Origin of the sequence: Pedobacter changchengzhani (assembly GCF_004354365.1) — a bacterium.
GTDB classification, from domain to species: Bacteria; Bacteroidota; Bacteroidia; order Sphingobacteriales; family Sphingobacteriaceae; genus Pedobacter; species Pedobacter changchengzhani.
Window position 1 is genome coordinate 403701 of the sequence record NZ_SJCY01000001.1, and the last position, 115343, is coordinate 519043.

The 115343-nt window shown below is 35.6% G+C and carries 110 protein-coding genes and 1 pseudogene (2 of these 111 cut by a window edge); 73 read left to right on the top strand and 38 right to left on the bottom strand.

What is annotated here, in order from left to right; translation table 11 throughout:
- Nucleotides 1-428 carry the 5' portion of an excinuclease ABC subunit UvrC gene (gene uvrC / locus EZJ43_RS01760; RefSeq protein ID WP_133260938.1) on the bottom strand. Its footprint begins 1414 nt before the window's first position, so the window shows 428 of its 1842 coding nt (coding positions 1-428); its start codon is at nucleotides 426-428; its stop codon lies off the left edge, out of view.
- Between the two features lie 136 nt (nucleotides 429-564).
- On the opposite strand from uvrC, the gene EZJ43_RS01765 reads away from it, so the two are divergent.
- From EZJ43_RS01765 to EZJ43_RS01775, 3 genes are all read left to right on the top strand, one after another.
- A complete protein-coding gene (locus EZJ43_RS01765; protein WP_262708843.1) occupies nucleotides 565-888 on the top strand; it encodes a type II toxin-antitoxin system RelE/ParE family toxin in 324 nt (107 codons plus the stop codon).
- Between the two features lie 3 nt (nucleotides 889-891).
- The gene (locus tag EZJ43_RS01770) at nucleotides 892-1176 is read left to right on the top strand and encodes an addiction module antidote protein (protein WP_133260939.1); all 285 of its coding nucleotides are present in this window, start codon (nucleotides 892-894) and stop codon (nucleotides 1174-1176) included.
- Nucleotides 1177-1340: 164 nt separating this feature from the next.
- The gene (locus tag EZJ43_RS01775) at nucleotides 1341-2075 is read left to right on the top strand and encodes a sulfite exporter TauE/SafE family protein (RefSeq protein WP_133260940.1); all 735 of its coding nucleotides are present in this window, start codon (nucleotides 1341-1343) and stop codon (nucleotides 2073-2075) included.
- Nucleotides 2076-2277: 202 nt separating this feature from the next.
- Here the strand turns inward: EZJ43_RS01775 and EZJ43_RS01780 are convergent, their stop codons facing one another.
- The 3 genes from EZJ43_RS01780 to porW all read right to left on the bottom strand — a co-directional run bounded on the left by EZJ43_RS01780 (nucleotide 2278) and on the right by porW (nucleotide 7785).
- Entirely contained in the window at nucleotides 2278-2610 is a 333-nt protein-coding gene (locus EZJ43_RS01780; protein WP_317126389.1) for a hypothetical protein, read from the bottom strand.
- A 116-nt stretch (nucleotides 2611-2726) separates the two neighbouring features.
- The gene (locus EZJ43_RS01785) at nucleotides 2727-4943 is read right to left on the bottom strand and encodes a transglycosylase domain-containing protein (RefSeq protein ID WP_133260941.1); all 2217 of its coding nucleotides are present in this window, start codon (nucleotides 4941-4943) and stop codon (nucleotides 2727-2729) included.
- A gap of 79 nt (nucleotides 4944-5022) precedes the next feature.
- Complete coding sequence (porW, locus tag EZJ43_RS01790; protein ID WP_133260942.1) at nucleotides 5023-7785, bottom strand: type IX secretion system periplasmic lipoprotein PorW/SprE; 2763 nt, start codon at nucleotides 7783-7785, stop codon at nucleotides 5023-5025.
- 109 nt (nucleotides 7786-7894) lie between these two features.
- Here porW and EZJ43_RS01795 point away from each other — a divergent pair, with 109 nt between their 5' ends.
- The 8 genes from EZJ43_RS01795 (at nucleotide 7895) to atpG (ending at nucleotide 14107) form a co-directional block, all read left to right on the top strand.
- Nucleotides 7895-8116: an AtpZ/AtpI family protein gene (locus EZJ43_RS01795; protein WP_133260943.1), complete on the top strand. Its 222-nt coding sequence runs from the start codon at nucleotides 7895-7897 to the stop codon at nucleotides 8114-8116.
- Nucleotides 8117-8235: 119 nt separating this feature from the next.
- Nucleotides 8236-8625: a hypothetical protein gene (locus EZJ43_RS01800; protein ID WP_243718020.1), complete on the top strand. Its 390-nt coding sequence runs from the start codon at nucleotides 8236-8238 to the stop codon at nucleotides 8623-8625.
- A gap of 14 nt (nucleotides 8626-8639) precedes the next feature.
- Nucleotides 8640-9764, top strand: a complete 1125-nt coding sequence (gene atpB, locus EZJ43_RS01805; RefSeq protein ID WP_133260944.1) for a F0F1 ATP synthase subunit A — start codon at nucleotides 8640-8642, stop codon at nucleotides 9762-9764.
- Between the two features lie 41 nt (nucleotides 9765-9805).
- Nucleotides 9806-10018 (top strand): ATP synthase F0 subunit C, encoded by a 213-nt coding sequence (gene atpE / locus EZJ43_RS01810; RefSeq protein ID WP_133260945.1) that lies wholly within the window; start codon nucleotides 9806-9808, stop codon nucleotides 10016-10018.
- Between the two features lie 87 nt (nucleotides 10019-10105).
- The gene (atpF, locus tag EZJ43_RS01815) at nucleotides 10106-10600 is read left to right on the top strand and encodes a F0F1 ATP synthase subunit B (protein ID WP_133260946.1); all 495 of its coding nucleotides are present in this window, start codon (nucleotides 10106-10108) and stop codon (nucleotides 10598-10600) included.
- Nucleotides 10601-10693: 93 nt separating this feature from the next.
- Entirely contained in the window at nucleotides 10694-11230 is a 537-nt protein-coding gene (gene atpH, locus EZJ43_RS01820; protein ID WP_133260947.1) for an ATP synthase F1 subunit delta, read from the top strand.
- A 270-nt stretch (nucleotides 11231-11500) separates the two neighbouring features.
- Entirely contained in the window at nucleotides 11501-13075 is a 1575-nt protein-coding gene (gene atpA, locus EZJ43_RS01825; protein ID WP_133260948.1) for a F0F1 ATP synthase subunit alpha, read from the top strand.
- Between the two features lie 147 nt (nucleotides 13076-13222).
- Nucleotides 13223-14107 carry an ATP synthase F1 subunit gamma gene (atpG, locus tag EZJ43_RS01830; RefSeq protein ID WP_133260949.1) on the top strand — a complete coding sequence of 295 codons (885 nt, stop codon included), beginning with the start codon at nucleotides 13223-13225 and terminating at the stop codon, nucleotides 14105-14107.
- A 234-nt stretch (nucleotides 14108-14341) separates the two neighbouring features.
- Here the strand turns inward: atpG and EZJ43_RS01835 are convergent, their stop codons facing one another.
- Entirely contained in the window at nucleotides 14342-15043 is a 702-nt protein-coding gene (locus EZJ43_RS01835) for a hypothetical protein (RefSeq protein WP_133260950.1), read from the bottom strand.
- A 257-nt stretch (nucleotides 15044-15300) separates the two neighbouring features.
- Between EZJ43_RS01835 and EZJ43_RS01840 the strand changes: the two genes are divergently transcribed.
- From EZJ43_RS01840 to EZJ43_RS01850, 3 genes are all read left to right on the top strand, one after another.
- Nucleotides 15301-16068, top strand: coding sequence for a 5'-nucleotidase, lipoprotein e(P4) family (locus tag EZJ43_RS01840; RefSeq protein WP_133260951.1), 768 nt, complete (start codon nucleotides 15301-15303; stop codon nucleotides 16066-16068).
- A 60-nt stretch (nucleotides 16069-16128) separates the two neighbouring features.
- Entirely contained in the window at nucleotides 16129-16344 is a 216-nt protein-coding gene (locus EZJ43_RS01845) for a hypothetical protein (RefSeq protein WP_133260952.1), read from the top strand.
- Between the two features lie 275 nt (nucleotides 16345-16619).
- Nucleotides 16620-17504 carry a DUF4349 domain-containing protein gene (locus EZJ43_RS01850; RefSeq protein ID WP_133260953.1) on the top strand — a complete coding sequence of 295 codons (885 nt, stop codon included), beginning with the start codon at nucleotides 16620-16622 and terminating at the stop codon, nucleotides 17502-17504.
- A 52-nt stretch (nucleotides 17505-17556) separates the two neighbouring features.
- On the opposite strand, the gene ruvC is transcribed toward EZJ43_RS01850, so the two are convergent.
- Nucleotides 17557-18144 carry a crossover junction endodeoxyribonuclease RuvC gene (gene ruvC, locus EZJ43_RS01855; protein ID WP_133260954.1) on the bottom strand — a complete coding sequence of 196 codons (588 nt, stop codon included), beginning with the start codon at nucleotides 18142-18144 and terminating at the stop codon, nucleotides 17557-17559.
- A 41-nt stretch (nucleotides 18145-18185) separates the two neighbouring features.
- Between ruvC and EZJ43_RS01860 the strand changes: the two genes are divergently transcribed.
- The 4 genes from EZJ43_RS01860 (at nucleotide 18186) to EZJ43_RS01875 (ending at nucleotide 22273) form a co-directional block, all read left to right on the top strand.
- Nucleotides 18186-19163 carry a lysylphosphatidylglycerol synthase domain-containing protein gene (locus EZJ43_RS01860; protein WP_133261146.1) on the top strand — a complete coding sequence of 326 codons (978 nt, stop codon included), beginning with the start codon at nucleotides 18186-18188 and terminating at the stop codon, nucleotides 19161-19163.
- A complete protein-coding gene (locus EZJ43_RS01865; protein ID WP_133260955.1) occupies nucleotides 19141-20277 on the top strand; it encodes a glycosyltransferase family 2 protein in 1137 nt (378 codons plus the stop codon). Before EZJ43_RS01860 ends, EZJ43_RS01865 begins: the two co-directional genes overlap by 23 nt.
- Before the next feature lie 164 nt (nucleotides 20278-20441).
- Nucleotides 20442-21050 (top strand): ribonuclease HII, encoded by a 609-nt coding sequence (locus EZJ43_RS01870; protein ID WP_133260956.1) that lies wholly within the window; start codon nucleotides 20442-20444, stop codon nucleotides 21048-21050.
- A 20-nt stretch (nucleotides 21051-21070) separates the two neighbouring features.
- Complete coding sequence (locus EZJ43_RS01875) at nucleotides 21071-22273, top strand: glycosyltransferase family 4 protein (RefSeq protein ID WP_133260957.1); 1203 nt, start codon at nucleotides 21071-21073, stop codon at nucleotides 22271-22273.
- Nucleotides 22274-22383: 110 nt separating this feature from the next.
- Here EZJ43_RS01875 and EZJ43_RS01880 read toward each other — a convergent pair whose 3' ends face one another.
- Nucleotides 22384-23124, bottom strand: coding sequence for a hypothetical protein (locus EZJ43_RS01880; RefSeq protein ID WP_133260958.1), 741 nt, complete (start codon nucleotides 23122-23124; stop codon nucleotides 22384-22386).
- 553 nt (nucleotides 23125-23677) lie between these two features.
- Between EZJ43_RS01880 and gcvT the strand changes: the two genes are divergently transcribed.
- Both gcvT and EZJ43_RS01890 read left to right on the top strand, forming a co-directional pair.
- The gene (gene gcvT / locus EZJ43_RS01885; RefSeq protein WP_133260959.1) at nucleotides 23678-24757 is read left to right on the top strand and encodes a glycine cleavage system aminomethyltransferase GcvT; all 1080 of its coding nucleotides are present in this window, start codon (nucleotides 23678-23680) and stop codon (nucleotides 24755-24757) included.
- A gap of 87 nt (nucleotides 24758-24844) precedes the next feature.
- Nucleotides 24845-25576 (top strand): 2-phosphosulfolactate phosphatase, encoded by a 732-nt coding sequence (locus EZJ43_RS01890; RefSeq protein ID WP_133260960.1) that lies wholly within the window; start codon nucleotides 24845-24847, stop codon nucleotides 25574-25576.
- 34 nt (nucleotides 25577-25610) lie between these two features.
- Here the strand turns inward: EZJ43_RS01890 and EZJ43_RS01895 are convergent, their stop codons facing one another.
- A complete protein-coding gene (locus EZJ43_RS01895) occupies nucleotides 25611-26387 on the bottom strand; it encodes a patatin-like phospholipase family protein (protein ID WP_133260961.1) in 777 nt (258 codons plus the stop codon).
- Nucleotides 26388-26542: 155 nt separating this feature from the next.
- Complete coding sequence (gldB, locus tag EZJ43_RS01900; protein WP_133260962.1) at nucleotides 26543-27577, bottom strand: gliding motility lipoprotein GldB; 1035 nt, start codon at nucleotides 27575-27577, stop codon at nucleotides 26543-26545.
- Nucleotides 27578-27717: 140 nt separating this feature from the next.
- Between gldB and EZJ43_RS01905 the strand changes: the two genes are divergently transcribed.
- On the top strand, nucleotides 27718-29358 hold the full coding sequence (locus tag EZJ43_RS01905; protein WP_133260963.1) for an NAD+ synthase: 1641 nt from the start codon (nucleotides 27718-27720) through the stop codon (nucleotides 29356-29358).
- A gap of 1 nt (nucleotide 29359) precedes the next feature.
- On the opposite strand, the gene lspA is transcribed toward EZJ43_RS01905, so the two are convergent.
- The 6 genes and pseudogenes from lspA to rsmI form a co-directional block, all read right to left on the bottom strand.
- Nucleotides 29360-29881: a signal peptidase II gene (lspA, locus tag EZJ43_RS01910; protein ID WP_133261147.1), complete on the bottom strand. Its 522-nt coding sequence runs from the start codon at nucleotides 29879-29881 to the stop codon at nucleotides 29360-29362.
- Complete coding sequence (lnt, locus tag EZJ43_RS01915; protein WP_133260964.1) at nucleotides 29881-31506, bottom strand: apolipoprotein N-acyltransferase; 1626 nt, start codon at nucleotides 31504-31506, stop codon at nucleotides 29881-29883. The genes lspA and lnt overlap by 1 nt, the downstream gene beginning before the upstream one ends.
- Nucleotides 31507-31578: 72 nt before the next feature.
- Nucleotides 31579-31872, bottom strand: a complete 294-nt coding sequence (locus EZJ43_RS01920; protein ID WP_133260965.1) for a GIY-YIG nuclease family protein — start codon at nucleotides 31870-31872, stop codon at nucleotides 31579-31581.
- 230 nt (nucleotides 31873-32102) lie between these two features.
- Nucleotides 32103-32747 (bottom strand): PH domain-containing protein, encoded by a 645-nt coding sequence (locus tag EZJ43_RS01925; protein WP_133260966.1) that lies wholly within the window; start codon nucleotides 32745-32747, stop codon nucleotides 32103-32105.
- Nucleotides 32748-32756: 9 nt separating this feature from the next.
- Nucleotides 32757-33023: pseudogene (locus EZJ43_RS17590) on the bottom strand (HepT-like ribonuclease domain-containing protein).
- 7 nt (nucleotides 33024-33030) lie between these two features.
- Nucleotides 33031-33756 carry a 16S rRNA (cytidine(1402)-2'-O)-methyltransferase gene (rsmI, locus tag EZJ43_RS01935; protein ID WP_133260967.1) on the bottom strand — a complete coding sequence of 242 codons (726 nt, stop codon included), beginning with the start codon at nucleotides 33754-33756 and terminating at the stop codon, nucleotides 33031-33033.
- A gap of 111 nt (nucleotides 33757-33867) precedes the next feature.
- On the opposite strand from rsmI, the gene serS reads away from it, so the two are divergent.
- The gene (gene serS / locus EZJ43_RS01940) at nucleotides 33868-35139 is read left to right on the top strand and encodes a serine--tRNA ligase (protein WP_133260968.1); all 1272 of its coding nucleotides are present in this window, start codon (nucleotides 33868-33870) and stop codon (nucleotides 35137-35139) included.
- A gap of 68 nt (nucleotides 35140-35207) precedes the next feature.
- On the opposite strand, the gene EZJ43_RS01945 is transcribed toward serS, so the two are convergent.
- The 4 genes from EZJ43_RS01945 to EZJ43_RS01960 all read right to left on the bottom strand — a co-directional run bounded on the left by EZJ43_RS01945 (nucleotide 35208) and on the right by EZJ43_RS01960 (nucleotide 37694).
- Nucleotides 35208-35522, bottom strand: a complete 315-nt coding sequence (locus EZJ43_RS01945) for a hypothetical protein (RefSeq protein ID WP_133260969.1) — start codon at nucleotides 35520-35522, stop codon at nucleotides 35208-35210.
- A gap of 88 nt (nucleotides 35523-35610) precedes the next feature.
- Nucleotides 35611-36306: an SIMPL domain-containing protein gene (locus EZJ43_RS01950; RefSeq protein WP_133260970.1), complete on the bottom strand. Its 696-nt coding sequence runs from the start codon at nucleotides 36304-36306 to the stop codon at nucleotides 35611-35613.
- A gap of 296 nt (nucleotides 36307-36602) precedes the next feature.
- A complete protein-coding gene (locus EZJ43_RS01955; protein ID WP_133260971.1) occupies nucleotides 36603-37055 on the bottom strand; it encodes a cold-shock protein in 453 nt (150 codons plus the stop codon).
- Between the two features lie 105 nt (nucleotides 37056-37160).
- On the bottom strand, nucleotides 37161-37694 hold the full coding sequence (locus EZJ43_RS01960; protein ID WP_133260972.1) for a GNAT family N-acetyltransferase: 534 nt from the start codon (nucleotides 37692-37694) through the stop codon (nucleotides 37161-37163).
- 336 nt (nucleotides 37695-38030) lie between these two features.
- Between EZJ43_RS01960 and EZJ43_RS01965 the strand changes: the two genes are divergently transcribed.
- Entirely contained in the window at nucleotides 38031-39266 is a 1236-nt protein-coding gene (locus EZJ43_RS01965) for a cation:proton antiporter (protein WP_133260973.1), read from the top strand.
- 96 nt (nucleotides 39267-39362) lie between these two features.
- The gene (locus EZJ43_RS01970) at nucleotides 39363-40268 is read left to right on the top strand and encodes a mechanosensitive ion channel family protein (protein ID WP_133260974.1); all 906 of its coding nucleotides are present in this window, start codon (nucleotides 39363-39365) and stop codon (nucleotides 40266-40268) included.
- 70 nt (nucleotides 40269-40338) lie between these two features.
- Here EZJ43_RS01970 and EZJ43_RS01975 read toward each other — a convergent pair whose 3' ends face one another.
- Entirely contained in the window at nucleotides 40339-40767 is a 429-nt protein-coding gene (locus EZJ43_RS01975; protein WP_133260975.1) for a CBS domain-containing protein, read from the bottom strand.
- Nucleotides 40768-41067: 300 nt separating this feature from the next.
- Here EZJ43_RS01975 and EZJ43_RS01980 point away from each other — a divergent pair, with 300 nt between their 5' ends.
- The 4 genes from EZJ43_RS01980 to EZJ43_RS01995 all read left to right on the top strand — a co-directional run bounded on the left by EZJ43_RS01980 (nucleotide 41068) and on the right by EZJ43_RS01995 (nucleotide 46627).
- Nucleotides 41068-41652: a hypothetical protein gene (locus tag EZJ43_RS01980; RefSeq protein ID WP_133260976.1), complete on the top strand. Its 585-nt coding sequence runs from the start codon at nucleotides 41068-41070 to the stop codon at nucleotides 41650-41652.
- Between the two features lie 261 nt (nucleotides 41653-41913).
- Nucleotides 41914-44265, top strand: a complete 2352-nt coding sequence (locus EZJ43_RS01985; protein ID WP_133260977.1) for a beta-galactosidase — start codon at nucleotides 41914-41916, stop codon at nucleotides 44263-44265.
- 285 nt (nucleotides 44266-44550) lie between these two features.
- On the top strand, nucleotides 44551-45867 hold the full coding sequence (gene ahcY, locus EZJ43_RS01990) for an adenosylhomocysteinase (protein ID WP_133260978.1): 1317 nt from the start codon (nucleotides 44551-44553) through the stop codon (nucleotides 45865-45867).
- 394 nt (nucleotides 45868-46261) lie between these two features.
- Complete coding sequence (locus tag EZJ43_RS01995; protein ID WP_133260979.1) at nucleotides 46262-46627, top strand: DUF6370 family protein; 366 nt, start codon at nucleotides 46262-46264, stop codon at nucleotides 46625-46627.
- A 1691-nt stretch (nucleotides 46628-48318) separates the two neighbouring features.
- Here EZJ43_RS01995 and porV read toward each other — a convergent pair.
- Complete coding sequence (gene porV / locus EZJ43_RS02000; protein ID WP_133260980.1) at nucleotides 48319-49509, bottom strand: type IX secretion system outer membrane channel protein PorV; 1191 nt, start codon at nucleotides 49507-49509, stop codon at nucleotides 48319-48321.
- A 2140-nt stretch (nucleotides 49510-51649) separates the two neighbouring features.
- Here porV and EZJ43_RS02005 point away from each other — a divergent pair.
- Nucleotides 51650-55483: a T9SS type A sorting domain-containing protein gene (locus EZJ43_RS02005; RefSeq protein WP_133260981.1), complete on the top strand. Its 3834-nt coding sequence runs from the start codon at nucleotides 51650-51652 to the stop codon at nucleotides 55481-55483.
- Between the two features lie 7 nt (nucleotides 55484-55490).
- A complete protein-coding gene (locus EZJ43_RS02010; protein WP_133260982.1) occupies nucleotides 55491-55727 on the top strand; it encodes a hypothetical protein in 237 nt (78 codons plus the stop codon).
- A gap of 1258 nt (nucleotides 55728-56985) precedes the next feature.
- On the opposite strand, the gene EZJ43_RS02015 is transcribed toward EZJ43_RS02010, so the two are convergent.
- The 4 genes from EZJ43_RS02015 to EZJ43_RS02030 are packed head-to-tail and all read right to left on the bottom strand — an operon-like array spanning nucleotide 56986 to nucleotide 60203.
- Nucleotides 56986-57945 carry a polysaccharide deacetylase family protein gene (locus tag EZJ43_RS02015; protein WP_133260983.1) on the bottom strand — a complete coding sequence of 320 codons (960 nt, stop codon included), beginning with the start codon at nucleotides 57943-57945 and terminating at the stop codon, nucleotides 56986-56988.
- Nucleotides 57935-58165, bottom strand: a complete 231-nt coding sequence (locus EZJ43_RS02020; RefSeq protein WP_133260984.1) for a hypothetical protein — start codon at nucleotides 58163-58165, stop codon at nucleotides 57935-57937. The genes EZJ43_RS02015 and EZJ43_RS02020 overlap by 11 nt, the downstream gene beginning before the upstream one ends.
- Nucleotides 58166-58174: 9 nt before the next feature.
- Nucleotides 58175-58555 (bottom strand): GtrA family protein, encoded by a 381-nt coding sequence (locus EZJ43_RS02025; protein WP_133260985.1) that lies wholly within the window; start codon nucleotides 58553-58555, stop codon nucleotides 58175-58177.
- A gap of 1 nt (nucleotide 58556) precedes the next feature.
- Nucleotides 58557-60203, bottom strand: a complete 1647-nt coding sequence (locus EZJ43_RS02030; protein ID WP_133260986.1) for an ArnT family glycosyltransferase — start codon at nucleotides 60201-60203, stop codon at nucleotides 58557-58559.
- A 946-nt stretch (nucleotides 60204-61149) separates the two neighbouring features.
- Between EZJ43_RS02030 and EZJ43_RS02040 the strand changes: the two genes are divergently transcribed.
- The 6 genes from EZJ43_RS02040 to EZJ43_RS02065 all read left to right on the top strand — a co-directional run bounded on the left by EZJ43_RS02040 (nucleotide 61150) and on the right by EZJ43_RS02065 (nucleotide 72301).
- Nucleotides 61150-61869, top strand: a complete 720-nt coding sequence (locus EZJ43_RS02040) for a pyridoxine 5'-phosphate synthase (RefSeq protein ID WP_133260987.1) — start codon at nucleotides 61150-61152, stop codon at nucleotides 61867-61869.
- Nucleotides 61870-62122: 253 nt separating this feature from the next.
- Complete coding sequence (locus EZJ43_RS02045) at nucleotides 62123-63016, top strand: EamA family transporter (RefSeq protein WP_133260988.1); 894 nt, start codon at nucleotides 62123-62125, stop codon at nucleotides 63014-63016.
- A gap of 274 nt (nucleotides 63017-63290) precedes the next feature.
- Complete coding sequence (locus tag EZJ43_RS02050; protein WP_133260989.1) at nucleotides 63291-63854, top strand: hypothetical protein; 564 nt, start codon at nucleotides 63291-63293, stop codon at nucleotides 63852-63854.
- 443 nt (nucleotides 63855-64297) lie between these two features.
- Entirely contained in the window at nucleotides 64298-67168 is a 2871-nt protein-coding gene (gene gcvP / locus EZJ43_RS02055) for an aminomethyl-transferring glycine dehydrogenase (RefSeq protein WP_133260990.1), read from the top strand.
- Nucleotides 67169-67369: 201 nt separating this feature from the next.
- A complete protein-coding gene (locus tag EZJ43_RS02060; protein ID WP_133260991.1) occupies nucleotides 67370-71203 on the top strand; it encodes a TIM-barrel domain-containing protein in 3834 nt (1277 codons plus the stop codon).
- A gap of 513 nt (nucleotides 71204-71716) precedes the next feature.
- Nucleotides 71717-72301, top strand: a complete 585-nt coding sequence (locus EZJ43_RS02065; RefSeq protein WP_133260992.1) for a YceI family protein — start codon at nucleotides 71717-71719, stop codon at nucleotides 72299-72301.
- A gap of 202 nt (nucleotides 72302-72503) precedes the next feature.
- On the opposite strand, the gene EZJ43_RS02070 is transcribed toward EZJ43_RS02065, so the two are convergent.
- The gene (locus EZJ43_RS02070) at nucleotides 72504-73271 is read right to left on the bottom strand and encodes an MBL fold metallo-hydrolase (RefSeq protein WP_133260993.1); all 768 of its coding nucleotides are present in this window, start codon (nucleotides 73269-73271) and stop codon (nucleotides 72504-72506) included.
- Nucleotides 73271-74656, bottom strand: coding sequence for a Fic family protein (locus tag EZJ43_RS02075; RefSeq protein ID WP_133260994.1), 1386 nt, complete (start codon nucleotides 74654-74656; stop codon nucleotides 73271-73273). Before EZJ43_RS02075 ends, EZJ43_RS02070 begins: the two co-directional genes overlap by 1 nt.
- A gap of 61 nt (nucleotides 74657-74717) precedes the next feature.
- On the opposite strand from EZJ43_RS02075, the gene recJ reads away from it, so the two are divergent.
- From recJ to EZJ43_RS02130, 11 genes are all read left to right on the top strand, one after another.
- Nucleotides 74718-76421, top strand: coding sequence for a single-stranded-DNA-specific exonuclease RecJ (recJ, locus tag EZJ43_RS02080; RefSeq protein ID WP_133260995.1), 1704 nt, complete (start codon nucleotides 74718-74720; stop codon nucleotides 76419-76421).
- 139 nt (nucleotides 76422-76560) lie between these two features.
- On the top strand, nucleotides 76561-77301 hold the full coding sequence (gene lptB, locus EZJ43_RS02085; protein WP_133260996.1) for an LPS export ABC transporter ATP-binding protein: 741 nt from the start codon (nucleotides 76561-76563) through the stop codon (nucleotides 77299-77301).
- Between the two features lie 118 nt (nucleotides 77302-77419).
- Nucleotides 77420-78937, top strand: coding sequence for a GH3 auxin-responsive promoter family protein (locus EZJ43_RS02090; protein ID WP_133260997.1), 1518 nt, complete (start codon nucleotides 77420-77422; stop codon nucleotides 78935-78937).
- Between the two features lie 105 nt (nucleotides 78938-79042).
- The gene (locus tag EZJ43_RS02095; protein ID WP_165953069.1) at nucleotides 79043-79675 is read left to right on the top strand and encodes a DUF2306 domain-containing protein; all 633 of its coding nucleotides are present in this window, start codon (nucleotides 79043-79045) and stop codon (nucleotides 79673-79675) included.
- Complete coding sequence (locus EZJ43_RS02100; RefSeq protein WP_133260998.1) at nucleotides 79672-80544, top strand: YARHG domain-containing protein; 873 nt, start codon at nucleotides 79672-79674, stop codon at nucleotides 80542-80544. The genes EZJ43_RS02095 and EZJ43_RS02100 overlap by 4 nt, the downstream gene beginning before the upstream one ends.
- A 51-nt stretch (nucleotides 80545-80595) precedes the next feature.
- Complete coding sequence (locus EZJ43_RS02105) at nucleotides 80596-80811, top strand: hypothetical protein (RefSeq protein WP_133260999.1); 216 nt, start codon at nucleotides 80596-80598, stop codon at nucleotides 80809-80811.
- Nucleotides 80812-80887: 76 nt separating this feature from the next.
- A complete protein-coding gene (locus tag EZJ43_RS02110; RefSeq protein WP_133261000.1) occupies nucleotides 80888-81289 on the top strand; it encodes a hypothetical protein in 402 nt (133 codons plus the stop codon).
- Between the two features lie 29 nt (nucleotides 81290-81318).
- Nucleotides 81319-81750 (top strand): YkvA family protein, encoded by a 432-nt coding sequence (locus EZJ43_RS02115; protein ID WP_133261001.1) that lies wholly within the window; start codon nucleotides 81319-81321, stop codon nucleotides 81748-81750.
- Nucleotides 81734-82054, top strand: coding sequence for a DUF2752 domain-containing protein (locus EZJ43_RS17595; RefSeq protein ID WP_207924547.1), 321 nt, complete (start codon nucleotides 81734-81736; stop codon nucleotides 82052-82054). Before EZJ43_RS02115 ends, EZJ43_RS17595 begins: the two co-directional genes overlap by 17 nt.
- 2 nt (nucleotides 82055-82056) lie before the next feature.
- The gene (locus EZJ43_RS02125) at nucleotides 82057-82515 is read left to right on the top strand and encodes a CCC motif membrane protein (protein ID WP_133261002.1); all 459 of its coding nucleotides are present in this window, start codon (nucleotides 82057-82059) and stop codon (nucleotides 82513-82515) included.
- Nucleotides 82516-82615: 100 nt separating this feature from the next.
- Nucleotides 82616-83026: a BrxA/BrxB family bacilliredoxin gene (locus EZJ43_RS02130; protein ID WP_133261003.1), complete on the top strand. Its 411-nt coding sequence runs from the start codon at nucleotides 82616-82618 to the stop codon at nucleotides 83024-83026.
- Between the two features lie 294 nt (nucleotides 83027-83320).
- On the opposite strand, the gene cdaA is transcribed toward EZJ43_RS02130, so the two are convergent.
- A complete protein-coding gene (gene cdaA / locus EZJ43_RS02135; protein ID WP_133261004.1) occupies nucleotides 83321-84112 on the bottom strand; it encodes a diadenylate cyclase CdaA in 792 nt (263 codons plus the stop codon).
- 180 nt (nucleotides 84113-84292) lie between these two features.
- Entirely contained in the window at nucleotides 84293-85147 is an 855-nt protein-coding gene (folP, locus tag EZJ43_RS02140) for a dihydropteroate synthase (protein WP_133261005.1), read from the bottom strand.
- Nucleotides 85148-85240: 93 nt separating this feature from the next.
- Between folP and EZJ43_RS02145 the strand changes: the two genes are divergently transcribed.
- From EZJ43_RS02145 to EZJ43_RS02155, 3 genes are all read left to right on the top strand, one after another.
- Nucleotides 85241-85792 (top strand): DUF1599 domain-containing protein, encoded by a 552-nt coding sequence (locus EZJ43_RS02145; RefSeq protein ID WP_133261006.1) that lies wholly within the window; start codon nucleotides 85241-85243, stop codon nucleotides 85790-85792.
- A gap of 45 nt (nucleotides 85793-85837) precedes the next feature.
- Nucleotides 85838-86989, top strand: a complete 1152-nt coding sequence (locus tag EZJ43_RS02150) for a BT_3928 family protein (RefSeq protein ID WP_133261007.1) — start codon at nucleotides 85838-85840, stop codon at nucleotides 86987-86989.
- A 66-nt stretch (nucleotides 86990-87055) separates the two neighbouring features.
- Nucleotides 87056-87553 carry a shikimate kinase gene (locus tag EZJ43_RS02155; protein ID WP_133261008.1) on the top strand — a complete coding sequence of 166 codons (498 nt, stop codon included), beginning with the start codon at nucleotides 87056-87058 and terminating at the stop codon, nucleotides 87551-87553.
- A gap of 90 nt (nucleotides 87554-87643) precedes the next feature.
- Here EZJ43_RS02155 and EZJ43_RS02160 read toward each other — a convergent pair whose 3' ends face one another.
- Both EZJ43_RS02160 and crtD read right to left on the bottom strand, forming a co-directional pair.
- Nucleotides 87644-88042, bottom strand: a complete 399-nt coding sequence (locus EZJ43_RS02160; RefSeq protein ID WP_133261009.1) for an acyl-CoA thioesterase — start codon at nucleotides 88040-88042, stop codon at nucleotides 87644-87646.
- Between the two features lie 27 nt (nucleotides 88043-88069).
- A complete protein-coding gene (gene crtD, locus EZJ43_RS02165; protein ID WP_133261010.1) occupies nucleotides 88070-89554 on the bottom strand; it encodes a 1-hydroxycarotenoid 3,4-desaturase CrtD in 1485 nt (494 codons plus the stop codon).
- 95 nt (nucleotides 89555-89649) lie between these two features.
- Here crtD and EZJ43_RS02170 point away from each other — a divergent pair, with 95 nt between their 5' ends.
- From EZJ43_RS02170 to EZJ43_RS02180, 3 genes are all read left to right on the top strand, one after another.
- Complete coding sequence (locus EZJ43_RS02170) at nucleotides 89650-89856, top strand: hypothetical protein (protein WP_133261011.1); 207 nt, start codon at nucleotides 89650-89652, stop codon at nucleotides 89854-89856.
- Between the two features lie 158 nt (nucleotides 89857-90014).
- Nucleotides 90015-90410, top strand: coding sequence for a hypothetical protein (locus EZJ43_RS02175; protein ID WP_133261012.1), 396 nt, complete (start codon nucleotides 90015-90017; stop codon nucleotides 90408-90410).
- Nucleotides 90411-90536: 126 nt separating this feature from the next.
- Nucleotides 90537-91232, top strand: a complete 696-nt coding sequence (locus EZJ43_RS02180; protein WP_133261013.1) for a hypothetical protein — start codon at nucleotides 90537-90539, stop codon at nucleotides 91230-91232.
- A 25-nt stretch (nucleotides 91233-91257) separates the two neighbouring features.
- On the opposite strand, the gene EZJ43_RS02185 is transcribed toward EZJ43_RS02180, so the two are convergent.
- Nucleotides 91258-91620 (bottom strand): hypothetical protein, encoded by a 363-nt coding sequence (locus tag EZJ43_RS02185; RefSeq protein ID WP_133261014.1) that lies wholly within the window; start codon nucleotides 91618-91620, stop codon nucleotides 91258-91260.
- 89 nt (nucleotides 91621-91709) lie between these two features.
- Here EZJ43_RS02185 and EZJ43_RS02190 point away from each other — a divergent pair, with 89 nt between their 5' ends.
- The 12 genes from EZJ43_RS02190 (at nucleotide 91710) to hemH (ending at nucleotide 102396) form a co-directional block, all read left to right on the top strand.
- Entirely contained in the window at nucleotides 91710-92612 is a 903-nt protein-coding gene (locus tag EZJ43_RS02190; RefSeq protein WP_133261015.1) for a helix-turn-helix transcriptional regulator, read from the top strand.
- A gap of 38 nt (nucleotides 92613-92650) precedes the next feature.
- Nucleotides 92651-93634 (top strand): virulence protein RhuM/Fic/DOC family protein, encoded by a 984-nt coding sequence (gene rhuM, locus EZJ43_RS02195; protein WP_133261016.1) that lies wholly within the window; start codon nucleotides 92651-92653, stop codon nucleotides 93632-93634.
- Between the two features lie 172 nt (nucleotides 93635-93806).
- On the top strand, nucleotides 93807-93917 hold the full coding sequence (locus EZJ43_RS02200; RefSeq protein ID WP_133261017.1) for a phenylalanyl-tRNA synthetase subunit alpha: 111 nt from the start codon (nucleotides 93807-93809) through the stop codon (nucleotides 93915-93917).
- Nucleotides 93918-94245: 328 nt separating this feature from the next.
- Complete coding sequence (rlmD, locus tag EZJ43_RS02205) at nucleotides 94246-95658, top strand: 23S rRNA (uracil(1939)-C(5))-methyltransferase RlmD (protein WP_133261018.1); 1413 nt, start codon at nucleotides 94246-94248, stop codon at nucleotides 95656-95658.
- Nucleotides 95659-95861: 203 nt separating this feature from the next.
- Complete coding sequence (locus EZJ43_RS02210) at nucleotides 95862-96269, top strand: hypothetical protein (RefSeq protein ID WP_133261019.1); 408 nt, start codon at nucleotides 95862-95864, stop codon at nucleotides 96267-96269.
- 88 nt (nucleotides 96270-96357) lie between these two features.
- Nucleotides 96358-96867, top strand: coding sequence for a phosphoribosyltransferase family protein (locus tag EZJ43_RS02215; RefSeq protein ID WP_133261150.1), 510 nt, complete (start codon nucleotides 96358-96360; stop codon nucleotides 96865-96867).
- Between the two features lie 234 nt (nucleotides 96868-97101).
- Nucleotides 97102-97725, top strand: a complete 624-nt coding sequence (locus EZJ43_RS02220) for a 1-acyl-sn-glycerol-3-phosphate acyltransferase (protein WP_133261020.1) — start codon at nucleotides 97102-97104, stop codon at nucleotides 97723-97725.
- On the top strand, nucleotides 97722-98819 hold the full coding sequence (locus EZJ43_RS02225) for a glycosyltransferase (RefSeq protein ID WP_133261021.1): 1098 nt from the start codon (nucleotides 97722-97724) through the stop codon (nucleotides 98817-98819). Before EZJ43_RS02220 ends, EZJ43_RS02225 begins: the two co-directional genes overlap by 4 nt.
- Nucleotides 98789-99445, top strand: a complete 657-nt coding sequence (locus EZJ43_RS02230; RefSeq protein ID WP_133261022.1) for a carotenoid biosynthesis protein — start codon at nucleotides 98789-98791, stop codon at nucleotides 99443-99445. Before EZJ43_RS02225 ends, EZJ43_RS02230 begins: the two co-directional genes overlap by 31 nt.
- Before the next feature lie 28 nt (nucleotides 99446-99473).
- Complete coding sequence (locus tag EZJ43_RS02235; protein ID WP_133261023.1) at nucleotides 99474-100322, top strand: 4-hydroxy-3-methylbut-2-enyl diphosphate reductase; 849 nt, start codon at nucleotides 99474-99476, stop codon at nucleotides 100320-100322.
- 169 nt (nucleotides 100323-100491) lie between these two features.
- A complete protein-coding gene (locus EZJ43_RS02240) occupies nucleotides 100492-101052 on the top strand; it encodes a fatty acid desaturase (RefSeq protein ID WP_262708847.1) in 561 nt (186 codons plus the stop codon).
- Between the two features lie 330 nt (nucleotides 101053-101382).
- Complete coding sequence (hemH, locus tag EZJ43_RS02245; RefSeq protein WP_133261025.1) at nucleotides 101383-102396, top strand: ferrochelatase; 1014 nt, start codon at nucleotides 101383-101385, stop codon at nucleotides 102394-102396.
- Nucleotides 102397-102498: 102 nt separating this feature from the next.
- On the opposite strand, the gene EZJ43_RS02250 is transcribed toward hemH, so the two are convergent.
- The gene (locus tag EZJ43_RS02250) at nucleotides 102499-103758 is read right to left on the bottom strand and encodes a 3-deoxy-D-manno-octulosonic acid transferase (protein ID WP_133261026.1); all 1260 of its coding nucleotides are present in this window, start codon (nucleotides 103756-103758) and stop codon (nucleotides 102499-102501) included.
- A 64-nt stretch (nucleotides 103759-103822) separates the two neighbouring features.
- Here EZJ43_RS02250 and EZJ43_RS02255 point away from each other — a divergent pair, with 64 nt between their 5' ends.
- The 5 genes from EZJ43_RS02255 (at nucleotide 103823) to EZJ43_RS02275 (ending at nucleotide 108478) form a co-directional block, all read left to right on the top strand.
- The gene (locus EZJ43_RS02255; protein WP_133261027.1) at nucleotides 103823-105163 is read left to right on the top strand and encodes a UDP-glucose dehydrogenase family protein; all 1341 of its coding nucleotides are present in this window, start codon (nucleotides 103823-103825) and stop codon (nucleotides 105161-105163) included.
- Nucleotides 105164-105267: 104 nt separating this feature from the next.
- Nucleotides 105268-106302, top strand: a complete 1035-nt coding sequence (locus EZJ43_RS02260) for a UDP-glucuronic acid decarboxylase family protein (RefSeq protein ID WP_133261028.1) — start codon at nucleotides 105268-105270, stop codon at nucleotides 106300-106302.
- Between the two features lies 1 nt (nucleotide 106303).
- Complete coding sequence (gene galE / locus EZJ43_RS02265; RefSeq protein WP_133261029.1) at nucleotides 106304-107326, top strand: UDP-glucose 4-epimerase GalE; 1023 nt, start codon at nucleotides 106304-106306, stop codon at nucleotides 107324-107326.
- A gap of 12 nt (nucleotides 107327-107338) precedes the next feature.
- Nucleotides 107339-107917, top strand: a complete 579-nt coding sequence (locus tag EZJ43_RS02270) for a hypothetical protein (protein ID WP_133261030.1) — start codon at nucleotides 107339-107341, stop codon at nucleotides 107915-107917.
- A gap of 3 nt (nucleotides 107918-107920) precedes the next feature.
- Nucleotides 107921-108478 carry a hypothetical protein gene (locus EZJ43_RS02275; protein ID WP_133261031.1) on the top strand — a complete coding sequence of 186 codons (558 nt, stop codon included), beginning with the start codon at nucleotides 107921-107923 and terminating at the stop codon, nucleotides 108476-108478.
- Between the two features lie 24 nt (nucleotides 108479-108502).
- On the opposite strand, the gene EZJ43_RS02280 is transcribed toward EZJ43_RS02275, so the two are convergent.
- Nucleotides 108503-109735 (bottom strand): ABC transporter permease, encoded by a 1233-nt coding sequence (locus EZJ43_RS02280; RefSeq protein ID WP_133261032.1) that lies wholly within the window; start codon nucleotides 109733-109735, stop codon nucleotides 108503-108505.
- 140 nt (nucleotides 109736-109875) lie between these two features.
- A complete protein-coding gene (locus EZJ43_RS02285; RefSeq protein ID WP_133261033.1) occupies nucleotides 109876-110229 on the bottom strand; it encodes a HesB/IscA family protein in 354 nt (117 codons plus the stop codon).
- A gap of 110 nt (nucleotides 110230-110339) precedes the next feature.
- On the opposite strand from EZJ43_RS02285, the gene EZJ43_RS02290 reads away from it, so the two are divergent.
- The 3 genes from EZJ43_RS02290 (at nucleotide 110340) to dnaA (ending at nucleotide 114090) form a co-directional block, all read left to right on the top strand.
- Complete coding sequence (locus EZJ43_RS02290) at nucleotides 110340-110849, top strand: DUF7935 family protein (RefSeq protein WP_449406366.1); 510 nt, start codon at nucleotides 110340-110342, stop codon at nucleotides 110847-110849.
- A gap of 69 nt (nucleotides 110850-110918) precedes the next feature.
- A complete protein-coding gene (locus EZJ43_RS02295; RefSeq protein WP_133261035.1) occupies nucleotides 110919-112466 on the top strand; it encodes an acyl-CoA mutase large subunit family protein in 1548 nt (515 codons plus the stop codon).
- Between the two features lie 193 nt (nucleotides 112467-112659).
- Entirely contained in the window at nucleotides 112660-114090 is a 1431-nt protein-coding gene (gene dnaA / locus EZJ43_RS02300; RefSeq protein WP_133261036.1) for a chromosomal replication initiator protein DnaA, read from the top strand.
- Between the two features lie 123 nt (nucleotides 114091-114213).
- Here dnaA and EZJ43_RS02305 read toward each other — a convergent pair whose 3' ends face one another.
- The 3 genes from EZJ43_RS02305 to EZJ43_RS02315 all read right to left on the bottom strand — a co-directional run.
- A complete protein-coding gene (locus EZJ43_RS02305) occupies nucleotides 114214-114753 on the bottom strand; it encodes an NUDIX hydrolase (RefSeq protein WP_133261037.1) in 540 nt (179 codons plus the stop codon).
- 73 nt (nucleotides 114754-114826) lie between these two features.
- Complete coding sequence (locus EZJ43_RS02310) at nucleotides 114827-115219, bottom strand: hypothetical protein (RefSeq protein WP_133261038.1); 393 nt, start codon at nucleotides 115217-115219, stop codon at nucleotides 114827-114829.
- Between the two features lie 91 nt (nucleotides 115220-115310).
- Nucleotides 115311-115343, bottom strand: the end of a protein-coding gene (locus EZJ43_RS02315; protein WP_133261039.1) for a TPM domain-containing protein. 738 nt of this gene lie beyond the right edge of the window; the window shows 33 of its 771 coding nt (coding positions 739-771); its start codon lies beyond the right edge, outside the window; its stop codon occupies nucleotides 115311-115313.

A 115343-nucleotide genomic window follows, 5' to 3' on the forward strand; every position in this document is an offset into this window, starting at 1 on the left:
AGAATGGTGTGCATCATCCCAATCGATCCATACGGACCAAAATAAGTAGAGCCATCTTTTATCACTTTTCTTGTCCAATAAATTCGTGGGAAATGTTCATTCTTAACAATAATCCAAGGATAAGTTTTATCGTCTTTTAAATTGATGTTAAATTTGGGTTGATGCTTTTTGATTAAGCTATTCTCCAGCAACCATGCATCAATCTCTGTATCTACAATGGTAAAAGTTATCTTGCGAATTTTCGAAACTAAAACCCTGGTTTTACCATTAAACTGGCTTTTATCGCCGTTAAAGTAAGAGCCAACACGATTACGCAAATCTTTTGCTTTGCCAATGTACATCAACTTTCCATCGGCATCCCAATATTGGTACACGCCGGGTTTGTGGGGAATTGCGGTTAATGCTGTTTTATGGTCGAAATTACTCATGATTTACAAAAGTAGGAGATAATTGGAGAATATGCGCATAGTGTCCTAATGAAACCTAGCAAGTTTTGTAGGTGGTCAAATTATCGCTTAGTGATAAGAATAATTTTGGACGATTTTACCGATAAATAACGTATTTTTGTATCCAAGTGGATACAGTTTTATTTTCTTTATTGAGAAAACAATTGAATTTGACAAATGGTTGAGAAAGTTAAATGACCTGAAAGCCAAAGCAAAAATTCTATTTAGCATACAGAAGTTAGAAAATGATGAGCATTTTGGCGATTGTAAACCCGTTGGAGATGGAATTCGAGAAATGCGAATAGATTTTTCGAAAGGATATCGGGTTTACTTTAAAGAAAAAGATGGAAAAATTATAATCCTTCTACTTGGTGGAGACAAGTCGAATCAAGAAACGGACATTAAGAAATCTAAAGAAATTTGGAAAAAATTAAATAATTAGAACATGGAAACATCGAAATTTGAAATAGCAGATTATTTAGATAATCAAGAAATGATTGCCGAATATTTAAACACCGTGTTGGAAGAAGGAGACGATAAAGATGTGATTAATGCCATTGGACATATCGCAAAAGCCATCGGCATGACAAAGATTGCCGAGGAAACCGGATTGAGCAGGCCGAGTCTTTACAAGGCGCTATCTTACGGTGCAAAACCTCAATTTGCAACAATAATGAAAGTGCTAAAATCCATTGGCGGGCAAATACAAGTTAACCCTACTACAGCATAGAATAAGTTTGTTTAGTAGCTGTTGGTGAAATCTGTATCAATGGAGTACATGCCAATCATGTATATAGAAAATTCTGCTTTGCAGTACATCTTTGGCAGCTCATAAAACATCAACGAAGGCCAAATTATGAGAATAACTATTTTCAACTTTAGCGATAAACAAAATTGACATCTACAATTGCATTTATTCTCATTATTAGTTTTATTGCATCATTGATACGGTCAACACTCGGTTTTGGCGAGTCATTGGTAGCAGTGCCGTTATTTCTGCTTTTTTTGCCAATAGAGATTGCTGTGCCATTATCAGTTATGATGTCTATTATCATTGCTTTGGTTATCGTTATACAAGACCATAAGGAAATTCATTTTGAGAGTGCTAAATGGCTGATCATCTATGCAATTCCTGGCATACCAATAGGAATTTTAATTTTAACTTATGGAAATGAAATTATAATTAAGATGGGCCTTGGAGCACTTATTATTCTTTACTCTCTTTATTCGCTTCTTAGTAAAAATAGCAAAATACTTAAAGAAGATAATAAGTGGTGGCTTTTTGCATGTGGTTTTTTGTCTGGAGTATTTGGTGGCGCTTATGGATTGAACGGTCCGCCATTAGTGGTTTACGGAAATTTAAAACAATGGAGTGCAAAGCATTTTAGAGCGACTTTACAAGCTTATTTTTTGCCTGTAAGCTTTATAAGTGTAATCGGCTATTACGCCAAAGGACTCATTACTACCGAAGTAAATATCTATTTTATTATTTCCTTGACAACAGTTATTCCAGCAGTTTTTTTAGGAAGGTATTTAAATCATCAATTAAAGAACAATTCGTTTTTTAAATATGTATATGTGGGGCTTATACTTATAGGTATAATTTTAATCGTAACTTCTTTAATATAAAAAAGCGGGATATAAAGCCGGTATAAGAAATAGTGGTTTTATTGCTAATTAAAAGTGAGCGTTTTTTTGAAAAATGCGTTTGGCTAATCTTATAATCAACTATTTCACTTATGGTTGGTGTTGTCACCAACCATTCATTCATCGCCCAAAAATATATGACGAATTTTATTAAGATGGTCAGTTCATAACCGCAATTTTAAGCCTAAAACCCCAACTTCTCATCAAGCTCTGTAGTGCCTTCTTCTTGTTTTTGGTATTGGTTACAATCAAAAACAATAGATGTTCCATTTTTTGGCGCGTCGAAATCTTTTTTCTCTATTTTTAAACTTGGATTGGCATAAACACGTTTTATAAATCCGGCAAAAATTGGTAACGCCGTATTTGCACCTTCACCTTGCCCAGTACTTATAAAGTGGAAAGCACGATCCTCGCAACCCGTCCAAATACCGGTAACCAACTGCGGTGTAATCGCCATAAACCAACCGTCGGAGTTGTTCTGTGTTGTACCCGTTTCACTTATGGTTGGTGTTGTCACCAAATCAACTATTCACTTCACTTATGGTTGGTGTTATCACCAACCATTTATACATCGTCCAAAAAAATATACAACGAATTTATTAAGATGGTCAGTTCATAACCGCAATTTTAAGCCTAAAACCCCAACTTCTCATCAAGCTCTGTAGTGCCTTCTTCTTGTTTCTGATATTGGTTACAATCAAAAACAATAGATGTTCCATTTTTTGGCGCGTCGAAATCTTTTTTCTCTATTTTTAAACTTGGGTTAGCGTAAACACGTTTTATAAACCCGGCAAAAATCGGGAGCGCAGTATTTGCACCTTCACCTTGCCCAGTACTTATAAAGTGGAAAGCACGATCCTCGCAACCGGTCCAAATACCAGTAACCAACTGTGGTGTAATCGCCATAAACCATCCATCAGAATTATTTTGTGTTGTACCCGTTTTTCCGCCAATTGGTGCGTTTACTTTGTATTTGTAGTTTAAACGAGAGCCTGTTCCATTTGTAATTACACCTCGCAACATCCTCGTCATAATGTAGGCTACTTCTTCGCTCATTACAGGTTTCGGTATCGCTTTTTGCTGAAATAATACCACGCCATTTCTATCCTCAATCCTTAACAAATAAATGGGCTGCGTGTAGTAACCTTTATTGGCAAAAGCACCATAAGCGCCTACCATATTAAAAATAGATGAATCAAAAGAACCTAAACAAATAGAAGGGTATGCGGGCACATTTGGGATGCCCATTTTTGTGGCTAAATTTGCAACTTTAACTGGGCCAACCTGTTTCATTAAAAAAGCCGCAATGTAATTTTGCGAATAAGCTAAGGCCTTTTGTAAAGTTAAGCTTCCTGGTATAGTACCCGATGATCTCGGCGTGTAAGGATCGCCATAACCTTCTATCGTTACCGGTACGTTAGGCACAGTATAACAAGGCGAATAACCATTTTCTATAGCAACTGCATACGTAAACGGTTTGGCAGTAGAACCTACTTGGCGCGTACCCATTTTAACTTGATCGTACTTAAAATGTTCAAAATTTATACCACCAACCCACGCTTTTACATATCCGTTTTGCGGATCCATGGTCATCATCGCATTGCGAAGAAGCATTTTATAATACCTAACCGAGTCGATGGGTTTCATCAAGGTATCTAAGTTACCTTTCCAAGTAAAAATGGTTAATTCGGTAGGTGTATTAAAATCTTTCTTAATTTCTGCGTCTGATTTTCCGGCAGACTGAAGCTCTTTATAACGGTCGGATCGTTTTATGCCCTGTTCAATCTGCAATTCTTTGTCTTTAAACGGATTTTTACCTCTCCAACTTTTTATAAATTCAGCCTGTAGCACTTTCATGTACTCTTTTTGTGCTTCTTCGGCATAAACCTGCATGTCGTAATTAATCGTTGTATAAATTTTCAAACCGTCTCTATCCAAATCATACGATGTGCCATCTGGCTTTAAAATAGCCTGTTCTTGAAAAATACTTTTAATATCGTTTTTAAGTACCGATCGAAAATAAGGTGCAACACCATCATTTACAGTAGCTGCATTAAAGCGTAAATCTAACGGCTTTTCTTTTTCTACGTTAAATTCGGGTTCGGTAATCATTTGCGATTTTACCATCATCGCCATTACCGTATTTCTACGGGTTTTAGATCGTTCGGGGTGCCGGGTTGGCGAGTACATTGTTATTCCTTTCTGCATACCAACTAAAGTAGATGCTTCGGTAAGGGTCAATTTATCGGGCGTGGTGTTAAAATAAACGCGTGCGGCGGCTTTTATGCCATACGCCTGATTTCCAAAATCAACCGTGTTGAGGTACATGGTTATAATTTCTTCTTTGGTATAATTACGCTCTAGTTTAACGGCAACAATCCATTCTTTAAACTTTGTTAGCACTAGCGTGAAGAAGTTTAGATTAGATTCTCTTGGAAATAAATTCTTTGCCAACTGTTGCGTAATGGTACTTGCACCTTGCTTTTTGCCAATTAAATTGTAAAATATAATGGTAAAAGTTCTTTTAAAATCGATGCCCGAGTGTTCTTTAAAGCGAACGTCTTCGGTGGCGATTAAACCATTAATTACATTGGGTGAAATTTCTTTATACGTAACATTGGATCGATTCTGAACGAAATAGGTTCCTAATGGACGACCATCTTCGGCAATAATTTCTGATGCTTGATTGCTTTTAGGGTGCTCAATATCTCTAAAAGATGGCAGCGGACCGAATATACCTAAACCTAATAAAGAGATGAAAATTGCGAAAAGTGCAATTCCACCAACTACAATTTTCCAAATTAGAAAGTTGTATCTCTTTATATCGTTGGGCAAAAGTTGTGTTTTCATGATATTATTTTAATAGCCAAATCTATTTTATTGTAAAATAATTAGCTTAATTTTAATAGGCTTGAGAAAAATTAGCGCACTAATAACCGATTTTAAAAAACTCTAAATATTGATTAATACGCTTTCTATCGGTTAATTTTTCGAAATTATTTTTACTGATAATAAAAGTGCGATAATTGCTAGCTGGCACTTTCATTATTTTTGATAACTGATCTTTAATGCTCGATTCGTAAAGTTTCGCATCATCCAAATCAACAAAGCTTGTTACGTAAATAAGCTGGTCATTATCAAACTCAATTAATTTATGCACCAAATCGTTATCTGGATAATTGCCTCTGTTAAATTGTCCTAAACCAAATCTCGATGATGTTAACGTAAGCGAAGCGTCATTAACATCAATTACATAATAATACGTGTCTGATGTTGCGTTATTAAACACGCCATCTGTTTTTACACCGGCGTTTTCTGTAATTAAATCCTTTACATCAACTTTTACAGCAATTTTAGTCGAATCGGCTGGTTTAGCTACTTCTAAAGGTTTTTTAGCCTGCGGCTTAGGCTGGTTTACAAACCTCGGTTCAGCGCTATCGAAATCTATCAAAGCTAATTTTCTTTGCTTAAACTCAGCAAGGTTGGCTGCTATATATTTTAAGTGATCTTCAACAAGTGGTGTAATTATTTTATCCTCAGGATAGGTTTTTACAATCGCATTAAATTCAGTAAGCAACGCATCAACTTTCGCTGTTCGGCCAACCGCAATTGCCTTTAAATAGGCGTACTGAGGTGCAAGGTCATTGGATGGAAAATCCGTTAAACTGCTAACAGTTTGCTTAATTACTTCTTGATAATCCTTTTTAGCGTAATTGTTAAAAACCTGATTGTAGTTCTCGTTTACCGCATCTTCAAGGTTATTTTTTTTGATGGAATAACTTGGATCTAAAATAGTTTTAGCGAAATCAGAATTTGGGAATTTTGTTAATACCAATTGCTTGTATTCGTTCGATTTGTATTGATCGACACCATTATTATTCAGATATAAACTGTAATAAATAGCCGCAAGCTGATTATTTTCTGGGTAACGATTTAACAGTTCTAAATAAACTTTATTGGCTTCATTTTTATCATTAAGTTCTTGTTGATAAAAGGTAGCAATTTCGAAATAGGCATCAATTATACTTTGATTGGATTTTGCTAACATTGCACTGTCAATCGGCAATTTTGCAAGATAATCCTTTTCGAGTGCAGTTTGATTTTGTTTACCCGCAGAATCAATCGTTTTAATTGGTTTAATCACACTTGCAACATCGCCACCACTTAAAATTTCGCTACTTTCTTGCATAGATGAGCGTTGGCTTTGGCGCCAATTGTCTTCTAAAGGGCGATTGCCCCAACGTTTTTTAAAATCAGCCAATCCGTTGCTTACGGCAGCTGTATTGTTAAAATAAAATTTACTTCCATTTCCAACTGTAAGGTTAATTAGTGTATTGTCGTCATTTTGAAATATACTTGTTGGTAGCGATTGATTTTCCTTAATTGTAGTAGTTGGTACACCAATCAATGGCTTTTTAAGCAGTAACTTAATTCTAGCTTCTCGTTGCCAAGCTGGTAGTTTAGCAATCATTTGTAAAGTATCCTCGCGACTAATTACCTCATATCTATCGGTTAAATATTGGAGATTATTTGCTTTTTTAGCAATGGCAGCGTAATCGGGATGAGTTTTCGGTAAAACCGTCATCGTGCTATCGTAATATGCTTTAGCTTTAATGTAATTGCTAAATTGTTTAAAATTCAAATCGGCAATTTTTAAAAAAGATAGCGCTTTTTGATTTTGATTTTTTGTACTCGCCTTCGCCGACTTTAAATAATTTTCTTCGGCTTTCTTGTAGTTTCCTTCGGTCGAAAACAATTCGCCAATCTGATAGTAGATTTGATCGATATAATCTAAATTTTTATCATCTTTAATTAGCGATAATAACTCTTTATCTTCATTTACTTTATAGCCACTAATCAAAGCTTTTAATTTTATGCGCCTTAAATTTGCATGGAAATACATTTCGAATGGCGCATTGCTATTTTCTACTTTAGTGTAGGTAATAAATGCATTTTGTGGGTCGTTTTCTTTTTCTTGCAGTTGCGCTAATACATACTGCCACCTAATACGCAGCTGTTTATTATCGGCCGTTCTAATGGCTGGTGTTAGTAAATTAATGGCATCAATATTCCGGCTTTGATAAATTCGCATCTGCGCGGTTGTGGCCAATGGCTCGGGTAAATTCTTTTTGTAAACACTCAAAGCACGCAGCATTGTGTCTAAAACCTTATCTGCATAAGCTAAATGGTTTAATTCCATTTGGCTCTTCGCTTTCCAGTTCATGGCCATTATAAATGTTTTAGCATCGCTTTTATATGTTTTAGCCACGTAATCAAAATACTCAGAGGCGGTAAAGTAATTACCTTTTAAATAGTTTGCTTTCCCGATGAGCATATAAGCATCATCAATATAATTGCTAAAACTCTTATCGTTAATAACGGTTTGGCCTTTGGTAATTATTTCGTCTAACTGTTTATTTGCAGTACCAGCAGTTAACACTAAATCAATTTGAGGTGCGGGATCGAAATATACAGGTAAAATCTTTTCATAATCATCCTGAATGGTTTGTGCAAGATCTTCATTATACTCCGACAACAAAACCTTTGAGTTGTAGATATAATTATATCTTGCAGTTAAATTTTGCATCTTACGACTCACAGCAGTATCTTTAGGCGTAATACAGCCATATAAAAGCAGTATGCTAATGCAAAAAAGAAGGGGATTTAAGTTTGGCTGAATATAGTTTTTCAAGTATAAGAATCGCTTTAGTAAAATATACAATAACAAAATGTATGCAAAGTTATTTTAATCGCCAACAAAATGTTAATTTATTCAAAGTTAATTAAATATTGTATTTAAAATGGAAAATCAAAAACCAAACGAGGAGCCGAAAAAAATTAATAACGCAATAAAATACTCGGCTATGGGTTTTCAAATGTTTGCTACAATAGGTTTATTAACTTTTATAGGTTATAAAATAGATGAACATAGACAAAGTAAAACAAATATAATAACGGCATTATTCGCACTTGCAGGCGTTGCAATTGCATTATACCAAGCTATTAAACAGGTTACTAAGTAAATTTTAATTGTTTTTATTGTTACATATTGGGAAAGAATTACACCTCAATTCTATTTTTTTAGTTGATGCTAAAAACCCTATCTTTGCCAAAATTTTTAATTTTGTAATAAATTAGTCCATTGCCACTAAATAAATTTACCAGCATCTACTTAATTTTTGTAGGCATATTAATAGGCCTTGTTTCGTTATTAACCGTTATTTTTCCTGATAAGCAATTGTTTATTCCAAATTTCTGGTTGATGTTTGGGTTTTTAGCGGGCATCACTTATATCGCATATATTTTAGTTGATATTGGTGTGAAAAAAGATCCAGAAATTGGTGTAATGGCAATTATGGCGTCGATTGCCATAAAAATGATTTTTTGTATGGCTTTTGTGCTGATTTACAGTATAAAAGTAAAGGGAATAGGCTTAATATTTATTTTGAATTTTTTTTCTACATATTTATTGTTTTCTGCCTTTGAAATTTACTGTTTGTTACGTAACTTGCGCCACCAAAATTTAAAGTAAAAATCTGCCAATAAATGGATTGTAACCGAGTTTTAGTATCTAAAGTTAAGAAAGTAATTGTTGCATTTACGCTTTTAATAGCGTTTTTGTCTGTCAAAGTTGATGCTTTTGCTCAATCTGATAGTGCTACTGTCCCTGTAGATAGTGTTGTAGCTAAATCAGCACAAGCAGTTTCTGGCGAGCATGGCGTTGCAGAACATGGAAAAGAAAAATTTGAGCCTACAAAAGTGATTATGGAGCATATTGCCGATTCTCACATGTGGCATTTTTGGGGTCATACTTCAATGCCTCTCCCTGTAATTTTATATACTGCTGGCGGAATAGAGTTTTTCTCTTCGGCTCATTTTCATCATGGAGAAGAAGATTATGTAGGTGCACATAATACTTACCGTTTAGTGCACGATAAAGTTAAAGTTGTTGGTGCTAACGGACAAGTTGACGAAACTGCATCTGTTTTAGATTTTTCGATCACTAAAAACGTAGCCGCAATGTTTATTGCAATCTTCGTTATTCTATTGGTATTTATTTCTATCGCAAATTCATATAAAAAGCGTGTTGGTAAATCTCCTAAAGGATTGCAATCGTTTTTTGAACCTGTTATTCTTTTTATTAGAGATGATGTTGCTAAGCCAAACATCGGACATAAATATGCAAAGTTTATGCCTTATTTATTAACGGTTTTCTTCTTCATTTTATTTAATAATCTTTTAGGTTTAGTGCCAATTTTTCCAGGTGGTGCAAACGTAACCGGTAACATTGCATTAACATTTGTTATGGCTTTTGGTACGCTAATAATTGTTAACTTAAATGGAAATAAATATTATTGGAAACACATTTTCTTGCCTAATGTACCATTTTGGTTATGGCCTTTAATGGTTGTGGTAGAAATTGTAGGTGTAATATCTAAGCCGTTTGCTTTAATGGTTCGTTTATTTGCGAACATGACCGCAGGACACATTATCGTATTAAGTTTAATATCGCTTATCTTTATCTTCGAAACTTTGGCAATTGCACCAGTTTCAGTTGCGTTCGTAATTTTTATGGATGTGCTAGAATTATTGGTTGCATTTTTACAGGCTTTCATTTTTACATTACTTACTGCCTTATTTATAGGTATGGCAGTAGAAGAACATCATTAACATTAAACTATTTTTTACAATTAATATAAATTAAATTAGTTATGGTAGGTTCAATCGCGGCAATAGGTGCCGGTTTAGCAGTAATCGGTGCAGGTATCGGTATCGGTCAAGTTGGTGGTAAAGCAATGGAAGGTATTGCTCGTCAGCCAGAAGCTGCATCAAAAATTCAGACTGCAATGATTATCGCAGCTGCCCTTATTGAGGGTGTTGCTTTATTCGGTGTAGTAGTTGCATTATTAGGCTTAAACGGCTAGTAATTACTGAAAAATTTAGGCAGGGTATTTAACGATTGGTTATTTACCCAGCCTTAATAACAAAGATTATTTTAAAAATTAGATAAAATGGAATTAGTAACCCCAAGTATTGGATTAGTTTTTTGGACTGGAATATCGTTCATCTGCTTATTAATATTACTTAGAAAGTTTGCATGGAAACCTATTTTAGGTGCAATACACGAACGTGAGCAAAGCATTGATGAAGCACTTAATAAAGCTGAGTTGGCTAAAATCCGTATGACTGAGTTAACGGCTCAAAACCAAGATTTGATGCAACAAGCCCGTGCTGAGCGTGATGAAATTTTGAAGGAAGCTAAAACCTTAAAAGATGGTATTTTAAACGAAGCTAAAAAACAAGCTCAGGTGGAAGGTGCTAAATTGATTGAGAAAGCTAAAATCGAAATCGAAAACCAAAAGAAAGTTGCTTTGGCAGAAGTTAAAGACCAAGTTTCTTCTTTATCGCTAGAAATTGCTGAACGTGTTTTACGTACTCAATTAGACGATAAAACTAAACAACAAGCATTGGTTGCTAATTTGTTAAAAGACGTTGAATTAAACTAAGTTTTGAGAAAATAGATTTGAGACATTAGATTTTAGATATGAGACTGGCTCTCCTATCTCACATCTCACATCTCATATCTCACACCTAAAAATATGTCAGAAATTAAAGTTGCGAGCAGATACGCAAAATCATTAATTGATTTATCCGTTGAGAATAATGCCTTATCATCATCTTACAATGATATGGTATTGTTTAACAAGGTTGTTGATGATACGCCAGAATTGGAAGCGATATTGAAAAATCCAATCGTGCCTTTAGATAAAAAAATTGGCATTTTAAATGGAATTTTTAGCGATAAAGTAAGTAAGTTAACATTAGCTTTTTTTAAAATTGTGGTTAGCAAAGGTAGATCATCAATCCTTTTTGCAACTTCAAAGCAGTTTATACAGCAATATAATGTAATAAAGGGCATTGTTACTGCTGATGTAATTTCTGCAACGGCATTAACCGATGCAGCGAAGGCTGAAATTGTTGGAATTGTAAAGAAAGAATTGGGAGCCAACGAAGTTATCGTAAACGAAAAAGTTGATGAGAAACTTATAGGTGGTTTTATTTTAAAGGTTGGCGATAAACAATTTGATGCGAGTATTGCCAGCGGATTGAGTAAACTTAAAAAAGAATTTGCATAGGTAGTAGCGAGATTTGAGTATTGAGATTTGAGTGTCAAGTATCAAGTATCGAGTATCAAGTATCAAGTCTGGGTTTTTTAGACTTGTACGGTACTGAATGAACTAAATGACTACTAGCTTAATAATATAAACCCGATAGTAGTGTAAATCCTTTTTAAACCAAATTCCCTTTAGGGGATTTAGGGGTTAAAAAGATTGAAACGAATAGCGGGACTGCAAGAACAAAAGAATTACAAGATTTACATTTACAAAAAGATATAAATTAAAATTATGGTAGAGGTAAGACCAGACGAAGTATCGGCAATTATCAGACAGCAATTGGCGGGCTTCAAATCAGAAACCGAACTGGAAGAAGTTGGTACCGTATTGCAAGTGGGCGACGGTATTGCCCGTGTTTACGGTTTAACTAAAGTTCAATCGGGAGAATTGGTTGAATTTGCGAACGGCCTACAAGGCATTGTATTAAACCTTGAAGAAGATAACGTTGGTGTGGTACTTTTAGGTGCATCAGACGAGATTAAAGAAGGAGATACGATTAAACGTACCAAAAAAATTGCCTCTATTAAAGTTGGTGAAGGTATGCTTGGTCGCGTAGTTAATACTTTAGGCGTGCCTTTAGACGGTAAAGGACCAATTTTGGGCGAAACTTACGAAATGCCTTTGGAGCGTAAAGCGCCAGGTGTAATTTATCGTCAGCCTGTAAATGAGCCGTTGCAAACGGGTATTAAAGCAATTGATGCAATGATTCCAATTGGTCGTGGTCAACGTGAGTTGGTTATTGGCGATCGTCAGATTGGTAAAACTGCAGTTTGTATTGATACCATTATTAACCAAAAAGAATTTTATGAAGCAGGCCAGCCTGTGTTCTGTATTTATGTTGCAATTGGTCAGAAAAATTCTACCGTTGCCAACATTGTACGTACGCTAGAAGAAAATGGCGCTTTACCATATACAGTTGTTGTTGCTGCTTCGGCTGCTGATCCTGCTCCAATGCAGTTTTACGCTCCGTTTGCAGGTGCTGCAATTGGCGAATTTTTCCGCGATACAGGTAGGCCAGCTTTAATTGTTTATGATGATTTATCTAAACAAGCAGTTGCTTACCGTGAGGTATCATTGTTACTTCGTCGTCCACCAGGTCGTGAGGCTTATCCAGGTGATGTTTTCTACTTACACAGTCGTTTGTTAGAAAGAGCTGCGAAAATTAACTCGAACGATGAAATTGCGCAGGCAATGAACGATTTGCCGGAATCTATTCGTCATATTGTTAAAGGTGGTGGTTCATTAACAGCTTTACCTATCATTGAAACTCAAGCTGGTGACGTTTCTGCTTATATTCCAACTAACGTAATTTCGATTACTGATGGTCAGATTTTCTTAGAATCGAATTTATTTAACGCAGGTATTCGTCCGGCTATTAACGTAGGTATTTCGGTATCGCGTGTGGGTGGTAATGCACAAATTAAATCGATGAAGAAAGTAGCTGGTACTTTAAAGTTAGATCAGGCACAATACCGTGAGTTAGAGGCTTTCTCTAAATTCGGATCTGATTTAGATGCTGCAACAAAATCGGTTTTAGATAAAGGTGCACGTAACGTACAAATGCTAAAGCAAGCACAATTTACGCCTTTTACAGTAGAGAAACAAGTTGCTATTGTTTATGCAGGTACCAAAAACTTAATGCGTAGCGTACCAGTTGATAAGGTAAAAGAATTTGAAACTGAATATTTAACACAGTTGGAAATGCGTCATCCAGAAACATTAGCTGCCTTAAAAGCTGGTAAGTTTGACGATACCATTACTGGTGTTTTAGATACAGTTGCAAAAGAGATTTCAAGTAAATACTAATTGAGATATGAGATATTAGATTTGAGATATGAGAAGGTTTTCAAACGCCTCATAGTTTAAATTTAACATTGAGAAAATAGATTTGAGATTTGAGATAAGGCATTTTGTCTAATATCTCACATCTCACATCTCACATCTAAAAAAAGAATGGCTAATTTAAAAGAAGTAAGAAACCGAATTGCATCGGTACAATCAACACAGCAAATTACCAAAGCTATGAAAATGGTTTCGGCGGCGAAGTTGAAACGTGCCACAAATGCAATTATCGCTTTACGTCCTTATGCAACTAAACTTAAAGAGATTTTAGGTAATCTATCGGCAAGTTTAGAAGGCTCTTCATCGCCTTTTATTCAAGAGCGTGTACCCAATAAGGTTTTAATTGTTACGGTATCATCTAACCGTGGGTTGGCTGGTGCTTTTAACATGAACGTAATTAAAGCAGCCAATAACTTAATCTCCGATAAATATTCGGAGCAGTTTAAAAATGGCAATGTTAGTATTGTATCCATTGGTAAAAAAACTCAGGATTTTTACGAAAAACGAAATTACAACGTTATTGGTAATAATAATGAAGTTTATACCGCTTTAACTTTCGAAAATGTAACTAAAATTACCGACGAGATAATGGCCGGTTTTATTAAAGGTAAATTTGATAAAGTAGAGTTGGTTTACAATCGCTTTAAGAATGCAGCTGTTCAAATTATAACAACCGAACAACTGTTGCCTTTGCCAAAAACAGAAGAAGAACAGGTTGATGCAAAAGCAACGAATGTAGATTACATTTTGGAGCCTTCGCAAGAGGAAATTGTAGAACAGTTAATTCCTAAGTCTGTTAAAATTCAGTTATACAAAGCAGTATTAGATTCTCATGCATCTGAGCACGGCGCACGTATGACATCGATGGATAAAGCAACAGAAAACGCTGGAGAGCTGTTAAAAGCATTGAAATTATCTTATAATCAAGCTCGCCAAGCAGCAATTACAACCGAGTTAACGGAGATTGTAAGCGGTGCAGCGGCACTGAACGGATAAATCTCTAAATCCCCTGAAAGAGACTTATAAAAATTTGACCCCTCAACTTAAATGATGAGGGGTTTTTTGTTGACTTGAATGTGCAAAAAATGGGGTTTCGCTGACCTTATAATATAACTTCTATTATAAATTATTAAGAGCACCCAGAACGAAATATTTTGTCGATTGGCGCAAAGTTTAACTTGAATTAAGTTTTATCAAGGCAATATCTGTAGATATTAACTTGATGCACTTTTAATATTTTTGATTCTTTAAATTTAAACGCAGACGCAAGAATCCGTTTTGTATATCTTTACTGTTTTTATTTTCGTCAAAAACTTTTGCATTAAATTTGGCTTCTAAAATATAATCATCGTTACCCAATTTTTTAAAGGTTATAATTTCAAAATTTGAAAGTACTTGTGAATTTTGCTCGAGTAACGGAGGTTTTTGAAACGACTCAGATCCGAAAGTTTTATAGATAATGCCATTATTAATCGAAATAGCGACGCCGTTTTCTGAATTATCGCGTCCAAAATCAAGTGCGTAGTGTCGCTTACCAAGTTTGTAAAAGCCATTAAAGTCTTTAGGCAACCAATTGGTCACTTTAACCATTTCGTTAAAATTAAATTTTTTCAAAAATGTAATATCGATACGCGGGCCTTCTACATCAAAACCGTAAGTATGCGTGTACATTACAGAATCTTTGGCGCTTGAGTAGTAGTAAATAGTTTTGACGATCGAGTCTACTTTTATATTAGCCAACAGATTACTGCCTTTGTAGCCACTAAAAAATCTTGCGTCACTATAAGTTTTTCCATCAAACATGAAACTAACAGAATCTTTTACGAATTCTAAAGGGTCAGTTTTTTCAATGGGCTTAAGTTCAAGCTTGTTTTTACAGGAACTAAAGCATAGTAAGACCAAGCTTATTGCAAGCAGATTTGTAATTTTCATATCGATTTCATTTGTGTGTCCAAAGGTATAAAAAAAGTAGATCGTGAAAGTGATGTATTTTGCTTTCGGTTGTTGTTAATGAAAAATATTGGCGAATTTTTGCTTGCTTAATTGATATTCACGAAGTTTAAACTAAGCATGACACAATCGCTTTCAATGCTATAAATAATCAATCCCAAAAAATTATGATTTTTATTTGGGATTGTAATCCACCATTATTATGTTTTAGGTTTATATTTGCCTTCTAATTTTAGATCATGAAAAAATATTTTCTCCTTGTTTTAACATTTGCGCTCCCGCTTTTAGCTTCTGCTCAAAAGCCTGAAAGAGATTGGACTAATGCTGTGCTTTGGCAACAAACCAGTGGCGAGTACAGGGCTTTGTGCTTTCAAGCCTATAATTTTGCGCGCTTATCTTTAAAAGAATCTTTATGGGCAGATACAAGTGCTAAACCAAATTGCATTGTTGTAGATATTGATGAAACGGTGCTAGATAACTCTGCGTTTCAAGGTCACGAAATAAAAAAAGGTGTAAGTTATATTCCGGCAGATTGGACAGAATGGACAAATCTAGCCAAGGCCGATACCGTACCAGGCGCATTGGCATTTTTAAAATTTGCAGCATCAAAAAATATTGAGGTTTTTTATTTGAGCAATCGCGATGAAAAAGATTATGCTGCAACTTTAAAAAATTTACAGGCTTTTGGCTTTCCTTACGCCAACGATGCGCATTTGTTGGTTTCTGAAGGTACATCGAATAAAGAACCAAGAAGACGGAAAATTGCAGAAACACATGATATTTTGTTATTATGTGGTGATAATTTAAGCGATTTTACCAACGTTTTTTATCGTGAAGGAAAGAACACTTTCGAACAAGTAAATCAACAGCAAAACCTATTTGGCGTGAAGTACATTGTGTTGCCAAACCCTATGTATGGCGATTGGGAAAAGCCTTTGTATAAGGGAGAAAAACTTAATGATACCGAAAAAGCAAAACAAAGATTAGAACGATTAAAAAGTTACTAAGTATTTATAATTATTCAGCAATAAGTATTACTTTTGCAACATCAATAAATAATATTCATTATGGAAAACGAATTGAAACACAACACTGATAGCATGAAGGCGGCTAATGATCCAGGAATTTACAAGTTGATAATTTTTGGTGTTATCGTTTGTATGGTTGGTGTGTTTGCACGCTTTGCATTCGATTCTTGGATCTTATCTTTAGTTTGTTGGATTGTTTTATTTATCGGCGTGTTCATCTGCATTAAAGGCGTATTTAAAATACTAGACGCTTAAAACATATTTTTATAAAAATTTAAAGCCTGTTATGTTTATTCATAGCAGGCTTTTTTTGTAAATACCCATTTATGGGTATTGTTGTGTTTAAATTATTAGTGGTACTTAGTTGTAGAAAATAACGCTACTAGAGGCTTAAATTGATGTTTTGGGTTACCTAATTTAGATTGTTGTATTAAGGGAAATTACAACATATAATTAGATATGACGTAAAAGCTTCATGGCCATTGAAGAGCGTTAAAAAAATAAATTGCTACAATTTGAACCAACAAATCATGAAAAAGAATATAATTGCGCTAGCCTTAATTATAGGTTTGTTCGGCTGTAATGCTGACAAAAAAGAATACGCACGTACAAGCAACGTCGAAACAAGTGATAGCATTTCGACAGATTCTACTGGAGTGCCAAAAGTAATCAAAACTGCAGATATGCGTTTCCGCGTTAAAGACGTGCAGAAAACGAAGGAAGCGTTGGGTGCTACAATTAAAAGTTTAGGTGGTGCTATCGCCGAATTTTCGATAGAAAGTTCTATCCAAGAAACTGAAAAGGTCAAACAATCTTTAGATTCTTTAAGAGAAATTACTTCATACCGTACTGATGGAACAATTGTGGCAAAAATCCCTTCAGAAAAATTGGATGACTTTACAAATACGATTGCGAAAATGGCTGTATTTGTTGATCATGCTTCGATGAAAATGGATGATCAAAGTATTGCGTATTTGTCCAATCGGCTAAAAGCGGCCAACAGGGTTGATGCGATTGATAAAATTAATAAGGTTGCTTCTAAAAAAAGTGCAAACATAGAGTCTTCTTTATACATAAAAGATGATTTGGTAGATAAGAAAATCGAAAATTTAATGATTGATAGTAAGGTAAAATTCAGCACCATTACCTTAAATTTTTATCAAGATAATACCGTAAAAACGATGGTTATCGGCAACGATAATTTATATGACTACAAACCAGGCTTTGCAAATAGGTTATGGCTAAATATTGTTAATGGATGGACTATTTTTAAAGAAATTATTTTGGCATTAGCCAACCTCTGGATGTTAATTTTGGCAGGTTTTGGAATATTCTTCGCTGTTAGGTATTTCATGAGGAAGAACAAGCTTGCTAGGGTTGAAGCAATGAAGCCTTTTATTCAGAATAAGCAATAACCCAATCATCGTCATCCGATATCAATCGGATGACGATTTTTTTTTAAAACGATCATTTAGACTTCGCTTTCACGGCACCTGTAACCTTCGTCTTATTATCGCTTACAAAAGATTCCCAGCCAGAGTACGTTTTAGATTTTCCTCCTGTCGATATTTTCTGAAAAGAATGGCATAACGCAACTGCTAAACCATCGGTGGCATCTAAAAACTCAGGTGTTTCTTTAAAATTTAAAAGTCTTTGCAACATACTTGCCACCTGCTCTTTTGTTGCATTTCCGTTGCCGGTGATGGATTGTTTAATTTTTCGCGGAGAATATTCGGTAACTGAAATGTTTCTTGATAACGCAGCAGCTATGGCGATTCCCTGCGCTCTCCCAAGCTTTAGCAAAACCTGAATATTTTTGCCGTAAAAAGGCGCTTCAATGGCCAAAACATCTGGTTTATACTGATCGATTAAAACTACAGTTTTTTCAAAAATGCGTTGAAGTTTCAAAAAAGGATCATCGAGATGGGTCATTTTAACTACACCTAAACTAATCAATTCTGTCTTATTTCCCTTTTCTAAAATTATGCCATATCCCATTACAGCCGTGCCGGGATCTATACCCATAATTATTCGTTCCTTTTTTTCAACTAACATTAACACAATATTAAGCATATTTGCAAAAAGAAAAGCCACAATTGACTGTACAACACAAAAAAGTATTATCTATTATCATTAAAGCTGTAATTGTGGTTGCCGCATTTCTTTTTATTTACCACAAACTAATAGCCAATACAGATTTAAAAGATTTCACTAACCTTTTAAATAATATACCGAAACTAGAGATTTTAGCAGTTATCGGTTTAGTGTTGATTATGATGCTGTTTAACTGGTTATTGGAGGCTATAAAATGGAAACGCCTAATTCGGCATGTAGAAAAAATTAGTTTCTGGCGTGCAATAGAGTCTGTTTTTTGCGGCTTAACGCTTGCAATATTTACACCAAATCGGTTGGGCGAATATGGAGGGCGAGTATTTTTCTTATCGCCAAAGAGAAGGATAACGGGCGTTGTAGCAATGGCAGTGGGCAATATTGCACAGTTGGTTCTAACCAATGTTTTTGGGGCAATTGCAACGTGTTTCTTTATTTATAAATTTATTCCTATTGAAGGTTTAATGTACACGGCCATTGTAATTTTAGCTGTTGCATTCTGTCTCTTCTTTATTGTATTTTATTTTAATATACAATGGCTAAACGGTATTCTTTTATCCTTTAAACTAACGAGAAAGTATAAACGATTTTATAAAATTTTAGCGAGGTATCGAAAGGAAGAACTTTTAAAAATTATTTCGATCAGCTTTGCGCGGTACGTTGTGTTTACCTCTCAATATTTTATTTTGTTTGTGTGGCTAATCCCGGGTTTACATTATGGCGATATTGTAATGATGACTTGCTTATTATTTCTAATTCAATCGGCTTTGCCATCGTTAGATTTGTTTGATGTTGGCGTAAGAAGTATAACAGCTGTAGAATTGTTTAAACATGTTACCAATCAGCATGTATCCGTTATTGCGTGCACAGCCAGTATTTGGCTTATAAATATTATTATTCCTGCTATATTAGGCTCTTATTTCGTTTTTAAACTCAATATTTTTGGAAATTCTAAATCTGATTAGTTCTATTTCTGTCGCTTTAACATTTGTTTATGGCTTGTTGGTGCTCACCTTCATTAAAGGATGGTGGCGTTTGCCCGAGTTTAAAACTACTGTGCTAAAGCCCGCTACAAAAGTGTCGGTTATTATTGCAGCGAGAGATGAAGAGTTGATTATTAGGCGAACAATTGATTGTTTAATCGCTCAAAATTACCCGAAAGAATTGACTGAAATTATTTTTATTGATGATCATTCTACCGATAGAACAGCAGAAATTGTATCCTCTTATCATACAAACGGCATTAAATTAATTCAGCTAAATGAGGATAGAGCGATTAATTCTTATAAGAAAAAAGCGATACAAACAGCGATTGGTGCCTGCGATGGAGCTTTAATTTTGACAACTGATGCAGATTGCATTATGGGCGTTAATTGGATTTCTACAGTTGTTAATTTCTACCAGAATAATCATTATAAAATGATTTCGTCGCCTGTATTCTACTTTGAAGAAAAAAATCTTTTTGAACGTTTGCAATCGTTAGAATTTTTATATTTAATAGGCTTAGGCGCCTCAACCATTGGAAATAAAACGCCATCAACCTGTAATGGCGCAAATTTAGCTTATCAAAAAGATGCTTTTTATGAAGTTGGCGGTTTTCAGGGCATTGATGATTTAGCATCTGGCGACGACGAATTATTATTGCACAAAATTGCCCTAAAATATCCTGATAAAATTGGGTTTCTGAAAAAAAGTGATGCCATCGTGTACACGCACGCCAAAGAAAATTTAGGCGCATTTATTCAACAGCGAAAACGTTGGGCATCAAAAAGTACACGTTATAAAAACAAGTGGATTATTGCTTTAGGTGTTCTGGTATGGATTTTCAATTTATCCATCCTATCAAATTTTATCACAGGCTTGTTTATTCCTGCTTTTTTAACCGTTACTTTTTATCAATTGTTGGTAAAAATGATTTTAGAAACTTTCTTTTTATGGGGAGTTACAGGTTTTGCGAATAGGCGAAAATTGCTTATTCTAATTCCCATTCTTAACGTTTTGCATGTGCTTTATATTGTTTACATCGGCGTTGCCGGAAATAGCGGTAAGTACAACTGGAAAGGCAGAATGGTTAAATAATTGTAGTAGAAAAATTTAGAATAGAACCAATGCTCAAAATAACTGGTCAAAAACAAGAGTTACTTTTGCAAGCGCTCGCTCTTTTATGATATATTTCATTAAAAAATCTTCATACGCTAATTTTCTATTTCACATTGGTGGCAAAACCATGTAAATTTGTAAGGATGTTATTAAATTGTTATCAGAATGAGTTTATAGAGGCAGGATGTGACGAAGCTGGGAGAGGTTGTTTGGCCGGCCCCGTATTTGCAGCTGCGGTAATTTTGCCAAATGATTTTAGTTTCGAGGGCTTGAACGATTCTAAACAATTAACACACAATCAAAGAACATCACTCCGGCCAATTATCGAAAAAGAAGCTTTGGCTTGGGCGGTTGGCTCTTGCGATCATGAGGAAATAGACGAAATTAATATATTAAATGCATCTTTTTTGGCCATGCACAGGGCGATTGAAAAACTACAAATGTTGCCTCAATATTTAGTTATTGATGGTAATCGGTTTAGAGCCTACCCAAAAATTCCGCACAGTTGTATTGTTAAAGGCGATGGTAAGTATTTAAATATTGCAGCAGCTTCTATTTTAGCAAAAACGCATCGCGATGAATATATGACAAATTTGCATGTTGATTTTCCACATTACAATTGGCAACAAAATAAAGGTTATCCAACAAAAGCACATCGAACAGCGGTTATAGAAATTGGTTTATCTCCTTTTCATCGAAAAACTTTTAACGTAAGCAATCCCCAGTTAGATATCTTCTCAAATACTGGTTAAAATTTCGTATTTTCACATCATTGAAGATATTATTAATAACTAAACAGGTTCCTTTTCCGCCAAATAGTGGCTATCCTATTGTGGTTTACAATACCATAAAAGGATTGTTAAGATTTGGTGCAGATATCACTTTGTTTTCTTTAAATCCATCGAAGGCAAGGGTTGATGTTGATGACATTTACGATCCTATTTTTAATCAGATTAAGTATCACACCTATAATTTAGATACTGAAGTAAATGTTTGGTCGGCGTTTTTTAACATTTTCACGAATGATTCTTACAATGTTTCTCGGTATTATACTGATGAAGCTGCTACTCGTTTAGAAAATATTTTAAAAGAAAATGTTTTCGATGTTATCCAATTTGAAGGGCTTTTTGTTGTGCCCTATTTGGATGTAGTTAAAGCAAATAGTAGGGCGAAGCTAATTTATAGGGCGCATAACATCGAATTTACCATGTGGGAACGATTGGCAAATTCGGAAGGATTTTTTCCTAGAAGGAAATATTTAGCCTTCCTTACCCAACGTTTAAAAGCTTATGAAACGGATCAAATTAATCGGTTTCACCACATATTTGCAATTTCAGAACCCGATCGACAGAGTATTTTAATGTTTGGATGTGAAATTCCGATTTCTGTTTTCCCGGTTGCACTAGATTTGGATAAATATATTGTTGATAAAAGTAAAACTAGTTTTCCTACACTTTTTCATTTGGGTGCGATGGATTGGCGACCAAACCAAGAGGGTTTAGAGTGGTTTTTGGATGAAATTTGGCCAGATATTGAAAAACTAAACAAAGATTTGCGGTTTTACATTGCGGGTAAAAATATGCAAAAGCACTTTTTTGATTATGATTCTGACAACTTGATTGTTGAAGGAGAGGTTTTTGATGCCGTAGATTTTATGAATTCCAAAGCCATTATGATTGTGCCCTTAATCTCCGGAACGGGGATGCGAGTAAAAATTATAGAAGGTATGGCCATGAAAAAATGCATTATTGCTACACCTACAGCTGCCGAAGGAATTAATTGTAAACATGGTTATGATATTTTAATTGCCAATTCTGCCGATGAATTTTATCGGTCTATTTTACAGTGTATTATTAATCCCAAACTTTGGGATGAAATTGGCGAAAATGCGCATAAAACTGTAAGGCGAGACCATGAAATTAATGATAGCGCAACGCGGATGCTGGAGGTTTATAATGATTTGGTTCGGATTTAAAATGATGAATCATTAAAAATAAGCCATGTATTATTTCGTGGAGTCAGTCATCCGATGAATATGGTGTTGATTTTTATTGGATTACGACAGCGAAAATTTAAGTTAACTAATTATTTAAAAAAGATCACTTTTTTAAGTTCGCTATGAATTTTTATTTCGCTGCCTGCGAGAAGTATTGGGCTTGTTTTACCCATTTTGAAAGCCCTAAATTCTAATTCCACCAAATCTAAAACTCCTTCTGAATCGGAGAAATTGTGATGGTTTAGCGTGTAAATCCCGAAGCCATAAGTTGGAATAATAATTTCATTGCGTGATGCCATATTTTCCTCATTTGCAGGAAAGCCACTTAAAATAATGCTTTGGCGCACTGATAATTCACTCACCTGTTCTATATTATTCCACTTCACAACAAAGTCTTTCGTTAAATCACCTTTTTTATCTACGATAATGTTTTTCTCTTCAATTTGCTTAAGCACATTAATGGTACCTAATGGGTATTTTTTACCGTCTGATAGCTGAATCTCAATTACATAACTATCTTTTACAGGAACATCTCTTTCCAAATATCTAGACTCATCTGTATAATAAAGGCCCTGTCTTTTTTGTAGTGTAAGCGAATCGCCGTTGATGTAGATTATTAAACCTTCATTTCGAATGGATTTACCTTCGGAATCGAAAAGTTCCACAAGCACTTCATTCAATTGCTTATCCTCTGGAAGCTGGAGAATATCGATTTTTGCGCCTATTAACGAGATATTTGTTACAGGTTGTGTTGATAGCTTGGAATTGCATGAAAAAAAGCACCATATAATCAGTGCACAACATACTTTTGTAAGTGTATTTATCTTCATTTTAAATGTAGCGAGCAAGTTATTTATGCTTTTATAAAGATATTATTTTAATCTCGGTTTTAACGAGGAAGATGTGTTAATATCAGTCGAACGCTTTTAAATATTGTGGCCTAAGTCAGTTATATTTTTAGTAAAAATTCAGCGTTAAAACCGGTGGAATTAATAAAACTCATAGGCCTTGGCTTCAGCCATGGGGTTACATCGAATATGAAAGAGGCTTTAGCCAAAAAATTTAACGACACACGAAAATAAGAGAAATTTAAAAGCGTTTGCCTTGGTATTAATATATTTTACATGTTGCCGTTTTTTTTGAAATACCGACCCTTGTTACTAAACCAGATAGGAGTGAGCACGAAGTGTAAACCTTTTCGGTTTACCACGAAGTAAAACGGATAGCGGGACTGCAGCACCTTTGAAATGCTGACTTTCATTTTCTAATAATTTGTTAGTTTCTTTAATATTCATCCAACATTTAAGTGGCCAAAAGTCCATTTAAATTAGCCTAAAAAAATTGTCTTTTTCTTGCTATTTTTGCCGACTAACAAAATATAATATGAAGAGTACCGCTTTATCAGATATACACATTGCGCTTGGTGCCAAGATGGTTCCGTTTGCAGGCTATAACATGCCAGTAACTTACGAAGGAATAAATGCAGAACACGCAATTGTACGTACAGGAGTGGGTGTTTTTGACGTTAGCCACATGGGCGAATTTATTTTAAAAGGTGATAATGCGTTAGATTTAATTCAACGCGTAACCAGTAATGATGCTTCTAAGCTTCACGATGGTAAAATTCAGTATTCTTGCTTGCCCAATAAGGATGGTGGAATTGTAGATGATCTTTTGGTTTACCGCATGAATGAAAAATCATATATGTTGGTTGTTAATGCATCAAACATAGAGAAAGATTGGAATTGGATACAAAGTTTTAATACAGAAGGTGCTGAAATGCATAATATTTCTGATCAAACATCATTATTGGCAATTCAAGGTCCTAAAGCGGCCGAAGCTCTACAAGCTTTAACTGATGTTGATTTGGCTTCAATGGAATATTATACTTTTGTAAAAGGCACTTTTGCAGGTGTGGATAATGTATTAATTTCTGCCACAGGTTATACAGGCGCTGGTGGTTTCGAAATTTATTTTGAAAACCAATACGCAACCAAAATTTGGGAAGCTATTTTTGAAGCAGGAAAACCTTTCAACATCAAGCCGATTGGCCTAGGTGCGCGCGATACTTTGCGTTTGGAAATGGGTTTCTGTTTATATGGAAATGATATTGATGATACCACTTCGCCAATTGAGGCAGGATTAGGGTGGATAACGAAGTTTACAAAACCTTTTACAAATGCAGATGCGCTACAAGCGCAAAAAGTAGCTGGAGTTACGAAAAAATTGGTTGGCTTTGAAATGATAGACCGTGGTATTCCTCGCCATGACTATGAAATTGCTGATGCTGAAGGAAACGTTATTGGTAAAGTAACATCAGGCACGCAGTCGCCTTCTTTGCAAAAAGCAATTGGCATGGGCTACGTTGCTAAAGATTTTACGAAAGAAGGAACGGAAATTTTTATCGTTATTCGCAATACGCCAATTAAAGCTAAAATTGTTAAGTTTCCATTTTTAAAATAGATTTGAGTGAATAGATATGAGATTTGAGACTTGGTTTCTGAAATCTCATATCTCATATCTCATATCTCATACCTCATACCTAAATAAATGCGTAAGAAAATAGAAGTTTGTTTAACGCCTGCCTTGATAGATTTATATGATATTGAGGCGAGTATTGTGGTGGTTATTGATGTTTTACGGGCAACATCATCTATCACTTATGGTATTGATAATGGTGCAGAAGCCATTATTCCGGTCGCCAACGTAGAGGATTGTTTAAAATACGATGGTAAAGGCTATTTACTTGCTGCAGAACGAAATGGCGAAGTAGTGGAAGGTTATGATTTTGGCAATTCTCCTTTTTCTTACACCACCGAAAAGGTAAAAGGCAAAACGATTGTACTAACTACCACCAACGGTACAAAAGCATTGCATTTGGCGCATAAGCGAGCGCATCAAGTTGTTATTGGCTCTTTTTTAAATTTGGATGTACTTTGTAACTATCTAAAAAGCCAAAATAAAGATGTACTTTTATTATGTGCAGGTTGGAAAGATCAATTTAATTTAGAGGATACACTTTTTGCGGGTGCGGTTGTAGAAGAATTGGAAGATGATTTCGATTTCTTTGATGACTCTAGCGTTGCGGCGAAAGATTTATATATGCTTGCCAAAAATGATTTGCGAAAATATTTGTATAAATCATCACATAGCAGCAGGCTAGCTAAATTAAATATAGAGGAAGATGTAGTTTTTTGCTTGCAACTTAATATTTGCAAAGCGATTCCGGTTTTAAAGGGAGAGCGTTTAGTGCCCCTAAATCCCCTAAAGGGGACTTTATAGCGAGGAAGTTTTAAATTTTGGCAAAAGCCCCCCTTTAGGGGGTTGGGGGTATCAACGCCCTAATTTGCTCACTATTTTTTATGGTAATTAGCGCTTCTTCGTGCGCCAGCCAGTAAATATCTTCAGCGCGTTTCATATCAAATGTATTAATTGAGCCCAAGCCTTTAGGTTCTATCATTACATCGCAAAACTTTGATTTTCGTTCCATATCATGGTTAATTGACATTACTCCTGCTCGCCCAAGTAAGTTGGTTATACCTGTAATTTTATCAACTGGTTTTAAGTGATTGCATGAAGAACCAATTATAAAATCACAATCTTTCATTAAAGGTTCTACTGGGAAATTGTTTAATATTCCTCCATCTACATACATCTGCCCATCAATCATTATGGGTTTAAATACACCAGGAATACAGCTTGATGCCTGAATGGCTCGTATTAAAGGGCCTTGATTAAAATAAACCAACCTACCTTCGCTAAAATTAACTGCTGCAATAGTTAATGGAATTTTTAGGTTTTCAATTAAGTTGTTAGGAAAGTAATCTTTCAAAACATTGGCCGTTCTTTCTATATTAATTAACCCTAAAGAACCTAAAGCCGGACGAATAAATCTCCAAAGTTTTGTTTTTAAGAAAATATTTAAGCCTTCTTCAGGGTCAATTCCGGCGGCGAAAAATGCACCCGCGATGGCGCCCGCACTTGTGCCGCTAATATGACTAAAAGTGATTCCTAAATTGCTAAAAGCCTTTAAAACACCTAAATGTGCTATTCCTCTTATTCCTCCGCCTGATAATACAATGCCAACTTTCATGTAGTAAAGGGTTTAAGTTTAATTAATAAAATTGTTGTTATTGGGTTAGATTGTTTAATTGATAAATTGTTGCAAAAGATGTTCAAATAGTCTTCATTACTTAGCTAAATATAATGTATACAATTTGAAACCTATATACAAATAACTTTTAACGCTTACTTTTGTTTAGGTTTATACTTAGATTTAGATAAAATCTTTTGTGCATCATAATCTACCATAAGTTGTTGTAAGGTAACTTTTGGGTTTTCTTTCATGTACTTTCTTACAATTTGCCAACCTATCCAAACACCCAATTTAGGTGCTGAATTTCTATTTTCGCCTAAACCAGGTGTAAAGGGCCCTTCTGATAAAAAAACCTGAATTTTTTGATAATCAGTGTTGTATAAAAACTTATTTTCTAAAAAGTACGCCCAAATATCTCCCTCAAAATTTTCGCACCAACCCAATTGTTCAGCAGTATAGCCAATTTTTATAGAGTCTGTTGTTTTTTCTGGTAAAACTTGATCTAAAAAGTATAAAATTTTCCCTTGCGAAATCATTTTAGAAAGCAGTGTGCGATTCCCATCAGGTTCTGGAAATAAATCTTCATGCGCAAATGTTTCAGTTACTCTTGGTACAATATTTTCTGGGGTAAACCTTTTAGAAATATATAGTGGCACATTTTCTACTATGCCCCTGTAAAACTTACTGTTTTTCCCTAAAAACATATCTAAGCCGATACCCACATAATTATCGCCGACAGGTGTTTGATAAGCAAAACCAGAAACGAAAGCAATGAAACGAGGAACTTTTACTTTTGGATAGTAGTATTTTATGTATTTAAAAGTTTCTGTTAAATCTTTTTCTTGAGGCTTTAAGTCTTTAAAAACACTATCAACCTCAGTTGTTAAATCAGTATATGCACGATCTTTATATAAATTAATTAAAATTTGATCGTTTGTGTAATTCTTATTTCCAATTATGCGGTGCATAAAGTCATCGTAGAAAATGCCGTACGATTTATTCAAATACGCATCGGTTTCCGCTACATTTTTTTTCTTACCTGCGTAAAGTTCCTTATCAAAACGCTCAATCTTTAAATCGAGCTTTATTTTGCTAATATCTGGTCTATTATTTTGTTTGCAGGAAAAAAATGCAATGGCTAAGAGAAAAATTAAATAAATTTGCTTAGTTTTTATGTTATAAATCATGTGTAGCAAATAAACGGATAAAGCACGAAAAAAGTAACAACGATTGTAAATTTATCATTTTTACGGTCGAAGTTTCGGTGCAAAATCTGTTTAGCTACATTTAGATTAAACGTATTAAATTGTTTTAATTATACTTAAAGATGAAAATCGCATTAGCACAACTCAATTATCATATTGGAAATTTTGAATATAATACTCAAAAAATTATCCATAGCATCAAAGCGGCTAAAAATAAGGGCGCAGATTTGGTTGTATTTGCCGAGTTAGCGGTTTGCGGTTATCCTGCGAGGGATTTTTTAGAGTTTGATGAGTTTATATCGCTTTGCGAGAAGGCTGTGCAAGACATTGCGCTACATTGTTTGGACATTGCCTGTATTATTGGTTTGCCTGTAAAAAACCCGATATTACAAGGTAAAGATTTGTTTAACGCTGCTTATTTTATTGAGGATGGTAAAATAAAATCGATTGCAAAAAAAGCGCTTTTGCCAACTTACGACGTTTTTGATGAATATAGATATTTTGAGCCTGCTACCACTTTCGAATGTATTGAATTTAAAGGTAAAAAAATTGCGTTAACAATTTGCGAAGATTTATGGAATATCAACGAAAATCCATTGTATGTTTCTAGCCCGATGGATGAATTGATTAAACAACAGCCAGATTTGATGATAAATATTGCGGCTTCGCCATTCTCGTACACGCATGATGAAGAGCGTATAAAAGTACTTGCGGATAACGCAAAAAAATATCAGTTGCCGTTATTTTATGTAAACCAAGTAGGTGCACAAACGGAAATTATTTTCGATGGCGGATCGTTAGTTTTTGATTCAGAAGGTTCATTAAAAGCAGAAATGAAGTATTTTGAAGAGGATTTACAGGTTTTTGATTTAGATGAGGTACAAAACGTGCGGAATAAGTATCCTGAATCCAGTAGAGCGACCGATATAGAGCAAATTTATGATGCCTTAGTTTTGGGCATTAAAGATTATTTTCAAAAATCGGGTTTTAGCAAAGCTGTGTTGGGTTTGTCTGGCGGTATAGATTCTGCAGTAGTTTGTGCATTGGCCTGCAAAGCTTTGGGTGCCGAAAATGTAATGGCGGTGCTTATGCCTTCGAAATTTTCTTCTGATCACTCGGTACAGGATGCGATGGATTTGGTAAATAATATTGGTTGCCTGCATGAAATTATAGCCATTAAACCCGCAACTGATGCTTATGATGGAATGTTAGAAAATGCTTTTAAAGGTTTGCCGTTTAACCTAACGGAAGAAAATATTCAGGCCCGAATTAGAGGTGCAATTGTAATGGCGATGAGTAATAAATTCGGCTATATTTTGTTAAATACATCTAACAAAAGTGAGTGTGCCGTTGGTTATGGTACTTTATATGGCGATATGTGCGGCGCCATTGGTGTAATTGGCGATGTGTATAAAACCCAAGTATTCGATTTGGCAAGATACATCAATAAAGACCAAGAAGTTATACCCATAAATACGATTGTTAAACCACCATCGGCAGAGTTAAGGCCAAATCAAAAAGATTCTGACTCATTGCCTGATTATGATGTACTGGATAAGATTTTATATCAACATATTGAGTTGAAGCAAGGCTTAGCATCAATTACTGCGCAAGGATATGATGAGGCTTTGGTTAAGCGAATTTTGAAAATGGTAAATGTGGCAGAGTTTAAACGCTATCAAACGCCACCAATACTTCGAGTATCATCCAAAGCATTTGGTATGGGTAGAAGAATGCCGATTGTAGGGAAATATATGGTGTAAATTAATCGATTGCCTCATTTTGCGTGGCTACTAAATCCTTGTTTTTGACGAACGATTGCAACAATAATATGCCAATACCAATCATAATAAACACATCGGCAAAGTTAAAAATCCCAGTTCGAAAGAGATAAAAATCGAGGTGCATAAAATCGGTAACCGAGCCATACATTATTCTATCGTATAAATTACCTACGCCACCACCAATTACAAAACACAAAGCAATTTGTGTCGCTATTGGTTGCTTATACCGGCTATAAAGGTAATATAAACCATAGCCCAATGCTATAAGTGGTAAGCCGGAAAGAACAATAAACTTTAAAATAGTAGGCATGCCATCGCCCAAACTTAAAAACGCGCCACTGTTTTCTATTTTTACGAGGATGAAACGATCTTTAATAACGCTAATTTGTTCGTTATAATTTAGTTTATTACGCACGATAATTTTTGATACTTGATCAAAACCTATCGCTATAAAAATAAATACCAATAATAAAACAATGCGACGGGTAGAATTAAAATTCATTACTGAGCAGGTTTTTGTCTCCATTTTTTATAAGGAATAATTAATAGCATAATTACTGCCACTACACTTAATAATTTTGCAATTACATCGCCACTTTTAACGTAAAAAGTTATTTCATCGTTTAAATGGATATCGGCTTTTATAGCAGTTCTTGTCCACCATTTTGTGCTTTGCGTAATATCTCCGCGTTGGTTTATAAAGCATGAAATGCCCGTATTTGCCGATCGCGCAACATCTCTGCGGGTTTCTATGGCACGTAGAGTTGCGTAAAGTTGATGTTGGTCTTTGCCCGATGTATTTCCCCACCAGCCATCATTGGTAATTATTGCAATAAATTGCGCCCCATTTTTTACTGCTTTCCCGATCCAATCGCCCCATAAACTTTCGTAACAAATTACGGGGGCAACACCAATACCACTTTGTGCATATAAAGTTCCGGGTTCATCTTGCGAACCATAACCACCAACGGTTCCTCCAAGTTCAGAAAATACGCCATCTAAAAAAGAAAATACTTTAGGGAAAGGCATTCGTTCTACGCCAGGAACCAATTTAGATTTATGGTAAAACTGTACATTTCCAGAATTCTCCATCTGCATTGCAGCATTAAAATTGTCGAAATATAATTTACTCTGTTCGTCATATTTAGCGGTGATTGTTTTTTTATCTGGATAGGTTTTAAAGCTTTCTATCCCACTTAAAAGCGAAGCATTTTTGTATTTGCTTAAAAAACTTTGTAAATAAATGTAGCTATCATTACTTCTAATCCTATCTTCATCATTAAAACCTTGTATTGCGGTTTCTGGCCAAATAAAATATTCAGTATTGGTTTGTGCTAATGAATCAGATAGATGCGTTAAAATTTTTAGCTGCTCGGCAGGGGAGATCAAACTCAGTTTTTGGTAAGGATCAATGTTGGGCTGTACTACAACTACATTTGATGGCGTGCCCAGTTGCTTGTAGTTAAAATATTTAATTAATGAAGCTCCAATTGGAATAAATACAACTAAAAACCAAATTCCAACAGGGCGATATTTTAAATAACCTCTTTGTGTTTTAAATTTTTTGTAAGCTTCAAAAGCGATAATATTACTCAATAAAATCCACAGGGAGCCACCATAAATCCCAGTATAATCATACCATTGCGCCAATTGGTGCATGCCTGATAGTCCATTGCCCAAAGTCATCCAAGGGAATTTGAAATCCCATACTTGTTGCAGGTATTCAAAGCCGATATAGAAGGAAATTAAGCCAAAGTAAGCGGTGTTTTTATTTACGTATTTACCTAAACGATAATATAACCAAAATGCGGTAGTCATTAAAAATGCACCTAAGCCGAAGGGGATTAACGAGATTGGTATAGCTATTATTGATCCATTATAGGCGCTTATTGCATTGTAAACCCAATAAATAGATGCGCTGTTCCAAAGTAAAAACGTTAAGCCCGCTGTTAAAAATATTTTTCGTCTTTTTTTGTTTATATCGCTCTGCGAGATGCTTTGCAATGCAATAAACAATGGCACTAAACCAATTAGTAATAATGGCGTAGTATAAGGCATTGGTGGCCAAGCTAGCCAAAGTAAAAAGGCGCTTAGTAAGGCGAGGAGATAGGTTTGTTTGGGTTTCATTATCGTTTGTCGGTCGTCATGCTGAATTTATTTCAGCATCTTTTACGCTATTTCTGCATTCTTTTTTTTCAATTATTCCAAAGTTAGAAATAAATCATCCCAGTTGGGATTTAATTCATTTATCAAATTAATTTTCCAACCTCGTCTCCAATTTTTCAATTGTTTCTCTTTCAAAATTGCCTCTTGTATTGAACTGAATTGTTCGTAATAAACGAGCTTATTGCAGTTGTATTTTGCAGAAAAAGAGTTTGGATAATATTTTTCTTTGTGTTCTTTTATTCTGAAATATAGCTCTGATGTTACCCCAATATAAAAGACGGTATGTGCGTGATTCGTTAAAATGTAAACACAACCACCCCTTTCCATTTTCTTTTTTGTTCGTCCTCCTGTCCGGTTTAGCGGGATAAGTATTTTTATTTTAATTTGTCTCCATCTCGCAATATAGACCCTGAACTAAATTCAGGGTGACGCGGTTGAAATTTTTATTTTCGTTATATTGAATTAATATCAGCATTTTTTATGTTAGGTATCTCGCAATATAGATCCTGAAATAAATTCAGGATGACGGTTGAATTGCGGATGACGGATTCTAGGTTTTACATACTATCTAAAATGTTAGCTTTTTTAGCTTCATATTCATCCTGCGTAATTAAGTGCTTATCGTACAGGTTTTTAAGCTTGCGAAGTTTTAACGTCGTTTCATCTTCTGGTTCTTCTACAACTTCGGCTATTTGTATTGGCTCAGTAACTTTTATTGGTTCTGGATTTACATCGGCAACGTGTTGGATGTTAGCATTAATTAGCGACGCAGAAGCCCAGTTTTCTTCTATTTTTTGTTGGTGTAAGAAATCTTTATAAACCTCTAATTGTTCATTTGCGGCTTGATTTAGTTTTCTTGCCTGCACTTTTGGAATAAACTCTGTTACAATGTTTTCGCCCTGCTGCGGTACACAGATAAACTTAGATCCAAATAATTCTTCTTTAAAAGAAACTTCTTTAATATTTTTCCACGATATATCTTTGAAATTCATCGTTAAACCCAAATTGCCGGGTTCGCAATAAAAAATTCTTTTATTGGTAATTGCAATGCTATCGGGCATCAAGTTTACGGCAGGTTTTTTTTGTACAGCAAGGTATAAAATTTCTTCGCCAGTGGTTAAAAGGTCATTCAATTTTCCGATTACTTTTTCAACCGCTTTTGGGTCTTGTTCATCGCTTAAAAATCTATCTATGCTAATCATTTTATTTATTTATTTTGTTTGGAGATAGTTTTCCACCTCTTTTTGTAAAACGGGTATATCTTTTATAATAATTTTCCAAATAACGATGTCGTTAACATTATCGTAAGCATGGATTATTTTATTTCTTAAATCAACAATTTATCTTGATTAGGAGATGGTTAGTTGAGGGTTTATCTTTAACAACTTATTTATAGCCTCGCCAATAATTTCTAATTCTCGCTCAACCGCTCTTCTCTTAGTTTTGTTAGCCTTATAGACTGCAAAATCTAAGTTAATATTCTATTTACTCAACATCCTCGTATTTATCCTTATTCTTTGCTCTTTTATCCTTACTCAAATCTCTTCCAGCAATGCAAATTACAAATTCTCCCTTCAAAGTATTGTTTTCGAAATGTGATTTTATTTCTACCAAAGTACCTCTCACGGTTTCTTCAAACATTTTAGTTAATTCTCTACTTACCGATGCCTGCCTTTTGGCGCCTAAATACTGCGCAAACTCTTCTAAAGTTTTTAATAAACGGTGCGGACTTTCATAAAGTATTATCGTGCGTTCTTCTTCTGCTAATTTTTTAAACTTGGTTTGTCTGCCTTTTTTAACAGGTAAAAATCCTTCGAAGCAAAATGCATCGGCTGGCAAGCCAGAGTTTACCAAAGCAGGTACAAAGGCTGTTGCTCCAGGTAAACATTCTACGGCAATATCATTTTTTATTGCTTCTCTAACTAAGAAAAAACCAGGATCGGAAATTGCCGGTGTGCCAGCATCAGATATCAAAGCAATTTGTTGTCCTTCTTGTAAAAACTTAATAATCTCTGATGTTGCTTTATGCTCGTTGTGCTGATGGTGAGAAAAAACGCGTTTATCAATTCCAAAATGTTTAAGCATTGGTGCACTTGTTCTGGTATCTTCGGCCAAAATCAAATCGCATTCTTTTAAAATACGGATGGCCCTAAAAGTCATGTCTTCTAAGTTGCCTATTGGTGTGGGTACGAGAAATAGTTTGCCTTCCATGTTTTAAGTTGTGAGTTGCGGGTTATAGGTTATCGGTTTGGGTTTTTGAAAAACACACAACTCGTAACTGATAACTCGTAACTCTTATTATCTTTGTAAAAAATTAAAATAATGCTGCAAGTTAACTATATCCGCGAAAATAGAGAGAAAGTTTTAGAACGTTTAAGCTTACGTAATTTTAAACAGCCAGAATTGGTAGATGAGATCATTACGATTGATGAAGATCGTCGCCAAACGCAAACTTCGTTGGATAGTATTTCTGCAGAAGCGAATGCCGCAGCAAAGCAAATTGGCGATTTAATGCGTGCAGGAAAAAAAGATGAAGCCGAAGCAATTAAAGCTCAAACTTCAACATACAAAGAGCAAGTTAAAAACCTTACAGAGGAATTAAATGAGTTGGAAACGGCTCAATTTAATTTGATTGTGCAGCTACCAAATTTGCCATATCACTTGGTTAAGCCAGGCTCAACGCCGGAGGATAATGAAGAAGTTTATATCCATGGTGCGCCCGCAGCCTTACATAGCAAAGCGATGCCACATTGGGAATTAGCAGCTAAATATGATATTATAGATTTTGAACTAGGGGTAAAAATTACGGGCGCAGGTTTCCCGGTTTACAAAGGTAAAGGTGCTAAATTACAGCGTGCACTGATTAATTTCTTTTTAGATCATGCTACAGAAGCGGGTTACAAAGAAATGCAAGTGCCACATTTAGTCAACGCAGCTTCTGGCTTTGGCACAGGGCAATTGCCCGATAAAGAAGGGCAGATGTATCATTCTACAATCGATGATTTATATTTAATCCCTACCGCCGAAGTTCCGGTGACGAATTTGTACCGTGATGTTATTGTTAAAGAGGATGAACTTCCAATTAAAAACACCGCATACACGCCTTGTTTTCGTCGCGAAGCGGGTTCTTATGGCGCGCACGTTCGTGGATTAAACCGTTTGCATCAATTTGATAAGGTTGAAGTTGTTCAAATTACGCATCCCGATAAATCCTACGAAACCCTTGAGCAGATGAGCGCATACGTTCAATCGTTGTTGCAAAAACTTGGTTTACATTACCGCGTTTTACGTTTATGTGGTGGCGATATGAGTTTTACATCGGCCATGACGTATGATATGGAAGTTTGGAGTGCTGCTCAAGAGCGTTGGTTAGAGGTTTCTTCGGTTTCAAATTTCGAAACGTACCAAACCAATCGTTTAAAATTACGTTATAAGGGCAAAGAAGGAAAGGCGCAATTGGCACACTCATTAAACGGAAGTGCCTTGGCTTTACCTCGTATTGTAGCATCAATTTTAGAAAACTACCAAACCGAAAATGGCATTAAAATTCCTGAGGCTTTAGTAAAATACACTGGCTTTGATATGATCGATTAAAGTGCTTTCGCATAAAAAAAGCTTTGCAATTTTAAACTGCAAAGCTTTTTTTATGATTTAGAAGTTGATTATAAAATTAAAATCAATAATAAAATAATGATAATGATTGCGCCTACCGAAAGGTAAACCCCACCATTCATTGCCCTAGCTTGATTTTTCATTTCTTTTAACTCGCTTTTCAATGCTTTTTTCTCTGCCCTGGTTAAATTAGATTTATCCATTTCCTTGATTTCTTCAACGCGGTTCTTAATCCTTTCCAACTGTACTTGTTGGTCTGCTGTAAGTTCTGTTGGAGCTTTTGCCGATTTTTCTGTAGCTGAAGCAGTATTAAAGCCAATGCCTAACGTAAAAACTAAGGCTAATGTGTAGATGAATTTTTTCATGATTATTTTGTTTTAGGGTTTAAGATAAGACTATAACAAAAAACCCGCCAAAGTGTTGGCGGGTTTGCAAAAAAGATTTTATAATTTGCTATTTAATTTCGAATACGGTATTTACCGTAAAACTCAGCTTAATTTTTTTGAAGTCAACCTCTTGCGCATCACTTGCATCGGCAGATGCTGTTTTCATCATATAGTTTCTGTAAACAGGCTGAATTGCGTTATCTCCGCCGTCTTGAATATCGATAATGCCACCAAGTTTATCACCCAAGGCTTCTACCATATAAGCTGCTTTTTCTTTGGCGGCAAGTAAGGCTTTTATTTTTAAATCTTTTTTTAATGATTCAATTTTTGAATAATCATAGCTTTCGATATTGGTGTTTGAAATCCCTTTTGCATCAATCCCACCTATTATTTCATTAAATTTATTTAAGTCAGCAACTTTTAATTTATATTGTTTGCTCGCTAAAAAATCGGGATTTTTCTTTTTTAGCGTCGCATAATTCCAGCTGCTTAAATTGTTAATGGTTAAGTTTTCTTTTGATATTCCTGCCTTTTGCACTGCTGCAATCAATTGATTTTCCAACTCGGTAATCTCTACTTTCTTTTTGCTATTGTTGTCTTTTAGGTACTCTTGTAGTGAAATACTGATGTAAATAATATCGGGCGTAACTTCAGTTTCTGCCGTGCCGCTAACACTTATTTTTTTTCTCAAATCTACCTGTTGTGCCATTGCAGTTGTTATTCCTAACATACTAACCAATGCTATTGCAATTAATTTTTTCATATTCTTAAATTTCAATTTGTGTACTGTAATGATGATTACAGCTATCAAATTCCACACCGATATTTTTAGAATTGAGAATTATTTAATTCGAAGCAATTGTAAATTGCTTATGGCGAGCCAATTGAAGTTTAAAAAAAACCACAAATTTAGCATTAGCGCAAATGCTAAAAAGAAAAAATGCGCAAGGTTTTATGTTAAATAGACGGATTTATAAATTGAGTATAAAACCTGCGCAGCAGAACGGATTTCTGCAAAAAATTAGATTATTGTAGGCTTTGAACCTACAAAATTTAGAACTATACTTTAGAAACTTTAACAGCTGTTGGTCCTTTTTGACCCATTTCTACTTCGAAAGTAACTTTATCGCCCTCTTTAATTTGAGTAACCAAACCATTTGCGTGCACAAAAATACTATCTTGAGTTTCAGTGTTTTTAATAAAACCGTAACCTTTACTATCATTAAAGAAAGTAACCGTTCCTTTTTTAATCGGATTTTCATCAATAAAATCTTCTTGTCTAGAAATACCGATTTGAACATCCTCAATAGCAAAAACCTTCTTCTTCTTCGGATCTGGTGGAGTAGAAGAAATGTTTCCATTTTCATCAACGTAAGCAAACATTTCTTCAAGCGCTAAGCCTTTCTTTGCGTTAGACTGGCGTTCTTCTTTTTTCTCTTGCTTATCTTTTTGCTTTTTTAATCGTTTTTTTTCGTTCTCTTTTTTACTGTATGTTGCCTGAGATTTAGCCATATATTATTTTAATTATTGTTTTTTATGGTGAGTGGGTATAAGAATTATGCAAAGATAACAATACTAAAGCATAAATACGATTTTATTCCTTTTAGCGATTTATTGTTAGCGCTTTAACCAATTTTGTTTTTCTACTCGATAAACAAAATTCAGCTTTGTGGGCTCGCCATAATAAGCTATTTTAAGTTCATCAGTTTTTTCTCCGCCTAATTTTTCAATTGCTTTTTGCGATCGGAAATTCGTTGCGCCTATATGGAGTATTACTTTTTCCACAAACTGAAAAGCATAATCGAACATCAATTTTTTTAATGATTGATTATAGCCTTTGCCCCAATAATTACAACCGATAAATGTATAGCCAACCATGATTGATTTGTTCTCAGCATCTAAATCATAATACCTCGAACTGCCTATGGCTTCGCCAGAAATTTGATCAAATATTAAAAATGCACCTTTTGATGTGATTGCACCTTCAAAAAAAGTTGTAAAAACGTCTTTTTGGTAACGGTTTTTATTTGGATGTTGTTCCCAAATTAGCGGGTTTGAAGCAACTGCGTACAGGGTTTCAAAGTCGGTTTGTTTTAATGGAATTATTTTAATTAAATCGTTTTGTAGTGATGGTTGGATATCAATTTTCATAATTCTTTGTTAAAATACATATAATTGAGCAATAACAATCATTATTACTGTTGTGAGATTTTATTTTCGTATTGCTTAATGCGATGTTTAAAATTGCTACGGTCGATCTTAAAAGGATTTTGGAGGGAAGTGTTGTAAATTTAAGGCATTAAAAATCCGAAATTTTATTACTTTTAACTTAGTAATTTTACTACTTCTCTTTACCTTCGCCATTTCTAGTTTCTACTTTAGTGCACAAACTTATTGATGTAAATTGCGTTAAAAATTTACTGCCAAGTTTAACAGATGTAAATTTAATTGACCTTTCGGGGTTTCATGAATAAAGAATCAATTTTAATGAATACTCAAGAAATCATCGCCATCACCATTGTACTTTCCGCATTGTATGCTTACATTAATCACCGATTTATAAAATGGCCACCTACAATTGGTATAATGGCGCTTTCGCTTATATCGTCGATACTGTTAGCAAGCTTTGGTAACTCACATTCGCTACTTTCCGAGAAAGCTATTTCGTTAGCCAATTCGTTAGATTTTCAGGATATACTGATGAATTTTATGCTTAGTTTTTTGCTTTTTGCAGGTGCCATTCATATCGATGCAGCAAGGCTGAAAGTGGAGCGATTACCAGTTTTGATACTCGCAACTGTGGGTATTTTAATTTCTACGTTTATTGTAGGCATTCTTGTTTATTATTTGTTCGGAATGTTCTCTATGCCAATTCCGCTTATTTATTGTTTGCTTTTTGGTGCGTTAATTTCGCCAACTGATCCTATTGCAGTGTTGGGCATACTCAAAACATCAAAAATTCCAAAATCTTTAGAATTGAAAATTTCTGGCGAATCGCTATTTAACGATGGTGTTGCGGTGGTTGTTTTTATCAGCCTTGTAGAAATTGCCAGATCATCGGGTGGCGATTTCTCGGTATTGGATATTGGAAAACTCTTTTTAAAAGAAGCCGTTGGCGGCTTAATTTTTGGCGCAATTTTGGGTTACATCGGTTTTTGGGCATTGCGATCGATAGATGATTATAAAGTGGAAGTGCTAATTACCCTCGCCATAGTGGTTGGTGGCTATTTTATGGCAGGCCGATTACATCTTTCTGGCCCTTTAGCAATGGTTGTAGCAGGCATAATTACCGGTAATAAATCCAAAAGAGATGGCATGTCTGATTTAACCATTGATTATTTAGGCAAGTTTTGGGAGATGATAGATGAGATTTTAAATGCGGTGTTATTTCTTTTTATCGGCGTAGAAATGCTCGTTATCAAAATAAACCCTGTTGTGTTTTGGATCGGGATGGTTTGCATTGCAATTGTGCTGTTGGCACGATGGATTTCGGTTTTTGTGCCAGTATCAATTATGCGTTTTAAAATAAAATTCGAAAAAAATGCGGTAACCATGCTCACTTGGGGCGGTTTGCGAGGCGGTATTTCGGTTGCACTGGCGCTGTCTCTCTCTGCAGATATGCACCGAGATGAGTTTGTTTTTATAACCTATATAATTGTGGTTTTCTCTATTTTGGTACAAGGATTAACCATTGGTAAATTGGCAAAAAGGCTGTATTTTTAAGTTGCTTAACAACGGTTTCCAAACAAAAAGGACACTTTTACGTTAATTTAACTAACTGAACTTACTAATAAAAAAATCGAGTCGCACCAATAAAATATGGATGTAAATAAAGCTTACGAATTAATTTCAACTAAATTAACTGGATGGTTGCACGATTTTATCCGCCTGCTTCCAAATATGCTCATGTCGGCTGTAATCTTGGTATTGGGCTTTTACCTTGCAAGCTTTATCAAGAAAATAGCACTCAAACTTATTTCGAAAATTTCGGTAAATGGTACGCTTAATCAGCTATTCAGCTCTGTAGTTTACGTGTTCTTTATCGGTATTGTTATTTTTATTGTATTAAGCATTTTGCAATTAGACAAGGCAGTAACATCTATTCTGGCGGGTGCGGGTATTTTAGGTCTTGCTTTGGCATTTGCATTTCAAGATATCGCATCCAACTTTATGTCGGGCATATTTATATCTATCCGCAAACCCATCAACATTGGCGATACAGTTAGCATTAAAACATATACGGGTACGGTGGCAGAAATTAATTTGCGCGATACCGTAATTAAAACCTTCCAAGGGCAAATGGTAATTATCCCAAATAAAGAAGTTTTTCAACATCCCATCGAAAACTTTTCTATGTTGGGCAAGCGACGAATCGATTTGAATATCGGAATATCTTACGGCGAAGATTTAGAAGCCGTAAAACAAGTTACATTAAAGGCGGTGGAAGGTATATCTGGGCTTTGTGAGGATGAGAAAATTACCATGTTTTATCAAGAGTTTGGAGACAGCTCTATCAATTTTACGTTAAGAATGTGGGTAAGCCTAATGGAACAATCAAATTATTTAGAAGCATGGGACACAGCAGTTATCCGAATTAAAAAAGCTTACGATGCAAATCATATCATGATTCCGTTCCCAATAAGAACGATGGATTTTGGTATAAAAGGTGGTAAAGGTTTAGATGAAATGATGGCGAAAAATATCCCTGAAAAGAAAGAAAATTAGGTCGCATCAAAGATTACTAATTCGTCGATTAACCTTTTTCTCTATTAAACTGATTTATTTGCGCACAAAACTATCCACTGATATAATTCTCGAGCTGTGAAATGGTTTGCTTTTGATCGGCAATTATAAATTTAACCACATCGCCAATAGAAACCATGCCTTTAACTTCACCTTTTTCTACAATTGGCAAATGGCGAAAGTGTTTTTCCGTCATAAACTCCATACATTGATCAATTGTACTACTCAAACTAACCGAAATTGGGTTGCTAGTCATAATTTCTTTAATCACTGTATCTTTTGATGATTTACCTTGCAATACTACTTTCCTAGCATAATCGCGTTCGGTAAAAATCCCTTGCAACGTGGCGCCATCCATAATTAGCAAAGCGCTAATATTCTTTTCTGTCATTATTTTTAGCGCATCCAATACCGAAGTATTTTCCGTTACCGAAAAAATATTAGGTGTTTTAGTATCTAGCAGTTGTTTTACGGTTTTCATAAAGCGTTAAATTTGGTTAGTTCAATTTATAAATAATTGATTGAAAATGAAAGGATTTTTTTTAGCTCAAGAATTCACTTCTAAAAATTAAACTTACTAGCCGTTGTTGAGAAAATTCGAAAAGATTATCGCAAATAAATTTCTAAAATTTATGTGTTTTTATCGGTTACTTGGTTTAAACCAATTAGTTACGTTTTGCAGTTAAAATTAGATTAAATTTTCAAAAACTTTGTGCAAAAAGCGTTGTTTAAGTGGTATTCAACAAAGTTTGAATAAACAATAATCAAAAAAATAATTATCATGAAAAAAATTTTAATCTCTAGCTTATTTTCTTTAGCATTAATGTTAGGTGTAACATCTGCAAATGCTCAAATCCAAAAAGGTAACGTTTTAATTGGCGGTAACCTTGCAAACTTAAATCTTGGTTTAGAAAGTGGAAGTAATTTTACTTTTGATTTGACGCCTAAAGCTGCTTGGTTTATTGAAGACAATATAGCAGTAGGTGGTTATGTAGATTTAGGATTAACTACTAACAAAATATCTACAGAAACTAGATACGGTGTTGGTGCGTTAGCTCGTTATTACACTGGTAAAGATGCAGAAGTACTTAAACACGGTAGATTTTTCGTAGAGGGAAATGCAGGATTTGGCGGCAGCAATGTTAATAATAACGGGCCAAAGACAAATGGTTTAAACTTAGGCGTTGGTCCAGGTTTTGCTTATTTCATCACCCCAAACATTGGTTTAGAAACTTTACTTAAGTACAATGGTGTAGTTGGTTTTGGTAACCAAGCTACTCAAAGTGCATTAAACTTATCTTTTGGTTTCCAAATCTATTTGCCTGGACAAAGTACAGCAAAAAAGGTTAAAAAAGATATGAACTAATTTTACAATCAACTGGTTTAAAAAGGCCAATACTTCATGCGAGGTATTGGCCTTTTTTATGGCCTAAATTTTCAGCTATCTTAGTTAAATTAGTGTGCTTATCAGTTAAAATGGAATTATAATTATCGTTAAAATAGTCTTAAGTTTACAACAAATTTGTCATTGTCAGATAACTGGCAATTTGAAAAAATAGGTGTATTTTTTTAGTATAACTTTTGGTAAATTTAGCGTAACTAATCAAAAAGCATTAACCACATTTTTATGAAAATAATTTCTGCAGTTTTATCACTCTTTTTCGTAGTTAGTGTAGCCTCAGCTCAAAATCTAACTCCTCCTCCCACAAAACCTACAACTACTGTCGATTTTAAAATTGGAGAAGATGATTTTCTTTTGAACGGAAAACCCTTTGTAATTCGATGTGGTGAAATGCATTTCGCCCGCGTGCCAAAAGAATATTGGGCGCACCGTTTAAAAATGATTAAAGCAATGGGCTTAAATACAGTTTGCGCCTATTTATTTTGGAATATGCACGAACCTCAACCAGGAAAATTTAATTGGGAAGGCATGGCAGATGCCGCCGAATTTTGCAAGCTTGCCCAAAAAGAAGGGCTTTATGTTATTTTGCGTCCCGGGCCTTATGCCTGTGCCGAATGGGATTTTGGCGGGTTTCCGTGGTGGCTTTTAAAAAAGAAAGATATAGGCCTTCGTACACAGGATCCTTATTATTTAGCGCGTTGCAGAATTTATTTAAATGAAGTTGGTAAAATTTTAGCACCATTACAAACAACCAACGGCGGGCCAATAATTATGGCTCAAGTAGAAAACGAGTATGGATCTTATGGAAATGATAAAGAATACATAGGTAAAATTAGGGATTACCTTGTTGAGGCTGGTTTTAAAATTCCGCTTTTTACATGCGATGGCGCTTCGCAATTAGGAGAGGCTGTGCGTGATGATATTTTTAGCGTAGTTAATTTTGGCGGCAATCCAGAATCGGCGTTTAAAGAATTACGTAAAGTTAGGCCAACAGGGCCACTAATGTGTGGCGAATATTATCCAGGTTGGTTTGATTCGTGGGGTGCTAAGCATCATACAGGTTCTACCGAGGTTGTGGTAAAGGAAATAAAGTACATGCTAGATCATAAAGCATCGTTTAGCATATATATGGCGCACGGCGGAACAACTTTTGGCCAGTTCGCAGGCGCAAATAGCCCGCCTTATGCTCCAGAAACATCTAGCTATGATTATGACGCACCAATTAGTGAGGCTGGCTGGGATACCGAAAAATTTCATGCCTTACGCAATCTTTTTAAAGGCTATTTACAGCCGGGTGAAACATTGCCCGAAATACCGAAAAGAAACCCTTTAATTGTTATACCTGCTTTCGCTACTACTGAAATTGCACCTATCTTCTCTAATCTCAAAAGTCCTATTAAGGCAGAGAAATTAAGAAATATGGAAGAATACGATCAAGGTTATGGGAGTATGCTGTACCGCACTAAATTATCAAAAAAGAATTCCTCAATTTTGAATATTAAAGATGTTCATGATTTTGCCTTAGTATATATCAACGGAAAAAGAATTGCAGTGCTCGATCGCAGAAAAAATGAAAATAGTTGCAAATTACCAGCTACAAAATCGGGCGATGTTCTTGATATTTTGGTTGAAGCCATGGGACGGGTAAACTATGACAGTGACATGTACGATCGTAAAGGAATTACAGATAAGGTTACGCTAACCGAATTGAACGGTACCGAGAAAGAGTTAAAAGGTTGGGAAATTTTTCCAATCCCTTTAAATAACAACGCTGCTCCTAAAAATTTAAAATACAAACGAGGCAAAACAACCATGCCATCGTTTTATAAAGGCAGTTTTTCTTTAAATGAAACATGCGATACATTTTTGGATGTTAGCACTTGGGGAAAAGGCTTAGTATGGATTAATGGAAAGTGTTTGGGGAGGTTTTGGAATATCGGGCCAACGCAAACCATGTATGTGCCTGGGCCTTGGTTAAAAAAGGGTAAAAACGAAGTGGTTGTGTTGGATTATTTAGGTCCTATTAAAAACATATTGGCAGGAATAAAAACGCCAAAATTGGATGAACTTACCAAGAGTGCTAAAAACACAGTGCATCGTAAAGAAGGGCAAAATATTCAATTACAAGACATAACGCCGGTTTATCAAGGCAGCTTTGAGTCGGGTATAGCGTGGCAAACTGTAAAATTTAACACAGTTAAAGGCCGATATTTTTGTTTAGAGGCTTTAAATTCGCAAAGAAAAGATGATCCTTATACTACCATTGCAGAATTATATTTATTAGATGAAAATGGCAAAGAAATTCCTAGAAATAATTGGAAAATAGCCTATGCCGATAGCGAAGAAAGAGATGAAGACGATGGTAAAGCAGATAATGTTTTTGATTTGCAGGGCACTTCAATTTGGCATACACAATGGAGTGATAAATCACCAAAGCATCCACATCAAATTGTAATCGATTTAGGTGCAGAAATAAGTTGCAGTGGGTTTAAATATCTACCTAGACAGAATGTAGAAAATGGCAGAATAAAAGATTTTAAAGTGTATTTGAGCAGCAGTAAGTTTAAAGGGTTGTAAAATGTATGTAGGGATTAAATTTCACTAAAAACGATTACAGATGAGCTTGCTTTCTATACAAAGTTGGATAAGCCCTTTTTATCGCTACCAGTGAATTATGAAAATACTTTTGGGTATTACACACATACCGAAAGGCTACAGGTTTTGTAAAAAATTAATCATTTTATAATTTTCTAAAACGAGCATGCGTAATATTTACATTTCGCCAACTCAACTCTTCCCCTAATTATTTGGGTTTCACAAAGCTATGCCGTAAATTTGTGCCACATTTAAAACAAATAAAATATGTCATCAGTAGAGACAACTTACGTTCCTTACAAAGTTAAGGACATTTCACTGGCAGATTGGGGCCGTAAAGAAATCAGTTTAGCCGAAGCAGAAATGCCAGGGTTAATGAGTTTACGCGAAGAATTTGGTCCATCACAACCGTTAAAAGGTGCTCGTATTGCAGGCTGTCTGCACATGACTATCCAAACGGCTGTTTTAATAGAAACTTTAACCGCTTTAGGCGCTGAGGTTACTTGGTCATCATGCAACATTTTCTCCACACAAGATCATGCTGCGGCGGCAATTGCTGCTGCGGGTATTCAAGTTTACGCTTGGAAAGGCTTAAACGAAGAAGAATTTGATTGGTGTATTGAGCAAACTTTGCATTTTGGTGCAGATGCTAAACCATTAAACATGATTTTGGATGATGGTGGCGATTTAACCAACATGGTTTTCGATAAATATCCTGAGCTTATTGCAGCAATTAAAGGTTTATCAGAAGAAACTACAACTGGTGTACACCGTTTGTACGAAAGAATGAAAAACGGAACTTTGCACTTACCTGCAATTAACGTTAACGATTCGGTTACTAAATCTAAATTCGATAACAAATACGGTTGTCGCGAATCTTTAGTTGATGCAATCCGTCGTGCAACAGACGTAATGATGGCTGGTAAAGTAGCTGTTGTTTGCGGTTATGGCGATGTGGGTAAAGGTTCAGCAGAATCTTTAAGCTCGCAAGGTGTGCGTGTTATCGTTACCGAAATTGATCCAATTTGCGCACTACAAGCGGCAATGGAAGGTTACGAAGTTAAAAAATTCGCTACGGCCGTTAAAGAAGCAGATATTATTGTAACCACAACTGGTAACCGCGACATCGTTCGTGCTGAGCATTTCTTGGCGATGAAAGATAAAGCGATTGTTTGTAACATCGGCCACTTCGATAACGAAATTGATGTAGCTTGGTTAAACCAAACTTACGGTTCAACTAAAGTAGAAATTAAACCTCAGGTAGATAAATACACCATCGAAGGTAAAGATATTATTCTTTTGGCCGAAGGTCGTTTAGTAAACTTAGGTTGCGCAACTGGTCACCCAAGTTTTGTAATGAGTGCTTCATTTACCAACCAAACTTTAGCACAGTTAGAGCTTTGGATGAACCCATGTAAATACGAGAACAAGGTTTACGTTTTACCTAAGTATTTAGATGAGAAAGTTGCTCGTTTACACTTAGCTAAAATTGGTGTAGAACTTGATGTTTTAGATCAACACCAAGCTGATTATATCGGTGTACAGGTAGAAGGTCCGTTTAAGGCAGACGAGTATCGTTACTAAACCCCAAACCCCTAAAGGGGCTTTGAGATATTTTAAAAAGGGATTTGCATTTATTTGCAAATCCTTTTTTTTTATTATCTTCTTTTTATTCCCCTCTTGAGGGGTGCCCGTGCCAAAGGCATCCCCTCGGGGAAAGGGCGGGGTGGTTTTTTCTTTTGCCACAGACTCAGGTTTACACGGAAAAGGGTTAGAAATCTTTATTCGAAAACGAACGTTCAGTAGTTCTTCGGCAATTGCAGTCCTGCTGTACATTCCAATCTTTTTGTGGTTTAAGTCCCCTTTGGGGATTTAGGGGATAAAAAGTATTTCCATTGCCATCAGGTTTATTTTACAAAAGTCAGTAGTTCTTCTGCCTGCAAAGCATTAAATTTGATTGTACCAAAAAATAAATAATATGAAAAATTTAATCTTTGCTTTATTTATAACTGTGCTTTCTGTTTCAGCAAATGCACAAACAACTGCTAAAAAAGCTATTGAAGGCAAGAAAATTACCAATCAAATTGTAGATATCGCCTGTGGCGAATGCCAATTTAAAATTTCACAAAAAGATGCTAAAGGGAAAGTGAAAAAGGGTTGCGATTTAGCTGTAAAAATAGATGGCACAGCTTATTTTGTTGACGGCAAAAAAATCGACGATTTTGGTGATGCGCATGATGAACATGGTTTCTGTAATGCAGTAAGCAAAGCTGAGGTTACTGGCGAAATTGTAAACAACCGTTTTAAAGCAACAGAAATTAAATTGTTGCCTGCAAAAAAATAACCCATCGTCCAATAGCTATTGGATTTTAACGACTTTTTTCAGGGGTAGAAGTATTTGCTTTTATGATAACTTTGAGCGTTTTGCACCATGCGTTTTCAACTCCCCACTTTATTTTCAAGAAGGGGGTGAGTTGGGTTTGTGTGCTGGCGGGGGTGGTTTGCTAGAACGACTTGTTTTTATTAAAAAGCAACTATTCTTCTTTGACAAGCTACGAGCTCGCTGTAAGGGTGTAGAGATATCGTGTGTAATGCATTTCGCAACTCCCCGCCTTATTTTCAAGGAGGGGGTGCGGTGGATTGTGTGTTGGCGGGGGTGGTTGTAACGTTAAAAAGCCTCCAGATGCTATGCGCTAGTCGTCCTTGCGAGGAGGCACGACGAAGCAATCTGTTTTGCTTTAAAGATTGCTTCGCACCGTCTTGCTTTCCTCCCCACAGTTTTGTCTCCCGTCATTTCGAACGAGTTTTTCACGAGGAGAAATCTGTTTGTTTTTTTGCACTAACTGATGTTAACCCACTAACTAACGTTATACCATTTTTCCCCTTCACACAGTCTTGCTCCACTTGCCTGCCTTTGGCAGGGCTCATTGGCGGCGAAAAGCCTAGTCCTTTTTCCTTGATGAAAAAGTACCAAAAAAATCAAGGCTTTGCATCCTCTCTTCGGAATAATACGTCATTTTTTTTTACCGTAGGGCAAGCCGTTCGGCTGAAAAAGCCTTCACTTCTGCGCCCTACTTATTTACCGCGAGAGTGAGTTTTTCGTGTAAAAAAATAACTATTCTTCCTCGATAGGTTGCGAGGCCGGTAGCAGGGTATAGAGAGATGGTGTGTTATGCATTTCGCAACTCCACGCCTTATTTTCAAGGAGGGGGTGAGTTGGATTGTGTGGTGGTGGGGGGGTGGTTTTAATGCTGAAAAAGCCTTCAACTTCTACGCTTTCTCCGTCCTTGCGAGGAGGCACGACGAAGCAATCTGTTTTGCTCAAAGACTGCTTCGCACCGTCTTGCTTTCCTCCCCACAGTTTTGTCTCCCGTCATTTCATGCCTGAGGCATGCAGGCGAACGAGTTTTTCACGAGGAGAAATCTGTTTGTTTTTTTGCACTAACTGATGTTAACCCACTAACTAACGTTATACCATTTTTCCCCTTCACACAGTCTTGCTCCACTTGCCTGCCTTTGGCAGGGCTCATTGGCGGCGAAAAGCCTAGTCCTTTTTCCTTGATGAAAAAGTACCAAAAAAATCAAGGCTTTGCATCCTCTCTTCGGAATAATACGTCATTTTTTTTTACCGTAGGGCAAGCCGTTCGGCTGAAAAAGCCTTCACTTCTGCGCCCTACTTATTTACCGCGAGAGTGAGTTTTTCGTGTAAAAAAATAACTATTCTTCCTCGATAGATTGCGAGGCCGATAGCAGGGTGTAGAGAGATGGTGTGTTATACATTTCGCAACTCCCCACCTTATTTTCAAGGAGGGGGTAAGGTGGGCTGTGCGATGGCGGGGGTGGTTTTAACGCTGAAAAAGCCTTCAACTTCTACGCTTTCTCCGTCCTTGCGAGGAGGTACGATGAAGCAATCTATTTTGCTTGAAAGATTGCTTCACGCCATCGCTTTTTCCCTCTGCTTCCTGCCGAATGGGCAGGCCGGCAGTTCGCAAGGCCGGAGTTTAAAAATTTATGCAAGGGTCACTTCGCAATGCTTTAGTCTCTACCTAATTTTCTATCTTCTGCTTTCGTACGCCCAAAATTAAACAACAAACTAAACCGCAAGGTATTTGCCAACGGACTAGTTTGCGCATTGGCAATTAAATACGATAAATCTAAATTGAGCACATTGTACTTAAAACCTGCGCCCAAAGTAAAATAACGTGCATCGCCTTTCGCGGGGTTTTGATATTGATAACCCGCCCTCAAAGCGAACTGTTTATCGTAAATATATTCAACTCCGGTAGATAAACCTACTTCCTTAAGTTCTTCGTTAAAACCACCGGGCGCATCGCTAAACGAACCAAAAATGCCGGCAGGCACAGAACGGTTAGGGTCTTTACCGCTTACAATATTGCCATTGTTATCGTAAATAGGTTGTGTAGGCACAAGCAGTTTATTAAAATCTAGCGCAACCGTAATCTCACTATTGCCATCAAAATTAAAGGAAGTTGCACCACCAAGTTTTAAATTAGTGGGTAAAAAATAACTTGTACCGCCAGATGAATAACTCATCTTTGTGCCAATATTCGAAATATTTGCACCAACAGAGACCAACGCATCGGTATTGAACAACCTTACCGAACTATTATAAATGCCAGATACATCTGCGGCTACCGCTTTACCGGGCGAAGATTGCTGACCGCTAGAAACCAAATTTGAGCCTAAATTGGAATAAATAAATCGTAACGTAGTACCCAAAGCAAATTCTTCACCAAACGAACGCACAAAAGAAGCATCAAAAGCAAACTCATTTGGATTAAAAACACCTAAACTCTGCTGGTTTTCATCCGTTAGCTGAATATTACCTAAAGAAAAGTACCGTAAAGAAGAAGCGATTGTATTCCTGTCATCCAATTTATAGTAACCACTTAAATACGCCAAATTAATATCGGGCACTAAGTTTTTTAACCACGGGCTGTAAGAAATGCCAAAGCCATAATCATCTTTTAGGTAGGCCAATTTAGCCACATTAATGCTCGAACTGTTTGCATCGCCGGCAACGGCAACACCTGCATTGCCCATACTTCCAGCCCTTGCATCGGGTGTAATTAATAAAAAAGGTACGGCAGTTATAATATTATTCGCTTCGCTGCCATTGGTTTGAACTTGTGCTTGCAAGTTGCCCACCGTAAATAACAGTAATGCCGAACACCAAAAAAATCTTATGTATGGAGATAAACTCATTTAGCAAAAATAGCGATTTAATAGGTTTAAAAAAATTTAGATTTCTGGTATGCATTAATTTTTAAATAGGAGGCTGTGTTAAAATTGATATTAAATTTATTAGGCAAAATAATATTTCGGCAGGGCGTCATTCCCGCGCAGGCGGGAATCTTAATGCGCTAGAAAAGCTACTGAATCATTTCCTGCCAAAGCATTAAGATATTTAGGCAAGCTGAGTATGACGAGGGTACCAAATTTAATTCTTTTAAAATTTCTTGAATTGTTGTTTTGAGACAGCCCTTTTTTACAGAAAAACTAATAAAACTATTAGGCGAAATAATATTTTGGCCGGGCGTCATTCCCGCGCAGGCGGGAATCATAATGCGCTAGAAAACCTACTGAGTCATTTTCTGCCAAGGCATTAAGATATTTAGGTAAGCTGAGCATGACGAGGACACCAAATTTAATTCTTTTAAAATTTCTTGATTTGTTGTTTTGAGACAGCCCTTTTTTACAGAAAAACTAATAAAACTATTAGGCGAAATAATATTTCGGCCGGGCGTCATTCCCGCGTAGGCGGGAATCTTAATGCGCTAGAAAACCTACTGAATCAGTTCCTGCCAAGGCATTAAGATATTTAGGTAAGCTAAGCATGACGAGGACACCAAATTTAATTCTTTTAAAATTTCTTGAATTGTTGTTTTAAGACAGCTCTTTTTTACAGAAAAACTAATAAAACTATTAGTGGAAATAATATTTCGACCGGGCGTCATTCCCGCGCAGGCGGGAATCTTAATGCGCTAAAAAACCTACTGAATCAGTTACTGCCAAGGCATTAAGAAACTCAGGCAAGCTGAGCATGACGGGGGCACCAAATTTAATTCTTTTAAAATTTCTTGATTAGTTGTTTTAACACAGCCTTTTTTACAGAGAAACTAACAAAACTATTAGGCGAAATAATATTTCTACCGGGCGTCATTCCCGCGCAGGTGGGAATCTTAATGCGCTAGAACGCCTACTAAATCATTTCCTGCCAAAGCATTAATATATTTAGGCAAGCTAAGTATGACGAGGACACCAAATTTAATTCTTTTAAAATTTCTTGATTTGTTGTTTTGAGACAGCCCTTTTTTACAGAAAAACTAATAAAACTATTAGGCGAAATAATATTTCGACCGGGCGTCATTCCCGCGCAGGCGGGAATCTTAATGCGCTAGAAAAGCCTACTAAATCAGTTCTTGCCAAAGCATTAAGTTAAGCAAGCTGAGCATGACGAGGACATCAAATTTAATTCTTTTAAAATTTCTTGAATTGTTGTTTTGAGACAGCCTTTTTTTTTTACAGAAAAACTAACAAAACTATTAGACGAAATAATATTTCGGCCGGGCGTCATTCCCGCGCAGGCGGGAATCTTAATGCGCTAGAAAACCTACTAAGTCATTTCCTGCCAAGGCATTAAAATATTTAGGCAAGCTGAGCATGAAGGACACCAAATTTAATTCTTTTAAAATTTCTTGATTTGTTGTTTTAACACAGCCCTTTTTTACAGAAAAACTAATAAAACTATTAGGCGAAATAATATTTCGACCGGGCGTCATTCCCGCGCAGGCGGGAATCTTAATGCGCTAGAAAACCTACTGAATCAGTTACTGCCAAAGCATTAATATATATAGGCAAGCTGAGCATGACGAGGGGACCAAATTTCATTCTTTTAAAATTTCTTGAATTGTTGTTTTAACACAGCCCTTTTTTACAGAAAAATTAATAAAACTATTAGGCGAAATAATATTTCGGCCGGGCGTCATTCCCGCGCAGGCGGGAATCTAATTGCGCTAGAAAACCTACTGAATTAGTTCCTGCCAAGGCATTAAGAAATTTAGGCAAGTTGAGCATGAAGGACACCAAATTTAATTCTTTTAAAATTTATTGAATTGTTGTTTTAACACAGCCCTTTTTTACAGAAAATTAATAAAATAATTATCTTTGAGGCGATTGAAAAAAAATTTATAGTGCAACTACAAATTGTTGTGTTATAATTTAGCCACATAGAACGTAAATGCCTATTTATTTTTTTACAATTAACGAAAATAAATCCGTAATATTATATAAGTTTTGTTTAACTTATTTTTATTGTTAAATTACAAATTAATCCCCATCCCTTATGAAAACATTTCTACACCTATGTTATAAAAAACTAGTGCTTTTAACGGGTTTGGTTATTGTTTTAGGGATAAACTCGGTATTTGCGCAATTAATAACCAACTACACTTTCACGCCAAGTGCGGGAACTTTTACAGCGTTAAGTGGTGCAACGCAAGCAAATCTTGAGTACCCAGGAACCGATAAATATGACGAATCAGTTGCGAATTTTCTGTCAATTGGTTTCGATTTTTGGTATATGGGTGTACGTTATAATACAATTTCGGCGAGTACAAATGGGTTTTTACGATTAGGTGTTGATAACACAAATAATGTTTCGAATTCTGCCTACCCTAGTACACTATATCATCCAACTAATGATTTAACAAATGATGGGGATAGACCTATATTGGCACCACTTTGGGATGACCTGAAGTTGAGCCCAGTAGGTGCCTCGGGCAGTTGGAGTTATCTCACCACGGGTACAGCTCCTAACAGAGTTTTTACTTTTGAATTTAAAAACATGTATTGGGCCAAAAGTTTAGCTAATCCCGCAATCTCATTTCAGGTAATATTATCTGAAATGTCAGGGGAAGTTAGATTTATTTATAACCAAGGAATTGCGACTGGTTCTGGTACACGTTCAGCATCTATTGGCATAACTGGTTTGGGTACGGGGTCTAGCAGTTTTCTTTCTTTAGACGGAACTGGTACCAATCCTACTTCTCCTCCATCTTCTACTACAGAAACTACAATATTGAGTACACGGCCTGCTAACGGGCAAAATTATACGTTTTTGCCATCACTGCCTAATGCACCAACTAACTTAACTTTCACTGGCGTTTATGGTAATGCTATGACACTAAATTGGACAGATAACTCAACTGATGAAACTGGATTTGTAGTTTACCAAGCAACCAATTCTCTTGGGCCGTACACTTACGTAGCAACTACCGCTGCAAATGCTACTTCTTACTCAGCTACTGGGTTAAATACTAATGCTGTATACTACTGGAGAGTATTTGCACTTAGAGAAACATTGAGTACGGCATTATCTGCAAGTCAGGCAACAATGGGCCCCCTTGTTTTTGACTGGAATGGATCGGTGAGTGGTGTTGCTACCAATCCACAAAATTGGACACCTAACACACGATATCCTTACACCAATGATGTGATAAGAGTTGGTAATCAGATACCATTTACTAATTCGATCACACCTACTGGGTTAGGTGCTTATGATTTGATATTAGGAGGTGTGCAAACAACATACCTATCTTTTGGAAATTCCAGTTTAAATGTAAGCAACACCTTAACCATTAATAGTGGCAGTACACTTGATATGGGTACAGGGCAGTTAACAGGAGTTAGGCAAACAACAGGCACCGGATTATTGAAAACGCAAACTTTAAGTCCGAATACGTTGCCATCGGTCATAACATGGTCATTTACTGTGCAATATAATTCTGGATCATCCGCTCAAGTAGTTGCACAGGGGATTTATGCTGATTTAATCATGTCTGGCGATGCTGTTAAATATTTTATTAATGGTACAAGTACAATTGCAGGAAATTGGAGTTCGAGCGGGGGTAAAATTGATTTAACGACCTACGGCGGTGCTCCTCCCATAACTTTTAATGGCACTGCTGCCCAAACCATTAAAGATACGGGTTCAAATTTTGGAGCTGGGGTCGTTTTTAACGATGTTAATTTTACAAACGCTGGTACAAAAACTTTTATTGCCGGTAATTATGGTGTTATAGGAAATTGGAATTCTACTGGTGGTAAAGTTAGTTTCGAAAAAAATGCACTTCTAACTTTTAATAAGGGTTCTGCACAAACCATTAATGATGGTGGAAATGGTGTGTTTTTTAATAATGTTACTTTTTCTGGTGGTTTCACAAAAACATTTACGGTATCCGGTTCGGGTAAATTTGCTGTAGATAGTGCTGGTGTTTTGACTATGGGACCTTCTACAACGCTGGCAGCAGGTACTAATTTATTAACGCTAAAATCTTTTGAGAATAACACTTCATCAGTTGCAGCTATTACTTTACCTTCAAAGATTACAGGCACTGTTTATGTAGAGCGTTTTATGAAGGGTAATAATGATAAAGCTAGAAGAGGTTACCGATTAATGTCTTCGCCTATACATGATGCAACCATGACGGCGAACTACAACATCTTTAACCTCAAAAAAAACATGTACATCACGGGTAGTCCAGATAATGGTGCGTTAGATCCCACTAATCCAGCTATTTTCGATACATCCCCTAACCATAACCCAACTATCTACAGGTACAATGAACCTGTAGCAGGTGGTGTTTCGCAAAATGATTATGCACCCATTCCGCTTCCGCTAACAACAAATACTTTTAAAGTTGGCGAAGGAGTGTATGTGTTTTTTAGGGGGGCGAGAACTCTAACTGACGGAACTGTTTCAAGGTTCTCCACTCAAGTTAAACCAGAAGATAATATCGTAGCTTTCAATGGCGTTTTAAATCAAGGGCCTTATTCGCCAACTTTGAGTTATACTAATACTGGAAATGCCGCTGCCGATGGATTTAATTTGGTTGGTAACCCTTATGCTTCAACTATCGATTTAACTTCAGTTGCGGTAACAAATACTACAAATATTTTCTATGTATTAAATCCCTCTTCTAAAACATTTAATGCCTATAATAAAACGACACCTGCTTCATCCACTGGCGATGCGACACAGTTTATTGCAAGTGGACAAGGCTTTTTTGTTAAGGCGACTAATACAAATGCAACGGTTCCATTTACTGAAAGTGCTAAAGTAAATAAACAACTGGTTTCAGGGACTGGTATAACTCCTCCCAAATTACTTATGGGGCTTAATGGCCTGCCTAAAGACAATGAGCCACAAATAATGAAATTTTTGTTTCAGAATAATACAGACGAAAATGCAGTGGACGATATATCGATTATATTTTCGGATTCTGGCAAAGCACTTTATGACCAGATGGAAGATGCAAGTGACATGGGGGGAAATGGAACAACTTTTTTATCGAGTTTTTCAACTGATAATGTTAAACTGGCAATCAATAGTTATCCGCTAATTACCAAAGACACAAAAATTAAACTTTCTGTAATTAGTACGCTTTCAGGCGATTTTAACCTTGTTGCAAGCAACTTAACAAGTTTGGATAAAAAATTCGAAGCTTATTTGGTTGATAATTATAAAGTTGATACGGTTAAGCTTTCTGCACAGGATACATATAGCTTCAAGGTAGATCGGAGTGTGGCAGCTACTTATACAGATGGCCGTTTCGAAGTTATTTTTATAGAAAAACCTTTGGTTGTAAACACCTTATTAAATTTTTATGCTACCGGTGTAACGGATCACGTTAATGTGGGTTGGAAAACAGAAAGCCCAACTAAACAAGTATTGTTTACTTTAGAAAAATCTATAGATCAAGTTAATTTTTATCCATTAGCAACTTTCGCTTCAGATGCGAGATCGGTTTATGACTTTGTAGATAAGCAACCCGTAGTGGGCCACAATTATTACCGATTGATACAGAGTGATGTAAATGGGCAATTAAAGTTCTCTAATATCGTTGATGTTACTTACAGTGGATTAACTTTTCCGGCAAGCGGATTTATTATTTACCCTGTGCCGGTAAACAACAAATTAAATATTGTGCTGAACAAAACCTACGATACTGAAACTTACGTACGTGTAATAGATGTATTGGGCAAGGTGGTGCTGAATACATCATTTACAGGCATTAGTACCAGTATCGATTTCTCAAGCTTTAGTGTTGGCGTTTATATTGTGGAGTTAACAAATGCTAACAAAACTTTAGGGCGATCAAAATTTATAAAACAGTAATTTAGTAATGAAGAGAATATATTTAGGTGTTTTTGCAGTACTTTTAACAATAATCATGATTTCTACGTTTCAGGATTTATCTGCACGTCAGGATCCTGGTCAACCCTGCGATCCTGATGCTCTACCTGGCGAACAATTTGCCTGTCCTTTAGATAGTGATGTAGTTTTCCTTTTGGTTGGTGGTGTAGGTTTGTATTTTGTAGCAAATTCTAGAGGTCGTAAATTTCTAGGCGGTTTGAAATAGTTTAAATTCCCCTCCTAATTTTTGAGTAGGTGTGCAGTGGGTTATGCAGCTCGGAACTCCCCACCTTATTTTCAAGGAGGGGGTGCGTTGGCGGGGGTGGTTTTAACGCTTGAAAAAGCCTTCAACTTCTACGCTCAGGTCGTCCTTGCGAGGAGGCACGACGAAGCAATCTGTTTTGCTCAAAGACTGCTTCGCACCGTCTTGCTTTCCTCTCCACAGTTTTGTCTCCCGTCATTTCGAACGAGTTTTTCACGAGGAGAAATCTGTTTGTTTTTTTGCACTAACTGATGTTAACGCACTAACTAACGTTACACCATTTCTCCCCTTCACACAGTCTTGCCTCACTTGCTTGTCTTTGGCAGGGCTCACCGCCGCCGAAGGGGCTCCTTCTTTATCCTTGATGATAAAGAAGCAAAACCGAAACCCGATTTTTCATCGGGTGAGCTCATGAACACAATTGAAAATAATAAACACTAGTGAATACCTCAAGGGTTTGCATCCTCTCTTCGGAATAATACGTCATTTTTTTTCACCGTAGGGCAAGCCGTTCGGCTGAAAAAGCCTTCACTTCTGCGCCCTACTTATTTATCGCGAGAGCGAGTTATTTTTATGAAAAAATAACTATTCTTCCTTGATAGGCTGCGAGGCCGGTAGCAGGGTGTAGAGAGATGGTGTGATATACATTTCGCAACTCCCCTCCTTATTTTCAAGGAGGGGGTGTGGTGGTTTGTGTGCTGGCGGGGGTGGTTTTAATGCTTGGAAAAGCCTTCACTTCTACGCCCTAATTATTTGTCGCGAGAGCGAGTTGTATTTAAGAAAAAACAACTATTCTTCCTCGATAGGCTACGAGGCCGGTAGCAGGGTGTAGAGAGATGGTGTGTTATGCATTTCGCAACTCCCCGCCTTATTTTCAAGGAGGGGGTGGATTGGATTGTGTGTTGGCGGGGGTGGTTTTAATGTTTTAGAAGCCTTCACTTCTGCGCCCTACTTATTTACCGCGTAAGTGAGTTTTTTGTGTAAAAAAATAACTATTCCTCCTCGATAGGTTGCGAGGCCGGTAGCAGGGTGTAGAGAGATGGTGGGTTATGCAGCTCGCAACTCCCCTCCTTATTTTCAAGGAGGGGGTGCGATGGGTTTGTGTGTTGGCGGGGGTGGTTGTATTTATGAAAAAACAACTATTCTTCCTCGATATGCTACGAGGCCGTTAACAGGGCTTTCCTTTGAGAAACTTCGTGCCTGAAAAAAATTTAATTCATGTTTAAAACTCTTTCTCCAAGCCTTGCCTTAAATCAAACAACAACCACTGTTTATTATTTACATCAGCTTGTTTGTTTTTAAGCAGTTTGATGAAATCTTTTACGCCGATTTCTTCATTGCCATTACCATGCACAAGCACAATACTGCCAGCGTTTGGTTGCTGACCTTTAGCCAGCCATGCATCACTTCCCACAGGAATTAAACCAAATTCTTCAATTTTCTCCACAACAGATTCATCAGAAACTAAACCCGGAAAACGGAAAAACACAGAAGGTATTAAACCATTTTTCAACATTAATTTTTCGTTCTCTAAAACTTCTATGTCCAAATTAGTTCCTTTAGCAAGTAAGAAGTTTTCATTCAGAGGTAGCCTATTTACTTCGTGGTTGTACGAATGATTAATCCACGTAATATTTAATTCCTTTTTTACGACTAAACCTTTTAACCAGTTTAAATCATCGCCGTGCTTTAACATCCATTTACCCGAAACTGAAATGGCTATGGGTGCCGGTTGCTCAATTTTTTTAAATTCATCAAAAATAGATTGAAAAATAATGCGATCTAGTGATTTATGCGATGGACACAAATCGATGGTAAGTGTAATGCCTTTCTCGTTCGGGATGGCATGATCAATACCTGCATTTTGAAGTTGAGTACTTTTTGCAGTGGCGTTTTCAATTGATTTAACGTAGGCCGTATTTTTAAAAATCGCCATTACGTTTTGCCAAACTAGGCTTCTTAACGAATAATTGCTCGCTAAATCAACTTTGGTTGCTAAAGTTTGTGGATCAACCAACAACAAATATTTTTGGTTATCATTTACGAAGCTTCTTATCGCAATTGAGTGTTCATTGTGTTTTGTGGCCAAAGCATAGCTTACCTTATATCTTTTAATTGCATCAAATGGTTGCGCGAAAGAAAGCAGTGGTAAAAAGATCAGGATTAATAGTTTATATTTCATATTCTATATGTAGGCAAACCATATTATATCCTATGCTGAAATCTTGATTGGGTACAATTACCGTTTCGGTATTAATGATGCTAAACGTGATGGCTTTTTCCTTTTTTAGGAAACTGTTAAGCTTCTTATTAAGTTCGTCGCTCACATTTTCATCACGCTCTAAACTGCCAAAAGCACCTTCTGCGATAAATTTACCCGAAATTCTTGCGTATTTTTTCATAAAAAAGCCTTACCTAAACGTAAACAACCAATTTGCTAAAAAATTCCAGACAAAAACAATTGCGATGGCAAAAAATTTAGCGATATAAAAATTAGTTCCATTTTTACGTTGGTGGAATAGATAAATGATGTAGGTGTTTAGCGCTAAACCCACTAAACTAACAAACAGAAATTTAGAAAATTCTGTGCCTAAATGGGGGTTTTTAGATTGGAAAGTCCAAATTCTATTGATAAAATAGTTGTTGGTTACGGCTAAAGTGAAACCAATCGCATTGGCAACATACTTATTTATCTTAATTTTCTCTTTAAAAAGCCAAGTCGCACCAAAATCTATCGCCATGCCCAGTAAACCCGTGAGGCCAAATTTTAAAATACGCAACAGTAAATTCATGTTAATGCAGTTTAACTAAATATATATTTTCTAAAACCTGAGATCGGGTTTTTACATTTATGAAAGTGGGCGTTAATTTAGTAATGTGAAAATATTTGAATGTTTGTAATACTTCGGCGTTGTAATCTTTCTTTAACCTTTCCAATTCAGATTCCCTCACATAGATAATTAAATCTTCTTTGGCCTTGTATTGATTTAGTTCTTCATAAGTCCAAAAGTATTTTGGTTCGCCGGGTGCATAAAAATCAAAAGAGAAAGCATCTCCATCTGCAAACACGGCTGCTTTTCCGTTTGGATAGTTTTGCTTCAACCAAATGCCAGCTTGCATGCCCGATTCGTATTTTAAAACAGCTGGATAAAAGAAAAAGTATAAGAATACCATTAAGATGAGTGAAATGGTTACACTTTTACCGATAAGTGTTCTCAAGCTTATTCCTTTAAAGATTAGAAAGCAAAATAATAGCATGCTAATTATTAGTGTATTGATTAAAATGGCATGGTTTAATCCAAAATAAAAAGTCAGCATGAAAAGGCCGATTGTAACCAAAACTACAATTACCGACTGTAAAATAACCAAGGTTTTTAGTGTGCTTTCTTCCTTATTTGCAATGTAAAGCGCAGTCATGATCGAAAATTGCGGAAAAAGTAGTAAGATGTAATGTGGCAACTGGAATTTAGAAAGCGAAAAGATAAGAAAGGTAACAGTTGCACTCGCCCATAATATAATGCTTTCTTTAGTCATGTTTGAGCGTTCTTTTTTCTTTAGGAGATTAAATACGGCGATATACCATAAAATCGACCAAGGTAAAAATGCCCATAACGTGGTGTGTAGAAAAAAAGATGGATCGCCTTTTCCTCTAATTGGCCCGGTGTTAAAAAACCGCCCAAACTGGCTGTCCCAGAAAAAGAATTTAACACCAGAAACGCCCTTTTGTCCCTGCGCAAAAACTTCTGGGTGCATGTCGAACTGTGTGTAAAGTGTGTAAATTTCTGGGGTTATGAATATAAAAATCAACAAAACCGCTAAATACCATTTGGCTTTGGAAAACTCTTTATACTGTTTGGTTAAAATCCAATAAATTACAAATCCGCCCAAAATGGTAATCAATACAAAAATGCCTTTAACCATTACGGCGCATGCGGCAAACACCGAGCCCAAAATTAAAGCCCAGCTAATTTTTTCCTGCCGACCTGCGCGCTCGAAAAAATAAATCGCCCCAAAGGCAAAAGCGGTAATGTAAATTTCTGCCCTTACATCAAAAGTGGAAACAATAACATGGAGTGAACTCAAAAATATAACCGTAGAAAGATAGGCTAATTTCTCTGTATAAATATTTTTAGCGAACTGGAATACGAACCTAGCAGCCATTAATCCCGCTAGGTAAGACGGAAGTTTATATGCAAAACTGCTGATACCAAAGATTTTGAACGAAATTGTTGCGAGCCAAAAAGGTAGGTGCGGTTTATCTAACCAATCTGCGCCACGGCTGTACAAATTCAGCCAATCGTGGTGGAGCACCATATTCTTCGAGATGCTTGCGTAGAGTGCGCCATCTGGCTCTATGATGTTGGTGAAAAGTGCTGGGAGGCCGAAAACTGCCAAGAGAAAAATAAGGATGAGATAGGTTCTTTTTTCGCTGGCTTGCATCTTTAAGTCAAAATTTTTATCGCAAGGTAAATAGTCTTTATGGAAATGCCAAAAGTTATGAAGAAAGAGGCTGTTCGAGCAATTTCAGTTCGAGAACATTTTAACCTAAAGATTATCCGCCATCGGAATAAATGCCGACCAAGAAAAGATTTTTTATGCAGATTTGGGGACGCAAAGGCTTTTTTAAGCATTAAACTTTCCGACCAAAAATTTTTAATATTTTTAGTAAAGCAAAAAAATCAATACAATGAGCACTGCAAATATAAATTCACGGATAATTGATGATTATTACAGCCTATTGAAAAGTTTAAGTCCTAACAATAAGTTGGAGCTAATAGCCCGCCTGTCAAAGTCGATGAAAACGGCCAAAAAGATGAAGGACGATCTTGGAGGTCTTTATTTGGTGCGCTCGAAATAGACAAACCAGTTGATGATTTTATTGAAGAGCTCAGAAATGACAGAAAGTTTAGTCGTAAATCAATCGAATTGCGATAAAATACCTATTGGATACCAATATTTGCGTGTATTTTCTTAATGGCAAATTCAATCTTGAGGAAAAATTGCTAAAGCTGGAATTGAAAATTGTTATGTCTCTGAAATTACTGTCGCCGAATTAATATATGCGTAGAAAAAAGCATTCTAAAGGAAAAAAACAGAAAGACTCTTGAGAAATTTCAGTCAAAGTTTAATGTGATACTGATTTATCCTGTTTTAGACATTTACGCAAAAGAGAAGGCTCGACTAAAAACAAAAGGTAAAATTTAGATGATTTTGATTTACTCATTGGATCAACAGCAATTTTCAATAATCTTATTCTTGTAACAAAAAATGTTAGCGACTTTGACCGATTAGAACAAATTTTGATTGAAGATTGGACAATTGATTGATAGAAGTAGCAAAATATCAAAGCTTTTAAATTCTATCAAATTACCATTACCTTTGGCGTATGACAAAGTTATCGGTAAACATCAATAAAATTGCAACGCTTCGAAACAGTAGGGGCGGTAATAATCCTGATTTGGTAAAAGTTGCGTTGGATTGTGAAAAATTTGGCGCGCAGGGAATCACTGTACATCCGAGGCCTGATGAACGCCATATCCGCTACCAAGATGTTTACGATTTAAAGGCTGTTATAACAACAGAATTAAATATTGAAGGCAATTGCACCGAAGATAAATTTGTAGATTTAGTGCTCGCAAATAAGCCTGCGCAGGTAACTTTAGTGCCCGATGCAGATGGACAAATTACATCTAACCACGGTTGGGATACCATTAAATACAGAGATTATTTAACCGAAATGGTTGCTTTGTTTCAAAAGGAAGGAATTCGCGTTTCTATTTTTGTTGATCCAAGTGTGGAAATGGTAGAAGGCGCTGCACAAACTGGAACCGATAGGATTGAGTTGTACACCGAAGCTTACGCCCATAACTATTTTGCAGATCGGGAGAAATCTATTGTAACTTACATCGCAGCCGCTCATCATGCCAATAAACTAGGCTTAGGCATAAATGCGGGGCACGATTTAGATTTGCATAATTTGCATTATTTCGCACAAAGTATTCCGGGTTTGTTGGAGGTTTCAATCGGCCATGCGTTAATTAGCGATGCACTTTATTTGGGTTTGGAAGCGACAGTACAAAAATATTTGCAGCAGTTGAACCCCTAAATCCCCTAAAGGGGACTTCCAAACATGATGCAAAAAACTGCCAATACGTTATTAAAAAGCCCCTTCGGGGTTTGGGGATAAGGCGCGAAAATATGAAGCTAACCCACTAAAAGCTAGCTATTTGAAATATAAGGACCACAAAACAGCCAATATGTTATTCAAAGTACATTCAAGGTTGGGAGATATATATTTTTACAAATTAATTTAGGACGTAAGTCTTGATACTTGATACTAAATACTTGATACTTTTTAAATGTTAAAAGGAATATTACTTGTTTTTTTTGGTGCTTGTAGTTACGGCATTCTATCAACTTTTGTAAAACTCGCTTATCGCGATGGTTATTCGCTCGGCGATGTTACTGGCGTACAGGCGCTTTTCGGTGCCATTATATTGTGGAGTTTATTCTTTGTTCAAACCAAAACAACAGCTTATAAGCTTAAAAAAACTAAAATTATAACGCCCTGGTGGAAAATGGTTTTAGCCGGAAGCTGTACAGGCTTGGTTAGTATATGTTACTATCAATCGGTAAAATTAGTTCCAAATTCGGTTGCTATTATTTTACTGATGCAATTTATTTGGATGACGATTTTATTCGAATTTGTGGTTTATAAAAAGAAGCCAACATCGGTACAGCTTTTTGCCGTGTTGTTGGTTTTAGGCGGTACGGTTTTGGCCAGTGGTATGCTCGAAGCAAGTATCCATACGCTAAGTTTAAAGGGCATTGGTTTCGGTATTTTGGCTGCTGGCGCTTACGCAGGTTTTCTTATTTTGAACGGGAAAATCGGTAATGAATATCCGCCACTTAAAAAAAGTGCGCTAATGGTTACCGGTGCTTGTATTTTCATATTTATTTTACTTCCGCCCGCTTTTTTATTTAACGGAGCGTTGCAAGGCAGTTTATTAAAATGGGGGTTAATTATTGCAGTTTTTGGCACCGTAATTCCGCCAGTATTTTATGCCGATGGCGTACCTAGAATTGGCACAGCAGTAAGTTCTATTTTAAGTGCGGCAGAATTGCCTGTAGCTGTGTTAATGGCTGCAATCGTTTTAAACGAAGAAGTTTCTGTACTGCGTTGGGTTGGTGTAGTGGTTATTTTATCGGCTATGATTTTGCCTAACTTGAAGTATTTGAAAAAGGCAAGTTAACCACAGCGCACACAAAGTGAAGGCAACGAGGATGCCAAGTTTACTTTTTCTCGCTTTAATGGACAAAAAACTTTTATGTTCTCAGTTCTCTCTGTGTAAAACTCAGTGTGCGCTATGGTTAAAAGAAATCAGACTTTTCAAAAAAATCAATACCTTTAAAAAATATAACATATTTTCTCTGTTCTCTCTGTGTAAAACTCAGTGCGCTCTGTGGTTAAAAAAATCAGACTTTTCAAAAAAATCAATACCTTTAAAAAAGCTTAATCCATTTATCATGAAAAAAAATATCATTTATATATTACTACTTACTGTTATCGGCTTTGCCGGATGTAAATCCAAAACAACCATTAACCGTGATGAAGCAGGCGAGGCGATTTCTGATTATTTAACAGCAAACCCTGAATATAAAACCACTCATTTCAAATTTGGCGAGATTAAATTTAACACCACCAACGAAATGAATGAATTGGGTAAATATAGAACTTTGGAAAGTAAAGGTTTGGTAACGCTAAGTCTAAAAGAAGCCAAAAAGAAGTTTCTATCTAAAGATAGTAGTTTTGTTTATCAAATTACATTAACCGAAAAGGCGAGTCCGTTGGTTTTAAAGCAAAGTGATGATAAAGCAACCGTAAAAACGATAGAATATGTTTTGGCAGATAAAAAACCTGTCGATTTTGCCCAAGTAAGTTCTAGCACCGCAAAAGTAACCGTTACGTTAAAAAAAGTAAATACCGATTTTGCAATCTTCGATGAAGATGCGAACGAAAATAGCAGTTTCATTACCAAAACCTACAAGTTGAAGTTAAGTAAAGATGAAGGCTGGAAAGTGCAGAAGTAAGTTTTTTTGATAAACGAGCAAAGAATAAAAGCCAATTTTTCTAATCTTGAATTTCAGTTATCTGATGAATATCTGCAAAACGCATATATTCATTGGGCTGCCTTTCGTTTATTTATTGCCGTTTGCTTCAGCTATCGGTACTTAAATATAGCACATGCTTTAGCCAAATTATATATGCTTTCACGAAGTATCAAGCTATTGTAATCTAATTGATACTATTTTTTCCTCTATGGGTTATTTTTTTATCATAAAAATTCATAATTTGCGGGTGTTTACGATAACACATACCATATAAGGCTAAACTAAAATTTTACATTTATCTTACTATGGTATGGCATTTGTTTGCATTTTGGCGTAAAAATATGACGTAAAGCACGGCCTCAGTCGCATGGATTCGTTCTCTTTTTTCGCTACATTTGCACAAAATTTATTATTCTTAACGCATGAGCTTAAATATCCATTACAAAGAAGAGTTTCAAAACCGCCATATCGCGCCAAATGAGGCAGATACAGCCGAAATGTTACAAACCATTGGTATATCATCTATCGACCAATTGATTGACGAGACTGTGCCGGCAACAATTCGGTTGAAAAAGCCATTAAATTTACCGGCAGCGAAATCGGAAACTGAATATCTTGGTGCTTTAAAACAATCTTCTTTATTAAATAAAGTTTTTAAAACTTTTATTGGTCAGGGTTATTACGACACCATTACGCCGGGTGTAATTTTGCGTAATGTGTTCGAAAATCCAGGATGGTACACGCAATATACGCCATATCAGGCAGAAATTGCGCAGGGTCGTTTACAGGCTTTGTTAAATTTCCAAACCATGGTTATCGATTTAACGGGAATGGAAATTGCAAATGCATCTCTTTTAGATGAAGGTACTGCAGCGGCAGAAGCCATGTTTATGCAATATAGCACACGAAAAAACACAGCGGCAACAAAATATTTTGTTTCAGACTTAGTTTTTCCTCAAACGATAGATATTTTAAAAACTCGTGCAAACCCTTACGGTATTGAGTTGGTTATTGGTAGCCATTTAGATTTTGTTGCTACAGAAGATTTCTTTGGTGCAATTGTTCAATATCCGGCTGGTAACGGAGAGGTATTCGATTATAAAGCTTTCGCATCCGAATTGCACAATCAAAATATTAAATTAACCGTTGCTGCTGATATATTAAGCTTAACATTATTATCGCCTCCGGGCGAATGGGGCGCTGATATTGTAGTTGGAACCACACAACGTTTCGGTATTCCGATGGGTTTTGGTGGACCACACGCAGCATTTTTTGCCACTAAAGATGAGTACAAACGTTCAATCCCTGGTCGTATTATTGGTGTAACCATTGATAGTCATGGCGATTATGCGTTACGTATGGCTTTGCAAACCCGCGAGCAACACATCCGTAGAGATAAAGCAACTTCAAACATTTGTACTGCACAAGCTTTATTGGCCATTATGGCTGGTTTTTATGCGGCTTACCATGGCCCTAAAGGCTTAAAAGCAATTGCAGAGCGCACGCATGGTTTAGCAATCAGCTTAGCTAAAACAATAAATACATTAGGTTTTGAGCAGTTAAATGCAGCTTATTTTGATACGATTCGTTTCGATTTGGGCGCGCTGAAAGGGAGCATCCAATCGGCTTGTATTGATAACGAAATCAACTTAAATTACGTTGGTAATGTTGCAACAATTGCTATTGATGAAACGACAACTTTTGAAGACATTGAGTTAATTGCGAAAATTTTTGCTAAAGTTAAAGCCGTTACTTCAGTTGATGTAGTAGAAAATGTAGAAACCGTTATTCCAGAAGGATTACAACGCAATTCAGCATATTTAACACACCCAATTTTTAACTCGTACCATTCTGAACATGAAATGTTGCGCTACATTAAATCATTAGAAGCAAAAGATTTATCGCTTTGCCACTCCATGATTGCTTTGGGTAGTTGTACCATGAAATTAAATGCAACCGCAGAAATGATTCCAGTTACTTGGTCTCATTTTAGCCGCATTCACCCATTTGCACCAGCCGATCAGGTAATGGGTTATTACGCATTATTTAACGAGTTGGATAAATGGTTAAGTGAAATTACAGGTTTTGCAGCCATGAGTTTACAGCCAAACGCTGGTGCACAAGGTGAATATGCAGGCTTAATGGTTATCCGTGCATACCATCACGATAGAGGCGATTTTCATCGTAACGTTGCCTTAATTCCAGCTTCGGCACATGGTACAAATCCTGCTTCGGCGGCAATGGCCGATATGAAAATCGTAGTTGTAAAATCGTTAGAAAACGGTAATATCGATGTAGAAGATTTAAAAGCTAAAGCAGAATTACACAAAGATAATCTGTCTTGTTTGATGGTTACTTATCCATCTACACATGGTGTTTTTGAAGAAAGTATTGTAGAAATTTGCGAAACAATCCATGCCAATGGCGGACAAGTTTATATGGACGGTGCAAATATGAACGCACAGGTTGGTTTAACCAGTCCGGCTAATATTGGTGCCGATGTTTGCCACTTAAATTTACATAAAACATTCTGCATTCCTCATGGTGGTGGTGGTCCGGGCATGGGTCCAATTGGTGTCGCAAAACATTTAGTTCCTTATCTTCCGGGTCATTCGGTAGTTGATATTGATAAAGGAAAATCAATTTCGGCAGTATCTTCTGCACCATGGGGTTCGGCGTCTATTTTAATTATCTCTCATGCATACATTGCCATGATGGGCGAAGAAGGGTTAACCAACGCAACTAAATATGCTATTTTAAACGCAAACTATATGAAAGCGCGTTTAGAGCAACATTATCCGGTGCTTTACGCTGGCGCTAACGGCCGTTGTGCACACGAAATGATTTTGGATTGTCGTTCTTTCAAAGCCTTTGGGATAGAAGTTACTGATATCGCCAAGCGTTTAATGGATTATGGTTTCCACGCACCAACAGTTTCTTTCCCAGTTGCGGGTACGCTAATGGTAGAGCCGACAGAATCGGAACCAAAACATGAATTAGATCGTTTCTGCGATGCTTTAATTGCAATAAAAAATGAAATTACCGAAGTAGAAAACGGCACTTTGGATAAAATTGATAATCCATTAAAAAATGCACCACATACCGTTTCGGTAATTACCGCAAACGAATGGGATCATGCATACAGTCGCCAAACCGCTGCTTTTCCATTGCCTTATGTTTTAGAACGTAAGTTTTGGCCTTCGGTTGGCCGTGTAAATGATAGTCATGGCGATCGCTCATTAATTTGCGCTTGTCCGCCGATTGAAAGTTACGTGGAAGAACCTGTTTCTTAAGAATAAAGTTTCATAAATGCCTTAAAAGGCATTTTATGTGCAAGTTAATTTGTTACGCTGCAAATTTTGAGCATTTAATTGCTTAAGATTTGCAGCTTGTTGTTAATAAGCCTTTTTTATTAATAATTGCCGCCAAATATTTTTTTGTTATTACGAACACATTGCCTAAATAAATAAAAATAAATTTTGAATCACACACAAATGAAACGTAAACTACTATCAATTGCTTTTGTATTCTTATTTTGTTCTGCTTATGCTCAGGATGTTAAAAAAGTAGATCAAAAAACTAATTTAACTTCGGTAAGCAGCAAAATTATCAGCGCAAAAAAAATTAACCCAACCACTATCGAAGTTTTAAATGAAAACAATGAAAGGCTAACTTTCGATTTTTATGGCGACCATATCTTTCGCGTATTTCAAGATAATACTGGAGGTTTAATAAGAGACCCTCAGGCAACGCCCGAAGCAAAAATTTTAGTAGAAAATCCAAGAAGGATGCTTTCTAATTTAGTTTTAACAGATGCTAATAATATCATTTCTATCGCTACGCCAGAGGTTGACATAAAGATTGATAAAACCACTTCGTTACTTCAGGTTTATAACCAAAAAACAAAAACTTTAGCGTTTGAAACCTTAAAGCCAATTGTTATTAAAACAGGAAGTGTATCGTTAGAATTGAAAGAAAATCCACAAGAATATTTTTATGGCGGTGGTGTTCAAAATGGTCGTTTCTCACACAAAGGAAAAATAATTGATATAGAAAACCAAAATAGCTGGACCGATAATGGTGTAGCTTCTCCAAATCCGTACTACTGGTCTACCAACGGTTACGGGTTGATGTTTTATACTTTTAAAAAAGGACGATATGATTTTGGCGCAACCGAAAAAGGAACCGTTAGATTAAGACATGATACAGGTTATTTGGATCTTTTTGTAATGGTAAACACTGGTGCATCTTCTTTGTTAAACGATTTTTATCAGCTTACAGGAAACCCTGTTCTTTTGCCTAAATTCGGTTTTTACGAAGGCCATTTAAATGCATATAACCGCGATTATTGGAAATTAGATTCTACGGGAATTTTGTTTGAGGATGGAAAGCGGTATAAAGAAAGTCAGAAAGATGATGGAGGGATTAAAGAATCGCTCAATGGTGAAAAAAATAATTATCGGTTTTCTGCCCGTGGCGTTATAGATAGATATAAAGCACACGATATGCCGTTGGGCTGGATTTTGCCAAATGATGGTTACGGCGCAGGATACGGACAAACTGAAACCCTTGATGGTAATATTCAAAATTTAAAAGCGTTTGGCGATTATGCAAGAAAAAATGGTGTTCAAATAGGTTTATGGACCCAATCCGACTTACATCCAAAGCCAGAAGTTAGCGCCTTATTACAGCGAGATATTGTTAAAGAGGTAAGAGATGCAGGCGTACGTCTTTTAAAAACCGACGTGGCATGGGTAGGTGCAGGCTATTCTTTTGGTTTAAATGGCGTTGCCGATGTAGCACACATTATACCTTATTATGGCAACAACGCTAGGCCTTTTACCATTTCTTTAGATGGATGGGCAGGTACGCAACGCTATGCAACAATATGGAGTGGCGACCAAACCGGAGGAACTTGGGAGTATATTCGCTTCCATATTCCAACTTATATTGGCTCGGGATTGTCTGGTCAGCCGAACATTACATCAGATATGGATGGTATTTTTGGCGGTAAAGATAAAGTTATTAATGCCCGTGATTTTGAATGGAAAACCTTTACGCCAATGCAACTGAATATGGATGGTTGGGGCAGTAATGAGAAATATCCACACGCATTGGGCGAACCTACGGCGTCTATCAATAGAACGTATTTGAAGTTAAAATCGGCGCTTATTCCGTACTCATACAGTGTTGCCAAACAAGCTGTTAATGGTTTGCCGATTATGAGAGCGATGTTTTTGGATGATCCTAATGATTACACCCATAGCAAATCTACACAGTATCAGTACATGTACGGTCCATCGTTTTTAGTTGCGCCTATTTTTAAAGAAACACAAGCTGATGCCAATGGAAATGACATTAGAAATGGCATTTATTTACCGAAAGGAATTTGGATTGATTATTTTACAGGCACAAAATATGAAGGTAACCGCATCATCAATCATTTCGATGCACCAATATGGAAATTACCTGTATTTGTTAAAAACGGTGCCATCATTCCAATGGCAAACGCGAATAATAACGTATCTCAAATTAATAAGAATTTGCGTATTTATGAAGTTTATCCTGCCGGTAAATCTTCGTTTACTGAATACGATGATGATGGAAATACCGAAGCCTACAAATATGCAAAAGGTACATCAACAGTAATTGAAAGCTCAGTAGTTAACCAAACGGCTACCATAATTGTACAATTAACTAAAGGCAATTTTGATGGTTTTGTAAAGAACAAGGCTACTGAATTTAAAGTGAATGTAAGTAAAAAGCCTCAAACTGTGGTTGCAAAAGTCGGCAACAAAATAGTTAAGCTTAAAGCCGTATTTAGCAAGCAAGATTTTTTAAATACAGCCAATGCTTATTTTTATAATGCTGCGCCAAATTTAAACGAATTCGCCACCAAAGGCAGCGATTTTGAAAAAGTTAAAATGATTAAAAACCCGCAAGTTTGGGTAAAATTAGCTTCTAATGATGTAACCTTAAACACTACAAAATTAGAAATAACAGGGTTTGAGTTTACCACTCCGAATGTCGATTTGGCAAAAACCGGCGCGTTAAGTGGTTTAATCAATGTAAAATTGAATGATAAAGCTACGAATGCTTTTGTTTTAAGTCCTACTTGGAACAAAGTTGCCAATGCAGATTACTATGAAATAATGTTTAACGGCATGAATTATAGTAACATTAAAGACACTACTTTTATATTAGACGATTTAAATCCTGAAACCAACTACGCGCTTAAAGTTAGGGCAGTTAATAAAAGTGGCGTTTCTAATTGGTCAACATTGCAAGCTCAAACCAAGGCAAACCCATTGCAGTTCGCAATTCAGGGTATTGAGGCAACTACAACTGCTAAAATTCAAGGCGGTTCGGGTATCAAAAATCTTTTCGATTTTGATGAAGCCAGTACTTGGCACACGATATGGGGTGCTAACTCAGTGCCTCTTGATATAGTGATGGACTTGAAATCAACCAATCAACTAGATAAGTTCAAATATATGCCACGTCCTGACGGTGGCAACGGAACATTGTTGCAAGGAACTGTTTACTATAGCGAGAGCAAAGAAAACTGGACAATGGCCGGTAAATTTGAGTGGAAAGGAACCGGCGAGGTGAAAACTTTCAATTTTGACGATAAACCAAGTGCTAGGTATATCAAAATTTCGGTTACCGATGGTGCAGGCGGTTTTGGTTCTGGTAACCAATTGTATGTTTTTAAAGTTCCTGGTTCGGCAAGTTATATACCTGGCGACATCAATATTGATGGTTTTATCGATGGTAACGATTTTACATCGTACATAAATTACACTGGTTTAATTAAAGGCGATGGCGATTTTGATGGTTATATAAGTAAAGGAGACATCAATAAAAACAATGTAATAGATGTTTATGACATTTCCGTTGTGGCTACGCAGTTAAATGGTGGTGCCGATGGTTACGATGTACCAAAAGTGGAGGGTAAGGTTGAATTAAGTACTGCAAAAGAAACCTACAAACAAGGCGAAACAATTGAAATTACTGTTAAAGGTAAAGACTTAAAATCGGTAAATGGTTTAGGTTTTGCGTTGCCATATAATCAACAAGATTATGAGTTTATCGGCGTGCAAACCGTTAACGTAAAAACGATGGAAAACTTAACTAACGATAGGTTACATACCAATGGTAAAAAGGTACTATATCCAACGTTTGTAAATGTTGGGGATAAAGAAGGCCTAAGCGGTACTAACGACTTGTTTATTTTGAAGTTTAAAGCAAAAAAAGATTTAACTTTTAGTTTGAAATTAGAGAATGGTCTTTTGGTTGATAAAAACTTAAACACCGCTACTTTTTAGTAAAGCAAACTTTTAAACCGTTGTATGTGTAGAGGTTTTTCTCTGCGCATACAACGGTTTTGTTTTATACGGAGATTTTTATTTTGTGTTTATATGTTCGTCTCCGTTCAAATTAACTAAAATGTGATTATTGCTTTTTTTGGAAACAGAAGGCAGTGTTTCATCGGGAACTGAAGCCCTGCCATTTGCTGCAATCTTTTAAGTTTCTCCCGCAAAAGCCCGATTAAAAAGAGACTTAAAAGTATTTTCGCTTCTGTCAGGTTTAGAAAATTTAGCAAGTAGTGCTTTTGCTGCATCCATTTAAACTCACTAAAAATGTCATATCACACCAGGTTGTGAGTAAATGTTTTACTAACTTAATGGATTGATGCATTTGAATCAACTTATTGCGGTTTTAATTGTAAAATTTAACTTTTTTTTAATAAACCAACTTAGCATCAAAATCTTATCATAGGTCAACATTTATTAACTTACGTTTAGTTATTTTTGTTGTTGATATATTAAATAACAATTATGAAATTAAAAATCGCTTCAATCGCTTTATTCGTTGCCTTTATTGCTTTGTCTGCTTTTAAAAGCAAAGAAAAAACCGATGCTTACATTGTGGATGCATCAAAATCGACAGTTACTTGGATTGGTAAGAAGATTACAGGATCTCACAACGGTACAATTATGTTGCAATCTGGCACCTTAAATGTAAATGGAAAGAATATAACCGGCGGTAGTTTTGTTATGGATATGACATCTATAAAAGATGCAGATGGAAGTGCTAAATTAGAAGGCCATTTAAAGGCCGAAGATTTTTTTGGTGTTGTAAAGTTTCCAACCTCAAATTTCGTAATTACTAAAGTTTTGGGTTTGGGTGCTAATGTAAAAGTAGAAGGTAATTTAACCATCAAAGGCATAACAAAACCAATAAATTTCCCTGCAATAATTAGTGTTAACAATGGTGTGGTTTCTGCTTTAGCTGGCAAAATTGTTGTGGATAGAACTAAATATGATATCCGCTATGGATCGAAATCTTTTTTCGATAGCATTGGCGATAAAGCAATTGACGATAATTTTGAATTGGCTGTTAAATTGGTAGCTAAGAAATAAGAGCCCCACCCAACCCTCCCCAGAAGGGAGGACTCATGGGTTATAAAAAGGTTTCAATTTTTTTGGAACCTTTTTTATTTCTATTTTTTCTTCAGAAAAAGGTATTTAGGTTTTATTTTACCCTAAACCCTAAACCCTAAACCCTAAACCCTAAACCCTAAACCCTAAACCCTAAACCCTAAACCCTAAACCCTAAACCCTCTTACCTTATCTTAAACCCGCCTTCAATTTCATCTACAAAGCCTGTTGCTGCGCTTTTGCCGTGGTAAAACAAACATTCCCAATTTTCTTCGGCCGCTCTTTTTCCAAATACCTTACGTAACTCCATCGCTTTTCTTCCGTCGAAATCGTATTTTGCTATAAAGTTTTTAACCAATTCTTCGGGTTCTGGCAAAACATCTCCACCAAAAAATATTTTCTCATTACCTTCTGATAATAGAAAAACTTGATGATATGGGCAATGTGCGCCTGTAAGTTCGTAGGCAATGGTTTCGTTCAAACTTCCATTTTCTTCTACAAAATGCATTTGCGCATTGCGCTGTAAAAAGTCGAAAATATCGGTGTGGTACGATGATGATTTACTGCTAAAAGCTTCTTCCCATTCGCCTCGGTTAATTACATATTCTGCATCAGGGAAACTCAATTCAAATTTACCGTCATCGTGATGATGAACCATTCCGCCAGAATGATCGTAATGTAAATGCGACATTAAAACTTTAGTTACATCTGTTGGGTCGAAGCCCGCATTGCGGATATTTTTATGTAAAATTAATTCGCCTTGATCATCACTAAAACCTAAGCCAGTATCGAATAAGATTAAATCGTTTTGCAACGCTACTAAAAATGGTTGCACATTGATGAATAAAGATGCTGGGCGATCTTTAAAGCTATGAATGGTGGAGTCGAACGGTACAAATTTCTTTGTTGCATCAACAGAATAGGTGCCTTCGAATAAGGTATGGACTTGCATTAGTTGTTAAGGTTTGTAGCTGATTTGATTTCGGAAATAATGTTTTTCATAACAGTTTTTACGATGTTGTTTATTTCAAAGTCTGTTAAATAACTGCCATATTGTTTTGTTATTAACTGCTCATTATTACTTGCAAGTTCTTTAGAAAACGAAATTGAATAATGTAAATCTTCAAATTTTATCTCAACACTAAAAATTAAATTTGTAATTTCTCTAATCTTTTTAAAAGCATCAAAATCCAGTAAAATAATAGCATCAACAAAACCATATTTTGTATTGTTAATTATTTCTTCATGAAATATATTATCCAAAATTACAACCTTGTTGAACTCCACAAGTTTAGGGATGGCATTTTCGTAATTGTTCCTGATGGCCAATGAGCCATAGGCACTTACTTCAACAAAAAACTCATTAAAGTCAGCTATTTTTTTTTCCAATGCCAAATATAATGGAATTACGCTCTTTATAATTGAATCAGCTTCAAGTTCATTAGTTCGAGTTAATTCAAAATGATTTGGCATCTGCTTCAAATCCTGTTTCAACAATTCCAATTCCTTATCTAAATCCTCATCCTCTTCAATATTTTCGCCTTTGGCCGCTTTAATGCTTAAGTTTAAACTCCATAACAATTGGTTGCCAATGTATTCTACAAAAGCATTCAAATCTCCTGTATCTGCTTTATTTAAAGCGAATAAATATTCTTTTTTCTCACTGCTTTTTATGATGATTAATGGCAAGTTGTTTTTTGCAAGCACATAATTCATCAACAACCTTGCTGTTCTTCCGTTTCCATCATCAAAAGGATGAATCCTTACAAAACGATAATGTAAGATGGCAGCTAAAAGAACGGGATCTTCAGTTCCATTTTTTTCGTTAAACCACTTAACCAATTCCTCAATTTCATTTGAAACATTTTCTGGAGCCGAATAACTAAATATCTCTCCATTGGTAAGCCTCACAGAATTCGGAGTTTTTTTGTATTCGCCTGGTATAATTTGTTTACGTGTAGGTTGTCCGTCTGCGGTAATTGCATCTTTCCAAAAAGGCTTAACTAAAAGTTTTTCGTTTAAACTTCTTATAAAATTTTCAGTTAAAGGTCTTTCTTCGTCGGCAGCTTCTTCTTGAATCATCTTTAAAGCTACATCATGCGCTTGCATTTCTTGGTATTCACGATAATCGTGTGTTCCTTCCGTCTGATCAAAAATTAATAACAATTCCGTTTCGCCATAAGTAAGGGTATTCCCCTCCAAATGATTAGAATTGAAATTAAACTCTAACCTAAATTTTTTATCAAGTGTGGCTTGATATTCAGGTTTTAAGGGTTTTAGAGAATTTAATTCCTCTGTTTTCCGTTTGATTTCAGACAAAAGGTTTTTCGAAAGCATTTTCTAAAATTTTAAATACCAATTTGTAAAAATGTATATTTACTGTTCGGAAACAAATATAATGGAAAAAAGATGGGTGCTGGCATCAATTTGCAATGATGATGCGGTAACAACAATAGCAGAACAGCTCAACATAGATCAATCACTTGCTCAAATTTTAGTACAAAGAAATATTTGCGATTTCGATCAAGCTAAAGATTTTTTCAGACCAGATTTGGCTCATCTTCACAATCCTTTTTTAATGAAGGATATGGATGTAGCAGTAGAAAGAATAGACGTTGCGTTATCTAATCACGAAAAAATTCTAATTTATGGCGATTATGACGTAGATGGAACAACCTCTGTCGCATTGGCTTTCAGCTTCTTTTCTCAACTTACCCCAAACATAGAATATTACATTCCTGATCGTTATTTGGAGGGTTACGGCATTTCTACAGCAGGAATTGATTATGCTAAAACAAATGGTTTCTCTTTAATTATTGCGTTAGATTGTGGTATAAAATCTATTGATAAAATTGATTATGCCAATAGTGTGGGTATTGATTTTATTATTTGCGATCATCATTTACCAGGTGATGAATTGCCAAAAGCAGTGGCAGTTTTAGATCCGAAACGGGAAGATTGTAACTATCCTTTTAAAGAACTTGCGGGCTGTGGAATCGGTTTTAAGTTGGCTCAAGCGTATGCCCAAAAACACAACCTGCCCGAAGATAGCTACCTGCAATACCTCGATTTAGTGATGGTCAGTATTGCTGCGGATATTGTTCCGGTAGTTGATGAAAATAGAATTTTGGCCTTTCATGGGTTGAAAAAATTAAATACAAATCCTTGCGAAGGTTTACGTGCTTTAATGGAGGTTTCTGGTAAAACGGAAAACTACACCATTACCGATGTGGTTTTTACTTTAGGCCCACGCATAAATGCTGCGGGTAGAATAGACCATGCAAAACATGCTGTGGCGATGTTGCTTTGTCAAGTAAATAGCAACGCATTGGAGCAAAGTGTAGATATCAATTCGAAAAATATAGAACGACGCACTTACGACCAAGACATTACCCGCGAAGCTTTAGCATTAATTGGCGAAAGTGAAGTTTTAATCAATAGAAAAACCACCGTTGTTTTTAACGAGAATTGGCATAAAGGCGTAATTGGTATTGTTGCATCTCGGCTTACCGAAAAATATTACCGACCTACAATTGTGCTAACAAAATCAAACGGTGTGGTTGCAGGGTCGTGCCGATCGGTAATCGGGTTCGATTTATATGAAGCACTTAGTGGTTGTGCACATTTACTCGACCAATATGGCGGTCATAAATTTGCTGCCGGTTTAACAATGCAAGAGCATAATGTAGAAGCATTGGCAACAAAATTTGAAGAAATTGTTTCTGCATCAATTACCGAAGAACTGCTTACACCAATGATTAGGATTGATGCTGAAATAGAACTTGCGCAAATTGATGGTAAATTTTTTAGGGTGATGGCGCAAATGGGGCCATTTGGACCAGAAAATATGGCGCCAATTTTTGTAACCAACAATGTATATTTGGCTCAAAACGCAATGAAAGTTGGGGCAAATCATTTAAAAATTAATATAAAACAACAAAATTCAGCTACTTTTGAATGCATTGCATTCGGTTTGGCAGATTTTGAAGAACTTTTGCAACTAAACAAGCCGTTTTCTGTTTGTTATACCATAGAGGAAAATGTGTGGAGAGAGAAAAGGCGCTTGCAAATGAATATTAAGGGAATTAAGTTAGAAAGTTAAATACCAATCGTCATGCTGAACTTGTTTCAGTATCTTTTTAGAAAGACCCTGAAATAAATTCAGGGTGACGCTATAGATAAATATACATGGTTTGGTTTACCGTAAATCGTAAATCGTAAATCAAAAATCGTAGATATAAATGATATTAAGAGCCGAAAATCTCGTTAAAAAATATAAGCAACGTACCGTAGTTAGCGACGTTTCTTTCAATGTTAGTCAGGGAGAAATTGTTGGTTTACTTGGGCCAAACGGTGCAGGAAAAACGACTTCCTTCTACATGATTGTGGGTTTAATTAAGCCAAACGAAGGTCGTATTTTTTTGGATGACAAGGATATAACCGAAGACCCGATGTACCGTAGGGCACAAAAAGGCATTGGTTATTTGGCGCAAGAGGCTTCTGTTTTTAGAAAGCTAACTGTTGAAGATAATATTTTGGCCATTTTAGAAATGAGCAATTTAAGTAAAGAGGAGCAAAAAGATAAGCTCGAAGAGTTAATTAACGAGTTCAGTTTGCATAAAGTGCGTAAAAACCGTGGCGATTTACTTTCTGGTGGCGAGCGGAGACGAACAGAAATTGCTAGAGCTTTAGCTGCAAACCCAAATTTTATTTTATTGGATGAGCCTTTTGCTGGCGTAGATCCAATTGCGGTAGAGGAAATTCAAAGCATTGTAGCCAGGCTTAAGCACAAAAATATTGGCATTTTAATTACCGACCACAACGTGCAAGAAACCTTATCTATTACCGATAGAGCTTACTTGCTTTTTGAAGGTAAAATTTTAGAACAAGGCGTGCCAGAGGTTTTAGCCGAAAACGAAATGGTAAGAAAAGTTTATTTAGGTGCTAATTTTGTATTGAAGCGTAAAGATTTTGGCTATTAATTATTTATTAAGAGGTTAAGCAGGCGCAATATGAATTTAGATAAGCTAATATTAAAACAAATAAATTTGTGTTTATCTGTGCACATCTGTGGTATAAATTCAATATTTACTTGGTAATATGGCATTTGTAAATTCACTTTTTACTTGGCTGATGAAAAAGCGCATCCATCAGATCGAGCTTTTTATGAAATACCCTCACGATGTGCAGGAAGAGTGGTTTCATAACTTAATTGATAGCGCACAGAGTACTGAATGGGGGAAGTTGTACGATTATAAATCAATACTTACCGTTCAGCAATACCAAGAACGTGTTCCGATTCAAAATTACGATTCATTAAAGCCTTACATTGAGAGGATGATGGCCGGTGAGCAAAATATTTTGTGGCCATCGGATATTAAGTGGTTTGCCAAATCATCAGGCACCACAAGCGATAGAAGTAAATTCATTCCGGTTTCTGAAGAAAGCTTAGAGGAATGCCATTTTAAAGGTGGTAAAGATATGCTTTCTATTTACTGCAATAACCGTCCGGATAACCAAATGTTTACCGGAAAAGGATTGGTTCTTGGTGGCAGTCATCAAGTGAATCAACTAAACGAAGATTGTTTTTACGGCGATTTATCAGCTGTGCTGATTAAAAACCTGCCAATTTGGGCCGAATATTACCGTACGCCAGATATGTCTATCGCCCTGATGGATAATTACGAAATTAAAATGGACCGGATGGCTGAGGCAACCATTCAGGAAAATGTTACTAGCATTTCTGGTGTACCTACGTGGACAATTGTTTTGGCTAAAAAAGTGCTAGAGCTTACTGGGAAGCAGAATTTGATGGAAGTTTGGCCGAATTTAGAGTTGTACGTTCACGGTGCTGTAAATTTTGCGCCGTACCGCGAGCAGTTTAAACAGCTCATTCCGTCAAAATCGATGTATTATTTGGAAACTTACAATGCATCTGAAGGATTTTTTGGCATTCAAGATCAAGATAATTCGGAAGAAATGCTTTTAATGCTTGATTATGGAATTTTTTATGAGTTTATCCCGATGGAAAACTTTTGCGAAGAAAACCCGAAAGCTTTAGTTTTAGATGAGGTAGAATTGTACAAAAATTATGCGCTCGTTATTTCTACAAATGGTGGTTTATGGCGGTATATGATTGGCGATACCATTCAATTTACATCAATTTCTCCGTATAGAATAAAAATTACAGGTAGAACCAAGCACTTTATAAACGCTTTTGGCGAAGAAGTAATTATTGATAATGCGGAACAGGCTTTGGCAAAAGCTTGTGCAGAAACAGGTGCGAAAATTAAAGATTACACTGCTGGGCCAATTTATTTTAAAGATGAAAATGTGGGCGGGCACGAATGGATTATCGAGTTTGATCAGTTGCCAAACGACTTTGAGAAATTTATAGACGTAATGGATGCGACGTTGCGCGAAGTAAATTCTGATTATGATGCCAAACGATTTAATGATATGGCCTTAACGCGACCTAAAGTGCATATTGCACCAGAAAATACTTTTTACAATTGGCTAAAATCTAAAAATAAACTCGGCGGACAGCATAAAGTGCCACGTTTGGCCAACGAACGGAAATATGTAGATGATATTTTAGCAATGATAAAATCACTATAAGTAAGTATTTTAATACCCATTAACATTTGGTAATATTGATTGTTAAATTGGATTGAAGGGGCATGGTTTTTTATGGCTTATTGATTTAACTGTAACGCATTTTTAATGAAAAGTAGTTTAAATTTTGGGCGAATAACATGGTTGCTATTTTTGGTCTATTTTTTTGTGCTCATGTTTCAAATTACGTTGCGCTACATTCCAACAAAAAGTGATGTATCCTTTCTGCAAATTAAACAAACTGAGGTTTCTGGTATAAAATTTTATCTGCCAATATTTTATATACACGTTTATAGTGCGCTATTTGTATTGTTGGCGGGTTTTACACAGTTTAATTCGACCATTTTACGTAATTATCCAAAAATCCATAAAGTTGCTGGTTATGTATATGTTGCCACTGTTTTGCTTTTTACTGCGCCATCAGGTATTTTTATGGGCTGTTTCGCCAATGGCGGATTAATGGCAAAAATATCATTTGTACTGTTGGGCGTTTTATGGTTTAGTTTTACGTTTAAATCAATTTTATACATCTTAAAAGGTGAAATTATTGCGCATAAAAATTTTATGATTAGAAGCTTTGCCTTAGCAACTTCTGCATTTACTTTACGGTTATGGAAAGTAATTTTGATACATTTCTTCCATTTAGCGCCAATGGATGCATATCAAATTATTGCTTGGCTGGGTTGGATTCCAAATTTATTAATCGCCGAATGGCTCATTAAGAAAAAAATAACGCTATGAAAAAAATCTTATTAATTGCTTGCACTTCAATTTTACTTTTTGCCTGTAATGGTAAAAAGAAACCTACAGAAACGCCACAAACAACCGAACCGACCGTTGCAACTATAGTAGAAAACCATAAGGAGCTTTACGGTTTTTGGGTTGGAGACTTTGTTAGTAATGATGAGGAAGACTTTATGGAGAGTTATTTGGATAAGCTGAATATTACCATAAAACGCATAAGTAAAGATAGTGTGTTGGCTCAAAGTGTAGTTTTTGGAAATAGCCGCCCGTTAAAAGGCACAATTGATACGAACAAAACAGAATTTAGCTTTATTTTAGATGAGCCCGCAACGAAAAAAGGTGATGGTAGGTTTAAATTTAAGCTTAGAAAAGATACTTTAATTGGAACCTGGGTTTCTTTCGATAAAAAGAAAACACGAGAATTTAAATTGTTGAAAAAGAATTTTGTTTATGATGCCAGCCAAATGCTATCTGGAGAGGATAGATTGGTAGATTGGTTTACTTACAAGCAAAAAACCACAATCGCCACAAATGACGGTGTAAAAGACACCACCGTAAATACACTTTTTCGAAGTACAACTGATAAAATTTTTAAAATTAATGCATCAACTACGGAATTGAAGGAATCGGATGTGAAGAATTTAAGAAAACTAGAACTTCAAATTTTGAAAAATACAATTTTTGCTAGGCATGGTTACGCTTTTAAGAGTGAAATTTACCGTCAGTTTTTTGATCCTCAAGATTGGTATGTGCCCGTTTCGGATAATGTTAATAATGATTTAACTGCTATCGAACATCAAAACATTGCTTTATTAGATCGTTTTATTAAGTATGCAACAGATAATTACGATTCTTTTGGCCGATAATTTGTATCGGGAATTATTGATTATATTTGTTTTGGTTCTAAAAATCTAAGTATGGAAGCTCCAGGAAAATTAACTAATGTACAGCTTGAGTTGTTAAAATTATTTCAGTTTAATTTGCCAGAAAATCAGCTAAGGGATATTAAAGAAATGTTGGCTAAATATTTTGCAACGGCTGCATCTAATGAGATGGATAAACTTTGGGATGAAAATAATTGGGATGAAAATACAATTGATTCTTGGAAAAATGAGCATTTAAGGAAGAAGTAAAAGCAATGAAAGTAGTTTTAGATTTTAATGTATTTTCTTGTTTCAATTTCTAATTTAAAGTAGTTTTAATGTTGATATGAAAAGTCTAAATTTTCTTTTTTTATTACTCTTATACAACCCACTATTTGCGCAAGTAAAAGAAAGTTATAAAGCGCAGATTGCCTATCGAATTGTAGAAACATCACCCGCAGTGAAAAAATACACAAAAGGGTTAGGTGAGCGGGTAGTTAAAAACGGAGGGCAATCTTATGGGGTGATGTTAGATAGCAGTCCGAACCCTAAAACTGATCCTTCTCAAAGCTATAGTAAAACATACGATTTTAATTTGCATGAAAGCTATAAAGATAGAATGCCGATATTGGCAAGGTTTGTGTTTGATCCTAAAAAGCAACAACTATACGAATACGACACGGTTAAAGATCAGTTAATTGCAATTGCATTCGATAAATCTTTGTTAAAATTGTTCAATAAAAAATAGTTTTAAAAACTAACCCATAGAAAAAGAGCATGAAATTAAATAGGCAGAAAATATTATCCTTCTTTAAAAAATCACAAAATAGAGCAACCGTTATTCTTCAAGATAAAACAAAAGCCAGCGCCACTATTAAAGATGCCTTGGGAAAAGCAGTTAGCAATAAGGGAGAATTGGAAGGCGTTTGGTCTAAATTGGTTTTACTTTTTGCGGTATCTAAAGATTATGTAAACGGCGATTATACAGAAATTCCAAAACGATCTATAATTGCAATATTGGGAGGCTTAATTTACTTTTTATCTCCAATTGATGTGATTCCCGATTTTATTCCTGTTTTAGGGTTAATTGACGATGTATTTGTTTTAAATTTGGTGTACAAACAGGTAGTTAAAGATTTAGAGAAATACAAAATTTGGAAAGATCAACAAGATGGAAGGATCATTAATATAGATGCTCCATCAAAATAATACTTTTTTCGATTGGTTGAGTAAGCATTTTTTGGCCTGCCCTTCAAAAGCACTGCTTGGTTTTGATTGCCCAGGTTGTGGTTTGCAAAGATCTGTTTTGGCATTATTACAGGGTGATGTTGTTCGGTCCCTTCAATTATATCCTGCCACGATGCCACTCACATTTTTGATAATCTTCACCCTCCTACATTTAAAATTCAATTTTAAATTTGGTGCGCAACTTATAAAAATTTTATTTATCGGTATTGCTTCCATAATTTTAATCAACTACATTTACAAGATATACACTCATAATCTTTATTAACAATGTCAGAAGAACAAGAATTGCCCCAAGGCGAAAAGCCTATTGAGCCTATAAAAAGTGAGTCTTTTCAGCCAAATAATGGGCCACCAATAATCCCTCCTCCATTTCAACAACCACCACCTTTTAGTAATTTTGGCTACGGTGGACAACAAAATTTACCCAATTCTACGCCAGCTTTAGTAATGGGAATAATAGCCCTTCCGGCTTGTTGTTTTTACGGTGTATTCGGGTTAATTTTTGGTATAATTGCTTGGGTTTTGGGCGCCGGCGATGTGAAAAAATACCATTTAAATCCTAGTATGTACACAGAAGCATCATACAAAAATGCTAAAGCAGGTAAAATTTGTGGTATGATTGCAACGATATTGAGTGCGCTATTTATCGTGTTTTTCGTCTTGATAATAGTTGGCTTAGTATCCAATCCCCACATGTTCGAAAGCTTTTTTAGAAATCTTAAATAATTGAGTTTAATTTTACCTTGAAAATATAAATCGAATGGCCTTAAGCCATTCGATTTTCTTATTTTTGTAGTTATTAAATTATTAGATAAAACCAATCAAAATGTATCCAGAATATTTAGTAGAGCCAATGCGTAAGGAATTAACTAACGTGGGTTTTGAAGAATTAAAAAGTGCACAGGAAGTTGATGATGCTATAAAAAGCGAAGGAACTGTTTTAGTGGTTGTAAACTCTGTATGTGGTTGTGCCGCTGCAAATGCTCGTCCTGCAGCCAGAGCCGCAGCCGCACACGAAAAACACCCTAATAAGTTGGTTACTGTTTTCGCCGGAATGGAAAAAGAAGCAGTTGATCAAGTTAGAAATTATATGATGCCTTTTCCACCGTCATCGCCAGCAATGGCTTTGTTTAAAGATGGTAAATTGGTGCACATGATAGAACGTCACCAAATTGAAGGCAGACCAGCGCAGATGATTGCCGATAATTTAATTGGTGCATTTGAGCAGTATTGCTAATCTTTTTTGTTAGATAAAGATAAAGGAGCAAAGATTAAAGACCTCGTGTTTTTAATCTTTGCTCCTTTTTATTGAAGTGAGTATTTTGAATTTGCTATTTGAAGCATCGCTAAAGACCTGTTTATTCAAGTTATTGGAGGAAGATTCCTCCAAAGTTGCGATGACAGCGTTTACTAGTTTTTACCTAACGAATAGGATAAGAATTCTTCCATTTTGGCATTCAGAACGTTGAATTTGAGCGCTTAATTTTTAGAAAGTATGTCTTTGCTCTTTAATCTTTGTTCCTTCTTCTTCCTAAAAATCCTTATTTAAAAGTTTTTCAAGTTCTCCAAAAGAAACATTCATCCTCACCCTACCTTGTTTTGCGTAAGAGATTTCGCCAGTTTCTTCTGATATAATTACAGCAACAGCATCGGTATTTTCAGAAACGCCAATTCCGGCCCTGTGTCTTAAACCAAATTGAGAAGGCAATTGATCGTTATCCGTTAAAGGCAAAATACAACTGGCACTTTTTATTTTATTTTCTGCTATAACCACAGCTCCATCATGCAACGGACTATATTTTTGGAAAATACTTTCTAATAAACGTTTGGAGATTTTTGCATCAACCGCCTCGCAACTATTTGCAAAATACTGTTCATCATAAAATTTAACGAACACAATAAGCGCTCCAGTGCGGGTTTTTTTCATGCTTTTGCAAGCATCAATTATTGGTTTTATGCGCGCCATGTTGTTGCGTTCAATCTCTTTTCGACCGAATAAATAACCCCACCAAGCTTTGTTTTTTTGTAAAAAGGTATTTTTGCCAATTAGCAATAAAAAACGCCTAATTTCTTGCTGAAAAATAATGATAAGCGCAATAATGCCAACGCTCATAAATTTATCGATAATTGTAGTAAGCAACTCCATGTGGAGCATTTTCACAGCCCAATAAAATAGCGAAATTACGAACATACCCACCAATAAATTTACGGCCAGGGTGTTGCGTATTAGCGTATAAACGTAATAAATTAATAGGGCTACCAAAAGTATATCAACAATATCCGTGGGCGATACTTTTAAGAAATCGAAATCAAAACCTTTCATCAAGGGCAAGATAGCGAAAGCGTTTTCGGTTTACAATTTTCAACTCAGAAAACAGCGATGTTATTAAATTAGACTAAAGCTTTGTTGTTAAATTAGACTAAAGCTTTGTTGTTAAATTAAGCGACGAAATCCATTTGGCACCATCTGACTAACCAACTAAAAAACCAAAAAACTAACCAACTAACCAACCAAACTACCAACCAACTTTACAACTTCCATAGCCTCTTTTACATCGTGTACCCTTAAAATTTTAGCACCTTTTGTAAGTGCAATCGTATTTAGTACTGTTGTTCCGTTTAAGGCATTGTCGGCTGTAGTTTCTAATGTTTTATATACCATGCCCTTACGAGAAAATCCGACTACAAGCGGTAGATCAAATAACTTTAAATCTGCTAAACGATTAAGCAGTGTAAAATTGTGTTCCAACGTTTTACCAAAGCCAAACCCAGGATCTAAAATTACATCGTGTACATTAAATGTTTTCAATAGAGCCAGTCTCTGCGCTAAAAAATCTATAACATCCACTAAAACATCATCATACACAGGATTTTGTTGCATCGTTTTTGGCGTGCCCTGTATATGCATCATAATATACGGAACTTGTAAATTTCCTACGGTTTCGAACATGGCTTCATCCAAAGTGCCTGCCGATATATCGTTTATTAAATGCGCGCCCGCTTTAATTCCTTGCTCGGCAACTTCAGCTCTAAAAGTATCAACTGAAATAATTGCTTCCGGGAATTTAAGCGCAATGTTTTCGACAATTGGTAAAATCCTTTTTAATTCTTCACCCACAGCAACATCATCGGCACCCGGCCTTGTAGAATATCCTCCAATATCAATAAAAGTAGCACCTTCTTTTAAAAATTGTTCAGTTTTGGTTAATGCTTCATCAATAGATTTTGTTCGGCTATCGCTGTAAAAAGAATCAGGCGTTAAGTTTAGTATAGCCATAACTTTAGGCATACTTAAATCTACCAGTTTTCCTTTTATATTTAAGGTATGCTTAGCTTCAAAAAAGTTAATTTCTGCCATAATTAGGCCTATCGGGATTTGGGTTTCAAATAAAAATGTATCTTTAGCTTTTTGTGTTCAACAAACAAAAATACATTAAATACTAAATAATTAATGGCCTTGATACAAACAAATACGAGTTTAGAATTTGATGAGGTGATCGCTGTTTGCAGATCTTTATTCTTAAAAAAGACTAAAGACTATGGCACAGCTTGGCGGATTTTGAGATTGAGGTCCATAACTGATCAGATCTTTATTAAAGCACAGCGAATTCGTACACTTGAAGATAAGAAAGTGAATAAAGTTGGCGAAAATATTACTTCAGAATATATTGGTATAATAAATTACTGTGTTATTGCCATGATGCAGTTAGAATTTACAGAACAAGATGCTAACGAACTGCCGTTTGATAAAGTTGAATCGTTGTTTGAAGAGAAAATTAGAGAAACCAAAGATTTGATGTTTGCTAAAAACCATGATTACGGCGAAGCGTGGAGAGATATGCGCATCAGTTCGTTAACAGATTTAATTTTGATGAAGATTTTTAGAGTGAAGCAGATTGAAGATAATGAAGGACAAACATTGGCATCAGAAGGCGTAAAGGCAAATTATCAAGACATGTTAAATTATTCAGTTTTTGCATTAATTAAATTAGGCGTTAAATAAGCAATTTATAAATCAAATAGATTTTTTGCATCATTTTACATGTACATGAAAAATAAGTTCCTTAGCTTTTCCCGAATTTTTGTTGGTTTACTTTTTATTTTCTCTGGTTTAATTAAAGCAAATGATCCGCTAGGATTTGGCTATAAATTACAAGAATATTTTGAAGTTTTCCATTTAGATTTTTTAAGTGGCGCCGCAACAGGAATTGCAGTTTTACTTTGCACTTTAGAAATTGTATTAGGGGCTTTTTTACTTCTAGGCTTTTGGGGTAAAAAAGTTGCTTGGGGTTTATTGCTTTTAATTATCTTTTTTACGCTGTTAACTTTCGTATCTGCAGCGTTTAAAGTGGTGGCCAGTTGTGGTTGCTTTGGTGATGCCATTCCGCTCACACCATGGCAATCGTTCGGGAAAGATTTAATCTTATTAGTCCTAATCGTTTATATTTTTATAAAAAAGGATTTAATCCAACCACTTGTTACAAAAAAATCTACTCAATTGGGTATTGCAACTGTAATCACTGTTGCATCTTTAGCATTTGGGTTATTTACCTATAATTTTTTGCCGATAATGGATTTCTTGCCATATAAAATTGGCGCAAATATCCCTTCGTTAATGGTTATTCCACCGGGGGAGAAGCCAGATGAATACCAAATCATGTATCACCTTAAAAATAAACAAACTAAGGCTGAAAAAGACATGACAGACAAAGAATATTTGAAGACGGAAATTTGGAAAGATGCCAATTGGGAAATTATTGGTGACCCTGGAAGAAAGCTTATCAAAAAGGGTTTTGAACCAAAAATTAGAGACTTAATTATTACCGATGCTTCGGGTACCGATTATACAAAGGAAATTATAGAAAACCCTTACTACAATTTGGTTTTTGTAGCCTATAACTTGCACGATACGAATGAAAATGCGATTGGTAAATTGAATGCACTGGCAATGAATGCAACACAGCAATTTAATATTAGGAGCGTGTTACTTACTTCATACTCTGCTGTAGATGCTGCTGCATTTGTAAAACAATACAACTTATTTGCTGAGATTTTTTATGCCGATGCGGTTCCGCTTAAAAGTATGGTAAGGGCTAATCCTGGAGTTTTACTAATGAAAAATGGCGTGGTTGTTAATAAATGGCATTTCCATACCGTGCCAAGTTTTGATGAACTTTCTAAAAAATACTTCGCGAACTAAAATGCCTAAAAGGTTTTTCCAATCTGTACAGATACAAAATTTAAACTCGTAAAAAATTATACAGGAATGAAGGTTTTTTTAGTGGGCTATATGGGTTGCGGTAAAAGCACCAAAGCAAAACAGTTGGCTAATAAGTTAGGCTGTAGCTTAATTGATTTAGATGCAGAAATTGTTGCTGAAACAGGAAAAACAATTTCCGAATATTTTTCCGAATACGGGGAAGATGGTTTCAGAAATTATGAAAGCGAGTTGCTTAAAAATTTCGATTATCCTGAAAATTGTGTAATTGCTACAGGCGGTGGTTTGCCTTGTTTTTTCGATAATATGGATTGGATGAATGCAAATGGCAAGACTGTTTATTTAGACATGGAACCGGCTCAATTGGTTTCTAGATTGCAAAAAAGAGAAAAACGACCGTTAATTGCAGGTATGGATGATGCGCAATTATTAGCATTTATTAAAGTAAAACTTGAGGAGCGCAATCCGTTTTATAAAAAGGCAAGGGTTATTGTTGATGCCTTTGATTTAGACGTTGAAACGCTCGAAAGTAGGTTGGTTGGTTAGTTTTTTTGGTTCCAAACGGATGACTTTGTTTTCTCTAGGCAACCTGTCCAAAAATCCAAAAACTAATCATCCAAAAAACCAATAATAATACTATTCCTTTTCTTGCTCAAATTGCTGTTCTATAAATTTTATTTCAGTTTTTCCATGTGGCGAAGGTTCACCATAATCGTTGATGTTTACAAATACAATTTTATCGATTGTTAAAATACTTTTTCGGGTAATTTTGTTCCTAACTTCGCAGCACATGGTAATAGAAGTTGTGCCGAATGAGATTGCTGTAATACCCATTTCTATAATATCGCCTAACTTGCCAGAACTTACAAAATTAATTTCCGACATATACTTGGTCACTACTTTTGGGTTTTCGAGCTGAACAATGGCATAAATCGCTGCCTCTTCATCAATCCATTTTAAAAGATTACCACCAAATAAACCGCCATTTGGGTTTAAATCTTCGGGTTTTATCCATTTGCGTGTGTGGAAATTCATAATTTTTATTTTAATAAAGCTACTATTTTAAGATTTTGGAATCTTCAGGTTTTCGTCAATAATTTTTGCAGAAAGTAATGCCAACGGAATACCTCCACCAGGATGAACACTGCCACCGCAGAAATACAAATTCTTAATTTTTGAAGTAAAGTTGGGATGTCTTAAAAAAGCAGAAAATTGATTGTTAGCGCTATTTCCATAAAGTGAACCTTGGTAAGAACCGGTTTTAATTTCGAGACTTCTTGGATCTAAAATCTTTTCACAAATAATGTGTTCGGTTAGATCTATTTTTAAAGCTTTATTAATTTTATTTATAATTTGAGCTTTTGCTTCTGCAATAAGCTTATCCCAATTCTGGCCAATATTTGCTGGAACATTAATCATCACAAACCAATTTTCGCAGCCTGTTGGGGCATCTTCCTTTAGGTATTTAGATGTAATGTTAATGTAAACTGTTGGATCGTTATAAATTGTTTTTTCGTTCCAAATCGCATCAAATTCTGCTTTGTAATCGGCTGCGAATAAAATATTGTGTAAATCTAATTCTTCAAAAGTTCCCTTTACACCCCAATAAAAAATGAGTGCAGAACTGCTTCGCTCTTGGTTTAACAATTTTTTCGGGGCTGGAATCTCTTTAAGTAAATTTTTATAAGTGAACCATATATCAAGGTTAGAAATTACGATGTCTGCTTTTTGAATTTGCCCACCGATTTTAACACCTTCTGCCTGCCACCCTCTGCCTTCCGCCTTATATACAATTTCATCAACTTTCGTGTTGAAAGTAAAGTTTACGCCTAAATCTTCAGCAAGTTTAACTAAAGATTTGGTAATGCTGTACATTCCTCCATTAGGTAAAAAAGCACCAAATTCATATTCGAAATGCGGAATTACATTTAACGTTGCAGGTGCTTGATAGGGGTTTGAACCATTATAGGTTGCATATCTATTAAAAAGCTGTGTAACTCTATTATCTGTAAAAAAACTTTCGTTTGCTTTGGCTTGCGTTCTAAAAGCGTCAATTTGGCCAAACCTAAAAACTGATTTTACCGTATCCCAGTGTAAATAGCTTTTAACTTTATGAAGTGTTCGCTGTAAAAAAACCTGATTGGTTACATCATAAATGGTTTTGCTCTTTTGCAAAAACCGATGGATTTCTTTTGCCGAAGATTCAGTTTTCGAATCAATTTCCGCAGCAAATTTTTTTACATCCGCATAGGCGGTTAAGCGTAATCCATCCTCATAAAAATAGTTGCAAATTTCATTAAGTTTTTGGTATTCGAAATAATCTTTCGGGTTTTTTCCTGCCAACGTGAAAAGTTCATCAACATATTGTGGCATGGTAAATAAACTTGGCCCGGCATCAAACCTAAAACCATTCATTTCAATTTCTGCAAGTTTACCTCCCGCGTGTGTATTTGCTTCAATTACTTCAACTTCATAACCTTTTACTGCCATTCGTATTGCAGATGCAATCCCGGCAATCCCGGCTCCAATAATTATTGCTTTTGGCATGTGCGAAAATAGGAAAATAAAAATATTTTTTAACTACGACATATTTTGTCGTAGTATGAGTTTATATTTGTGCAAGTATTTAAACTATGCAATTTATGGAAGTACCAAAGCCGATTTTAATTAATCTAAAAGAAAATATAAGTGAAAATTTACAAATTATGAATAACAGCTTCTTGGCAGAGAAAAGAAGAATAACGCACTTAAAGGAGTTGTGTGTTAAATGCGAATATTACGAAATGGTTGCGAAGCTTCGAGATGTAGATAAAATGATCGATGAGTTGATTGGCGTAATTAGTAAATAATCTGTTTCACACGGATTAAAATTAGATCATGAACCCAGCGTGAGTGACTCTGATAATCTGATAGCATTTTAATTATGCGCTGATATTGAGTATAAACGTACTTTTCATTGCATAAAATCTGACACTATTTAAATGATTTTTTAAAAAATTAAAGCAGTATGAATCTTCATTTCCCACATTTACCAAATAACTTTCTTCTATCTCTTTTGTACAAGCCAGAATTTGCCGAATCGCTCGCATATTTGGTCGGTTTTAGACATTATACTGATTTGAAAATTATTCCTAGAGAGCATTCAATAGAAGTGTCGAACGGCGAAATTGTTATATCAGTTATTATTTATTCTGATTATCAGTTGAATGAATATATAGATTTAAAAGCACGAAAAAATGTTCACATTGTTTGCTTTAGTAGTGTTATTCCAGAAATGCTGGAGTTTGAAGGTATCGATATTAAATATATAGATAAGTTGGCTTGGCTATTTACGATTATGTCTAATTCTAAAATAGAATATGTGCAACATTTAAATCTTTTAAGAAATTTAAATATTCATTAACAAAGAATGTTTTAGCAATGTTTATTGAAATATGTTTTAGTAAAATTATCTTTTAATAGTATATATTAGTGAAACGGATTTAGCCGAAAACCGATTAGAGTAGGCAAGTATTTAAATTAAAATCTTATGAATACGGAAGAATTAGACAAATCATTAAAGGAACTTGAGGAACTAACATGGATGCCTTGGGTAGGAAGCGAATATTTAAATGCAACAACAGAAAACAGGGTATTATTTATTGGAGAAAGTCATTATTTTAATGATTTGGAAGATAAAATTTCATATGAAGATAAAAATATTACAAGAGCGATTGTCAATGATATGGCCTTAAAAGGAAATAGACATAAATCTCCATTTTTTGATAACATTCATAGAATGATTTTTGGCGCTGCAGATTTAACTGAAGAACAAAAGATGAAGTTTTGGAATAATATTAGCTTTTATAATTTTATTCAAAAGCCTATGGATTCTAAAAACGGTAGGCCAAGACAGGGAGATTTTGAATTAGGATGGAAAAATTTTTACGAATTGATTGAAGTTTTGAAGCCAACAACATGCATTTTTCTGGGAATATTAGCTGGAAATCATTATGGTGCAGGTGTGAAATACTGTAATGATTACACTCTGGAAGTAAAGGGTTGGAAGGAATTTTCTTTTGGGCGAGGTAAATCAATTCATATAGAATTATCTCAAAAGGATAAGGAGGAAACCAATTTGTATTTTGTTCAACACCCAAGTAATTATTTTAGCCCTACAAAATGCAACGAATTTCTGACGTTGAAAGATCCAAAAACAATGCAATGGCTTAAAGATTTGATCTAAGTAATTTATATTAAATTTTAGAAAATTATGAACTTTTCAAATTTTCCAAAATCCCTTGCCTAACCACCCAAGCCCTAAACTTAAAATATTTCGGACTTAGTTCGCTGTTAATTTCCCTTTTCAATAATTTGGAAAGGGAAATTTTGGCTTTTTCAGTACAGGATACCTGTTGTTCTTTGGTAACCCCAAGCATTTTTATTAATTTTAAAATCATAAGCTCTTCGCTAGCGATTAGTTTTTCAATTTTACTGTTATCTCCGTTTTTAATTTGATCGAACAATTCTTTTTCCTCTTCATAACTCAATTCTTTTGCTGAAGCTATTTTTATAAGTTCATCCAAATCCAAATCTTTCGGATGAATGTGGGTTTTTGGTTTTAACTGCCTCATAACGTAAATTTATTTTCTTTTTCAAAGGTAATTTTCATGTCCGACATATTATGTCGTAGCCTATCTTTATCTTTATAAAAACTTAAATTATGGCTCACATTAAAATTCAGCTTCGCCAAAGTGCGATTGTAAAAAAGCTAAAGAAATTTCCTGCAACGCTTAAAGAGATAGAAAGTTATTTAGAACTAGAATCTGAAATTTTCGGATATAACTTAATAACCTGCAAAAAAACTTTTGAGAGAGACATTGCAAGTATTCGCGTGGTTCAGGGTATTTCGATAGCATACGATTTTTCTACAAAGAAGTATTATATTCAGGATAACCAAAATAACGAGCACAACAATAGAATGCTCGAAGCCTTTGATACATTTAATGCGTTAAATTTAAGTATCGAATTATCTAAATACTTACAATTTGAGAATAGGAAATCAGCTGGAATGGAATATTTTCTCCCTTTGTTAAATGCAATTAAGAATCAAAAAGAAGTAAATCTTTCTTATCAAACTTATTGGGATAAAACGCCATCAATACGCAAGGTTGAGCCTTATTTACTTAAAGAATTTAATAACCGTTGGTATTTAATCGCAAAAGACATTGCAAAACAAGCCATTAGAACTTATGGGTTAGACAGAATAACGAACTCGGATGTAACCAAGAAAAAATTTATTCTCCCTGAAAATCATCACCCAGAAAATTATTTTAAAAATAGTTTCGGTATAATCAGTCGAGATGGGGAACAGCCGATACAAACGATAATTTTATTGTTTGATGAACAACAAGCCAAATACATTAAGTCAATGCCTTTGCATGCAAGTCAGGTGATTTTGAAAGATACCGGCGATGAACTTTTAATCCAACTAGAAATGTACATTACATTCGATTTTGAAATGGAACTTCTTTCTTACGGGGAACATGTAGAGGTTATCGAGCCAATGGTTTTAAGAGATTCTTTGAAAAATAAATTACAAACAGCTTTAGATTATTACATCTGATTTGTGATATCAAACTAAATATTATTTAACTTAACGTAATGAATAAAGGCGAAATTATCATCTACAAAACAGACGAAGGTCTTCCTTCGATTGATGTAAAATTAGAAGGAGATAAAATTTGGTTAACCCAGCAACAGATGGCGTTATTGTTTGACAGAGATTATAAAACGATTTCTAAGCATATAAACAATATTTTTAGAGAGGGTGAATTGGTTAGAGATTCAGTTGTCGCAAAAAATGCGACAACTGCCAGCGATGGTAAAATTTATCTGGTAGAGTTTTATGCTTTAGATGTTATAATTTCAGTCGGTTATCGTGTGAAATCAAAAGAAGGCACAAAATTTCGCATTTGGGCAAATCAAATTTTAAAAGATTATTTGCTTAAAGGTTATGCATTAAATAATAAATTATTAACAGAAAAAACGAAGCAATTTGATGAATTGAAACAAGCCATTAAACTGGTTGGCAATGTTCAAAATAATCAATTGCTTGGAGAAGAAGAACTGAAAAGTACGTTTAAAATCCTTACAGATTATGTTTATGCGTTAGATATTTTAGATCGTTACGATCACCAGCAATTAGAATACACAGTATCTGATTTAAAAGGAGATTTTAGAATTGATTATGATGCTGCTATTGATGCAATAAATGATTTGAGAGTTAAATTTGGTGGAAGTAAACTTTTTGGAAATGAAAAGGATGATTCTTTTAAAGGCTCGTTAAATACAATTTATCAAACTTTTGATGCGGAAGAATTATATCCAAGTTTAGAAGAAAAAGCTGCGCATCTTTTATATTTCGTTGTAAAAAATCATTCTTTTTCTGATGGGAACAAACGCATTGCAGCTTTTCTATTTGTTTGGTTCTTAGAAAGGAATAAACTTTTATACAATGAAAATGGAAATAAACGTATCGCCGATAATGCACTGGTTGCGTTAACATTGTTAATTGCAGAGAGTGATCCGGTCGAAAAAGAAATGATGATTAAGGTGATTGTTAATTTAATCAATTATAAAAATTAAGATTAACGCCTTAGTTGAAAATCGATTAACAACCTATTGTTGAGTATTGCACCCAAAAAGTTAATCGAAATCTAAATTTCTTCATTTGTTTTCTCATCGTAAATTTTAAAATACCATTTTGGTTTTTGGTTCAAAATTTGTATTATTGTTAAAATAGAGAGGTTTTTTTGTCATGAGTAAAGAAATATTAGCATTTTCAGTAGAGGTAGATGAAAAGTTTGATCTAAGTTTTAATTGGGTAGATGGTTTTTGGGCTACAGCACTTAAATTCTTTGGTAAATAATTTTTTCAATCTAAATTTTTAACTGCGAGCAATTTCATTGTTCGCGTGTTGCGTTTGCGCAATGTTTTTTCTCCAAACCCCAAAGGAGCTTTTAAAAGTATGGCGCTTTTTTTTAGCGTCAATATTTGTTCGTTACTTCTTAATTTTGGCCTTTTTACTTTGGTCTTTAGTCTTTAAGCTTTGGTCTTTCTGCTTCAAGCTTTGGTCTTTAGTCTTTCTGCTTCAAGCTTTGCGCTTAATCTTTGCTCTTTAGTCTTTAAGCTTTCTGCTTTGGTCTTTAGTCTTTCTGCTTTGGTCTTTCCGCTTTTAGCCTTATATTTGCCAAATAATGAGTAGAAAAAAACCAGGCGTTATCACTATAATTCCAAACGTACATATAATCGATATTGCAGAAGAAGGTAAGGGCGTTGGCAAAGCCGATGAATTAGTCATTTTTGTTGATAAGGCTGTGCCGGGTGATGTAGTGGATGTTCGGTTGATGAAAAAAAAGAAGAATTTCGCAGAGGCAATAATTGATACATTGCATGAGAAATCTGATTTACGGGTAGAGCCATTTTGTCCGCATTTTGGTACTTGTGGCGGTTGCAAGTGGCAACACATGAGTTACGAAGCCCAACTAAAATTTAAGCAAAAAAATGTTGAGGCTGCATTACAGCGCCTTGGCAAAATAGATACTTCGGGTATTGAGCCAATTTTAGGTTCGGTTAAAAATAGATATTACCGCAATAAATTAGAGTTTACTTTTTCTAATAAGCGTTGGTTAGAGAAAATCGATATGGAGCGAGATGAGGAATTTGATATGAACGCTTTAGGCTTCCATGTTCCATTGCGTTTTGATAAAATTTTAGATATAGATCATTGCTATCTGCAAGAAGAGCCTTCAAACTCAATCAGAAACGCAGTGCGTAATTATGCAACTGAAAATAACATCTCGTTTTACGATTTACGCAATCACGAAGGCGCTTTACGCAATCTAATCATCCGTACTTCATCTACCGGCGAAGTGATGATTGTAGTTGTATTCGCTTATCCGGAGCAAGAGCAGGTTGATGGTTTGATGAATTTTCTGAAGGCTGAATTTCCGCAAGTAAATGCTTTGCTTTATATCGTTAACCAAAAGAAAAACGATACTATTTTTGATCAGGAAGTAATCACTTTCGCTGGTAGAGATCATATTTTCGAAGAGATGGACGGCATCCGTTTTAAAATAGGAGCGAAATCTTTTTATCAAACCAACTCCGATCAAGCTTTCGAATTGTATAAAATAACCAGAGATTTTGCCGATTTTAAAGGCGATGAACTGGTTTACGATTTATACACTGGCGCAGGAACAATAGCAAATTTTATTGCTAAAAACGTTAAGCAAGTGATTGGTGTAGAATATGTGCCAACGGCTATTGAAGATGCAAAATTCAATTCGGAATTAAATGGAATTAGCAACACCCAGTTTTATGCTGGTGATATGAAGGATATTTTAACTTCGGAGTTTATTGCAACCCACGGTAAGCCTGATGTTGTAATTACCGATCCACCAAGAGCTGGTATGCACGCCGATGTTGTACAGCGTTTGCTGGAAATGGAAGCCGAAAAGATTGTGTATGTAAGCTGTAACGCCGCTACGCAAGCAAGAGATTTAGAATTATTAAAAGATAAATACGATGTCGCAAGGATTAAACCAGTAGATATGTTTCCGCATACGCAACACGTAGAAAATGTAGTTTTATTAAGGTTGAAGGGTTAAGACTGAGGTTGAGACCGAGATTGAGGTTAAGATTGAGACTGAGGTTGAGACTGAGGTTGAGGTTAAGGTTGAGACCGAGACTGAGGTTAAGATCTTGAAGGTTAAAATATTAGATAAAATTTAAAAGAGTGGATGATTAATGGATCGGGTTGGACAATGCATTTAAACCTCAGTCTTAACCTCAACCTCAAATTATTTGTTAAATGGATAGAGAAGAATTATTAAGCGCAACGCCAGAAGATAGCGGAGAGCCGCAAAAGAAAAAGGAAAGTCCGCTGGTTAGTTTAGAAAAAGATTTAGAATTTTATGCCGATGCGATAAAAGAAGTGTCGATTGAAATTATGGTAGAAGGGATTTCAAAAAACCCAATTTTTATTGCGCATCAACACGAAGTGAGTATTGGCGAAGTAATTCTAAATAAAGAAGAGCTGGGCACCGATTGGACTATCCAAGCTTCTACTGTAGAAGAGTTTGTTGAAAAAGGCATTATTAGTAAAGAAAAAAGAGAACCTTTTTTACGAGCGTATAAAAAGCCAGAAAATTTTATGTGCGTATTTGTTATTGTGCCAGAAGGTGCAAATTTTATTTACTATCCATACAAAAATGATTAAAGCTAACTCGAATTTTTACAATTAATTGAAATTGTTTGAATTTTATGCTTAAAATCGTTCTTTTTGTATATAAACCCGCTTTATGAAAATGGCTACATCTCAATTACTTATTTTAAATAAAAAGCAAATACAACAAAAGATAGATCGTATTGCCTACCAAATTTTGGAAGATAACTTAAATGAGAAAGAAGTTGTACTTGCTGGTATTTGGGATAGAGGCTATAAAATTGCTTTGCGACTTGAAAAGGTTTTAAAAGAAATTGCCGATTTCAAAATTACAATGTTGCGCATAGATTTAGAACGCGAAAGCAGTAAGTTGATTGCCAAAACGGATTTAGATGAAAGCCATTGGAAAAATAAAGTGATTATCATTGTTGATGATGTTTTAAATAGTGGTAAAACTTTAGCATATGGATTGGGTGTTTTCTTAAATACACCGCACAAAAAAATCCGAACGGTGGTTTTGGTAGATAGAAGCCATAAAATTTTCCCGATAGCGACAGATTTTGTGGGCGTAGAACTTTCAACTATTTTAAAGGAACATGTGGATGTTATTGTTGATGTTGCAGGTGAGGAAGATCGGGTTTATTTGAGCTAATGTTATGCGTATTACGAATGTGTCTTTCCTATTTCTATGTATCGCCCTCGTTTGTAACGATGATGTTTGAAGACAGCGATTACATCGCGATAAAACTATCTTTTGAAGTTTAGAAATATGCTTTTCGTTATAAAACACCACTTAAATTGGTAATAGCAATTTTTTGTTTATCTAACAAAATCCTACCCAAACTTTACATTTGCAATTTCCCGCAAATTTTTGCAATTTCCCAGCATGTATCATCCACGAAAAAATAAGTTAATTTACCGCTTTTTCTGTTGGTATATTCAGTACCTAATTGATAAGGATTTTGATGCATTCAATTACAATAATTTAAAGCCCAATCAAGATGCTTCAATTCTAATTCTGGCAAATCATTTTAGTTGGTGGGATGGATTTTTTATTTTCTACATCAATAAAAAGTTATTTAAAAAGAATTTTCATGTTTTAGTAAATGAAGAAAATTTTAAAAAAGTAGGGTTTTTAAAATATGTAGGGGCGTTTGCGGCCGAACATAAAGGCAAAGATATCATTGATATGCTGAGTTATGCCGGTAAACTTTTAGATGATGCCAATAATTTAGTGCTTGTTTTTCCGCAAGGGAAATTATATTCTAATCATGTTAAGGGCATAACTTTTGAAAAAGGCGTAATGCAAATGATTAAAGCAAGTACTAAAAAAATCGATATAATTTTTTCGACAACTTTGATCGATTATTTTGCAAAGCGAAAACCTACCGCCAACACCTATTTGCAAAAATGGGAAACTGAAGAATATGTGAGTTTGCAGTTATTAAAGAGTGCTTACAATAAGCATTATGAGCAAGCTGTTTCGAAACAAACAAAACTCGAAGAATGACGATTTATATCTACGCAATTTTAATTTTTTTAGTCATTCGGTTTTCTGTAACTGTATTTAATTTTCTTTCTAATCCAAAATTACCGAAAACTGTTAAGCATTACAGCGATTTAGTCTCCATTTTAATTCCAGCTCGAAACGAAGAAGAGAACATTCTTCAACTGCTCATTTCCATACAAAAACAAGATTATATTAAGTATGAGGTATTTGTTTTAGATGATAATAGTACGGACGATACATTTAAGCTAGTGCAAAATTTTGCTTTATCGAACCCCCAATTTAGTGTTGTAAAAGGTAAGGAATTACCAAGCGGTTGGTTAGGTAAAAATTTTGCTTGTCACCAACTTGCCCAACTCGCTACCGGGAAATATTTTTTGTTTCTCGATGCAGATGAAACTATCGAAAAAGCCTTTATAAATAGCTTAATTAATCGTTTTGAATCAGGCGATTTAGCTTTGCTCAGTATTTTTACCAATCAAGTAATGAAAACTATTGGCGAAAAATTGGCAGTTCCATTGATGCACTTCATCCTACTAAATCTGTTGCCTCTACGCTTGGTTAGGTTATCTAATAATCCAGCTTTTGCTGCGGCAAGCGGACAATGTATGTTTTTTAATGCTAAAAATTATTTGACGAATAATTGGCATGAGCGCGTGAAAAGCAAGGTTGTGGAAGATGTTGAGATTATGAAGTTGGTTAAGCAAGAAAAATTTAATGCCGAAGCCTTGCTCGGTAATGGGTTGATTTATTGCAGAATGTATAAAAACCTGAACGAGAGTTTGCAAGGCTTTAGTAAAAATTTACTTGCAGGTTTTGGAAATAACATCATAATATTGCTATTTTACCAGCTTTTAGTAGTGGTAGGGCCAGTAATGTTATTGCTAAATTATAAATTTACGCTATTGGCATTACCTTTTACACTTATATTTTTAAGTAGAATAATGATTTCGTATTTATCGGGGCAAAAAGTTTTAATGAATTTAATTTTGCATCCATTACAAATGTTTTTCTTTTTAATCATTTCGTTAATTTCAATAGTAAAATATATTTTTAAAATAGGCACATGGAAGGGCAGACAGATCAAAACGATTTAAAAATTAAGCAACTCTCGGTTGCAATTATTATTATTTTTCATTCGGTAGGTTTACTTGGGTTTCTAATTCCGGTTGCACAACCTTACTTTACTAAATTAGTGCCATACCATTTGTTATTGATGTTTGCGGTAATCATTTTTTCTTATAATGCTGATATTAAAAGATTTGCTTTGTTTGTTACAGGCGTTTTTATTTGTGGCTATTTGGTTGAGGTGTTGGGCGTACACACAGGTAAAATTTTCGGTAGTTATTACTATGGCGATACATTAGGATACAAAATTGCAGCGGTGCCGTTGTTAATGGGCGTAAATTGGGTGATTTTAATTTTTAGTGTCGGCCAAATGATGAAGGCGTTTAAAATTAGAAATACGATTGTAGCATCTCTTATTGGCGGACTTTGTTTAATCGGTTTAGATTTCTTTTTAGAACCCGTAGCCATGAAATTTAATTACTGGTTGTGGGATTATCGTGACATTCCGGCTCAAAATTTTCTGGCTTGGTTTATCGTCTCCGTCATCTTATTGAAATTTTATTATGCATTAGGGATTAAACAGCAGAAATACATCGGTACAACCATGTTTGTGGCGCAGTTAATATTTTTCGCCGTGTTGTATTTCGCAATCTGATCGGATTTTTGCTTAATTTTGTAACACAATGAGTTATAATTTAAACGTTAATATTGATAAGTCATCTGGGTTTTGTTTCGGTGTGGTTTACGCAATAGAAATGGCCGAAGATATTTTAGATAATGAAGGTTATTTATACTGTTTGGGCGATATTGTGCACAATGACGAAGAGGTACAGCGCTTAACAAAGCGAGGTCTGAAAATTATCGATCATGAATTTTTAAAAAATTTAAAAAACGAAAAGGTATTAATTAGAGCACACGGTGAAGCTCCATCTACTTACGAGCTTGCCTTAAATAATAATTTAACCCTTATTGATGCATCATGCCCTGTGGTTTTAAAGTTGCAAAACCGCATAAAAAACTCGCATGATGATGATGAACAAATTTTAATTTTTGGCAAACATGGGCATGCCGAAGTAATTGCTTTACAGGGCCAAACTAACGGACAAGCAATTGTTTTTCAGGATTTGGCAGAACTAGATAACGTTACTTTGCCACAAAAATTTACATTGTATAGCCAAACTACAAAAAGTACAGATAAGTTTTACCACATAAAAGATGAACTTATTCAACGCGGTTACGATGTAAAAGCCAACGATACAATCTGCAGGCAGGTATCTAACCGTTACCAAGAGTTAGAAAACTTCGTTGTAAATTATAATAAAATTATTTTCGTTTCAGGTAAAAAGTCCTCTAACGGAAAAGTACTTTATGATGTTTGTAAAAAGTATAACAATGAATCGTATTTTGTTTCTAGTGTAGAAGAAATAGATCAAAATTGGTTTGCCGAAAGTGATAAAGTTGGTATTTGTGGCGCCACTTCTACGCCAATGTGGCTAATGGAAAAAGTAAAAAATGCTTTAGAGCAGTTTTAGCTTTTACGATTGCGATAAATACTGTTCTTGTTTTAATTGATTTAAAAGCTAATATTTATTGAAAACTAAGGCTTCAAATACAGGGATTTTTATTGCGCTTACAGTCTTAATCTGTTGGGGTGTATCTCTTTATTTCCTTTTAAATTGGAAGTTTTCTTGGACTAATCCCTTGGTTTATTTAATGGTTTTGGTGCAAATGCATCTCTATACGGGCTTGTTTATCACTGCTCATGATGCCATGCATGGAACGGTTTCATCTAATAAAACTATAAATAACTTTTTGGGTGCTTTGGCCGTATTCTTATACGCTGGCTTTTTTTATAATCGTTTATTGGCAAAACACCATAATCACCACAATCACGTACATACTAAAAACGACCCCGATTATGCGCCTTATGGCTTTTGGAGGTGGTATTTCAGTTTTATGTTAAACTACGTAAATGTGCTGCAACTTATTATTATGGCCGTAGCCTTCAATGTTTTAAAAATTTGGGTTGATCAAACTAATTTATTGCTTTTCTGGGTTTTGCCTTCGCTTTTAAGTACTTTCCAGCTGTTTTATTTCGGAACTTATATTCCACACAAAGGAGAACACGCCAACGAATATCATTCCTCAACCTTGAGCAAAAATCATTTTTTAGCTTTTATAAGTTGCTATTTTTTTGGGTATCATTTAGAGCACCATCAAAAGCCGGGTATGCCGTGGTGGCAATTGTACACTACTAAATAGTAATAAAATATTTTTCTAAAAACCTCAGTTGGATACAATAATTGGTGGGATTGATTAGCTTCGGTGCTATTGGTCTTTCTATTGCGGTCGGTTTTAACCGACGGATATTTGTTAAACATGTTGTCGGCTTTAGCCAAAAAAAATTAAAGCGTTTGCATTGATACTTGGTGGCTTAAGTCAATGCTTCTCAGTTAATATTAATCAAATCAAGATTAATAGTTTTAATTAAACCTCTATTTTTTGACGAAATTATGCCATGAATCATCATTTATGGATAGGTACAACACAATAAAAACACGATATTTGCACACAAACATATTCTTTATTTAAATGAGCAAAAAAGGAATTTTACTGGTAAATTTAGGTACACCTGATAGTCCGGAGACGAAAGATATCAGAAAATATCTCGATCAATTTTTAATGGATGAACGTGTGATTGATATTCCTAAATTTAAGCGCACTTTGTTGGTTAAAGGAATTATTGTTCCTTTTCGTAGTCCTAAAACTGCAAAATTATATAAAGCAATATGGGATGAAAACGGTTCTCCATTATTTCATTACAGTAAAATCCAAGCTAAACTGCTACAAGAAAAATTGGGCGACGATTACCATGTAGAATTGGCCATGAGATACCAAACACCCTCGATAGAAAGCGCTTTGGCAACTTTAAAAGCGGGCTTGGTAGAAAGTATTAAAGTTATTCCAATGTTTCCTCAATATGCATCTGCAAGTACAGGTTCTGTAATGCAATTGGTAATGGAATTGGTTAGTAAATGGCAAACCATACCGCCAATATCGTTTGTAAATTCGTTTCATGATAATAAAAAAATGATCGAAATTTTTGCTGAAAACGCTAGAAAACACGATTTGAAAAGTTACGACCATGTACTTTTCAGTTTCCATGGGTTGCCAGAGCGCCAATTGTTGAAATGTGATCACACTAGTAATTACTGCTTAAAAACTGCCGATTGCTGTAAAACTTTTAACGATACTAACAAATTTTGTTATTCGGCACAAGGGCATGATACGGCTAGATTATTGGCTGAAGAATTGGGTATTGCTAAAGATGGTTACACAGTTTGTTTCCAATCTCGATTGGGTAAAGAACCTTGGGTGCAACCTTACACTACTGATGTTTTGAAGAAGTTAGCAGGTGAAGGCAAAAAGAGATTATTGGTTTTTAGTCCTGCTTTTGTAGCCGATTGTTTAGAAACCCTTTATGAAATCACAGTAGAATACCATGAAGAGTTTAGAGAATTAGGCGGGGAGCATGTGCAGTTGGTAGAAAGTTTGAACGATCACCCTAAATTTATTGAAGCATTGGCAGAAATGGCAGTACTTTAAGACGAAAATATTTGTTTTAACTTGAATTATGGTATTGTAATTGGATCACGAATCTTATCTGAATTTGGTGAATACAACTAATATGAATGGCTAATGGTAGAATTAAAAGCTGATTTTATCTAAAATCATTTCTGTAGCTCCTTTTTTATTTTTCACATATTCACTCGCTTTGGTTGATAACAAATCATTTTCTTTAAAGCCATCAAATGCAGAAATTAATTCAGCGTCTGTTGTAATACTTTTGGCTACGCCAATCGAAATTAAGTCTTTTGCTTCTTGAAATTTATCATATTTTGGCCCGAAAATTATAGGTAGGCCAAACGCCACAGCTTCTAAAGTATTGTGTATTCCAGCGCCAAAGCCACCGCCTATGTAAGCAATTTTTCCATATTGATATAGCGAAGAAAGCATCCCAATGTTATCAATTATTAAGGTTGAGGATTGAGAGTTTAGTGTTGAAGGACTAGTTCCGTGAGCTGTCGGAATGAGATTTGAGATTTGAGATTTGAGTTTTGAGAATCTGATACAGCTACCTGAAAATAGATTTTCTATGCTCTCTAAATGATTTTCATCAATTTCATGTGGTGCAATTATGAATTTCCAATCGGGATTTTGTTGTGCAAGTTTAGCTAATAATTTTTCATCATCAGGCCAAGTACTTCCGCAAACTATGGCCGTCGAGTTGCCTATAAAATCCTCTATCAATGGTATTTGTTTAGGTTCTTGCGCATTTTCACAAACTCGGTCAAAACGCGTATCGCCACTTACCGCAACATTATTTAAGCCAATGGAATTTAGAAGCTTTTCACTTTCTTCATTTTGCACAAAAAAATAAGTCACGCAGTTTAAAATTCTCCGGTAAAAGCTTCCGTACCATTTGAAAAAGATTTGCTTTTCTCTAAAAATACCTGATATGATATATAATGGAATGTTTTGCTTACGTAGTTCATCAAAATAAAAATACCAAAATTCGTATTTTGTAAAAATCGCCATTTCTGGGTTTATGGCTTTTACGAAACGTTTTGCATTCCGTTTCGTATCCAAAGGTAAATAAAATACGCCCTCAGCTAAGGCATAACTTTTCCTTATTTCATATCCCGAAGGCGAAAAGAACGTAATTACAATTTTTTTATTTAGATGAATAGCCTTTATTTTTTCTATAACAGTGCGGCCTTGTTCAAATTCTCCTAATGATGCAAAATGAAACCAGATGTGTTTTTCGGTGGGGTTTATTTTGCTTTCGATCTGCTCGAATATATTTTTTCTACCGTTAGTAAATAATTGAGCTTTCTCATTAAAAAATGAAAATATCCAAATTATTAAGCCGTAAATTCTGATTCCTAAGGTATAAAGCAAAAGCATTGGTAGTAAATTCTTATCTTCGTGGCAATATAAACCGAATATATTTAAAAAGCTCAAAAATAAGATGAAGATAGCCGTAATTGGTACCGGATACGTTGGTTTAGTAACAGGAACTTGTTTAGCAGAAACTGGTAACGACGTAATTTGTGTTGATATAAATGAAGCGAAGGTTAAGAAAATGCAAGATGGGCAAGTGCCAATTTACGAACCCGGGCTCGATTTGCTTTTTCACCGAAATATAGAACAAGGTAGGTTAATATTTACGACTAATTTGGCAGATGCTATTAAAGATGCTCAGATTATCTTTATGGCTTTACCTACGCCCCCGGGCGGTGATGGTGCTGCTGATTTATCATATATTTTAGGCGCTGCAAAAGATATTTCAAAACTCATTACCGAATATAAAGTCATCGTAAATAAATCTACTGTTCCTGTTGGCACGGCAGATAAAGTTAAAGCTGTTTTTACCGAAAATACCAATATTGAAGTTGATGTGGTTTCGAATCCAGAGTTTTTACGCGAAGGTGTTGCTGTTGAGGATTTTATGAAGCCTGATCGCGTGGTTTTAGGTACAAAAAGCGATAGAGCGAAAAAATTAATGGCCGATCTTTATGCGCCTTATGTTCGTCAAGGCAATCCAATTCTTTTTATGGATGAACGCTCATCTGAATTAACTAAGTATGCAGCAAATTCATTTTTAGCTACGAAAATTACGTTTATGAATGAGGTAGCTAACCTTTGCGAATTGGTTGGTGCCGATGTAGATGCCGTTAGAAGAGGTATCGGTTCTGACGAACGAATTGGGAAACGATTTCTTTTTCCTGGTGTTGGTTACGGAGGTTCTTGCTTTCCTAAAGATGTTCAAGCGCTTGTAAAATCATCTGATGATTATAATTATAGTTTCCAAATCCTTAAATCAGTTATGGAAGTTAACGAGCGACAAAAAACAATTCTAGTTGATAAAATTTTAAAATATTATAAAAATGATATTAAAGGAAAGCATTTTGCACTTTGGGGTTTAGCTTTTAAGCCAGAAACGGATGATATCCGTGAGGCACCAGCATTATATATTATTGATGCTTTAATTGAAAGCGGTGCTACTGTTACTGTTTTTGATCCCGAGGCAATGGAAAATATTCAAGCTTTAATGGGAAGTAAAGTAAACTATGCAACTAACCAATATGAGGCTTTAGAAAACGCTGATGCACTTTTAATCGTTACGGAATGGTCTGTTTTTCGTAATCCAGATTTTGAAAAGATAGATCGAATTTTAAAAAATAAGGTAATCTTTGACGGTCGGAATTTATACGATTTAGAAAAGATGATTGATTTAGGTTATTACTATAATAGCATTGGGCGCAAAAAAATAACCCCCAACCCTGCCTGTCCGGCAGGCAGGCCCTAAAGGGAAGGTGAAAAGTATGGGGAAAAAACAATCAAATCCCCAAAAGGGAAGGTGAAAGGCAAAGTGGGAATAGCAAATAGGATATAAGGAGTATAAAATATTACATGAACGATAGAAATTCAAGTTCCCCTTTAGGGGCGGAGGGGTTAGGGGTTAGGCGTAGGATTTTAATTACCGGCGCTGCAGGGTTTTTGGGCTCGCATCTATGCGATCGCTTTATTAAAGAAAATTACCATGTAATTGGTATGGATAATTTAATTACTGGCGATTTAAATAATATTGAACATCTTTTTAAACTAGAAAACTTCGAGTTTTACAACCATGATGTATCAAAATTTGTTCACGTTTCTGGCGAGTTAGATTATATCTTGCATTTTGCATCGCCTGCAAGTCCGATAGATTATTTAAAAATTCCAATACAGACTTTAAAAGTAGGTTCTTTAGGTACACATAATTTACTAGGTTTAGCAAAAACAAAAGGTGCTCGTATGCTTATTGCATCTACATCCGAAGTTTATGGCGATCCAATCGTAAACCCGCAACCTGAAGAGTATTGGGGTAACGTTAATCCCGTTGGGCCAAGGGGCGTTTATGATGAAGCAAAACGTTTTCAGGAAGCTATAACAATGGCTTACCATACCTTTCATGGTTTGGAAACCAGAATTGTGCGTATATTTAATACTTACGGACCAAGAATGCGTTTAAATGACGGGAGGGTTTTGCCTGCGTTTATCGGGCAAGCATTACGCGGAGAGGATTTAACTATTTTCGGAGATGGTTCGCAAACACGTTCTTTTTGCTATGTTGATGATTTGATTGAAGGTATTTATCGTTTGTTGATGAGCGATTACGCACAGCCAGTTAACATTGGTAACCCCGATGAAATTACCATAAAACAGTTTTGCGAGGAAATTATTAAGTTAACTGGAACCACTCAAAAAATTGTTTATCAAGAACTCCCGCAAGATGACCCGAAGCAACGCCGACCAGATATTACTAAAGCAAGAGCAATTTTAAATTGGGAACCAAAGGTAAATAGGGCAGAAGGATTAAAAATTACTTACGATTATTTTAAATCGTTACCGGCAGAGGCGCTTGCCAAAATAGATCACAAAGATTTTCATAAATATAATAAATAACATGTCTAAAATATTAGTTACCGGTGGCACCGGATATATTGGTTCGCATACTGTGGTAGAACTACACAATGCGGGTTACCAGGTTGTAATTGTGGATGATTTGTCTAATTCTAACATCAAAATTTTAGATCAAATTGAAGCAATAATTGGTATCAGACCTACTTTTCATCAATTTGATTTATGTAATGAAGAAAAGGTAAAAGCATTTGCGCTTGCCCATACGGATATTAGCGGGATAATTCATTTTGCAGCCTCTAAAGCTGTTGGAGAATCAGTACAAAATCCTTTAAAATATTATCGCAATAATTTCTTCAGCTTAATAAATCTGCTCATCAGTTTTAATAAGAAAATTAACTTTGTTTTTTCTTCATCATGTACGGTTTACGGTCAGCCAGATACTTTGCCAGTTACCGAAAGTGCAAAAGTAAAGCAAGCTGAATCGCCTTATGGCAATACCAAGCAAATTGCCGAAGAAATATTAACTGAAACGGCAGCCGTTACGCCAGATTTGAATGTAATCGCTTTGCGTTATTTTAATCCAGTTGGTGCGCATAAAACAGCTTTAATTGGCGAACTTCCAAATGGTGTTCCTGCTAATTTGGTTCCGTTTATTACGCAGTCGGCAATTGGTAAACGTGGTCCTATAACGGTTTACGGCAATGATTATGATACACCGGATGGTTCTGCAATTCGCGATTATATCCACGTAGTTGATTTGGCAAAAGCCCATGTTGCCGCCATTAAAAGAATGGAGGCTGGAGAGGCAGATGGTAATTACGAAATTTTTAATATTGGCACAGGAAAAGGTTCTTCGGTTTTAGAAATTATTAAAGCTTTTGAATCTACAACAGGCGAAACATTGAAATATCAAATTGGTGCGAGAAGAGAAGGTGATATCGAAAAAATTTACGGCGATGTAGCAAAATCTAACTCACTTTTAGGCTGGAAAGCAGCATTAGATTTGAATGAAATGATGCGCTCTGCATGGGAATGGGAAAAATACATAAAATCAAATCCTTTTTAACTTTAAGTTGAGATGCTGATTGATCAAATTCCATTACTAAAAAAAGCGGTTATCGATTTGCCTCCGGCAGAAAAGGATAAACTGCTTTTGAAACTTATTAGTAAAGACCCAATTCTTGTGTTTCAGCTTGAGTATAAATTGTTGGAAGACGAGCGCGATTTAGATAATAGGGTGGATAATGTTAAAATCGAGATTGATAAAAAAATATCTTGGATTGATAAATATCTTTCACAAGAACGTAATTACTCGCCCGGATATTTTATGATGGATGTGAGAGAAATGAGCGGTCTAGTTAATGAACATGTACTCATTACAAAACACAAAATAAGCGAAGTAGAACTCAGGGTTTATATTTTGGAGGGTATTATCAATTGTAGCGCAAACATTTTGTTTCTAAAACGAACCAGACATTCAGAAAAGTTGTTGGCCTATTTTGCTGGTCGGGTTAAAAACGTTCTGGAGAAGTATGTAAAGTTGCATGAAGATTTACAATTTGATTTTAGAGATAGGATAAACATGGTTTTAGATTATGCAAATAAAACAGCCATAAAGGAATATTTGGAAGCTTTACAACTCCCAAACGAAGTTTAATAGATGAAATTAGCCGAGCACAAAGATTTAAAAACAGCAATAACAGATCTTCCTATTAAAGAAAAAGATAAGTTATTGTTGCGTCTTGTTGCTAAAGATAAGGTGCTAACCGAGCATCTTCATTATAAATTGCTTGAGGATGAAAGTGATTTGGAGATTAGGAAAGAAGAAATAAAGATATCGATAGATGATTCAATTGCCGAACTTAAAAAATTAAACGCAAAAGAAGCATTGGCCAAAGTACGTAAAATGATTACAGCGGTTAATCATTTTTATAAGGTAACAAAAGATACTTTTGGCGAAGTGGAACTTAAAATTTACGTGCTGAATGCTATCCCTACCGAATATAAAAAGGGTAGTTATGGGTATAGAGATTTTAGTTTCTTGTTTGTTTCTTTCTATTTAAAAACTACGAATATTACACTAAACAAATTCAGAAAATTGCATGACGATTTGCAATTTGACCTAACCGAAAATTTCAACGCGTTATTGACTAAAATATATGCTTCTAAAATGGCGTTAGAAGCAGTTGAACTGAATTTGCCGAAAGAATTAGTTTGAGCTTAAATCTCTCTTGGGGGTTATTTACTCATACCTTAATGCATCCACGGGGTCTAGTTTTGAAGCTTTGTTAGCAGGATAGTAGCCCGAAGCGATACCAACCAAAATACACAGCGCAAAACCGCCAAAAATAAACAGCCATGGTATTATAAATGAGCCACTCATACTTAGCGAAATGAGGTTACCGATCATTATCCCTAAAAATATTCCTAAAGCACCGCCCATCAAGCAAATTAAAACAGCTTCTATTAAAAATTGTCGCCTAATTACTTTTGGGTTTGCCCCAATTGCCTTGCGGATACCAATTTCTCGTGTACGTTCTGTAACTGATACCAGCATAATGTTCATTAAGCCGATAGAGGCGCCAAAAAGCGTAATAATCCCTACCCCAACGCCACCATAAATTACAATGGCTAAGTTTTCCATTAGCGTTTGCGCGATGGCATCACTTTTAATAATTTCGAAGTTATTAGTATTGCCAATTTTAACTTTTCTAATGTTTCTAAGTAGAGCAGTCGCTTCGCCAATAACGTTTTCCATTATATCGTTGTTCGATACCATTACGGTTATCGTGTAAGATGGATTTGCACTTGAATTGATCTGTTTTGCTTTTAACAGAGGTACATATACGGAGCGATCGCCACTAAAACCAATACTTGATCCTTTGGAGGCAAGAACGCCGATGATTTTGAATCGATTATTGCCCACATTTACAAATTGATTTAGCGGGCTTTTAGTTTTGAAAAGCTTAGTGCCAATTTCGCTGCCAATAATACACACGCTACCCGCAAGTTGCAACTCGTACGGACTAAAATCTCTGCCTTCGGCCAATGCCAAAGCTTGAGAAGCGAGTCCGTTTTGATCTATACCTTGAACGTTAATATTAGGGTTGGTTTTTTCGCTGCCATATTTTACCGTAGATCCGTTACTGGCAAACACACTTACAGCTACAGTTGCAGGTGCTTTTAAGCTATCTCTAAACTTAATGGCCTGCTCATATCGTATGCTTTCGAATGTTTTGGGTTTTTGGCCCGGCTTGCCAATTCTAATGCCTATACCACGGTTTCTAATGGTAAATGAATTGGCACCCATACTGCTAAAAGCCTCAGTCATTTTTCGCTCAATCGCATCTACAGTTGTTAATATTCCAACTAGCGCCATTAAACCAAAAGCAATAATCATTGCCGTAAGTAAAGTACGTAAACGGTTACTTTTAATAGATTCTAGTGCTAAACTAACGTTTTCTCTGTAGTTCATTTATTTATGTATAAGTGCCGAGCAATAAAGTAGGTTCAACTCTAATTTACGTTATTAAGATAAAATTTTATCGTAATAATAAAAAAAAAGTCCCGAGGTTAAGACACCGGGACTAATCTATATGTTACAAAGAAAATTGTTTATGCCGAAAAGCTAGTGCCGCAACCACATGTGCTACTTGCATTTGGGTTTACAAATGTAAATCCTCTAGAGTTTAAACCATCGTTCCATTCAATCATCATGCCCATTAAATACATTTGGTGTGCATTGTTCATAAAAACTCTGATGCCATCAATATTAAATTCTTGATCACCATCTTTCTTTTGGTCGAAACCCAGTACGTAACTCATTCCTGAGCAACCGCCACCTTCAACGCCCACGCGTAATCCATAATCTTCACCAATTTCTTGTTGGTCTTTTAATTTTAACAACTCTTTGTGTGCTGTTGGCGAAAAAGAAACGGGTGCAAATGTAGTATCAACTGTTGTGCTCATGTTATTTAAATTTTATCTATTACAAATATAAATAATAATGCACATTTTTGCCTTTATATTACTGATATTTTACCATAAAGAAACAATAAATGTATTTAGTTCCTGTACTGATGAGTCTAATTCCAATCCTAATTGGGATATCCCTTTCTGCTATTGCTTTTCATTATATTTTGAAAATAAATATGAGCAAATTTTTAAATTTAAGAGCATTTGAAACAAATAAAGAGAACAGAACTCATTTTCTGCCCTTACGCATTCAGGCACACGAGCGTTTAATTATTTTTATCGATCGAATTAACCCGGCAAATTTACTCGTTCGTTTGCACCAACAAGGCATTGATATTTCTACCTTACATGCTGTAATTTTAAACGAAATTAGAACAGAATATCAACACAATATTACGCAACAACTATATGTAAGCAGCGAAAATTGGACGGTTATAAGAAAACTTAAAGATGATACAATTGCGATGATTAACAATGCGGTTCAAGGTTTGCCCAACCATTCGAGCGGAATAGAATTGAGTAAAGTTATTTTACAGCACATGGCCGAAATAGAACAAAATCCTTACGATTTAAGTATAGAATTGATTAAGCGTGATATTCAACGATTGTTTTAATTTTTTAGGTTTATCAATTGCTCAATTAGTTGCTCAAAACACCAATTTGTATTAAATTATTAATCCATTATGGCCAACAAAAAACACATTACAACATCTGGCATCGAGATAAAAGAGCTTTATACTGTTGCAAAAGCAGTTGATGAAAAACCTGGAGAATATCCTTTTACAAGAGGAATTCAGAAAGATATGTACCGTGGAAGATTGTGGACAATGAGGCAATATGCAGGCTTTTCTACCGCCGAAGAATCTAACAAACGATACCATTATTTGCTTGCGCAAGGCACAACTGGCTTATCAGTAGCGTTTGATCTGCCAACGCAAATTGGGTATGATTCTGATCACGAAATGGCCGATGGTGAAGTGGGTAAAGTTGGTGTGGCCATCGATTCGTTAAAAGACATCGAAATTCTGTTCGAAGGCATTGAGCTAAAAAATATCACTACTTCAATGACGATAAATGCCACCGCATCTATTTTGTTGGCTATGTATATTGCTTTGGCAAAAAAGCAAGGCGCCGATATTAAAGAAATTTCTGGCACCATTCAAAACGATATTTTAAAAGAATATGCTGCACGTGGAACTTACATTTACCCGCCAAAACCATCTATGCGGCTTATTACCGATATTTTTGAGTTTTGCAGTAAGGAAGTGCCGAAATGGAACACCATCTCTATTTCGGGTTACCACATCCGCGAGGCGGGCTCAACTGCGGTGCAGGAACTTGCTTTTACTTTGGCCAATGGTAAAGCCTATTTAAAAGCTGCGATAGACAAAGGATTGGATATAAATGTTTTTGCAAAGCGATTGTCGTTCTTCTTTAATTGCCACAATAATTTTTTCGAAGAAATTGCAAAATTTAGGGCCGCAAGGCGGATGTGGGCAAAAATTACTAAAGATTTAGGCGCTACCGATGATAAAGCGCAAATGCTACGGTTTCACACCCAAACCGGAGGCTCTACGTTAACAGCCCAACAACCTTTAAATAATGTAATACGGGTAACCAACCAGGCTATGGCTGCGGTTTTAGGTGGCACGCAGTCTTTACACACCAACGGTTACGATGAAGCTTTAACATTGCCGACAGAAGGTGCAGCGAAAATCGCTTTGCGTACCCAACAAATTATTGCTTTCGAAAGTGGCGTAACTGATACGGTTGATCCGCTGGCAGGCTCCTTTTTTGTGGAAAACCTAACCGATGAGGTGGAGGCTGCAGCATGGAAATATATTGATATTATTGATGCGATGGGCGGTTCGGTAAACGCGATAGAAAGTGATTACATGCAGCAGGAAATTTCTGGTGCAGCCTACGAGTATCAAAAGGAAATTGAAGACGGAAGTCGAATATCTGTTGGGGTAAATAAGTTTACCAAGGCCGAAGAAAATTTTACTGATGTACTTCGGATTGATGAATCGATTCGTAAGCTTCAAACAGAAAAATTAATCGCGCTAAAAAAGCTTAGAAATGCTGATTTGGTTAACGATGCATTGCAGAAATTGGAAATTGCCAGCAAAGGCGATCAAAATTTAATGCCTTTTATTATCAATGCTGTAGAGGAATATGCTACCTTGGGTGAAATAGCCGATGTATTGAGAAAAACTTTTGGCGAATATTAATTGTGGGCAAAAAATAGTTATCCACACTAAAAATTTAGGTTAACCGTGTTAGGCTACTGCTTATGAATACGTTACGAAATATTTGAAATTTTTGTTTAAAATGTTGATAATTTTTTGAATATTCGTAGTCCCGATTAGGACCATTCCGTAAATCCGTATCGGCGCTGTAAACCAATAAATTATGATATTACCTATGGAAAAAACTTGTACCGAAGTTTGGAAAAACTGTCTTCAAATAATTAAGGATAATATTCCGGCCCAAAGTTTTAAAACTTGGTTCGAGCCAATAACTGCCCTTAAGTTGGAAGGTAAAGTTTTAACCATTCAGGTGCCCAGTTTATTCTTTTACGAATGGTTAGAAGAGCACTATGTTGGGCTTCTTCGTAAAACTGTAAAAAAACAAATCGGCGAAGATGGCCGGTTGGAATATAACATCGTTGTAGATAAATCTTCTAACAGCGGTAGTCCTTATACCACGAATATGCCTTCAAACGGAAATGGGGCAGAAGCGAAAATTCAGTCTATGCCAATTCCGGTTTCGATAAACAAGGACATTAAAAATCCTTTTATCATTCCAGGTTTGAAGAAATTGAATGTTGATCCACAATTAAATTCTAATTATACTTTTGATAATTATATTGAGGGCGATTGCAACCGTTTAGCACGTTCGGCAGGTTATGCTGTTGCAGCAAAACCAGGCGGTACATCTTTTAATCCATTGATGATTTATGGTGGCGTCGGCTTAGGTAAAACCCACTTAGCGCAAGCGATTGGTAATGAGATTAAACGCAGCATGCCCGATAAATTGGTTATTTATGTAAGCTGTGAGAAATTCTGTCAACAATTTGTAGATTCATTAAAGAATAATACCATTAACGATTTTGTTAACTTTTACCAAGCGATGGACGTAATCATCATGGATGATGTACATAACTTTGCGGGGAAAGAAAAAACACAAGATATTTTCTTCCATATTTTCAATCATTTACATCAATCGGGTAAACAAGTGATTCTTACGTCGGATAAAGCACCGAAAGATTTAGCTGGTTTAGAAGAACGTTTATTAAGTCGTTTTAAGTGGGGTTTATCAGCAGATTTGCAAATCCCTGATTTGGAAACAAGAATTGCCATACTTAGAAAGAAAATGTACGCCGATGGTATAGAATTACCTGAGGAAGTTGTAGAATATGTGGCACATAATATTGATAATAATGTACGTGAGTTAGAGGGCGCAATGGTTTCTTTATTGGCTCAATCTACTTTAAATAAAAAAGAAATTGATTTGAATTTAGCAAAACTAATGCTGAAGAACTTCATTAAAAATACCACAAAAGAGATTTCGATGGAATACATACAGAAATTGGTTTGCGAGTATTTCGAAGTGCCTATCGATATGGTAAAATCGCAAACACGTAAACGCGAAATTGTACAAGCCCGCCAAATTTCGATGTACCTTTCAAAAAGTCACACTAAATCATCACTAAAAACAATCGGTGCATTTTTCGGTGGAAGAGACCACAGTACGGTGATTTATGCTTGCCAAACCGTTGAAGATTTAATTGATACCGATAAGAAATTTAAAGCTTATGTAAACGATATTCAGAAAAAACTGAAGATGAGCTAAGATAAGGTTTAGGGTAGAAAGCTAGAGGGTTTAAGGTTAAACGGTCAGTTTTCTCAAAAGGATTAAAAAAAAAGCCTCGAATTTTGTTCGAGGCTTTCTTGTTTTAATCTGTATTTGGCAAAACTACAACTCAGCCAAACCGTAAAATAATCCTGCTACGTGCAACGCTTGATCAATTTTATTGTCTTTTAACAACTGCTTTACTTCGTCAATTGTATATTCTTCTACGTTTAAAATCTCATGCTCATCTAAATGCTGGGCATGGGTTTTAATACCTCCCGTTAAAACGTAAGTAAATGTTTTGTTATTGGATGTTGCTGGATTGGGATAAAGCGTTGCCACCAATTTACAGGTTTTAAAAGTATATCCCGTTTCTTCTTGTAATTCTCGTTTTATGGCAAATTCAGGTGCTTCATCTCCATCCATTACGCCACCTGGAATTTCTAAAGAAATAATATCTGCCGCATGGCGATATTGCCTAACCATAATGACTTTTCCTTCTTCTGTTAGTGCTACAGCATTTACCCAATTCGGGTATTCGAGCACATAATAATCATCTTTAATGGCGCCGCTTTGTAGCTCACAGGTATCTACTCGAAGTGTTGCCCATTGTGCTTTAACTAAATATTTGGAAGCGATTTTACGCCATTTTTCTATGATCATTGGTTGTTCGTTTATCGTTGTGCGTATCTTGTTCACCCTCAAGCCTTCAACTGGTAGCTCAAAATTGGAACTGTTAACTGTATAAATATTGCTTTATGGTATTTTGGCGATGAAAATTAACCAAATGCACAATTTTATGTTTGTTAGATAAGCAGTTATAAATAAGATTGAGTTTTGGTGCAATGGTTTTATTTCGTTCTTCGCTAGCACCAAGTTCATAATATAAAAACTCACTCAACGAGTCTAATTTGTCTGCAGGTAAATCAGAATTATTCAACCAATTTTCAAAAACCGATAAATCATCATCTTCCAAAACCTCAGTGGGGAGCAAAAAAGCATTGTTGAGCGTTTCATTGAAAACGCTAAGCGCCTCATCAAAATTACCCTCTAGTTTTAAACCCATAATTCTAGCTAAAACTTCTGCCAATCTTTGTATTTCTGCAGTAATTAAATCTTTTCTAAACATTCTTTTTTGAGTTATGGGTTATGCGTTATAAGTTATGAGGAGTGTATGCCTAAACACGCAACTGGTAACCCACAACTCGTAACTAATAAAACTACCAACTTCCACTGCTTCCGCCGCCACCAAA

Bases quoted from the DNA above. Each gene is read 5' to 3' on its own strand.
- atpA (WP_133260948.1), top strand. From the start codon at position 11,501: ATGGTAGAGGTAAGACCAGACGAAGTATCGGCAATTATCAGACAGCAA.
- EZJ43_RS02220 (WP_133261020.1), top strand. From the start codon at position 97,102: ATGTATCATCCACGAAAAAATAAGTTAATTTACCGCTTTTTCTGTTGG.
- gldB (WP_133260962.1), bottom strand. From the start codon at position 27,577: ATGATTTATAACATAAAAACTAAGCAAATTTATTTAATTTTTCTCTTA.
- EZJ43_RS02285 (WP_133261033.1), bottom strand. From the start codon at position 110,229: ATGAGCACAACAGTTGATACTACATTTGCACCCGTTTCTTTTTCGCCA.
- EZJ43_RS01975 (WP_133260975.1), bottom strand. From the start codon at position 40,767: ATGAAAACCGTAAAACAACTGCTAGATACTAAAACACCTAATATTTTT.
- EZJ43_RS02050 (WP_133260989.1), top strand. From the start codon at position 63,291: ATGAAAAAAAATATCATTTATATATTACTACTTACTGTTATCGGCTTT.
- atpF (WP_133260946.1), top strand. From the start codon at position 10,106: ATGGAATTAGTAACCCCAAGTATTGGATTAGTTTTTTGGACTGGAATA.
- EZJ43_RS02270 (WP_133261030.1), top strand. From the start codon at position 107,339: ATGCTGATTGATCAAATTCCATTACTAAAAAAAGCGGTTATCGATTTG.
- EZJ43_RS02020 (WP_133260984.1), bottom strand. From the start codon at position 58,165: ATGAAAAAATACGCAAGAATTTCGGGTAAATTTATCGCAGAAGGTGCT.
- EZJ43_RS02090 (WP_133260997.1), top strand. From the start codon at position 77,420: ATGGCATTTGTAAATTCACTTTTTACTTGGCTGATGAAAAAGCGCATC.
- galE (WP_133261029.1), top strand. From the start codon at position 106,304: ATGTCTAAAATATTAGTTACCGGTGGCACCGGATATATTGGTTCGCAT.
- EZJ43_RS02030 (WP_133260986.1), bottom strand. From the start codon at position 60,203: ATGCAAGCCAGCGAAAAAAGAACCTATCTCATCCTTATTTTTCTCTTG.
- EZJ43_RS02065 (WP_133260992.1), top strand. From the start codon at position 71,717: ATGAAATTAAAAATCGCTTCAATCGCTTTATTCGTTGCCTTTATTGCT.
- EZJ43_RS02110 (WP_133261000.1), top strand. From the start codon at position 80,888: ATGAAAAGTCTAAATTTTCTTTTTTTATTACTCTTATACAACCCACTA.
- folP (WP_133261005.1), bottom strand. From the start codon at position 85,147: ATGGCAGAAATTAACTTTTTTGAAGCTAAGCATACCTTAAATATAAAA.
- EZJ43_RS01965 (WP_133260973.1), top strand. From the start codon at position 38,031: ATGAATACTCAAGAAATCATCGCCATCACCATTGTACTTTCCGCATTG.
- EZJ43_RS01870 (WP_133260956.1), top strand. From the start codon at position 20,442: ATGTTATTAAATTGTTATCAGAATGAGTTTATAGAGGCAGGATGTGAC.
- EZJ43_RS01905 (WP_133260963.1), top strand. From the start codon at position 27,718: ATGAAAATCGCATTAGCACAACTCAATTATCATATTGGAAATTTTGAA.
- EZJ43_RS01890 (WP_133260960.1), top strand. From the start codon at position 24,845: ATGCGTAAGAAAATAGAAGTTTGTTTAACGCCTGCCTTGATAGATTTA.
- EZJ43_RS02145 (WP_133261006.1), top strand. From the start codon at position 85,241: ATGGCCTTGATACAAACAAATACGAGTTTAGAATTTGATGAGGTGATC.
- EZJ43_RS02010 (WP_133260982.1), top strand. From the start codon at position 55,491: ATGAAGAGAATATATTTAGGTGTTTTTGCAGTACTTTTAACAATAATC.
- EZJ43_RS01970 (WP_133260974.1), top strand. From the start codon at position 39,363: ATGGATGTAAATAAAGCTTACGAATTAATTTCAACTAAATTAACTGGA.
- atpG (WP_133260949.1), top strand. From the start codon at position 13,223: ATGGCTAATTTAAAAGAAGTAAGAAACCGAATTGCATCGGTACAATCA.
- EZJ43_RS01835 (WP_133260950.1), bottom strand. From the start codon at position 15,043: ATGAAAATTACAAATCTGCTTGCAATAAGCTTGGTCTTACTATGCTTT.
- EZJ43_RS02125 (WP_133261002.1), top strand. From the start codon at position 82,057: ATGTCAGAAGAACAAGAATTGCCCCAAGGCGAAAAGCCTATTGAGCCT.
- EZJ43_RS02060 (WP_133260991.1), top strand. From the start codon at position 67,370: ATGAAACGTAAACTACTATCAATTGCTTTTGTATTCTTATTTTGTTCT.
- EZJ43_RS02180 (WP_133261013.1), top strand. From the start codon at position 90,537: ATGAATACGGAAGAATTAGACAAATCATTAAAGGAACTTGAGGAACTA.
- EZJ43_RS01845 (WP_133260952.1), top strand. From the start codon at position 16,129: ATGGAAAACGAATTGAAACACAACACTGATAGCATGAAGGCGGCTAAT.
- EZJ43_RS01995 (WP_133260979.1), top strand. From the start codon at position 46,262: ATGAAAAATTTAATCTTTGCTTTATTTATAACTGTGCTTTCTGTTTCA.
- EZJ43_RS02185 (WP_133261014.1), bottom strand. From the start codon at position 91,620: ATGAGGCAGTTAAAACCAAAAACCCACATTCATCCGAAAGATTTGGAT.
- EZJ43_RS02130 (WP_133261003.1), top strand. From the start codon at position 82,616: ATGTATCCAGAATATTTAGTAGAGCCAATGCGTAAGGAATTAACTAAC.
- EZJ43_RS02260 (WP_133261028.1), top strand. From the start codon at position 105,268: ATGAACGATAGAAATTCAAGTTCCCCTTTAGGGGCGGAGGGGTTAGGG.
- dnaA (WP_133261036.1), top strand. From the start codon at position 112,660: ATGGAAAAAACTTGTACCGAAGTTTGGAAAAACTGTCTTCAAATAATT.
- EZJ43_RS02215 (WP_133261150.1), top strand. From the start codon at position 96,358: ATGGCTACATCTCAATTACTTATTTTAAATAAAAAGCAAATACAACAA.
- EZJ43_RS02170 (WP_133261011.1), top strand. From the start codon at position 89,650: ATGGAAGTACCAAAGCCGATTTTAATTAATCTAAAAGAAAATATAAGT.
- EZJ43_RS02295 (WP_133261035.1), top strand. From the start codon at position 110,919: ATGGCCAACAAAAAACACATTACAACATCTGGCATCGAGATAAAAGAG.
- EZJ43_RS02255 (WP_133261027.1), top strand. From the start codon at position 103,823: ATGAAGATAGCCGTAATTGGTACCGGATACGTTGGTTTAGTAACAGGA.
- EZJ43_RS02025 (WP_133260985.1), bottom strand. From the start codon at position 58,555: ATGAATTTACTGTTGCGTATTTTAAAATTTGGCCTCACGGGTTTACTG.
- EZJ43_RS01770 (WP_133260939.1), top strand. From the start codon at position 892: ATGGAAACATCGAAATTTGAAATAGCAGATTATTTAGATAATCAAGAA.
- EZJ43_RS01960 (WP_133260972.1), bottom strand. From the start codon at position 37,694: ATGAAAATTGATATCCAACCATCACTACAAAACGATTTAATTAAAATA.
- EZJ43_RS01785 (WP_133260941.1), bottom strand. From the start codon at position 4,943: ATGAAAACACAACTTTTGCCCAACGATATAAAGAGATACAACTTTCTA.
- EZJ43_RS02105 (WP_133260999.1), top strand. From the start codon at position 80,596: ATGGAAGCTCCAGGAAAATTAACTAATGTACAGCTTGAGTTGTTAAAA.
- porV (WP_133260980.1), bottom strand. From the start codon at position 49,509: ATGAGTTTATCTCCATACATAAGATTTTTTTGGTGTTCGGCATTACTG.
- EZJ43_RS02160 (WP_133261009.1), bottom strand. From the start codon at position 88,042: ATGAATTTCCACACACGCAAATGGATAAAACCCGAAGATTTAAACCCA.
- hemH (WP_133261025.1), top strand. From the start codon at position 101,383: ATGAGCAAAAAAGGAATTTTACTGGTAAATTTAGGTACACCTGATAGT.
- EZJ43_RS01795 (WP_133260943.1), top strand. From the start codon at position 7,895: ATGGAAAATCAAAAACCAAACGAGGAGCCGAAAAAAATTAATAACGCA.
- EZJ43_RS02200 (WP_133261017.1), top strand. From the start codon at position 93,807: ATGAGTAAAGAAATATTAGCATTTTCAGTAGAGGTAGATGAAAAGTTT.
- EZJ43_RS02115 (WP_133261001.1), top strand. From the start codon at position 81,319: ATGAAATTAAATAGGCAGAAAATATTATCCTTCTTTAAAAAATCACAA.
- lptB (WP_133260996.1), top strand. From the start codon at position 76,561: ATGATATTAAGAGCCGAAAATCTCGTTAAAAAATATAAGCAACGTACC.
- EZJ43_RS01925 (WP_133260966.1), bottom strand. From the start codon at position 32,747: ATGATTAGCATAGATAGATTTTTAAGCGATGAACAAGACCCAAAAGCG.
- EZJ43_RS02045 (WP_133260988.1), top strand. From the start codon at position 62,123: ATGTTAAAAGGAATATTACTTGTTTTTTTTGGTGCTTGTAGTTACGGC.
- EZJ43_RS01950 (WP_133260970.1), bottom strand. From the start codon at position 36,306: ATGAAAAAATTAATTGCAATAGCATTGGTTAGTATGTTAGGAATAACA.
- EZJ43_RS02305 (WP_133261037.1), bottom strand. From the start codon at position 114,753: ATGATCATAGAAAAATGGCGTAAAATCGCTTCCAAATATTTAGTTAAA.
- EZJ43_RS02155 (WP_133261008.1), top strand. From the start codon at position 87,056: ATGAAGGTTTTTTTAGTGGGCTATATGGGTTGCGGTAAAAGCACCAAA.
- EZJ43_RS17595 (WP_207924547.1), top strand. From the start codon at position 81,734: ATGCTCCATCAAAATAATACTTTTTTCGATTGGTTGAGTAAGCATTTT.
- lnt (WP_133260964.1), bottom strand. From the start codon at position 31,506: ATGAAACCCAAACAAACCTATCTCCTCGCCTTACTAAGCGCCTTTTTA.
- atpE (WP_133260945.1), top strand. From the start codon at position 9,806: ATGGTAGGTTCAATCGCGGCAATAGGTGCCGGTTTAGCAGTAATCGGT.
- ruvC (WP_133260954.1), bottom strand. From the start codon at position 18,144: ATGTTAGTTGAAAAAAAGGAACGAATAATTATGGGTATAGATCCCGGC.
- ahcY (WP_133260978.1), top strand. From the start codon at position 44,551: ATGTCATCAGTAGAGACAACTTACGTTCCTTACAAAGTTAAGGACATT.
- EZJ43_RS02275 (WP_133261031.1), top strand. From the start codon at position 107,921: ATGAAATTAGCCGAGCACAAAGATTTAAAAACAGCAATAACAGATCTT.
- lspA (WP_133261147.1), bottom strand. From the start codon at position 29,881: ATGAATTTTAATTCTACCCGTCGCATTGTTTTATTATTGGTATTTATT.
- EZJ43_RS01985 (WP_133260977.1), top strand. From the start codon at position 41,914: ATGAAAATAATTTCTGCAGTTTTATCACTCTTTTTCGTAGTTAGTGTA.
- EZJ43_RS01840 (WP_133260951.1), top strand. From the start codon at position 15,301: ATGAAAAAATATTTTCTCCTTGTTTTAACATTTGCGCTCCCGCTTTTA.
- EZJ43_RS02150 (WP_133261007.1), top strand. From the start codon at position 85,838: ATGAAAAATAAGTTCCTTAGCTTTTCCCGAATTTTTGTTGGTTTACTT.
- EZJ43_RS01880 (WP_133260958.1), bottom strand. From the start codon at position 23,124: ATGAAGATAAATACACTTACAAAAGTATGTTGTGCACTGATTATATGG.
- atpH (WP_133260947.1), top strand. From the start codon at position 10,694: ATGTCAGAAATTAAAGTTGCGAGCAGATACGCAAAATCATTAATTGAT.
- crtD (WP_133261010.1), bottom strand. From the start codon at position 89,554: ATGCCAAAAGCAATAATTATTGGAGCCGGGATTGCCGGGATTGCATCT.
- EZJ43_RS01850 (WP_133260953.1), top strand. From the start codon at position 16,620: ATGAAAAAGAATATAATTGCGCTAGCCTTAATTATAGGTTTGTTCGGC.
- cdaA (WP_133261004.1), bottom strand. From the start codon at position 84,112: ATGAAAGGTTTTGATTTCGATTTCTTAAAAGTATCGCCCACGGATATT.
- EZJ43_RS02210 (WP_133261019.1), top strand. From the start codon at position 95,862: ATGGATAGAGAAGAATTATTAAGCGCAACGCCAGAAGATAGCGGAGAG.
- EZJ43_RS02075 (WP_133260994.1), bottom strand. From the start codon at position 74,656: ATGCTTTCGAAAAACCTTTTGTCTGAAATCAAACGGAAAACAGAGGAA.
- EZJ43_RS02095 (WP_165953069.1), top strand. From the start codon at position 79,043: ATGAAAAGTAGTTTAAATTTTGGGCGAATAACATGGTTGCTATTTTTG.
- EZJ43_RS02175 (WP_133261012.1), top strand. From the start codon at position 90,015: ATGAATCTTCATTTCCCACATTTACCAAATAACTTTCTTCTATCTCTT.
- EZJ43_RS02040 (WP_133260987.1), top strand. From the start codon at position 61,150: ATGACAAAGTTATCGGTAAACATCAATAAAATTGCAACGCTTCGAAAC.
- EZJ43_RS02005 (WP_133260981.1), top strand. From the start codon at position 51,650: ATGAAAACATTTCTACACCTATGTTATAAAAAACTAGTGCTTTTAACG.
- EZJ43_RS02190 (WP_133261015.1), top strand. From the start codon at position 91,710: ATGGCTCACATTAAAATTCAGCTTCGCCAAAGTGCGATTGTAAAAAAG.
- gcvP (WP_133260990.1), top strand. From the start codon at position 64,298: ATGAGCTTAAATATCCATTACAAAGAAGAGTTTCAAAACCGCCATATC.
- EZJ43_RS02290 (WP_449406366.1), top strand. From the start codon at position 110,340: ATGAGTCTAATTCCAATCCTAATTGGGATATCCCTTTCTGCTATTGCT.
- EZJ43_RS02070 (WP_133260993.1), bottom strand. From the start codon at position 73,271: ATGCAAGTCCATACCTTATTCGAAGGCACCTATTCTGTTGATGCAACA.
- EZJ43_RS01895 (WP_133260961.1), bottom strand. From the start codon at position 26,387: ATGAAAGTTGGCATTGTATTATCAGGCGGAGGAATAAGAGGAATAGCA.
- rlmD (WP_133261018.1), top strand. From the start codon at position 94,246: ATGAGTAGAAAAAAACCAGGCGTTATCACTATAATTCCAAACGTACAT.
- atpB (WP_133260944.1), top strand. From the start codon at position 8,640: ATGGATTGTAACCGAGTTTTAGTATCTAAAGTTAAGAAAGTAATTGTT.
- EZJ43_RS02310 (WP_133261038.1), bottom strand. From the start codon at position 115,219: ATGTTTAGAAAAGATTTAATTACTGCAGAAATACAAAGATTGGCAGAA.
- EZJ43_RS01955 (WP_133260971.1), bottom strand. From the start codon at position 37,055: ATGGCTAAATCTCAGGCAACATACAGTAAAAAAGAGAACGAAAAAAAA.
- EZJ43_RS02225 (WP_133261021.1), top strand. From the start codon at position 97,722: ATGACGATTTATATCTACGCAATTTTAATTTTTTTAGTCATTCGGTTT.
- recJ (WP_133260995.1), top strand. From the start codon at position 74,718: ATGGAAAAAAGATGGGTGCTGGCATCAATTTGCAATGATGATGCGGTA.
- EZJ43_RS01980 (WP_133260976.1), top strand. From the start codon at position 41,068: ATGAAAAAAATTTTAATCTCTAGCTTATTTTCTTTAGCATTAATGTTA.
- EZJ43_RS02100 (WP_133260998.1), top strand. From the start codon at position 79,672: ATGAAAAAAATCTTATTAATTGCTTGCACTTCAATTTTACTTTTTGCC.
- EZJ43_RS02250 (WP_133261026.1), bottom strand. From the start codon at position 103,758: ATGCTTTTGCTTTATACCTTAGGAATCAGAATTTACGGCTTAATAATT.
- EZJ43_RS01945 (WP_133260969.1), bottom strand. From the start codon at position 35,522: ATGAAAAAATTCATCTACACATTAGCCTTAGTTTTTACGTTAGGCATT.
- EZJ43_RS02015 (WP_133260983.1), bottom strand. From the start codon at position 57,945: ATGAAATATAAACTATTAATCCTGATCTTTTTACCACTGCTTTCTTTC.
- serS (WP_133260968.1), top strand. From the start codon at position 33,868: ATGCTGCAAGTTAACTATATCCGCGAAAATAGAGAGAAAGTTTTAGAA.
- gcvT (WP_133260959.1), top strand. From the start codon at position 23,678: ATGAAGAGTACCGCTTTATCAGATATACACATTGCGCTTGGTGCCAAG.
- EZJ43_RS01920 (WP_133260965.1), bottom strand. From the start codon at position 31,872: ATGGAAAGGGGTGGTTGTGTTTACATTTTAACGAATCACGCACATACC.
- EZJ43_RS02230 (WP_133261022.1), top strand. From the start codon at position 98,789: ATGGAAGGGCAGACAGATCAAAACGATTTAAAAATTAAGCAACTCTCG.
- rhuM (WP_133261016.1), top strand. From the start codon at position 92,651: ATGAATAAAGGCGAAATTATCATCTACAAAACAGACGAAGGTCTTCCT.
- rsmI (WP_133260967.1), bottom strand. From the start codon at position 33,756: ATGGAAGGCAAACTATTTCTCGTACCCACACCAATAGGCAACTTAGAA.
- EZJ43_RS02280 (WP_133261032.1), bottom strand. From the start codon at position 109,735: ATGAACTACAGAGAAAACGTTAGTTTAGCACTAGAATCTATTAAAAGT.
- EZJ43_RS02235 (WP_133261023.1), top strand. From the start codon at position 99,474: ATGAGTTATAATTTAAACGTTAATATTGATAAGTCATCTGGGTTTTGT.